Source organism: Bacillus sp. FSL W8-0116 (assembly GCF_038003825.1).
Classification (GTDB): Bacteria; Bacillota; Bacilli; order Bacillales; family DSM-4216; genus Bacillus_O; species Bacillus_O smithii.
This window is the reverse complement of the sequence record NZ_JBBOPY010000001.1, coordinates 3,052,133-3,167,475: the sequence shown is the minus strand read 5'-3', so window position 1 is coordinate 3,167,475 and position 115,343 is coordinate 3,052,133. Positions and strand designations below refer to the sequence as shown.

Genomic DNA, 115,343 nt, shown 5'->3' with positions numbered 1-115,343 from the left:
ATAAATCATCGGAGCCAAATAGCCGGGAACGTCATCTTTCCGGTCAATCCCTAAAATGCTCTTTTCCACATTGGACAGTTTAACGGACTCGAGTTTCTCTTTCCACATTCTCCGTGCAGCATGGAATAAATCAAAATGACCGAATTCCGGCAGCTTTGGAACATGCTCGCGGATTAAAGTATGTCGTGTTTTCACCTGTGGCCAGTCAAACGCTTTTCCATTGTAAGTAACCAATTTTTGGTAATCGATATTTTCCAAAAAACTTTGATAAAGTGCAATTTCATAACCCGGTTCAGGCAAAATATGCTGAACGACTTCCACTTGATGGTCCAATACACGGGCATGGCCCAATAAAAAGATCGTATTGCCCGCACCGTGTCCTAGCCCCGTGGTTTCCGTGTCAAAGAAAAACAGCTCATCATGAGATAGTCCCTTGGCTGATAAAGGATGGTCACCATCCCACTGGTTCCAATGCCGGACAGCTTCGATCAGCTCACGGAAGCTGTACTTGCCATGGCGATGATCGAGGCTGTAAAACGATCGGCGAATCAAACAGTATTGATGGTCAAAAAAATAGGGCTCAGCTCCGGCCGCTCGCCATTCATCAAGGTAAGGAATCTCTTTCTCTTCTTCCTGTTCCATTTTTGGCGGGTTTTGATCTAATCGGACCACTTCTTTGTCTCGTACTAAATGGGATTTCATTCGTTGCAGTTTACTCGATAACGACATGTTCCTCACTCCATCGGTTCATTGACCGCTTTAGCGAAAAGATCTAGCAGCCGTATTGTATGATCTTTGCCGTGCTTTGAAGCGACATCCGTTCCAATACAGGACGGACACCCGTTCTCGCAAGGACAACTCTCAACCAACTCTTTTGCGCTGAAAATCATTTCTTTCATTCGGTTATACACTTCCTTGCTTAATCCAATGCCTCCCGGATAATGGTCATAAATAAAGATCGTCGGTTTTCCATTGTAATTTGCTTTTACTTGAGGCGCTATATGAATGTCCGAGGGATCGCATAGAATATGCAACGGAATAACGGCTTTTAAACTATGCGCGGCGCCAATCAATCCCTCTTCTAAATGTTCTTCGGAAAAAGTTTTTAAATCTTGCTGCAAAGAAATCCAAGCGGCACTCGTATGAATTTCCTCTTCCGGAAGATGAATAGGTCCTGAACCAATATTTTCATGGGTATCTAGTTTTATTTTTTTGAAAATAGTTGGGAGAATATGGATTCCTACATCACCAAAAGAGATTAGCGCCTGTTCATTTCCCCGCTGTTTGTCAATTTCCAACACTTGAAGCTGAATCGCGAGGTTGGCATCCGTATAATAATCTACATCCACTTCTCTTACATACGCTTTTTTTTCATCCCAATCCAATGTTTCAACTTGATATTGAATTCCTTGATGAAGATAAATCGCTTCTTCATGAAGAAGAGTCATGGCGCTAAAGCGATCCATTTCCCCAATCACTTTGACATTGGCTGTTTCCGTCGTATCAATAATCACGACATTCTCTTGAGAAGCAGACCGCAAGCTGATATTATGAGCCGGAAACGAGTCGTTCATCCAAAACCAACGTTCGCCTTTATAATGAAGAATTCTTTCCTCTGTCAAAAACTCCAAAATCTCTTCCACTTCTGCATTTCCAAACGTTTCTCCTTTTTGAAAAGGAAGTTCATATGCAGCACATTTTATATGGTCTACTAAGATGATTAAATTGTCTGGATTAATCCGTACTGTTTCCGGTTTTTTGTTCAAAAAATAATCCGGGTGATCGACAATATATTGATCAAGAGGGCTGGAAGTAGCTACCATGATCACTAAAGATTCCCCTTGTCTTCTGCCGGCTCTGCCCGCTTGTTGCCAAACACTGGATACCGAACCTGGATAACCCGTCATCACACACGCCTGCAATTGACCAATATCCACACCCAATTCCAGAGCATTCGTACTGACTACTCCGTAAATATCTCCTTTTCTTAAACCTTCTTCGATTTCTCGCCGTTCCGACGGCAAATAGCCGCCACGATAACCACGGATGGATTTAGGACCTAATTCATGCTGGACTAGTTCCTGCAAATAGGAAAGAAGCAGTTCCACCCGGACTCGGCTTCTAGCGAATACGATAGTTTGAATTTTGTTTTTCAACAGTTCGCCGGCTAATTTCCGAACTTCAAAAAGCGCGCTTCTGCGAATATTCAGCGGCTTGTTGACGACCGGCGGGTTATAGAATACAAAATGCTTTTTCCCGCTTGGAGCGCCATTATTATCGATCAAAGCCATAGGTGTTTCGCAAATCGCTTGCGCTAACTCCTTTGGATTCGCAATCGTCGCTGACGTGCAAATAAACACTGGATCGCTTCCGTAAAATCGGCAAATTCGCTTCAAACGTCGAATGACATTGGCCACGTGGCTGCCAAACACTCCACGATATATATGCAATTCATCAATAATGACAAACTTTAAATTTTCAAATAAGGAAACCCATTTTGTATGATGGGGCAAAATCCCGGAATGCAGCATGTCCGGATTGGTAATGACAATATGTCCGGCTTTGCGGATTTTTTGCCGGATTCCCGACGGAGTATCACCGTCATATGTATAACTATTAATATCAGCCCCAATTTCCATTATCATTTCGTTTAATTCGCTTTTCTGATCTTGTGACAACGCCTTTGTCGGAAATAAATAAAGGGCTCTTGATGAAGAATCGGACAAAATGGATTCAAGAACAGGCAAGTTGTAGCACAATGTTTTTCCCGAAGCAGTGGGGGTCACTACGACAAAACTCTCACCATTTCTAGCTTTCTCATAAGCTGCAAGCTGGTGAGTATAAAGACGGTCGATCCCCCGTTTTTGAAGCCCTTCTTTCAATAAAGGATGAAGCGTTTTTGGAAAGGGAGCTGTTTTCGCTTCTTTTTCGGGAATGGTATGCCAATGAACAATCTGATCCTTGATGGATTCATCCGTTTTCAGCCACTCAATCGCTTCTTGTATCGTTTTTTTCTTTTCCATTTCATCGTTCACCTCAATACTGTCTATTGTACCGAATAAACGTTCTCTTTAAAAGAAAAAAGTTGCACCATATAACACCCGCAAACGGCAGTCACCTCTCCAATATTTTGGCATATTGTAAATGAAGAGAACCGATTGAAGAAAGGAGAATAGAAAATGGCGATGGACAGCCATCTTCCAGAGAAACCGAAAAAGCGCAATACGTTTGACGACTGGATGAAATCCATGAACGGCATTTTTCCTGAGCGGCCGATGAAAAATTTCTTAAAGCACATCGATGAATTTTTTGCCGGCTCTTTTCCGGTGGAAATGAGAGAAAAAGAAAATGAATACTGGATATTGGCTAAACTGCCCGGTGTATCAAAAGAACAAATTGGAATAGAAATCAATGCTCAATTTGTCACTATTACCGTTTCTGAGCGAGAGTATGTACTGGAGGAAAATGAGAAGCGGCAAATCGTGCAAGAGCAAACTTCTTTTAGGAGACAATCAAGAACGATTCCTCTCCCTGCACTGGTTAATGAAAAAATGGCAAAAGCGAAGTACAAAGACGGCCTGCTAACATTGATTTTACCGAAAAAGAAAGGGAAAATAATTGAACTATCCGATTGACATGATTTTTTTGCAAACCACGTATGAAAACCCGCCTTCCAAAACGGCGGGTTCTTTCATTTCCTGGGTTGAATCCTATGATTGTTTAAATACGCTGCCAAACCCTTTTACCACACTCGAAAATTGATTCATTACCGCCATCATCTGACCGGCAGTGTTAATCATTTTGTTCATATCCAAAGTGCCATCCTGATTTTTGAAAGAATTCATGATCGTGTGAAATCCTCCTGATGGCGGTTTCATTAAGTTGCCTTTCGGGTATGGATGCAAATAGTTTATTTGTGTGGGGACAGTATGTTTCTTAGGTTGCAGCGGATTTTCAAATAAGTCGCTGCTGTTCGTTGTTGCCGGGGGCTGATTTGGGATTGCGGGATAAACGTAAGAACTCCCGGCATTTTCCGCATTTAAAGGATCATAAGCTTGATAAGGGTAGTGAGCATAATGATGAAAAATGGGACTAGACTGGCCATGAGGTAAAATTTCATAAGGTTGGCCTGGATCAGCTTGATAATGAGCCAAATACGGATAACCGCTAGTCGTTTGCCTCCGCATCATGTTTTCTCCTTTCTCTATTTCTGTTGATTTATTTTATGTGGCAAAAGTTGAAAAGTGAATTCATAATTTTCCGATAATGTCGATATTTGTATATCTATTTTTTACAAAAATGTGTCCAAATAAGTGGCTATTTATGTTAACATAGAACAAACAAAGAGGGGGTTGATAAAATGACCATTCACGAGTTAAAAGAAAAATTTCTGGAAAAAAAATCTTACCCGCCGCGAGATTTTAATCAGCTTCTTGATTTTGCCAGAAATTTGTATTTGTTGAATGAGCTGCCTCTCAGAGACTACAGAGACGTTGTTCTTGATTTAGAAACCGCCGGAGCAATCAGTCCCATTGTCTTGGAACAATCGTTATGGAATACAACTTCCGCTTTATAATCTCAATAAAGAAGCGGATTTTAAAAGGTTAGTCCGTCCCTTTTAAAATCCGCCTCTTTTTTGTTTTCCGCCTTAAAACTCCCTCTATGCGCCCTAACGAAAATATTCCGCCCATATGATTCTATTGCTTGTCTGATGATTGAAAAATGAAGTTTTACGATTCATTGTCATTAATCACATTTTTAGGGGATTCTCCATCATGAACATTCCGTTTTACTTCATTTAAAACATACTCCACTGAATGAACGGTTTGCTTAAAACGACTGTAGCTAGTTTTTGGAAAAAAGGCTTGTACAGCGATGATTTGCAAATTTTCTAATGTCGCGGTTATTTGTTGTTTATGGATGTACTTCGGTTTTTGACTCATAAGCCACTTTTTTGCTTCCGCTTCCCATTCATCACTTAACGATTTCATTTTATCTGCAAAAGGCTTCACTTCCGTATAAAAATCCATTTCTTTCCCCGTTGATCGAACGGTTTCATACACTTCATCCGCCTGCTGAACAAGCTTTAACAGTTCGCTAGTTAATATCCATAAATTTGATTGTTCATCCATATACATCCCCCCTTTAATCATAAAACAAGATCTAACCAAATCATCCTTAATCAATGGGTCTGCCGTTTCAAGCACTGAATAAAAGTTTCGTGCAAAGCGGATACGTACAAAAGGAAAGAATGAAAGACGCAAGATAAAAGGATGGTCCAAATATCGAAAATATAATGAAAACGGCTTTTGGCGAATCAATATGAAAGACTTTGACATTCCCGCTGACAAGAATAAAAAAAGCAGCTTATTTATCATCTATAAGCTACTAAAAAAACTATAACGAAACTGTTCTTTACAACGCAAGTTTTCTAACAGATGAAGGGTTCATTTGTGTATAGGAAATGTGTTCCACATTTTCTTCAATATCTGCCAATTGGTCCATAAGCCATTTTTTTTGCTTTTCAATCGATTGAAATCCCGCTTCTTTCTCCTGATAAATACTGACCGTCAAAAGATCATCCATATCTTCGACTTTCTCTTCTATTTGCTCAAACAACTTTAAAATTTCTTCTCTTTGTATCATAGAATTTCCTCTCCTTTCCTTCAAGGTATTACCCATATTCTTGATTTTTTTGCCATTCCCTGCCTTCTTGACAAAACTAGATGCCATTCGGCAAAGAAAGAATTTTTTTAACAGAATGGGCTATTCTTTTCCTTCTTTCACCGTATTTTTCCTTTCCGAAAAGCTAACAATAGGACGGGAGGTGTACAATATGGCTGAGAAAAAAGAACAAAAGCCGAAAAACCAAGGTACTCGTTCTGAGACAAAATCCGCCTATGGTGACAAAAAACTCTCAGGACCTAACCGCCCATCAACGTAGTCCATCATTCATTCAAGACCGAAAAAGCAAGGAATTCCTTGCTTTTTTGGATTCTTTTTATATCTTTTTCATCAAGCTTGCCCATTGGAGTTGAATCTGCTTTTGAACAAACCATTCTGTTAAATGGACGGATTTTCCAGGTTCGGAATCCATAAACCATTCATCTTTGATGACCGCTTCTTGCGACCAGTCTCTCCATGTATGTATATGATGTTCCACGATCGGAAATGCCCATCGAAGCATGGGCGTCTGGCTATAAAACGGCTTCTTCATAAAACGCTCGTAATCTTTCCGCGAACCAGTATGCTCCACCTTTCGAGCAAATAACAAAAAATGAGGATAAAGATCCGTATGAAACAGGATATGAGCCAACCGCTTTCCAAAATCGATTCGCGCATCTACGTTGCGAAACGAGGTCACGCTGGAACCGTATAAATTTCCATTGATCGTCGGAAATAAAACCGTGCTGAAATGCAAACATTCCTCCACCCAAAACAGCAATGAACGAAAAACTTTCTTTTTGTACAGAGGATGTTTTAATATCGGTTCTTGAATAACGTTTTGTTCATTGATGATAAGTGCTTTCAGCAGCCGATCTCCGTCCTTTTCCACCCAAAAGTGCTCCCATTCTTCAATCATAAATTGGGAAACGCCCCAGCGATCTAAACTTCGAAAAAGAGGGCGATTTTCTAATTTGGAGAAATGATATAGAAGCAATTGCGGATACGCATCACGAAAAATCAGCCAATTGGCTCTTTCATAAGCTAAAAACATATGGTCCCTAGTTTCTTCTTCTAATAACGTGATCAATTGTGGACTTTTTAAATCACACATATTATATCCAGCATTTCTGGATTCCATCGACGCCAAAAAAGCCCATTTTATCTCTGGGTGATGGCGGCAAAAATGAAAATAAGCGCTCGTTCTGCTGATATTATCCATGTTATGGCGCCAGTCCGCCTTTAAAATAACGTCTTCCATTGAGGAAAAACGGTCAGCGCCAACGATTTTGGAAAAAATACAACGAAAAAATAAGGTTTTGTTCATATATCTCGACTCTTTTCCATATATAAGCTTATGATAGCGACAATTTCAGATTTTTATTCCCCCATTTCGGCTCGGTTTCTGATATGATATGTAGTAGTCTGCGAGGTGTTGATCGTGGAGTTTCATTATCCAAATGGAAAAAAATACAATCCTTCTCAACAACAAATAGCGAAAAAAGGCCATTCAAAACCGATACGATACGGCAATCGAGGAATGACTCTCGAAGAAGATCTCAATTTGACCAATCAGTATTATTTAGAAATTGGACATGCTGTCATTCATAAAAAGCCGACACCTATTCAAATTGTTCAAGTAGATTATCCGGCAAGGAGTGCCGCTGTGATCAAAGAGGCTTATTTCAAACAGCCATCCACTACAGACTATAACGGAGTATACAAGGGGAGATATATTGACTTTGAAGCCAAAGAAACGAAAAACTTGCACTCTTTTCCACTGCAAAATTTTCACGAACATCAAATCCGCCACATGATGCAAGTGGAACAACAAAAAGGCATCTCCTTCGTTATTATCCGTTTCACCACAACGGATGAAGTGTTCTTGCTTCCGAGCCAACATCTTTTTCGATTTTGGGAACGGATGAAAAACGGGGGAAGGAAATCCATCAAAAAAGAAGAAATTGAAAATTATGGGAAAACTATTCCGATTAAGTATCAACCTCGCATTGATTATTTGGAAGTGGTAGACATTCTTTACCATTCTTATTTTTAATTTCTGCCAAAAAACCCATAATGATATCAAGTAGAAAGCGATTAGGTTTTTATTTTTGAAAGTGAGGAGTAAGCTTATGGCTGACCAATATAAATCACGCACAGAACGACGAAGACAGCAAAGCAAAAAACCAAAAAAGAAGCGAAATGGCGGTTCTTTGGCCAAACGTATCCTGTTATCATTGGTGATTGTCGGTCTCGTCATGTTGGTGGGCGGGATTGGAACGTTCGCCTACTTCATTAAAGACGCGCCTAAATTAAATGAATCGATGCTAAAGGACCCCATTCCTTCCAAAATTTACGACAAGGATGGACACTATATTACCTCGGTGGGATCCGAAAATCGGGACTATGTCAAATATGACGAGGTCCCCAAACTAGTGAGAGATGCGATCATTGCCACCGAAGATGCCCGTTTCTACCAACATCACGGGATCGATATTATTCGAACCATTAAAGCCATTATCAGCAATGTGACAAACGGTTATGGTTCCCAAGGCGGAAGCACCATCACTCAGCAAGTAGTCAAAAACTCATTTTTGACTCATGAAAAAACGATTAAACGAAAAGTACAAGAATGGTGGCTGGCATATCAGCTAGAACGTAAATATACAAAAGCACAAATCTTTGAAATGTACGTCAATAAAATTTATATGTCTGATGGCATATTCGGAATTAAAGCAGCGGCAAAGCATTACTTTAATAAAGATCTGAATCAATTGAATCTGACGGAATCAGCCATGCTGGCCGGTATGCCACAAAGCCCGAATAATTACAATCCGTTTGAACATCCGGAACAAGCAGAAAAACGAAAAGATATCGTTTTATCATTGATGAAACAACACGGGAAAATTACTGAACAGCAAATGCGTCAAGCGGAAGCGGATCATGTCACTCATTATCTTGTCCCTCCATCCAAACGAAAAGTCGATACGGCGGATAACAAGTATGGTGCTTTTATCGACCTTGTCGTGGATGAAGTGAAAAACATGGGCGGCTACAACGCTTATTCCGATGGATTGAAAATTTACACCACTTTGGATCCGGATGCCCAAAGCTATGTAGAAAATATGATGAACACCAATGATGTCATTCAATATCCGGATGACAAGTTTCAAGCCGGGCTCGTTCTTTTAGATACGAAAACTGGTGAAATTCGTGCAATCGGAGGCGGAAGAAATCAAAAAGTAAGAAGAGGCTATAACTATGCTGTCGATGCCCATAGACAGCCAGGTTCTACAATTAAGCCTCTCATCGATTACGGTCCTGCGATTGAATACTTGAAATGGTCCACCTACCACCAGCTGACCGATGAGCCTTACAGCTACTCAAACGGACAACCGATTCGCAATGCCAACGGCACCTATAAAGGCCAAGTATCGATTCGCAAAGCGCTGCAATGGTCTTACAATATTCCGGCTTTAAAAACATTCCAAGCCGTCGGTCCTGATAAAGCAAGCGAATTCCTTTCCAACTTGGGAATTCATTTCGACCATATGTATGAGTCATACGCCATCGGCGGAATGGATCAAGGTCCTTCACCGCTCCAAATGGCAGGTGCATACGCGGCGTTTGGTGATAACGGTATTTACCATAAACCGCATTGTATTAAGAAAATTGTGCTGCGCGATGGCGAAACGGAAATCAAAAATCAGATTGACCCGCAAATTGCCATGAAAGACTACACCGCCTATATGGTGACGGATATGTTGAAAGACGTCGTCAAATCCGGTACAGGACAAACGGCGAATATACCTGGACTTCCTTTAGCAGGAAAAACCGGAACGACCAACTATGATGAAGAAACGCGGCAAAAGTATGGTATTCCTGATTATGCCAACAAAGATTCGTGGTTTGTTGGCTACACTACAAAATATTCAATGGCCGTTTGGACCGGCTATCCTGAACCGAATAAAAACTATTTAACGCCTGAAGAATCCAAAATTGCTCAGAAAATGTTTAAAAACGTGATGGCGCATGTTTCCTCCAATACGGAAACAAAAGACTTTAAAAAACCGAAAAGCGTTGTCGAATTGCCGATTGTAGCAGGATCCGATCCGCCACGGATAGCCAGCAAAAGCGTGCCGAGGGATAAGGTTGATTACGAATTATTTGTCCGCGGAGAAGAACCGACCCAATACTCTGATGATTCTTCAGATGACAATAACCAAGAAAAGAAAGACGATAAGAAAGAGGAGGAACAAACCGTTTCTGCACCATCTGGTTTAAGCGGACAGTACGATCCGTTAACACAAAGCATCACGTTATCATGGAATTACGATCAACCGGCCTCGTTTGAAGTGACTGCCTCTTCAAGCCAAGGCACTACGACTCAAACGACGAATGGTACGTCCATCGTGATTTCCGGCGTCCAACCTGGTTCAACTTATTCATTTTCAGTGGTGGCCATTGTAGATGGCAAACGCAGTGCACCTGCTTCTACGAGCGTAAATGTTCCAGGTGAAGAAAATTCTGATCAATCACAAGGCAATAATCAAGGCCAAGGAACGACGAATCCAAATGAGAACCCAACCGACAATAATAACGGAAATGAAAACAGTAATAACGGCATGAACGGCGGTAACAATAATAATGACAACAGCAACGGCAATAATGGCAATAGCAATAACCAAAATCCAGAGCAACCAAGTAACAACACAGGAAATGGAAACCAAAGCGGCGGTAATGGAAGCAATAACCATACACAGCCAAGTCAACCGAATCAGCCATCTACACCGCCCAATCAAAATAAACAACAACCCGTTTCAGGGCAATCAACGAAGGGTTCGGCTTCGACCAACAGCGTTCCGCCTAACGAATAATAGACCATGCATCCATGACCAAGGGGATTTTTCCTCTTGGTCTTTAAAATTTGATTTTCAAGAGAAATGACAAAAAAAGGACTACCCCTTCTTGCTTTTCACAATGATCTTACGTCTTCCAAGATACTGTGAAAACGAAGGAGTAGTCCTTTTACTTTGCTTCTTTTTGTTTCCGTTTTTGAATAGCAGCCATTTTAGCATATTGCTTATACTGTTCTGTAAACAGTTCATCTAATTGCCTGAAAGCAGGATAACTATTTGGCCTTTCCATAATAAATTGAAGCCGTTCAGCTCCATTTACGGGTTTAGCATAAAATCCATCCATTTTCTCTTTCCAATTGCTAAGTTCGACCGGCGCAGAATTGCTCCAAAACATCAACATAAAAAACAACGCTATTCCTGCCCTCATCTCGCTTTTAAGTACTTTTTCTCTTTTGGAGAATTTTCTTTCTAACCTTTCTCGAATTTTTTCCCATTTGTTCAATAAAATTGGAATCGATTTTTCTGGATTTTCCCAAGGGTACTCTTCTATTGGACTATTCCAATAAAAAGACAACTCAAAAAGAAAATAAGGAAATTTCTCCAGTTCTGCCGCTGATAACGGTGCTTGATTTTCATCGAACGGTTTTGAGCGCAAAAAGAAAAAATCGTCCTCAAGCTCCTTCGGTAGTTCTCTTTGCTTTTTCAAGCCCTTTCTTCCCCTTCATTCTTTTTTTTCCTTCACGGCACAAAGACAATAACGGGCATTCTTCGCATTTCGGCGATTGCGCTTTGCAGTGATACCGTCCAAAAAAAATAAGCCGATGATGAGTGATGGACCATTCCTCTTTCGGAACCTTCTTCATAAGAGTTTGTTCCACTTCCCACACACTATCTTTCCAGCGGCAAATTCCTAATCGCTTGCTCACTCTTTCCACATGAGTATCCACCGCTATGGCTGGTTGTCCGAAAGCAATCGAAACGACGACATTTGCGGTTTTCCTTCCAACTCCGGGCAATTCCATCAGTTCCTCTTTCGTTTCCGGTACTTGCCCTTGATGTTTCTCGATAAGTATTTTGCACAATTTTTGAATGTTTTTTGCCTTAGTGCGATAAAGCCCGATGGATCGAATATCTTGTTCAAGCTCCTCTAACGGAACACGAACATAGTCTTCCGGTCTTTTATATTTTTGAAATAATGATTTTGTGACTTTATTAACATGCGCATCGGTGCTCTGGGCAGACAGCACTACAGCGATCAGCAGCTCGAATGGATTTCGGTGATTCAGTTCCCCTTTCGCATTGGGAAACATTTTGGCTATTACGTCTAAACAGTAGCGAATTTGCGATTTTGTCAACATCATCGTCACCGCCTTTCTCTCTAAAAATAGACTGACCCATTGTCCGTAAGATTGTACGGATGCCGAACAAAAATACTTTTACGGTCCTGTCCTTTACGCTCTCTTTTTAACCGTTTTGAAAATGGGCAATGATGAAAAAACATGTTTATTTCTCCAGCCAATTATAAAAAGGAACAGCTTTATGGGATTTTTTAGGTTGAGTGGTTTGTTGTTTTCCTTGTCGAAAACGCTGGCTGTATTCTCTTGCTTGATCGATGGATTGTATTCCTTGTTTTTTCCATTCAAACAAAATTCGATCAATATAGCGGAAATTCAATTTCCCTGATATGACCGCTTCTCGAAGAGCCGCTTTAATCATGACGGGAGTATGACCGTCTTGATCGATCCAAATCGCAAGTGTTTCACACTCTAACGGCGAAAGGGGTCTGCCGAATTCCTGCTCAAAGCAAGAGTACAAATCTTGCTCATGATCCCATGTTTTTTGAAGCTCTTCTTTTCTTTTTTCCATCAATAGGACATCCAAAAATTTTTCCCAAAGCGGCTGCAAAGAATACCTTTCGTAGCCGGGCTTTTCTCCTTCTTCAATGGCAATATATTGCATTTGAACAAGTTTTCGCAGTATACGTGCGCATTCTGCTGCAGAAATGGTCATTGTATCCGAAATTTCTTCCGGCGTAGGAAAGTGGATTCCTTTTTCTATGAAACGGTTTAACTGCAAAAGCAACACCAATTCTGTTTCCGTCAAATTCAATCTCGTATAATGGGTAAGAAGCAACTTGGAAACATTCACCGTTCCTTCTTCCAACCAAAATTTCATCAGCTCTTTTTGATCCATTTCGGACACCTCAATCAATAGTATAGCATGGGGATAGCAGAAAGAGAATGTAAATCCCCCTAGCATGATGTCATAATGTAAAACGTTTTTCCATTCGATCGCTTTCTTCTCTTCATCCGCGTGCTGGCTATATATGTAGGTCTGCTCACCTGAAAATCACAAATGAAAAAACCACATCATCATAAAATGAAAATGTGGTTTCTCATCACAGTCAGCATTTCTAAAACTCCCATTTCTTCAATGGAAAATAAAGAAATGCTGACAGCCTTCTCTTTCATTCAGACTGATATTTTAAGATGGATGATCTTTTTGTTCCATTAAGGATACAAACGATTCAGCAAGCGTGGGAACGGAATCGTTTCACGTACATGTTCCACTCCGCTAATCCATGCAACTGTTCTTTCCAATCCTAGACCGAACCCTGAATGAGGGACAGAACCGTATTTTCTCAAGTCTAAATACCATTGATAAGCATCAAGCGACAAGTGAAATTCTTCGAGGCGTTTCTTTAACAGATCGTAATCATGAATTCTTTCTGATCCGCCAATAATTTCACCGTATCCTTCCGGTGCGATTAAATCAGCGCACAGAACTACTTCAGGTCGGTTAGGATCAGGCTGCATATAGAAAGGTTTTATTTTAGCCGGATAATGAGTGATAAAGACCGGTTTTTCAAAGTGCTCGGCAATAGCGGTTTCATGGGGTGCCCCAAAATCTTCTCCCCATTCAATGTCTTGAAATCCTTTTTCATGAAGAAGTTCTATCGCTTCATCGTATGTAATACGTGGGAAAGGCGCTTGCACTTTTTCCAGTTTGCTCGTATCTCTTTCTAAACGTCCTAATTCCAATTGACAATTTTTCAGCACGGATTGAACGATATAGGATACATATTGTTCTTGCAATTTCAAACTGTCTTCATGCTCATAAAAGGCCATTTCCGGTTCAATCATCCAAAACTCAATAAGATGGCGGCGTGTTTTCGATTTTTCAGCCCGGAACGTAGGACCAAAAGAAAATACTTTTCCAAAAGCCATCGCGGCTGCTTCCATATAAAGTTGGCCGCTTTGAGACAGATAGGCGTCTTCGTCAAAATATTTTGTATGGAAAAGCTCCGTTGTTCCTTCCGGTGCACTTCCTGTCAAGATCGGCGGATCAATCTTCACAAAACCTTTCTGATTAAAAAATTCGTATGTAGCTCGAATAATCTCGTTACGGATTTTCATAACGGCATGTTGTTTCCGCGACCGGAGCCATAAATGGCGGTGATCCATTAAAAATTCTGTTCCATGTTCTTTAGGGGTGATCGGATAATCGACTGCCTCATGGATCACTTGAATGTCTTTCACTTGTAACTCATAACCAAATGGAGACCGGGCGTCTTCTCGAACAATTCCTGTTACGTAAAGCGACGTTTCCTGTGATAAAGATTTCGCTTTTTGAAAGACTTCTTCCTCCACTTCGTTTTTCACTACGACTCCTTGAATAAATCCCGTTCCATCACGCAATTGCAAAAAAGCAATCTTTCCGCTGGAACGTTTATTTGATAGCCAAGCACCAATGGTTACTTCTTGGCCAATATATTGACTCACTTCTGAAATTGTACTTTTCATGTATACATTCCCTCCAAGCAGTACCACAACGTTCAAATCCATTCGCTCTCTATTATACATTTCCCACTTCAGTCAATCAATGGTGCCTGACCCCCTTCACGCTTTAAAGCGTAAAGGGGGTCAGGCACCATACCCGTCAAGTTAGCGGTATAAAATTTTTTAGGATGATACGCATGTTCGAAAAATCAATCAAAGGATGAAGAGAAAACCAAATGCTGGGCATGCCAAATAACCCTCAAGAAGAGGGTTATTTGGCAATTATATCCATGACCCACACTACCATATCCCCAATTTCTTTAAAAGATCCGATACCGTTTCCTCTCCTTTCCTTCGGTCTTTCCTCGCGTGTTTCCTTAACAGAGACAGGAGAGATGGAAGGGCGGTTTCCATCGCTTGGGGATGCAAAAGAAACCGATGCCAATACGATTGGAGGATATTAAGCGCTTTCCATTCACTGATCTCGATTCCCTCCCGTTGATGCCAATACCTTCGGGCTTGGAACAGAAGAGTCTGCGTGACTAAAATGGCAATCAATGTCCCATATAAGTGGCATTCGAATCGTTCCTTCTTCATCTTTTTGACACGGTCAAGATCAAATAAGGATTTCCAGCCCTTAAATAACAGCTCCACTTGCCAGCGCAGCGAATACAGCTCATAAACTTGTTGCGCATCAAACGATTCTTGTGGTAAATTGGTCAGTAAGATGTGATATTTCTTTTGTTCAAGGGTTTGGCGTGACAGCGCCTTCCCTTTCTTTTTTTCCTTTTTCCGCACGTACGCCAGCCGTTTTTCCCATTCTTCCGCCGTGAGACGGCGAAAAATCAGACGCGGAACATACAGGCGTTGGTGTCCGATATACACGTGTTCCACTTCCACGGCTTCCCCCTCGCCCAATCGATTTCCTATCGATTCCCAATCCCATTCGTGCCACTCCCCGTCCTGCTTGATATAGACTTTGATATCGGAACGCAACCGGGTAATATAATAAGCACCTCGAGCATCAATCTCCGCCAGCGTGGCGAGTGAAAAAAACCCCAGATCCCGAATGCAAAGGTCATTCGGTAAAATCGTGTGCTGGGTATGATAAGCAAAACGGGCATCGGAATCATTGGCCTGTTGGACGCACAGCTGAAGACAGGTTCCCGATAACAGCTCATACTCAAATTGGATTTTGGCGCCAGATGAAACCGAACCTTGATAGTCCTCACCATAGTCGGTCGGAAGTAAAAAACTGGTAGAGTCTAAGATCCGCAGACGGGTGAAACAAGCGCGATACGTTTCGGTGATGGAAGAGAGTGCCGGACGTTGATGCATCAGGAGAGTAAAAAAGACCTCTTTTAAAAACGCCACGGCACGAGGCGTAAACCGCTGATTCAGTCCTTCATTCGAGAGAGAGCAATCATGCCAGAGCGCCAAATCGGCACACAACCGCTGAAGCGACTGACAGGCGAGCGATCCGTCTCCCCAAGCACATAGCGTCAGAAAGGCTTCCGCTGTTAATGAACGCTGCCGCTGAATGAATCCGACTTTCCGTGCCAGACGAGTCAGTTCTTCATAGGAGAAGAGTTGACGAATCGTTTTTATCCATGCCTTCATCTTTTTTGCCATCAAAAAATAATCCTTTCCAACGATGATTTTCGTTAGAAAGGATACCATGTTTTTGGCGCTGAAAAAAGATCAAATTCTTAACTTGATGGCTATGGGGTCAGGCACCGCCTTAAATATTGGTCATTTTCTTCCACCATTTGCCGTTTTTGAAAAGGACATAGTAATAATTTAAGTCCCCTTCTTTATCCAAATAAGCCATTTCCCATACCGGTCCGACTTCTTCCATGCCGAGATGCACAGATAAAAGTTTGGCCGGTTTCTCATCTTGATATAGTTTATCTATCGCTTTTTGTTCGGAAATCCCATTCGAATATTTGTCATATAGGATTTTATCTTTTCGCTGTTTCGGAATCCAAGCTACCATTTTTTCATGCTTTTTATTTTCGCCGATCAGCACATAATACGTTTTCTTACTGTTGTATAAATAGAATTTATCCACAGTCGAAATGATTCCGTGGTCTTTGGCTACTTTCAAAGCTTCTTCTTCCGCTTTTTGATAAGGCTTTTTAGCACTTGCATAAATATAGGTGGAAAAGGCTAAAACCACCACCGCTATAATTGCGATTATCATCATAACTTTTTTCATAGTATCACTTCATTCAGGTACGATATATTGTAAAAACAGCTTTTTTCGGATCGTTTGGATCCAACGCCAATCCGAACATTAAATCTTTTCGCTTTAATGTTCGATTCAAAGCATCGACAATTTTGTACAAATCGGGATGATAATTAATCATCACTGTCTGCAGAACCTCAATTTTGCTCTCCATTCGAAACCTCCAATACTTTTTTGCTTTTCGAAAGAAGTGGTCTCGAACCGAACGAAAGACACACTCTTCCAGCGACACCGCAAGCGATTGTTTATTCCGAATACCATTATAACAAGAATCTTGAAAAAATCAGTAACCAATATTCATAAAAAATGTCGGCCATTGCACTTTGCATGGCGGATCTTCGTTCAAGACCATGAAACGGCAATACTGCCCATCGTTCCATTTACCCTTCAAGGTGTTCACGCGGAATTCTCTATTATCCGTCCTCCACCGAATAAAAGAATCCTCCCGCGAGCATTACGGGGGTTTTTCTCTTCAGCTTGACGCTCCAAAAGGGTTTTTTAAAGCCAATCTTCAATGACTTGAATGACTTCCGGTAAGGAAGCATGGAGAATGGGTACTTTCGGAATCGATTGTATAAACGCTTTTCCATATCGAGCCGTAGTGATTCTACGGTCAAATACGATAATGATTCCCCGATCTCGCTCTGTTCGAATCAACCTGCCAAAACCTTGTTTAAAACGAATGACCGCTTGCGGGAGAGAAGAATGGTAGAACGGATTTTTTCCTTCTGCTCTAAGTGCCTCTCCTTTTGCTTGAAAGAGCGGATCATCCGGAGGAGTGAAAGGAAGCCGAACGAGAACCAAGCAAGAAAGATCTTCTCCCGGAATATCAACCCCTTCCCAAAAACTGCTAGTGCCAAAAAGAATAGCCTTTTCGAATTTTTGAAAGTGGCGAGTCAATCTCACTTTACTTCCATTCGTAATTCCCTGAGCAATTAAAACAAAATCTTCGAGGAGTCCGCTTTCCTTCATCAAAAGATACGTATTCTTCAACATATCATAGGATGTAAAAAGAACAAGCATCCTACCATTCGTAGCTTGCGCGACAGCACTTAAATAATCCGCCAATACTTCCACGTATTTCTCGCTTGTTACATCCTGAATTTCAGGAACATCATTAGGAATGATCAGCTTGCAATTTTTTTCATAATGAAACGGGGAAGGAAAGATGGCTTGTCGAAACCTTTTTTCCGGAATCCCTAGTTCCTCAGCGAAATGTTGGAATGAACGATTTACCGATAAAGTGGCGGATGTAAAAATGACGCTTTTTTTCCCATCGATAAATTGTTCCATCCGGATTCGATCTAAGCCGGCGGGACGGCACTTAATTTTTAAATGGTTTTGCGGCATTCGGACATCGCCTTCCATCCAAATGACAGCCGGCTGCTTCGATCCTTCTATTATTACATTCTTGAGATCGTTCATCCACTTTTTCCAGCTTTCAAGCAAGTCATACAGCTTTTCGATCATCGCCGCTTCATCCAAAGTCAAGTCTGTTTCCAGCTTTTTGGCCAACATTAGTCTTTCTTGCAAACTATGATGAATCATTTTCATCAATTCATACAATCTTTCGGTTGAATAGAGTAATTCTTTCCAATATTTCATTTTTCGTTCTTGTTCGCCAACTCGAATCTGTACTTTATTCCAACTGTTAGACTTCTTTTTCGCCAAGTGAAGGAAAAAGGCGGAAGCGGCATTCATCCATTCGTTCATTTCAAAAGCAATTTGGTGTAAATCATGATCGGTTTCAAAGAAATGAATCGTTGCCTCTTTTCCGTGCTTTTTCAGCAATTCTTCGCATTGAAAGAATAGTTGTTTTTGCTCCATCGTTCCGATCTGTTGATACATCCATTTCAATGCTCGCAAATCTATTTCAGTTCCCATCTGGTCTCCGAGTACATTCCCGAAATGATGGGCTTCATCTATAATGACTTGATTGTAATCAGAGATCAAATTTTGATCAGAAAACAAGTCTTTTGCCAATATGGCATGGTTGGTCACGATAATATCGGCTTGTTGCGCCTGTTTTCTCGCATGCAAATAAAAATCTTTTTCCATCCAAGGGTTTTTGGAGCGGTTCAAAAATATATCTTCTTGCTTAATGCGAGCCCAATATAGTTCACCGCCGGAGGATAAATTCAATTCATTTTTGTCCCCGGTGGTCGTTTCTGTCAGCCAAACCAAAATCTGCATCTTAGTCAACGCTTCATCGTAATTGCTCGTTTCGTCGTTCAGGCTATTTTCAAATTGAAACAAGTCAATATAATGGCTGCGTCCTTTTAAAACGGCCGTTTGAACGGAAAATGGCAAAATCGCCTTCAATAGCACCAAATCCTTATTCATCAGCTGTTCTTGAAGTACCGTTGTGTACGTGCTAATCACAATCGGCACCTTATGCTGTTTACTGTAAAAAGCGGCAGGCAATAAATAAGCAAGCGATTTCCCGATCCCTGTTCCCGCTTCAATGAAAGCATGATTTGAAGAGTCCAGCGTTTCATAAACGCAATCCATCATTTCAAATTGAGCTTCTCTTATTTGAAACTGGGGGAATTCTTTCATATATTCTGCTTTTTCATTGGGAGAAGAGGGATACATCACGTCGTAGAGAAGGTCTTCTCTTTTTTGTATTTTTTTCTTTTTCAAGGCGATATTTCGATAGACTTCCAAATCTTCCGGCAAAGACTCGATCGATTGTTCTTTTTCATCCAACACCGCTTGTATAACCGTGGAAATATCCGATTTTAAATGAGAAGAAAGCTGATGCAATTTTTTTAACGTGACATACGGCAATGACTTCAGCTTTTTCAACATCAAAAGTAAAATTTCCGCCGTCACATAAGCATCGCTGTCAGCTTGGTGGGGCCTTGAATGCAAAACTCCCAGTTCTTCCGCCAAATCGGACAGCTTATAACTGTCTTGCGTGGGGTACAGAAATCTGGCCAACTCCACCGTGTCTACTGTCTGCCCGTTAAATAGCGGAAAGTTCGCTTTTTCCAATTCTGTTTGTAAAAACGTTAAATCAAAAGCGGTATTATGAGCAACAAAAATCGAATGATCCAAAAGCGGACGAATATTTTGAGCAGCCTCTGAAAACAGCGGTGCTTGTTTTACCAGATCCTCGTGAATTCCCGTCAATTCTTCAATAAAGGCGGGAATGGCCGTCTCCGGGTTGATAAAGGTTGTATATTGATCAATAATCTGCTCACGCTCAATAATCACCAGGGATGCTTGTATAATTCGATCCCCTTTTTTCGGAGAATTTCCCGTTGTCTCTAAATCAACTACTACAAATCGTTGTGGTAACATCTAAGAGCACACCTTTTTTCTAAAGTGAAACTTGCCAATCTTTTTTCAAGTTTACCATAAGAATTCCGATGATGTCAGTCATATGTCCGCAAAATAAAAAGGCCGGCCCCCTCCATCAAGAAATAGGATAGAATCAAAGATCTCCTATCTAATGATTTTAAAAGGGGCCAACCCACTATTTCATGTCAAAAACTATAAAATGGTCGCTTCTTTTTCGCCGGTGATCAATTGGGCGATCCGGTTATTCTCATCCATAATAGCGATTTTCGGTGAATGTTCCTTGACTTTTTCTTCTGGAACTAAAACGTAGGAAATAATAATGACCGTGTCCCCGGGCTGAACAAGTCTTGCCGCCGCCCCATTTAGACAAATGACTCCGCTCCCTCTTTTACCCGGGATAACGTACGTTTCTAGTCTTGCACCATTATTGTTGTTCACGACCTGCACTTTTTCATTAACAGCAATTCCAACTGCATCCAATATGTCTTCATCGATGGTAATGCTGCCGACATAATTTAAGTTGGCTTCTGTAACAGTGGCGCGGTGGATTTTGCTGTTCATTAATGTACGAAACATTTTTGTTTCCCCCTTAACGAGACAAATCTAGTATCACATTATCAATCAATCGTGCTGACGCAAATTGTACGGCTGTGGCAATGATCACTTTTCCTTTTATTCTCTCAAGCGGATCCAATTCAGGGAAAGAAAGGACTTCCACATAGTCGATTTCTCCGCCCGTGTTTTGGCGAATATGATCGGATACCAATCGGACGATTTCCGCAGGATCATCTACCCCATTCTCGACGGCTTTTTTTCCTTTCAGCAGCGCTTGATAAATTTCAGGAGCTTCCTTCCGCTCCTGTGCGGATAAATACGTGTTTCGGGAACTTTTAGCCAAACCGTCTTCTTCCCGAACCGTTTCTACGCCAATGATGTCGATCGGAAAGTTTAAATCCGCCACAAATCCTTGAACAATCGCAAATTGCTGTGCATCTTTCAATCCGAAATAAGCTCTGTCCGGCATTGTAATATGAAACAGTTTAGTGAGAACGGTAACGACGCCGTCAAAATGTCCTTTTCTAGTACGTCCGCACAAAACATCTTTTCGTTTTTTGACGTTCATTTGAACGATAGATTCTTCAGGGTACATTTCTTCCACAGACGGGTGAAAGAGCACATCAACGCCATTGTCTTCAGCCAGTTTTCGGTCACGGTCAAAATCGCGAGGATACCGCTCAAAATCTTCATTTGGGCCAAATTGAATAGGATTCACAAAAATGCTCATCACTGTCAGATCGTTTTCTGCAGTCGCTTTTTTCACAAGCGATAAATGCCCTTCATGCAGATAGCCCATCGTTGGAACAAAACCAATGGTCTTCCCGTTTCGTTTTTGCTCGGAGAGGAATTCTTGGATGTCTTTTATTTTTGTAAAAACTTTCATGAGCGTTCTCCTCCATACAAATGACTAAGCTCTTCCTGCTTCATCGTAAAAGAATGATCTCGATCAGGAAATTCGCCTTTTTTTACTTCTTTTACATAATCTTTGATCCCTTTTCTCGCCGCTTCATTCAAATTTCCATACGGCTTTACAAATTTCGCTAATCGATCGACCCCATACTGTAGAACATCGTGGTAGACAAGAACCTGCCCGTCTGTTTCACTGCCGGCTCCGATCCCGATCGTCGGAATCGTCAGTTCTTTTGTCACCTCTTCTGCCAGCTGATAAGGAACACATTCCAATACGATCATAAAAGCGCCTGCCGCTTCAATTTGTTTCGCGTCTTTTATTAATTTTTTCGCTTGATCCACCGTTTTTCCTTGAACTTTATAGCCGCCCAGTACTCCGACAGATTGAGGGGTCAGCCCAATATGCCCGACCACCGGTATACCCGCTTTCGTCAAGGCAGCAACGGATTCAGCTATTTCTTCTCCGCCTTCCATCTTAACGGCTTGTGCACCAGCTTCTTGCATAATTCGTCCTGCCGCTTTCAAAATTTCTTCACGGGAAAGATGCGCCGTTAAAAACGGAAGATCCGTTACGACAAAAGTATCTTTTGCTCCTCGTTTTACCGCTTTTGTATGGTGGATCATATCTTCGAGAGTGACCGGCACAGTCGAATCGTATCCCAGCACCACCATACCAAGAGAATCGCCGACGAGCAAAATGTCGGCTCCAGCCTCTTCCGCCAATTTGGCAGATGGATAATCATAGGCCGTAATCATCGCAATTTTTTCATGATTTTGCTTCATCTTCAAAAAATCAGCGGTCGTTTTCACGTTCCCATCCTCCTTTTTATTGGGAAGGGGACGAAACAGAAGACTTACTGCAAAATAAAAAGCCCTTCGACAGAAGGACTCGTTTTCCACTTATTTGTTTCGACCCTCTGTCCCTGTCACTATGGATCAAGGCAGACAAACATTTTATTGATTTACGCAAGGTGCAGTTCGCGTCTTGGATACTGCCCATTCAAATTATACCAAAAATACGCAACTCTTGCCTACCAAAACATTCTCGGCCAATCAGACGGTAAATATCACTATTTAAATTTCGATATCTGCAGAATAGATGTTGTGTATCGTTCCGTTCGCATCCTGAAGCTGTAATACTCCTTCATCGGTGATGCCAAGAGCTTTTCCTGTTATCACTCCTGTAATCGTTCTCGCCTTTATATGTTTTCCGATGGATATGGCATATTGTTCCCACAACGCTTTAATGGGAGCAAACCCTTCGTTTAAATAGAGATCGTAATACTGTTCAAGCTTTTCTAAAATCCTTTGAATTAACTTCGGCCGGAAAACTTTTTCGCCTTTTTCTATGGCAAGACTGGTGGCAATATTCTTTAACTCATCCGGGAATTGCAATTGATTGACATTCATGCCGATTCCGATAATGATCGCATAAATTTGGTCAGCGTTCGCTTGAAGTTCTGTTAAGATCCCTGTCATTTTTTTCCCGTTGATTAAAATGTCATTAGGCCATTTGATTTTCGGCTGCAAACCAGTTATCTCTTCAATGGCTTCCACAATAGCAACAGCCGTCAGAAGGGTAAATTGCGGAGCTTGTTGGGGAGGCAGTGTTGGCTTCAAAATAATGCTCATCCAAATTCCTGATGATTTGGGCGAATACCATTCTCTTGTCATGCGTCCACGCCCGGCCGTTTGTTCTTCCGCGATCACAACTGTCCCCTCCGGACAACCTTCCTGAGAAAGGCGGTGAGCTTCTATTTGAGTAGAATCAACCGTTTCCTTATGGACAATCTTTCTGCCCATAAATCTTGTCTTGAGCCCAAGAAGAATTTCATTGGCTGTCACTTTGTCAGGCATGCTGATGATGCGGTAACCCTTTTTGCGAACGGCTTCCAATTCAAATCCTTCTTTTCGAAGTTCTTCCATATGTTTCCATACCGCAGTTCTTGAACACCCAATGATGTCAGCAAGTTCTTGGCCGGAAAGAAACTCACCTTCGGCTTTCGAAAATGCTTCTAACAGCTTCGTTCTTACAACCGATTGCACCTCTTCAGCCACTCCTTTATTTTTTCTTTCTCATTTTTCGTTTTTTGATCTAAAACGGCTTTCTCGATCTCTTCCAGACAGGCTCTCAGCCATGGTCCCGGCTTTTTTTGAAACCACATGCATAAGTCATGACCGTTTACGCTTAGTTCTTTTCGATGTTTGATAGGAAGATTCTCATAAAGAGTCTGAATCTGTTCCGTCATATCTTCATCTTGGTAAAGGACAGAATGAACTTTTTCAACATCAACGGCAACGGAAAGTCCCGCATCGTATACATCCCACTGCGTCCATGGTGTTTCTCGCCTTTTTTTCATCCAAGTCAACCCGCTTAACAAATATTTTATCGTTTTGGAAGGGAGTTTCCATGCTTTCAAAAACTCGACAGGTTTATCCCCGGAAACCAAAACAGCAATTAAAAGCCACATTTGCTGTAGCGTTAAAGAAGTGCAGTCAATGGTCAACATTTTTTCCAGCTCTTTTTCGTTTGATTCAAGACCAGGCAAGTAAATATACAATCCCGTTTCCAGTAATAACTTCAAACCTTTTTTTCGGAAGCGCCCTGAAATGAGTTTTTCAAACTCATTTCGTTTTCTTTCCACCGCAATATGCTGCATTAAACCAGCATTGCGGCATATGGCCGTAAATACGCCGTCTTCCAAATCAAACCCAAGCTGGCTGGCAAATCGGGCCGCTCTCATCATCCTAAGAGCATCTTCTGAAAAGCGTTCTTCCGCCTTACCCACAGTGACGATCTGACGGTGTCGGATTGCTTCCTTACCATTAAAAGGATCCACTACTCTCCCAGTGCGGTCCATCGCCATAGCGTTCATCGTAAAATCTCTTCTCTTTAAATCTTCATATAAAGACCGTATAAAAACGACTTTTTCCGGCCGGCGAAAATCTTTGTAGTCCGATTCTGCCCGGAAGGTTGTCACTTCATATCCTTCGCCATTGTGAAGGACTAAAACAGTCCCATGTTCAATTCCCACGTCCACTGTATTTGGAAAAATTTCTTTCACTTCTTCAGGCAAAGCAGATGTGGCAATATCAATATCGCTGATCGACCTTCCTAAATAATAGTCGCGGACGCATCCCCCGACAAAATAGGCTTCATAGCCAGCCTGCTCCAATCTTTCCAACAAAGGAACAGCCTTTTGAAAAAGTGTGTCATTCATTTTTTTCACCTGCCTAGTCTTGTTGAAGCAAACTCAAATAGATGGATTCATAACGGTTGACAATTTTCTGTGAATAAAATTTTTGTTTGACCGTTAAAACCGACCTTTCAGAAAATTGCCTATGAATTTCGCTGTTTTCCAAAAGGTACAGAGACTTTTGGACGATATCCGCAAGATCTCCCGGCTCACAAATAAACCCGTTCACGCCGTTTTGAATCACTTCCGGAATTCCGCCGACATTGGTTCCGATGCAAGGAACTCCGCACGCCATTGCCTCCAACAACGCCAGCCCGAAACTTTCTTTTTGAGAAAGCAAAAGCATTAAATCACTGATAGAGTATAGTTCTTCTAAATTATCTTGTTTTCCTAAAAAGAAAACTCCCTCATCCAAACCTAAATCGCTGACTAATTTGCTCACGACCGTCATTTCCGGTCCGTCTCCGACAAGAAGAAGTTTCGCAGGCATCTTCTCAAAAATGCGAGCAAATACCTTAACGACATCCGGCACCCGTTTGATGGTACGAAAATTGGAAACATGGATAATCACTTTTTCATCAGAGCGAATTCCGTACTCTTCCTTCAGATGGCTGGATGAAATCTTTTTAAAAATTCTTTCGTCGATAAAATTATAAATGGGAATGATCTCCTTTTCCGGCCGGATCAATTGATATGTTTCCTGAACAAGTGCATTGGAAACCGCTGTGACAGCATCAGAACGTTCGATGCCAAAACGGATAGCATCGGTTAAAGAAGGGTCATAGCCTAAAACAGTAATATCCGTACCATGCAATGTAGTGACAATTTTACTGTTTGATCCGGCCATTTGCTTCCCTAGTATGGCACAAACCGCATGAGGGATGGCATAGTGAACGTGAAGAATATCCAATTTTTCTCTCCGCATGACTTCGGCCATTTTACTAGATAATGCGATATCATATGGCGGATATTGAAAAACAGAATACTGGCTCACTTCCACTTGATGAAAATAAATATTATGATACATTCGGTTCAGACGGAAAGGGACACTCGAAGTAATAAAATGAATTTCATGCCCTTTTTCTGCCAAAAGTTTACCGAGTTCTGTCGCCACAACTCCTGAACCGCCAACTGTTGGATAACAAGTGATTCCAATTTTCAACCTCATTTCTTGCCCCCCTTCCTTTTTCGCGAAATGGCCGCCGATTTCCATCATCGATCGGCGGCTAGGCGATTGTATTGGTTTCATCCTAATGAAAAAAACCCTTTTTTCTTGTCCTTCTAGTTGGATGAAAGAAGAAAGGACGACACTCGCAACAGCGTTTTTCCTATCAATGCTTGTTTCTATATAAATTGCGCCAATCGATGTCTCCTTTTTCAAGACCTCTAATCAAAACTTCGCCTGTTCCCATATTGGTCGCCAGCGGTACGGAATAAACATCACAAAGCCTGATCAATGCAGAAACATCAGGTTCATGAGGCTGGGCCGTTAAAGGATCCCGGAAGAAAAAAACCAAATCCATTTGATTCTTGGCAATCATCGCTCCAATTTCTTGATCCCCTCCAAGAGGACCTGATTGAAAACGATGAACTTTAAGCCCCGTTGACTCTTGGATTCTTAAGCCTGTCGTGCCGGTGGCGTACAAAGTATGTTTTGCAAACGTATCACGATAAGCCAGGACGAATTTGACCAAATCGTCCTTTTTCTTATCGTGAGCGATCAATGCGATATTCATCTCACATTGCCCCTATTCCAAAATATTTTCAAGCCCATAGACAAAATCATTTAATTTCGTAACGGTTTCGACGCTTACTTTTACTCCTGACATAAAGGAAGCACGATTGTAGGAATCATGGCGAATCGTCAGTGTTTGTCCTTCCGACCCAAACATAACTTGCTGATGCGCAATCAAGCCCGGAAGACGTACGCTGTGAATATGCATGCCATTGATATTGGCACCTCTTGCCCCTGAAATAGTTTCTTTTTCATTTGGATGCCCTTGCTGTTTTTGCTCCCTGACAGTTGAAATCATTTGAGCGGTTTTCACAGCTGTTCCTGAAGGCGCGTCCAATTTCTGGTCATGGTGAAGTTCAATAATTTCAACATCTGAGAAATATTTGGCAGCCATTTGTGAAAATTTCATCATAAGTACAGCACCTATGGCAAAGTTAGGTGCGATAATGCAGCCAATTTGCTTCGAATTGGCAAGTTCTTTTAACTCTTTCAGCTGTTCTTCTGTAAATCCAGTTGTTCCGACAACCGGACGCACTCCATATTCAAGCGCCTTTTTGGTATGTAGGAATCCGGCTTCCGGAACCGTTAGATCAATCCATACATCAGCTTTTGTTTTTTGCAAGCATTCATCTACATCGTTGTATACCGGTACATCGATTCCTTGAAAACCTTCTAATTCACTTAGCAGAATGCCATTATATTTATGATCCAAGACAGCTTCCAGTTCAAAATGATCCGTGCGTTGAATAAGCTGAACGGCTTCACGTCCCATTCTCCCTCTCGGACCCGCTACAATGATTTTAATGGTTTCCATTATCCGATTCCTCCTCTGCTTTGATTTTTGTCCAACGGTCTTTATCTCTCGTTTGAAATTTATTCATCACAACATCATGCGCGTGTTCCAAATCAATATGTAAAGAATTCGCCAAACAAACAAGAACGAATAATAAATCACCCAGTTCTTCTTCCACTGTCTTTGCTTGTTCACTTGGCTTTTTAGGTTTCTCTCCGTAATAATGATTGATTTCTCTTGCCAGTTCACCAAGCTCTTCTGTTAATCGAGCAAGCATGGCTAAAGGACTGAAATAGCCTTCTTTAAACTGGCTAATATATTGGTCCACTTCTTCCTGAATTTGGGCCATCGTTTTCCTCATTTTTTACCGCCTCACTTTCTCTTTCCATGTTAGCTAATTCCTATTCTATTTACAATCTATTTCTATCTCCCAATACGTCATTGAATGAAATCGCTTAAGAGATGATACAGGATAAAATTGCTTGTTTCTTTCGCTTTCTATATAATAGTTTCGATGTCTGCACTGCCTTTTCCATCGTTCTAATATTCGTCTTGGCAATATGGATTGAATCTTTTTTCTGACACTATACGTTACCATCATGTTAAGGAGGTTCCATGATGATTTTGGGGCTGAAAATAAAAAATATTTTATTCATTTGTATAGGAGCCGCTATCTATGCTTTTGGCTTAGTGCATTTCAATATGGAGAACAACTTGGCAGAAGGCGGCTTTACCGGGATTACGCTGATTTTATACAATTTGTTTGGCATTGATCCTTCCTATACAAACTTATTCTTAAACATACCTGTTTTCATCATCGGATGGAAACTTTTGGGAGGAAAAACATTTCGATACACGATTATCGGCACACTCGCCCTTTCCTTATTTTTATGGATCTTCCAACGCTTTCAGTTAAATATCCCTCTTCATCACGATCTTCTTTTAGCCGCTCTGTTTGCGGGAGTGTTTATTGGGATCGGGCTTGGCATCATCTTTCGATATGGCGGAACGACAGGCGGAGTCGACATTATTGCGCGGCTTGTCAATAAATACACCCATATCTCCATGGGAAAAACCATGTTTGTTTTTGACGCGTGCGTGATCATCGCCTCTTTGTTGACATATATCAATTACAGGGAAGCGATGTACACCCTCGTGGCCGTTTTTGTCAGCGCTAGAGTGATCGATTTTATGCAAGAAGGTGCGTATACAGCAAGAGGCGCGTTCATTATTTCTGAAAAAAACGAAGAAATTGCGCATAAGATTTTGGAAGAAATGGACAGAGGCGTCACCGTGTTCAAGGGGCATGGATTTTTTACAAAGAAAGACAGAAACGTACTATATTGCGTTGTAGCCAAAAATGAAATTATCCGCTTACGCAATATTATCACATCCGTCGATCCCCATGCATTTGTTTCTGTCGTGGAAGTTCATGAAGTTCTCGGGGAAGGATTTACGCTTGATGAAAATAAAAAGCCGCTTGAAGAATGAAGCACTCACCAACTGAATAGAACGGACGAAAAAAGATCAGACTCTCGATCCAAAACGTCGAAAGTCTGATCTTTTTAAATCCTCATTCATTTTTAATTATCTTCGTTATTTTGCATTCCGACAAATACAAGAATTAAACGAATTAGTTCCAAAATTGCAACCGCTGCGGCAGCCACGTACGTCATTGCAGCCGCGCCAAGCACTTTACGAGCTTCTCTTTTTTCATCGTTGCGGATAATGCCTATAGAGACTAACTGTTTCAACGCTCGTGATGACGCATTAAATTCCACCGGCAGCGTAATGACTTGAAACAGTACTCCGGCCGACATCAAAATAATACCGAGCAGAAACAATTTCGTCATGGTGGTTAACATCCCAATGAAAATGAAGATCCAAGATAAACTGGAACTAAAATTAGCAATGGGAACAAGCGCATGGCGAAAACGTAAAAAGGAATATCCTACTTTGTCTTGAATGGCGTGGCCGACTTCGTGCGCCGCAACAGAAGCGCCGGCAATCGAATTGCCCCAATAGTTATTTGGTGATAAATGAACTGTTTTCGTTATCGGATTATAGTGATCACTTAAAAAGCCTTCCGTTTCCAGTACTTTTACGTGATACAAGCCATTTTCATCCAAAATTCGACGAGCCACTTCAGCTCCCGTCATCCCTGTAGAATAGGGGACGTCGGAAAACTTATCATACGTTCTTTTTACCCTAAATTGTGCCCAAATGGGTATTAACGCAATCAGGATAAAATAGAGAATATACATGTTAAGTTGATAACCTCCATTTAAGTTCTGATTTGATTTTAACTATAAAACCTTTTCATTTTCCATCATTCAGCCAAAACGATCTAAGTCAATATCGGAGAGTGTTAGTGAGAAGCGACCATTTTGCCTTCACCTCTTACGACCAACCCGTTTTCGAGTCCATTCTTCAGTGATTTACTTAGGACTCTACACGATTTACGGTCGCACTGTATTTGCATTTATTTTAGTATTAAAATAAATGCATTGTCAATCTTTCTGCTTGCGAGGTTTCTTCTCTTCTTTTTCCCCTTTGTATTTTCTCCATCCCACATAGGATAATGTACCGATAATAATACTTCCGGTTGAAATAATGACCCACCACAGCGACGGATCCGCTTCGTCTTCTTCCGTTCTGTCAAACAATTTTTGCAAATCCGATTGAAGATCATTTAATTGGGACACGGCCTCTTTCTTCTTTAAATTGTCAGCACTGTATTGATCGATATATTGAATTTTCGCATCCAGTTTTTGAACTTCTTCCACCGGTATATCCACTCTTAAACTCGGTTCAATAATACTATACTTTTCTAAAAAATGGTTGACTGTTTGGCGGTAGACTTCTTTGTTACCAATCTTGGCCGCCTCCTTCACATGTTGAAAAGCCGTTAAAACAGGTTCTTTCATTTCCGACCATAAGGGCTGATATCGAGACGTCAACGCATCCACTACTAAACGAAAGGTTGTGACTGCATCTACTCTTTGTTCGTGATTCATCGATGTACTATTTAAGGCTCTTAACGCTTGATGATGCGCCACTGTTAAAATCCGAATATCATCCATGGTGAATGTTTGATGAAGAATGGCTGATTTCGTAAACTTTTCCGAAAAATCATTCAAGAGCTGCTTTGCTTCGGTGTAATGATAGCTTTTCGTCATCTGTAAAGCTTCTTCAACCGTCGAATCCAGCTTCTGCATCGGCGACGATTCTTCCGCCGCCAAAACAGCGTCGACGAATCCAAAAGTAATCATGATCGTCAGGAGTATTCTAATAAAGAGCATTCCAGTCCCCCCTAATGCTACTAATTCAGTGTATGTGAAGAGGGACAAGAGTAGAACTCTTCCTTAAAGCGACAACTTTTCGAATCATTCCTGCCCGTTATGCCAAGGAAAAGCTAACGTAATCCGTTTTTTGCGCATACTAAAGAAATAAGTAAGTCCAATGGAACAGATGCTGAGCCAGAATGTAAAGTACCCAATGGGTCTTATGTATAAATTCAGTTGCGGATATATAGGGTATTGCATGAACACATAATCAATCATTTCGTTATGCAATGTCCAAATGGACGCCACGGCAAAATGCCATGGCTTAATCCTGTAAAAGGGAGAATAAAGGATCCCTTCGATCGCCATAGCCAAATGGGATATCATCAACATATAGCCTTGCCAAGGCAAGGATCCGGAAACGGTTAATGTAAGCAAATTCATGACAACCGCCCAAATACCATATTTAAAAAGCGTCATGGCCGCTAAAGCAGCAGGAAGCCCCCAATTCTTTTTCAGCCAAAATCCCGTCAGCGCAATAACAAAAAACAAGCTTGCTGTCGGGCTGTCGGGAACAAACGGAAGAAACCACCATTCCGTATTCTTCATTTGCGGAATATACCATATATATCCGTATACGGTTCCGGCCAAATTCACAATCCACAATAATTGTAAAAACTTCTTGTTACCCAATACAAGATATAAACGATTCACTTTTTTGCCTCCTACTTATTCTCTTTCGATTTCTCGCAAAACGAGAACATCTCATCATAAACAACCTATTATGACCTTTGTACACGTATTGATTCTCCCATCAAATGTTCCGCTGATCAATATCTTTCTATTTTTTCTTTTCGATCGACAAAAGTATAATCTTCTAAGAAAAATCAAAAAGAGCCAGCAAGAGCTGACTCTTGCAGAGTGTAGACAAAAGGCATCCGAATGTGTGTATTCGGATGCCTTTTGTCATTTTTATACTTTAAAGGTTGGGATTAGACCCCTCTAAGGGGTCTATTTTATGCCATTATTGGACTTTTCCATGTCCAGCAGGCCATCTTTTTCAAATTCATTGCAGCAAAAGTTAGCATCGCCTGCATGGACAATTTTTTTAGACCTCTTAAGGTTGTCCAACGCATACCATGCTTTTCCTTTGCATCAGCAAAAACACGTTCAATGGTTTCTTTCCGTCTTGCATAAATGCTCTTATTCTCTTGTGTATGCCGAAGATGATCAGCTTCCTCTAAATAAAATTCCCATACATGTCGCTGAATCAGTTTTTTATGCCCCTTACTTTGGGTGCACTTCGAGAGGAATGGACAATCTTTACACTGGACTGGATCAGAAAAATATTGACGATAGCCTTCCTTCGTCGTAGTTGCATATTTTAACACTTGTCCTTGCGGACAAAGATAACAATCGTAGTATTCATCGTAAACATACTCATGTTTTTTGAAATAACCATCCTTTGTACGAGGGCGAGTATAAGGTAAAGCAGGGGTCATATCATTTTCAAATATGTATTGGGCAACGGCGGGAGTTTTATATCCAGCGTCAGCAGCAACTACAACCGGTTTTCCATGTTTTTCTATGACTTTTTCAAGAAGCGGCTCCAATACGGAACTGTCATGAATATTCCCTGGCGTTACAATAGCCCCCAAAACAAAGCCATTTCGATCCGCAGCAGCATGGAATGAGTAAGCAAACTGTTTTGTTCGCTCGTCTTTTACGTAGTAACCACTTTCCGGATCAGTGGTACTTTCTTTTATTTCTTTATATTCTTCTTTCCCAAATTTATCTGGAGGAAATGGCTTTTTTCCATGTGCTTCTCGATCAGCATTTATCTCATCTTGTAGACGTGCTTGATAGGCTTTCGTTTCTTTTCGAACCACTTTCTTCTCAAATTTATGCTTATTCGCACTCGCTTTGACATGAGTAGAATCAATAAAGACATGCTCACTGCTTATCAGCTTCTTATCTGCAGCTTCTTTCAAAATGCGATAGAATATCTGTTCAAATAAGTCTGTATCCTTAAAGCGTCGCTCGTAGTTTTTCCCAAACGTTGAAAAGTGAGGTACCTTATCATAAAAACCAAATCCAAGAAACCAACGGTAAGCCAGATTCGTTTCGATTTCCTCTATAGTTTTTCGCATGGAACGAATACCGAAGGTATATTGGATGAAAGCCATTTTAATCAATACAACTGGATCAATACTTGGTCGACCTCTTTCCGATGAATACATGTCTTGAACAAGCGAATAGATAAATGAAAAATCAATCGCAGCGTCGATTTTACGAACCAAATGATCTGCAGGTACAAGTTGGTCTAAAGCTATCATTTCTATTTGATCACGATTCATCTGTGTATTTTTTGTTAGCACTTCATCCACCTCAATTCATTACGGTATCTTAATTATACAAAAAAAGACTGTCGGCAAATCCGGTTTTTTCGGATTTGTCGACAGTCTGAAAGAGCCAGCAAGAGCTGACTCTTGACTCTCTTTATTTTGTTTTTAAATTGGCAATGAAGTTTGCCAATTTATCGAGTTCTTGATCGGTGCCTTTAAATTGACCGGGAGGCATATTTCCTTTTCCGTTTCTGGCTATTTTCTTAATTTCCTCAGGCTTTAAACCTGTGTCTACGAGACTAGGAGCAGCTGCTCCGCCGGTGAGCTTTTCGCCGTGGCAGTTAATACAGCCATTTTTTTGAAAAAGCTGATAGCCTTCTGAACTTTTGTCAATTTTCGCTTCTTGAACAATTTTCCCCTGTTCTTCTGCCGCCTTCCAATCGTGAGTAACGACGGACTGCCATGTCAAAAAGATCATCGCTGCCAACGTCAGCAGCATAAATCCAGTCGCAAACGGACGTTTTAACGGGCGGCGATGCGGCCCCCGATCGATAAACGGTGCCAAAAGCAGGGCTGCAAAAGCAATCCCGGGAATAACCAGTCCGATTACTTCATAGGGGCCAGACGCGTAACTGTATTTCAAAAGCTGATAAAGAAACAAAAAATACCAATCCGGCATTGGAATATAGCCCGTATCCGTCGGGTCTGCAATCCGTTCAAGCGGCGACGGATGTGCAATCGTTAAGCATAAATATCCTACCAAGAAAACAGCGCCGACCATCCATTCTTTCAAAAGAAAGTTCGGCCAAAAGGCTTCTGTTTTTCCCGGGTACTCTGAATAATCTTTCGGAATATTCGGTTTCCGTTCAGCGGGAACACGGGAATCCCCGACAAATTTCATCCCTTTTCCGCGATGCATACGTTCCCCTCCTTTTGGTCATATGATTCTAATTTTATTCGATCATCCGCTAAGAGCTAGAGCGGGCCGGAAATGCCTTGCCTACGGATCATCAAAAAGTGTGCAGCCATTAATCCGAGCAGTATTGCAGGAAGGAAAAAGACATGTATGGCAAAAAAGCGTGTAAGAGTTTGTGCACCTACAATGTCATGATGGCCGGCCAGCAATACTTTCAGCCACTCGCCAATCACTGGTGTCGCCGCGGCAATTTGCAAACCAACTTTCGTCGCAAACAGCGCTTTCATATCCCACGGCAACAAATAACCGGTAAAGCCTAGTCCCAGCATGACAAAAAAGATCAAAACGCCCACTATCCAGTTTAATTCGCGCGGTTTTTTGTATGCACCTTGGAAAAAGACCCGCAATGTATGTAAAAAGATCATTACAATAACAAGACTGGCTCCCCAATGGTGCATGCCGCGAACAATTTGTCCGAAAGCGACTTCATTTTGCAAATAATAGACCGATTGCCAAGCATTTTTAATATCCGGTACATAATACATGGTTAAAAACATGCCGGAAAGAATTTGAATGACAACGATAAAAAACGTCAATCCTCCAAAACAGTACACGAAGGCAGAAAAATGATGCGCCGGATTCACATGCTCAGGAACCTCATGGTCTGCTATATCCCGCCATAAAGGCGTAATATCTAAACGTTCATCAATCCAATCATACAGTTTGTTCAGCAAGGATTACGCCCCCCTTTATACGAGATTATTCGCCTTTGGTTTTCCAAGATACAAATAGCCGTCTTTTACTTTTACCGGATAAACGTCTAACGGTTTTGTAGGCGGAGTACCGGGTACGTTTTTCCCATTTTTGTGGTAAAGACCTCCGTGGCAAGGACAGAAAAACATATTGGGGTGGGACTTGTTTGCATTCCAGTTGACGGTGCAGCCTAGATGCTTACAAATAGGGGAAAGAGCCACAATGTCTCCATTCTTCGTTTTATAAACCCAGGCTGTTTGAGTGACATTGGACGTATACCAGGCATCCTTTTGCTCGTAAGTGAAGTCTACACGCGTTGGAGTTTCTGTCAAATCATCAACCTTTTGCTTCGTCGCATGAAAATTGCCTTTTCCTTCGGCTGCCAGGACAGGATCAATGGCAAAACGAAGCATCGGCATAAGAACACCAGCTGCCATGAAACCGCCTACACCAGTAAGCGTATAATTTAGGAATTGGCGTCTAGATACACGCTCCTTGCTCATATGTTTCCTCCTTCAATTTTGAACTAAGCCCATTCGGACCTTTTCGTACAACAATAAAGTTAGTCATCATTATGATAAATCATACAGAAGTTGAAATCAATAACAATTGTCCGAAAGTTTATAAAATACTAAATATTTAGAAATCATCTATTGTTTTTCCCATTTCTCAAGAATCTTATGTACATACTGTTTGACTTGATTTTCGATGAAATCGTATTTAAAGGAATCGTCCATATCCTCCATCGGGGTCGCAGGAAGCCTAATGAGCGTTCCTTTCAGCTGGCTTTCTCTTGATTTCCAGTTGGCATCGGATGTGATAAAAAACAGATGCACAAATCCTTCTTCATGTAATAAGTCAGACCAGCGGTTTAGGAGTGAAGATTTTTCATCCGTTATTTCTTGTGATAAATAAACAATGGCTGGAAACAACATGATTCTTCCTCTGAATTGTTTTTCAAGACACCTCGAAAACAATTGGATATATTCTCCTTGTGAAGCGGATCGCCTCATTTCATTTCCAAAACCAATCGGCAAGAGCGGTATCACGGCACTATCAATAAAGCTCTTTTCTTGTTGATAAAGTCGTGCGTCCCTCCCATTCCATATCATTATTTTCACCTCTTTTTTCTCCCATTATAACAAATTTTTTCCAAAAGAACGATAAAAATTTCGATTACAGTAGTCGTTACTGCTTCGAAAGCAGATGACAAAGAAAAAACGAATGCTAAGATCAACATTTGAAGTTCTCGTATATGATGGCTGATATTCTTGCCAATATACCACACTTGATGCTTTCTTTCACTTTCAGATAAAAGAAAAACCCCTTTAACAACAACGTGTAAAAGGGATTTATCGTTCCAGTTCTTTTAACTTTTCAGTTAAAATTTGAAAAGCTTCTTTATCATTTTTGTCTAATGCTTCATCAATGGCCTTGAGAAGTTTTTCTTTCTGAAATTTGTAGATGCTGTCCTTTAGAAACTGTTCCGCTAAAAACCGATCTTTTTCGGTGATTTTTAAATTTCTGGGCATATAAGGGTTTTCTTCAAGCACAAGCGCATATTGATGAGAAGTATTGGCTCCGCGAAATTTTAATTCTATATAGATATCTTCATCTTTATTCAAGCGGATATCATGAAAGGATTTTTCGGCATCTGTCGTCATGATATTATTTTTGAAAAAACGAAATGGAGTACTGTCTACGCAATGTGTGGACATCACAATTCCTCTTGGGCAATATTGTGCATCTTCCACAAAATGAACTTTCTCCATCAATTGATCGTGGCTCATTAAATAGTTTAGAATCCAGACCGACTCTCTTCTTTTTAATTGATAATGATTTAAAAACCAGCGAATAAAATCTTTCTTTTCATTCACAGAAACAGGGGTTGCCATGTTCTTTCCCTCCTTACTGTGTAATAAAGCTCTCAGAATCACTCAAGTCTTTCCAGCAAAAGAATCCATTCTTCATTGGTCGGATCCTTTTCCAACAGCTTATGAAATATTTCTGCAGCTTTTTGCGTTTTTCCTTCTTCCAAAAGAAAATAACCGTATTCTTCAAGAAAATCTTGATTGTTTTTAAAATCATTATATGCTTTCTGGTACATTTTTAATGCCTCTGAATATTGCTCTAAGCCGTGAAGAGCTTTCGCTTGATCCCATAAAAATTGAGGGTCGTCTTCCCCTTCGTTTTGCACTTGCTTAATAATATCCAATATGTCGCTATACCGTTCCTGAGTCATGTATAATTTATTAAGAGTGAGTGCTGCTTCCAAATAGCCCGGGTCTAATCGCAATGCCTGTTGGAAAAATGACTCCGCTTCGTCCTCTTTTTGCAATTTCAAAGCAATCTTTCCTCCAAGGAAGTACAATTCCTTTTGAAATTCATCGTGTGCAATTCCTTCCTTAATCGATTGCAATGCTTGTTCAAGCATTTCTTCATGCTCGTAGGATCTTGCTAAATAAAGATACAATGAGTGATAATCAGGATCGAGGGCTTTTAATTCCGAAAATTTTTCAATCGCCGTTTGATAATAACCGGCTTGATAGGCAGTTAACCCAAAGCCAAATAAAGTATTGACTTCTAATTTTTCATCCAATGCATCGTCATAATAAGGCAAAGCCTCTTCAAACTCCCCGGCAGCGCTTAAAGCTTCGGCGATTCGTTGGCGAATTTGAGTACCCGCCAATTCGTATATCTGTTGATCGATTAACTTATGATAGTAATCAACCGCTTCACGATACCGTCCTTGTTCCATATAAAGTTCGCCAAGAGCAAAATCAATCACTGGCTCATCTTTTGCTAATTCTTTGGCCATTAACAGTTTTTGCTCACTTACTTCATACAATCCCTGCATTTGATACAAATCAGCTAATAGCAGCAGTGCTCGTGGGTAGGACGGATCTGAGGCGTCAATTTTTTCTAAAAGAAGTATGGCCTCTTCTTCTTGATTGAGATCTACGAACGTTTCGGCGAGAAGGACAATTAATTCTCCTTCTTCAGGATATTTTTCCAGAAGAATCTGATACAAATTCTTTGCATCTTCAGGAAATCCAAGCTGGTTTAATTCTTCTGCAAGAAGATATTGTTCTTCATCACTTCCGCTTTTTTTTACTTTATCAATAAGCTTTTTTGCTTTATCTAATTGTCCATTTTCAAATAATTGGATGATTTTTTCCACGTTGTTCATCACAAGTATTTCTCCTTTTAGCGTAAACTCGTTTGACGGATTAGGTAATGTTAAAAATGAAAAGCGACTATTCTTGGAAAACTCCATCAGATTGGTGAACCCAATGATCATCCTGTAAATCATCATGAATCTGCTGTTAATAGTAAAGCAAAGTTCTTTTTCCTTCAACTAAAATGCCATTCTTACTTTTCTATAATTCTCTTTTGCGGCGAATATTCCCTTCATAAAATGGTCAATGTGCTTGAAAAAATAAATTCGATAAAACCAAAAACCGAAATTCCCAGGATCAGTCTTTGTGTCGGCGGCATCTCTTTGGATCATCTTTCTTCCATAAAACGGAAGCGGGCAAATTGAGCAAGATTTCTTTTCGGATAGAAGAAATAAGAAAAGCCTCGACAAGACCGAAAGTCTTGAGAGGCTATGACTTTTAAATCAACTTTTGCAAATCGTCAAAGAAATTGGGGTAAGAGACAGATATGCATTCCGGGTTATCTAAATCGACCGGATCTTTTGACAGCAAAGCAGCTATGGCGAGCATCATTCCAATACGATGATCTCCAAAACTGGACACTTTACCGCCTTTTAATGCCGTTTTTCCCCGTATGACCATCCCATCTTTTCTCGATTCAATATCCGCTCCCAATTTTTTCAATTCTCCTACGACGGTATCGATTCGGTTTGTTTCCTTTACTTTTAATTCCTCCGCGTCTTTAATCACCGTTTCCCCTTCTGCTTGAGTAGCCATTAAAGCGATAATAGGAATCTCGTCAATTAATCGCGGAATTAAACTGCCTCCGATTTCGATGCCTTTTAATTGGGAATAGCGTATCACAATCGTGCCCGTTTCTTCGCCATTAGACGAGAGATCAGACAACTCCAAATCCGCTCCCATTTCCTTCAAAACATCAATGATTCCAGAACGAGTCGGATTTAAACCTACATTTTTTAAAATAATCTCGCTTCCTGGAATGATCGCTCCAGCCGCCAGGAAAAAGGCAGCTGACGATATATCTCCCGGCACATAAATGTCTCTTCCTTCAAATGATTGAGATCCTTTAACGGAAATGGTCATGCCTTCTCGGATACATTCACCGCCAAATTCCTTGATCATTTTTTCGGTATGATCTCTAGTTGGGGCCATTTCTTCAATCACGGTGGTCCCCTCCGCTTGGAGGCCTGCAAATAGCAAGGCGGATTTGACTTGGGCACTTGCTACCGGCATTTTATAGTGAATCGACCGAAGTGATCCTCCATTAATGGAAATCGGCGTAAATTTACCATTTTCTCTTCCCGAAATGGAGGCCCCCATTTCCCGTAACGGAAGAACGACGCGATCCATCGGCCGTCTGCCTATGGATTCATCTCCCATGAGCACGGAATGAAAAGGGCGGCCGGCAAGAATCCCCATTATTAATCTCGTCGTAGTGCCGGAATTTCCTGTGTACAATATATCCTTTGGTTCTTCCAACCCTTCCCAACCTTTTCCTAAAATGGTGATCTGTTGTCCATCTTCCTCTATATGAACGCCTAGTTTTCGAAAACAGTCTATGGTGCTTAAACAATCTTGTCCTCTTAAAAAGTGGCGAATTGTGGTTTTCCCTTGAGCGATTGAACCAAACATAATGGCACGGTGGGAAATCGACTTGTCTCCGGGTACATGAATGACTCCACGTAAATGGGAATGATTATGTGGCAACCTCATGTCTCTACCATCCTTTTCTATTACGCAAGAAATATGTCATAATTTGTATGTTTTTGAATACATTTTTTTGCTTTCATACGGTCATGATCGTTTTGAAAACTGATGACCAAAACACCGTATACATCTTCGCGCGTTTCCATAATTCGAATATTGGTGATGCTGATTCTTTCCTCGGCAAGGTAGCCGGTTATCTCTGAGATGACCCCCGGATAGTCGGGCACATCCACATATAAATCATAAAAGGCAGGAATTGCTCCTTTAGATGAAGAAGGCAGCTGATCGCGAAACGTTTTAGCCGCAGCAAAATATTCGTACAATCCTTCCCCGTTTTCGTCTTTCAACAGCTCGGCAAATTTGTGCATCTCTTTTTGCCATACTTCTAAAAGCTGGATGAGCGTCTCCTTGTTGTGCAACGAAACATCTTTCCACATTTCAGGATTGCTGGAAGCAATGCGTGTAATATCGCGAAATCCACCCGCCGCAAGCCTAGACACTAACGGATTTTGTTGGTCAAAATGCCTGGCTTGATGGACAAGGGAAGACGCAATGACGTGAGGAAAATGGCTGATGACTCCGGTTAATTGATCATGTTCTTCAGGAGTCACTTCGATCATTTTCGCTTTTGTCCCTTTGAGCCACTCCTTCAATGTATTTAGCTCTTCAGTACTGGTTTGTTCATCGGGAGTCAATAAATAAAACGCATTTTCAAAAAGAATTTTCTTAGCAGCCGCTACACCGCTTTTGTGGGATCCCGCCATCGGATGGCCTCCGATAAAGGAGATTTCCAAGTCATTCAATTTTTTTCCTTTTTGCATGATTCTCGCTTTCGTACTGCCTGTGTCTGTCACAATGACATTTTTTTTCAATTTGTCCGCGTTTTGGACCAATTCCTCGATGAGAATCTCGGTTTGCTTGACAGGAACAGCTAAAATGATGAGATCTGCCCTTGCTGCCAGCTCGATAAAAGAATCAGATTCTTCATCCACCACTCCTAGCGCTTTAGCCAATTTTCTCTCTGATTCTTTAATGTCAAAGCCGATAACAGTTGCATGAGGATGAGCCTCTTTAATGGTAAGTGCTAGCGATCCTCCAATTAAACCGATACCGGCGATTAAAACTGTCCCTTTCAAAAAACGATCCTCCTCACGTTAGCCAATAGCTCTTTCTTTTATAAAGCTTCGCATCGCTTCAATGACGCCTTCATTTTGTTCTTTGGAACCAACCGTCACCCTAACGGATGTTGGGAATCCAAGGGCATTGCCTGATCGAACGATATAGCCTTTTGTCATTAAATAATGGAAGACATCATCACCGTTACAGCCAAAATCAATCAAAATAAAGTTGGTTTGAGAAGGAAAATAGTTTAACTTTTCTTGACGGCAAAATTCGTAAAATTGCTCAAGTCCTTGTCGGTTTTTCTTGCGGCATTCTTCGATAAATTCTTGATCGCGAAGCGCTTGAACGGCAGCTCCTTGGCCAAATGTATTGACATTAAACGGTTCGCGCACCGCATTGAAATACTTGATGATGTCTGGATGACCGAATGCGTAGCCTACTCGGAAGCTTGCCATACCGTATATTTTGGAAAAAGTGCGAGTAACAAGAACGTTTTTGAATGTTTTCACCAACGATACAGCATCATAAATATCGTCCGCTACAACGTATTCTCTATACGCTTCGTCTAACACGACCAGAACATGATCCGGAACTTTTTTCAAAAATGGTATCATTTCATCCTCAGTGATGTAGACCCCAGTTGGATTATTGGGATTGCATATCCACACTATGGCCGTGTTTTCATCAATGGCCGCTAACATTCCGTCCAAGTCATGAGCTCCGTTGATCAGTGGAACTTCCCTCACTTCTGCTCCTGCAATGACTGCGTTATGGCGATATTGTGAAAAAGTCGGCACTGCCATGACAGTATTTTTTCCCGGCTCAAGAATCGTGCTGGAAACGACTTGTAGGATATTGTCGGATCCATTGCCAAAAAGCAACTGATTTTCTTCAATATTTAAGCGTTTGGCCATCTCTTTGCGCAATTCGGTTGCATATCCATCTGGATAAAGGGCAAAAGAACGATCAAAATTTTTCAGCCACTCTTTTACAAGCGGAGAACAGCCGAACGGGTTTTCATTGGATGCCAGTTTCGTTACTTTCTCAAGATTGAATTCTTTTTTCACTGCCTCTATTGTTCTTCCAGGTTGGTAAGGCTCCAAATCTAATATTTGTTTTTTCCATTTCATGTTTATCTCTCCCTGCTTTTGCACTTTATTTCTTTACCAAGATAAAGAAACCTTAGCTTTATTGTAGCACTAAAATTTATTTTTGATTAGATTCATTTGATCCTGCTAAATCCGGACGCAAAACCGTTGCGTGATTCAAATAAATATGGCGGATTTCTTCCTGAGGAACCGCCGTTTCCACATGCATCATAATCCTGATACATTTTTCTAAACTATCAGGAACAGGGATTTCTTGCATACACATAACAGGAACGTATGTCCAACCTTCGATTTCTCTAAGCGCCTTAGCTGGAAAAGCGGCAAATACATCTTTTGTAACAGAAATGAAAACAGAAGCAACATCTTCCGGTTGAATGTTATTCGATTCGATCATTTCGACCAAAAGCTGCTTGGTCGCAGCGATGATCTCGGTTTCCTCATTTTGTTCAACGGTTGTCGCCCCTCTTATCCCTCTAATCAATCCATTTCCTCCCTTTCTCATACACTGTCCAAGCCATCTTAAATGGTTTTTTAGTCAAACGGACAAGGTCTTCATAACGATTGGTTCAAAGTTTAGAGAAAGATCGAATAAACTGATCCGCTTCTTTTAAGTCTTCTTGATTCATCTCCACAATGACAGGCTTTCCGATTTCTTCGAGAAGCACAAACCGAATGGAGCTGCCAATCGTTTTCTTATCTCGCTTCATGGCGGCGAAAAGCTGATCAAATGAGATCGTTTCTGGTACATCCAAGGAATATCCCAGTCGTTTGATCCAATCAACAAAAGACGACAAATCCAAGTCGAGCGAGTATTTTTTCTTGCTTAAATACAATGCATATACGATTCCAATCATAACCGCTTCGCCATGAGTTATTCTTCCGTAGCCAATAGTCGCTTCCAATGCATGGCCGTATGTATGCCCAAAATTTAAAAATGCCCGTATTCCTTGTTCCGTTTCATCTTCTGAAACAATGTCCGCTTTAATGCTGATGCCTTTGCATAAGCACATTTCCAGAAAATCAGAGTCCATCTTTTCAAAGGACACGAGCGTACTGGTTAGCTGATGTAAAAATGTTTTATCTTTTATCAGCGCATGTTTGATCACTTCTGCGAATCCGGAACGAACCTCTTTTTCTGGTAAACTATTGATAAAATTCGTATCAAAAATAACCGCTTCCGGCTGATGGAAGTGCCCGATCATATTTTTTCCAAGGGGATGGTTGATGGCCACTTTTCCTCCTACAGCACTGTCATGGGCTAGAATGGTGGTTGGAACTTGTAAAAAACGGATTCCTCTCATATAGGAAGCCGACACATATCCGGCCAGATCTCCCGCGGCTCCTCCCCCAAAAGCGATAATACATGATTTTCGATCCAAATTTTGTTCGAGCGCTTCCGTTATACACGATTCAAAAACAGCCATTGATTTAGCCGCTTCCCCTTGAGGCACTTCTTTCCATGCATACGGGACATGGGTCGGCAGATGTTTTTTTAGCTTTTCCTTATATAGATGAGAAACATGCTTATCGGCGATCACCAGGATTTTCGTGGCATCTGACAGCTTTTCCTTAAAAATTTCCGGAATCATTTCCAGCGCATTTTCTCCCACCCAAATCGGGTAGGTTTTATTTCGTGTATGGACCTCCATCTTTTCCATATTAAAACTCCCTTGCATACTTTCTTTGTTCATCGACGTTTCGAATTAACGCATCCATACGGTCGCTGTAAAATTGATCAACGATCGCTGCTGCTAATTCCCAAGCAACAACCGCTTCTGCGACCACGCTGGCAGCAGGGACGGCACAGCTGTCGGAACGCTCAATGCTGGCGGAAAACGGTTCTTTAGTGTCGATATCTACACTTTGAAGCGGTTTATAAAGTGTTGGAATAGGCTTCATGACTCCTCGGACGACTATCGGCATTCCGGTTGTCATTCCCCCTTCAAATCCGCCAAGACGGTTCGTTTTCCGCGAAAACCCTCTTTCTTCATCCCAAATGATTTCGTCGTGCACTTCGCTGCCAAACTTTCCGGCCGCTTCAAAGCCGATCCCGAATTCTACGCCTTTGAAAGCATTGATGCTGACGATCGCCGCCGCGATTTTTGCATCTAGCTTTCGGTCATAATGGACATAGCTGCCGACTCCTGCCGGCATTCCTTCAGCGACTACTTCCACTATGCCGCCGATCGAATCTCCTTTTTCTTTTGCTTGGTCGATCGCTTTCATCATTTCCTTTTCCGCTTCGCTGTCAAAACAACGAACCGGAGATTGTTCAGTGACTTCTTGCAGTTCTTTTATCGATTTGTAGCGGAGGTTTTTCGCCTTTACCCCCCCTATTTCCACTACGTGAGAAGCGATTTCGACTCCAAGCAGTTTTAATAGTTTTTTGGCAACCGCACCGGCTGCTACTCGCACGGTCGTTTCTCTCGCAGACGAACGTTCAAGAACATTTCGCATATCACGATGTCCGTATTTGATTCCCCCATTTAAATCCGCATGACCGGGACGTGGCCTCGTAACCTTTCTTTTTGTTTCTTCCGGTTGCTCCGGGGCTTCAATGCCCATAATGTTGGTCCAATGCTTCCAATCCTTGTTCTCGACAACGAGAGCGACAGGTGAGCCTAATGTCAGTCCGTGGCGAACACCGCCTTTGATCTGAACCTGGTCTTTTTCAATTTGCATTCGCCGTCCTCGCCCATAGCCCTTTTGACGACGGCTTAATTCAATATTGATGTCTTCCGCAGTTAAAGGCATTCCTGCGGGAAGGCCCTCGATAATAGCAGTTAGCTGAGGGCCATGTGATTCTCCTGCTGTTAAATATCTCATGTCACTTTCTCCCTTCAACTCGTTAAAGCGTTTATAACAATATATCATATTCCGCATGACTTGGCATAGAAAAAATGAATTTCCAAGACTTTTTCTTATTTGCCTATTATTCATAATATCATTTGTTTTCAAATAGTTCCGTCTATTATTGATTTTATTTGAAAAAAATTTCCGTCCCTCTTTGCCGAAAAAAAGCTAAACCAGCCCAAAAACAGCGGAGGGCCTTTCAGCCCCCACATATTTGCCTTATGAAAGCTTTTTTCTTTATTCTTCAAAATGCAATACCTTTACGGACCCGTGATCGTTTTACGACTAACAGTCTAACATTTATAATTTCCGATAAAAAAAAGGTTCCTCCGGTTCAAAGCCATAGGCTTCCGAATTAAAAATTTGTTCTGTACTCCCTACAAATAGGACTCCCCCTTTTTTCAATGCGGCGTTAAATTTTTTATACAAAAGATCTTTCGCTTCTTCTGTAAAATAAATAAGCACATTACGGCAGACGATCAAATCATAATTTTTCTCGAATGGATCTGAAAACAAGTTTTCTTTCCGAAATTGGACCGTACGCTTTATCTCATCGGATAGGCGATAAAAATCTCCTTCTTTTGTGAAGTATTTTGTTTTCATTTCCGAAGGAACTTCTTCCAAAGAACGTTCCGGGTATACTCCCATTTTTGCTTTTTGAATCGCCTTTTCGTCTATATCCGTAGCAAGAACCCTTATTTGCGATAAGGGGAGAAACTGGGACAATATCATGGCAATCGTGTATGGCTCTTCGCCAGTCGAGCAAGCAGCACTCCAAATTTTCAACTGCTTGTTTGCTGCCAGCATCCTTGGAAAAATCTTTTTCTCAAGAACTTCCCATCGTTTTCTGTTGCGGTAAAATTCCGACACGTTAATCGTCATTCGATCCAAACATTCGTTCAATAGTTCGGAATTGGTATTCATCGCTTGAAAAAACTCTTGAAAAGAGCGAAAGCCCCTTTTTTGATACAAGGAAGTCAATCTTCTCTTCATTTGCGCTTCTTTATACAACGAAAGATCGATTCCTGTTTTTTTCTTAATCGAAACAATAAATGCTTGATAATCATCCGGCATGACTTTTTCCTCTCCATCTAATTACACACATTTCCTCTTAAAATAGAGACTTAATAGCCGCCAATACGGGCAGAAATCCTCAAGGTTGAAACTCTCTCTACGCCCGAACTGGTTCCACTCATTATCCGTCTCCCACGGATTGAAGTTTTCGTTTGTACTTTATTATAACGAATGGAGGCAATCAGTTGAAGGCAAAAAATGCTTCGATTTCCTATTTAACGAAATCAATCATAAATTTGACATCAAGAAAGAGCAGAAATTCACACAACATAAACTCAGTCAAAATGAAATGATTCCTCCCAACAATCAAAAAAGAGCTGCCATCACGGCAACCCTTTCCTTAAGAAAAAATTTTTATCTTAATAAATCCATTGGTTGATCAATTTTGAATATTCAACGAGTTCTTCTTCTTTGAAGAAAATACCAATTTCACGCTCTGCACTTTCCGGAGAATCAGATCCATGAATGACGTTTTTGCTTACAGTCAGTCCAAAATCTCCTCTGATGGTTCCCGGAGCAGCGTCTTTCGGATTGGTCGTTCCCATCATTTGACGAGCTGTCGCAATGACATTTTCTCCTTCCCAAACCATCGCAAATACAGGTCCGGACGTAATGAATTCCACTAATTCACCGAAAAAAGGGCGTTCTTTATGTTCTTGATAGTGTTTTTCCGCCAACTCTTTCGTGACTGTCATCAATTTAGCGCCCACAAGTTGAAATCCTTTTTTTTCAAAACGGGACACAATCTCACCAATCAAATTTCTTTGGACTCCATCCGGTTTGATCATTAAAAATGTTCTTTCCATTTTCCCAACTCCTATTATGTATCACTATTGTTGTCACAAAAGACAACCCAAGAAAATAGTATCATTCGCGCAAATATTTGACAACGTTTCCATGTCTTTTTCTAATATTTTCTTTTACCGATATACTTGGCGATTTCTTTCAAAGACTTTTTTGCTTTATTGTCGGGAAGATCATCCAAGATGGCGATTGCTCGATCCAAGTATCTTTGGCTTAAATTGTTGGAACGCTGAATGGCATCACTTTGCTTGATTTGTTCGATGATCCTTTTGATATCTTTTTGGGATGTTTTTTCATTGACCGTATAGATCGCTTCCCGCAGTCCGGGCTTCTCCATGGCATATAAAACAGGGAGGGTGACATTTCCTTGAAGAAGATCGCCTCCAGCAGGTTTCCCCAACTGTTTTTCCGTTCCCGTGAAGTCCAATATATCGTCAATGATTTGATAAGACATCCCGACATTATAGCCGAAATGGTACAATTTTTTGCAAATATGGGGCGGGGCGCCGGACGCAACGGCTCCGAGCTGGCAGCTTGCCGCGATCAGCAACGCCGTTTTTCTTTTAATTCGACGAAGGTAATCCCTTAGATTTTGATCAAATCGATACTTGTCTTTCATTTGTACCATTTCGCCGATACATACTTCGATGATCGTATCGGACAAGACCTTATGAACTTCCACATTTTCAAGCTTAGTCATATATTCCAACGAGCGAGCGAAAAGATAGTCACCTGTATACATCGCCACTCGGTTGTCCCATTGAGCTTTTACAGTCGGCTTTCCTCTCCTTATATCGGAATCATCTATGACATCATCGTGAACGAGAGAAGCCATATGTATAAGCTCAAGAGCTACAGCCAAATTTTTGATTTTTCCAATATCGTAATTTCCAAAATGAGCGGCCAGCAAGACAAAGATGGGGCGAATCCGTTTTCCGCCAGCCTGCAACAGTTTTAAAGAGGAGTTATAAATGATGGGGGACCGGGAATAAATGGCCTGCTCCAGTTCCCTTTCAATTAAATCAATATCCGTTTTTAAAAACGAATATAACGATTGAAATTTCATATTTTTATCCACCTATATAAGTTGAATTAAAGATTTACAACTGAACACACAAACGATCGATCGTTTGTTCTGGTTTCTGGTTGATTCGCTGAATAAAGGCTTGGACATTCTTTCTAATTTCTTGCACACTCGAATAGAACACGTTGTAAATCACGTCTGATTTCAGCCATTTCCATAGCCCTTCAATCAAGTTCAATTGCGGACTGTATGGTGGCAAAAAGACGAGCTCTAACCGATCTTCGTGTTCTTTTAAAAATGGCTGAATGAGTTTGGCATGGTGAATTCGAGCGTTATCTAAAATCATCACTATTTTGCCTGTGGGATAGCGTTCTAACACAAGTTGAAGAAATCGAAGAAATGTTTCCGCGTCATAGCATTCTTCTTCGATGCAAAACACTTCCCCTGTTTCGTAGTTCAACGTGCCAATCAGCTTCAGCCCTTGATGTTTTCCAAACGTCGGAATGATTCGTTGTTTTCCTTTGACAAACCATGTTTTTTGAATCGCTTGGTAATCACGAATCATCGACTCATCTTGAAAGAGGACATGGGCGATGTTCCCATCTACCAGTTTTTTTTTACTTCAGGGAAGGTGATTTCGACGAATTCTTTTTGTTTCTCTTCATCGGCATTGGCTAGTGTATAGGTCGGTTTCGTATAGCTTAGCCCTAACCGATGCAGAATGTCACTTGTTCCGCGAAGCGTGTATGTTGGCCCCCACTTTTGTTGAATGAGTTCAGCGATTATCGCAAGCGTCCAATTATATTTTGCTTCGAATCCCACATCTACGGGGAGCTGATGTTCAATGATCAAAGCCAGCTCTTTTTCCTGCTCAGGGGTCAATCGACGTGGGGCGCCAGGTGAGTATTTCATCTCCAGTCCATCAAGACCGCGCTGGGCGTAGGCATGAATATAGTTATAAATAGTTTTCTTGGATCGACCAATAATCGTTGCGATTTCTCCTTTGGTATATCCCTGCAAATGAAGATAAATCGCTTGGTAGCGTTCATATGCTCGTTTACTTTTTGCTTCTTTCATGGCAGTGGACAACTTTTCGATCTCGTCTTTGTGATTTGGCATCATATTTTCTCTCCGTTCCCCTATTTTCTCTTTGTATTTATTCGCCGTGGAACGGGAGAAAACCTTTATTTCAATTTATATAGCTTACGTTTGTTTATATCCAAAATGGCTTGCAGCCACACCGCCATTATAAGGTTTATAAGCGACGTTAATAAATCCTGCCTTTTCAAAAAGCTTTGCCAGTTCTTTCATACCTGGAAATTCGCGGGCGGATTCTTGAAGCCACGAATACTCATCATAACTTTTGGCAAAGATTTTTCCGAACAAAGGCATGATGAACCGAAAATAAAAATAATAAAGCTGCCGATATCCCCATAAAGTCGGCTGCGAAGTATCCAGACAGACTGCCATCCCGCCCGGCTTCAATACCCTGTGCATCTCCTCCAAAACGCGCAAATAATCAGGAACATTCCTTAACCCAAATCCGATCGTGACATAATCAAACGTATTATCTTCAAAAGGAAGCTCCATAGCATTGCCGTGTAGAAGCGTCACTTGGGAAAGGTTTTTTTCTTTTATCTTTTGTTCGCCGATTTTCAGCATATTTTTGCTGAAATCGAGTCCATACACTTTTCCTTCTTCACCGACCGCTTCCGCCAACGCTATCGTCCAATCGGCCGTTCCGCAGCATACATCGAGAGCGATTTTTCCTTTCTGCACATTCATTCGCTTCATTGTATCTTTTCGCCACCGCGTATGTTGCTTAAAGCTAATCAGTGAATTCATTTTATCGTAATTCGAATAAATTTTTTCAAACACATTTAGAACACGTTCTTCTTTTGATGATGGTTGATGCATTCGCTACCCTTCTTCCGCAAGTATTTTGATTGAATACGGCTCCGTTTCTAACAACGTTCGAACTTTTTCAATCAGCAATGGATCCCGATGCTCCCAAGTGTTGAGAGTTTTCTCGATTTTTTGTTTTGTCCTTTGAATGTATCGATCGCTAATGTGAAGCAAGGAGCGAAGATCACTTCCGGCCAAACTGTACAAAGAGCCTTGAGCTGTCGGAAATTGAATGGATTTCAAAGCATCAAAAAGCAAAGCCGGTTTTTGTTTTAAAAATAAGTTCCGTTCCTGCAGAAGCCTTTTGAGTAATAAAATTTCAGATATGAAAGAAGAATAAGCGCCGTATTGAAAATAAGAGTAAAATCCTTGAGCAACACCTGATTCTATCAACTTGATGCTGTTTATAATTTCGTCCGTCGATTGATTCTCATGTTGATAAACAGCGATTTTCTGCTCATTGATTTGCTTAATGGAATTGGCAAATATTCGGATCATGGATACATTTTGAACATCGGCCAAAATTTGATAATACAGCCCGCTGAAATAATCGCCTGCCAACACTTTGATTTGACGTTTCATCGCTGGTTCTTCATTAGACACAGAAACCTTTTCATGGGTATCAAGGGCAATTTGAATCAGCATAGCTGTTGTAATATAATGTTTCACGTTTTCTTTCAACGATTCTTCTTGAAATGGCAATAACAAAAATAAGAGCCGATCTTCATCAATATGCGGATCATCCAAATGCCGACTCAAGTAAGGATATGACAGCTTTTGCTGAATTTCTTCTTTAATATCCGCCATTTTCTTCAACCAAGTGTACATAAGCATTCCCCTTAATCCCATAAAAATAAAAGTATGTATCCTATTCACCCATATGTACGCGCAGTTTTTAAAACAACCAATATTATATCATACTCGCCTTTTAATTACGAACAGCGGTTGGATGAAAGAAAACACGCTGTTTTTCTTTTAAAATGAAAAACAGCTTGCTCTTCTTTCTATTTCATCTTTTATTCATCGTCCCCGCTTTTTAACTGGCCAACATTCGTCCATATTTCCGCACGCCCCCGTACTTTGATAGCGGACGTGTGTTCTGTAAATTGCGCGATCATTACTTCGCCTGCATCTAATTTTTCCGAATGGTGAAAACGAGTATCGGTCCCTCTTGTTAAGCCGATGACGTTTACTCCGTTTTCCAACGCTTTGATGACCACATAATCACTTTGATTGACCATTCCACTCTCGCTTCCTTCATGGTGAAAAGTTTATTTGATAAGAGCCAATACTTCAGCACGTGCTTGAGCATCTTGTTCGAAAATCCCTCGAACAGCAGTCGTAACCGTTTTAGATCCTGGTTTCTTGACTCCTCGCATCGTCATACACATATGCTCAGCTTCTACGACCACCATCGCTCCATGCGGATCTAATTTTTTCATGATGGCCTCTATGACTTCATCTGTAATTCTTTCTTGAAGCTGCGGACGTTTGGCCACTGCTTCTACTGCACGAGCAAGTTTGCTTAAGCCCGTTACTTTTCCGTTCTTTGGTATGTAAGCAACATGAGCCTTCCCGAAGAAAGGGACAAGATGATGTTCACACATCGAGTAAAAAGGAATATCTTTAACAAGGACTAACTCCTCATGGTCTTCGCTAAAGATGGTTTCAAAATACTCGCCGGGATCTTGTCTTAAACCCGAAAAGACTTCCTGATACATTCTTGCCACCCGTTTTGGTGTATCAATCAACCCTTCTCGTTCGGGATCTTCTCCGATTGCTTCTAAAATCAAGCGCACAGCTTGTTCAATTTGTGTCAAATTGACTTCTGTTTTTTGCATGTATAGAACCACTCCTAAAGGTATTTTCATTCGCAAGCATATGCTAATCTTCATAATAGCACACGAATAGGAAGGGGGCAAAGAAGCAATTTGTGATCTGGAGGGATTCTTTTTGCGGAATGTGAATGAAAGACACCCAAAAAGACTTTTATGGATTTGGATTAGCTTTTTCTATTCGATAAATGTTTTATCTTTCAAAAAGTCCGTTTCCATGAGAATGAAACCCTTTAAAATATTTCAAAGCAGCGAAAATTTATGGTTTATGCATCCCACGATTCGTTTAAGACTCTTCCGCTGCAGAAACGGCTTTTTATAAATCAGTTTCTCCTATTAGGACTGCTTATCTTTGCAGAACTACCGCTTCTTAAAATGAGATACAACGCTTTCATAATCGGAGATTTTCTCATCTTCTTCCAATGATGGTTCGTTGGACCAATCGGGCTTTTAGCGCCACTGTCTTTCACCGTGTAACTTCTTTCGCCTTAACGGGTGATTAACCCCCGTCCTCTCACACCACCGTACGTACGGTTCCGTATACGGTGGTTCAATCAAGATAAATGACGCAAGAATTCATAACGTTTCTGTAGACTTTTAAGCCCTTGGTTACTCCAATAGGAGTTTCCAAGGCTTCTGTGTAATATGGGACTTTTTGAGATTCGCCAATAACCTTTACGACTGTTCCCCCATTCATAAGCTTTCCATTCAGGAACTCCTAGTTTTATGAGGTTGCGTATCCTGGTCTTTGAGGTCTTCCAGTTTTTCCATAAACACATCCGGAGTCTTCGTCGAATCCAGCCATCCAAATCTTCAAAGATACTCTTTGTGTCTGCTAATGCAAAATATCCATACCATCCAAGTAGATATTGGTTAAGTTTCTTAATCCAATATTCCATTGGGTATGGTATTTTTCTTGACGTGATTTCTCGCACCTTTTTCTTCATTCGTTTTAGACTTTGCTTGGCAATCCGAACTTTTGGCTCTTTTGAAGGTGTAAAACTAAATCCTAGAAACTTTCGTTTCCATGGTCGGTCAACCGCAGATTTCTTCTCGTTGACTTTTAGACGAAGTTTTCCCTCAATAAATCGTTTGACACTAGCCATGGTTCTTTCATTCTCTAATTCTTTGTCTAGTTCATCTAGTACAATATTCGAAAGTAAAGGGCTTAGGGGGCCACCTTGCGGCGTCCCTTCTTCTGTCCTAGATACCACACCATTAATCATGACACCAGCTTGTAGATATTTGCGGATTAGCTTCAATAGTGGCTTTTCTTTAATAGTCTTGGCTAATGTACTCATCAGCCTGTCATGATTCACTCGATCGAAGAACTTTTCTAAATCCATGTCTACTACCCATCTATAACCATCTCTGATATAGCCTTTTGCTTTCCTAACTGCGTCATGAGCACTTCGATTTGAACGAAACCCATAACTATGTTCGGAGAACATAGGGTCATATATCCTCGATAATACTTGGGCAATTGCTTGTTGAATCAAACGGTCTGTTACGGTTGGAATACCTAGTAACCGAACACCGCCATCAGGTTTCGGGATTTCGACTCTTCGAACAGGCATTGGTTCATAGGTACCCTTGAGAATTGCTTCTTTAATGGATATCCAGTTTTCGACTATGTGCTGACGTAGGTTTTGTACGGGCATCATATCTACTCCATGGCTACCTTTGTTCTTTTCTACTCTTTGTAAAGCTAAAAGCATATTCTCCCGTGACAGGATTTGATTCAAAAGCATTGTTATTCTTCCTTCCGTGAATAGCTTATCTTCTTATGCCAGTGGTCACTCCACCCTCCAAGAGGTCCCCCACGGGATTCACCGTTTCCTTCCTCAAGTGAGGTACTACGTTTTCTGTGTTCATCATGACTCACTGAATACCAAGGGCTATTCTCTCTTAATTGTTCGGTCCTTCTTAGTTGTTCTAGACCAACTAATACTATGACCTCTGCTGACTTCTGACGGTTCAGCTACTTATCACTAAGTAGGTTATGAAGAGTACTTCACATATCCGCCAGACCTCCCCGGGTAAGTACATGCACTTTCACACCATCTATCCGCCTCATTTACTCGATATGACCTTCGACAGAAAGGGCTTTGTTTTGTTATGCAAACTCACCCAGTGATACCTAGCCTCATATGAAGTTCGTGTTCCTCGGACCGGTGTTTTGCCTCCAGCTTCCTTCAGATTCCGCGTCACCACGGACACCCTTGCGTTAAGCTAACTGTTACTTCCGCCTTCGCAGCTCGGGACTTTCGCCCTATAGATTACACCCATGCCGGGCGCACACAAAAAAAGAAGACTCGAAAGTACGAGTCTTCTTTCTATACCCGGCACTTATGTACTCACTTGACAGCATCCTTCAATGCTTTACCAGGTTTAAATGCAGGCACTTTGCTAGCTGCGATTTCAATTTCTTCTCCTGTTTGAGGGTTGCGTCCTTTACGCGCAGCACGTTCGCGAACTTCGAAATTTCCAAATCCGATAAGTTGAACTTTATCTCCGCTAGCCAGAGCATTTTGGATAGCAGTAAACACCGCATCCACCGCTTTTGTCGCATCTTTTTTAGAAAGTTCAGCTGCTTCTGCAACTTCGTTGATTAGTTCTGTTTTATTCACACCAATCACCTCCTCCCAAAATTAACAATGCACTTCTGCTTATTTTTCATTTTTACGCATTTTTTCCGTTTCTAAACAAACTTTATGGGAGAAACGCTATAGAATTCATGTTTATCACATCAATTCTGTTAAAAGATTATCACATAAGAATTGCCATATCAAGCACAATTCTTTTATTTCGGTCAATATTTCCTTAATCATACATAAAGGATTTCTTCCAATACTCTATTGATTTTTTGCGGTTTCCATTTTTATACTCTTTATCGCTTTTATTGTCAAGTCATACTGGAATACAAATTGGGGAAAAAATTAAATTAGAAAGAATTAGAAAGAATCGTCATACATAAAGACTTGATACATTAGCTTATTTTGTCGTCTCCTGATTGGCCATAGCCTTGTTGCTTAATAACGGGCGCATTTCGTTCAACCGTTGAAACGCTTTATTGGCATATACACCGGGCAAAATGTAAATAAAAAAAGACCTCCTACATAAGAGGCCTAAAGTATAATGGCTATAAGTCCTCCGGAACCTTCGTTAATGATGCGTTCCAGCGTCTCTTTCAGTTTATAGCGGGCATTTTCCGGCATTAATGATAGTTTCGCCTGTATGCCTTCTCGAACAATCGAACTTAAACTTCTGCCAAATATATCGGAATTCCAAATGGATAACGGATCATCTTCAAAGTCTTGCATCAAATACCGGACCAATTCTTCGCTTTGTTTTTCCGTTCCAATGATCGGAGCAAATTCCGATTCAACATCCACTTTAATCATATGAATGGATGGGGCGACGGCTTTTAGCCTGACACCGAATCGCGACCCTTGCCTGATAATTTCCGGTTCGTCTAAACTCATATCCGTTAAAGACGGTGCGGCGATGCCGTATCCGGTTTGTTTCACCATTTTCAAAGCATCGGCAATTTGATCATATTCCGATTTTGCATGAGCAAAATCTTGCATCAGTTCCAACAGATGATCTTTTCCCCGCACTTCCACACCGACAATTTCTTTCAATACTTGATCGTACAATTCATCGGGTGCATATAAATCTATTTCCGCAACCCCTTGCCCCATATCCATTCCTGCCAAACCGGCTCTTTCAATAAATTCGAGCTCGTCAAATTGCTGAACCACTCGTTCCACATCTCTAAGCCGTTTGATATCTTTCACCGTTTCTTTCACGGCTTCTTGGTAATTTTCCCGAAGCCAATGATCTTCCTTCAATACCATGACCCAACTAGGCAGATTAACATTCACCTCAAGCACAGGAAATTCATATAATGCTTCACGTAAAACACTTAAAACGTCGCCTTCCCGCATATTTTCCACCGACATGGACAATACGGGAATATCATATTTTTCGCTAAGCTCTAAACGAAGCGCTTCCGTTTCCGGATGATAAGGCCTCGCAGAATTGACAATCATGATAAATGGCTTCCCTACTTCTTTTAATTCATCGATGACGCGCTCCTCGGCTTCAATATAATCAGCGCGCGGGATTTCTCCAATACTTCCATCTGTCGTAATGACAACACCAATCGTTGAATGTTCTTGAATGACTTTTCTTGTACCAATTTCAGCTGCTTCATGGAAAGGAATCGGCTCTTCATACCACGGAGTGCTGATCATTCTCGGTCCGTTTTCATCTTCATATCCTTTTGCCCCCGGAACCGTATATCCAACGCAATCTACCAAGCGAATATTCACTTCAAGCCCCTCATCAACGCTCACTTTCACCGCTTGATTCGGAACAAATTTCGGCTCGGTGGTCATAATCGTTTTCCCTGCCGCACTCTGTGGAAGTTCATCTTGAGCACGAGCCCGGTCTGCTTCACTTTGAATATTCGGCAATACAACAAGTTCCATGAATTTTTTTATAAAAGTTGATTTTCCCGTACGGACCGCTCCCACTACCCCTAAGTAGATATCTCCGCCGGTTCTTTCTGCAATATCTTTAAAAAGATCTACTTTTTCCAAAAGGATTCCCTCCCAACATTCATTCCAGGGATGATATTCTGGTATATATTTCTTCTATATATGTGTATGACATTGTCCCACTTTGTTATGACTGCAAAATAAGATGTACTTTCTAATAATGCAATAAAAAACCCTCTTCCCTACAATATATTTGCAAAGAAAAGGGTTAGAACCTATTTTTTCATAAATACCGGTTCATTTTTTTCATTAACGGTATAGGGCAATGAATAAGCGGGAACGAAAAATGAATGCTGCGTTAATAACGGTCGTATATCTTCTCCCGGCTTGTATATATGTTTGTTGTTTTTCAAGGCCTCATACAAGTCCATACGATAATCGACATAAATCTTTCCGTCTCCGGTAATGACGAGTGGAAGATTTTTTTGAGAGTAGGGGCTCGTAACCATTGGTTCTTCTTTATAGCCAAGTTTTTTGTAATCAAGAGTATAGACATTTGGCGCGATTTCTTTTTTAAACGGTGGATATCCGTGAGATTGAATACGTATTTCCAATTCCCTTATGGTTTCCGCAATACGCAAATCAAAGATTTTGACAACAGGTTTTTTCTCTACATCCAACAATACGTATTGAAAGATCCCGCCGTTTTCGTACGAATTCCCCGGAGGTTCCGGCAAATATTGAGGAACTAATTTTTTAAAATCAATTAAATATTTTTGATAGATTGGAACATTCTCATCTTTTGTTTGAATGGGAAGGATGCCTCCGTTTTGTTTTTGAAACTGTTCAACGGCTTTTTGAACGGATTGAATTTGTTCTTGATAAGGGACTTTATTCTCTGCTTTCTCTTCATCCGGAAACATGCATCCATCTAAAAAGAAAACAGTTGTGAGCAATAAAACAGATATGAGCAACTTCCTCAATCGAAAACTCCCTTTCTATGTCAAAAATCCAACGTTAATAAAGCGGATACGAATAAATGAAAATTCTTTTTCTTTCTAGCCGACAGGGCCGCTGAAAACAACATAGATCATCATGATGCCGCCAAGAAATAAAAATATGTAGGCAAAAAAAGCAACAAGAAATCGAAGAAACTTAAATTTCATTTTATATCGGCTGACATAAATAGCGAACACAGAAAGAATCATGAACCCCATCGCAAGAAAGGATATCCACATTTTAATCATGCCTGGTGACATGGAATATCTCCTCCTATTTTTCCAAATATAGTATATCACACTACGAGTATATTTCGTAGAATTTTCGTTATTTTTAAAAAATATTATTGCTGCTTTTTTCCTTTGTCGATTCAGATAAAACAAAACGATGGTTTGAAAACATTGCATTTCAGTACCATTCGTGATCTTTATGATGGAACGATTGTCGGTTATGTTCTTAAACATTCTATAATAATAAATTTATGTTGGATACTCTTGATCAAGAGCTTTTGTATGATTTCCTGATGAACATCCACTTATTTAATATCGATCGTGGATGCGGGCAACGTCGCATGGATGAAAGAGAAAGACGAAGAAAGCAAATCGGACACACAGCATGTCCCGGGTTGGGTCGGGAGATGTATAGATTTAATCCAATGGAATCTTTTTGGGGACGCATTCACGGGGAAAGGTACGATACCTTGAAGGATGATCTACGACGGCTGAAAAATATACATGCGATTTTATAGCCACGAAAGAATATAACAACAATTAAACGGCCTCACACCACTGAAATATAGGGCTTAAGGCCGTTTAAACTTTTTACTGTAGATGAGCATTTTTATTAACAATGATTACCATACGAAAAAGAGACAAACGGGGTACCCCTTATGCCACGTGGAGCTGTTTTTTCACGGCATCAATGGGAATATTTTGTTTTGCTGCACGATAAATGAACTCCACGAGGCTATGTCCTTTTCTCTTGCGCAGGAGATCGAGCCCATCCGAAACATCACTGTTCGACTCGAACATGCTGTACACGTAAGCAAGCTGCACCAAGATCCAGTAGCGTTTCACCGCCCGACGTCCGCGAACGCGGTATCCATCGAGTTTCAGCTGGTCTTTCGCTTGACGGAAAAAACATTCGATCGACCAACGCTCGGCATAGTAGCACAAGATGTCTTCATCGCTTAGCTCGCGATCGGTGCTCAAGACGCAATGAAGATGTTTCGGTGTCATCGGCTGATCGGCTTTCCATGCGAGCAGCACCACGGCATCCTTGAGACCGTTCAGAGCACCTTCGTAGCGATACACCCGATAACGCTCTTTTCCCACCGTGACGAGGCGGGTATCCCGTGGCTCCATAGATTTGGCAAATTCCTTTGCTTGAATGGCCGTCCCTTTTGGATAGAGAATCCGATTCGTCTTGAGCATCGCGATGACGTGGAACCCTTTTTTCAAGCAGGCTCCCACGAGGGTTTTCGATGGATACCAAGAGTCCATGAGCACATAAACGGGTCGACTCACATCCAACGAAGAAAGCATCTCGATCGCGAGTTCCCCTTTGCTTTTCCCCGCCGTCTTGTCGTAGAGGCGAAAGGCAAAAGGAAACGCTTGGGTCATCGTATGAACCATGAGCCAAACGAGAGAATGTCCCCAGATCGACTTTTTCTCTGCGTGAGAATAGTGCCAATCACACCCTTGAATGGCGTGTGTTGCCCGTGACGAGGGCTTCGTTTTTTGGCAAATCGTATCATCGATCGAAACAAAAATGGGTTGATTCTCTCGTTTCGAGCTGCGTTCGACACGATGAAGCACCCACTGCTGGAGTTTGCGAAGCAACGTCTCTTCTTCCCATGGGCTTTTCGTGAAAAAATGGCTGAGTGTCGTGCGATGGTTCGGATGAAAACTCCCGTGATGTAGATCGGTCAGTGTTCCCGAAAAGCCCTTTGTAATCATCGCATCCACGATATGAACGAGATGCTTCATGACAGGTTTTGAGAAATAAAGTGCCAACCCCAACATCGTCAAAAACTTGTGGATTCCTAGGTGATGTGCTAATCTATTCATGAGACATGAACCCCCTTGTGAGTAGTTGTGGCACATCTATTCTAACCAAGGAATCGGGTTCATGTCTTCTTTTTTGTTTGGTTGTAAATTTATGTTAGCGAATTTGCTCATCTACAGTTTTTATTATTTTTCACTGCTGCTGGTTCAAAAAGCGTTTATCGTGCTTTTCATGTTAACAAGGACTTAATATTCCGGATACAATACAGGGGCTTTTCGATGTTTTGTAGCTTGTTCGTAAGCATAAGCCATTCCAATCAGTTCGCCTTCACTCCACATTTTGCCAAAGAAGGCCAATGCAAACGGCGATCCGCTTTCATAATAGCCAGCCGGAACGGTAATCAGCGGTAAACCGCTTATATTGATTTCAGATATGATAGTAGATTGCACAACATTTTCCTGAATCGACGGAATGGCTGTTGGCATTTGTGGATAGACAAATCCATCAAGACCTTTGTTTTCCATTACTTGATGAATCATTCTAAGCAATTCCCCTTTTGTTTCGTAAAATTCACTCAAATCCGGCAAAATGCTGTGATCCGCTTCAGCTGTTTCAGCATTCACATAATCGTGAACTAAAGCAAGCGGGCCATCTTCAGTCCAAGGAATACTTTTTGCTTTATCAAACACTGTTTTGATCGAAAGAGAAGGATCCTCTGGATTTAAATGTTTAAGGTATTTTTCCAAGTCGTAGAAAAAGGTTTCCAGCCCAAGACCTACTAAAGCCGACGGACCACCTTTAGATGATACATATTCAGCAAGTCCGGTTCCTGCAAAAGGATCCTCAACAACTTCCGCACCTTGAGCTTTTAATACTTCAATGGCCGCCAAATACAATTTTTGGGTTTCCGCTGAAAGTTCTTGTGTACGCCATCCCGGTCCGTATAATCCTAAACGTTTACCTTGTAAAAAATTCTTATCAAGAAAAGAAGTGTATCCGTTTTTAGGAATATTTCCAATTGAAGAAATGGTTTTTGGATCTTCTTTTGAATACCCGGCCATCACGCTTAGCATAAGCGCTGCATCTTGAACCGTACGAGCGTGTGGTCCTAACACATCGCGAGTCGTTCCTCCTAGGGGAGTGACTCCGACATTCGGTATTAACCCAAAAGAAGGCTTAATACCGACTAAAGCTTGAGCTGCAGCAGGAACTTGAATGGATCCGGCCGTTTCCTCAGCGACGCCAAGGACCGCAAAGTTTCCTGAAACGGCAGTCGCGGTACCACTACTGCTTCCTCCTGGTGAAATCGAGCGGTTTACTGCATTATATGTGGGCCCGTCCCAACTATTGTTTGCATTATAAGCACAGCTAAAAGCCGGAATATTGGTTTTTCCTAGAATGATAGCACCCGCTTCTTTCAATCTTGCAACGACCGGCGCATCTTTCACCGGCATTAACTCGATTCCACCAGATTCCTTACAAAGAGGAGCCCAGCCAAACGTGGAAGGAAACCCTGCAACATCCACCGCTTCCTTTATGACAATAGGAATTCCTGCCAGAGGTCCAAGTTCTGCTCCTTCTTCACGCAGCCGGTCAATATTTTTAGCATCCTCAAGAGCATTAGGATTCATGAAGGTAAAGGCATTATAAAACTGTTCCAATTCATGAATTCGATCAAGGTAAGACTGAACTACTTCTTGAGCCGTATATTCACCATTTTGATACCCAGCTATAAGTTCTTCTACTGTGACTTCTTCAAAAAGGAAATCTTTTTCGTTTAACTTCAATAAAGTACTTTTTTTCAATAGTTTTCACACCTTTTCTAAATAATCTATCACTTATCGAAACCTTTCTTGATTATATTTTAAAATTTTCATACTATTTTTAATATTTATTTGTCAGATAATCTGACATAAAATAGTGAAGATTATTTTGGATGGCGAGTTCAAAGAGAAGGAAGCACAGAATTCGGCTGAGTCTTCAGAATCCCAGCTGCCGTTTTCGTTCCTGAAGTGAAAATCGGACATACACATTAAATAAAACTTGCCATTCCGTTCAACTCCATTAAAAAAAAACAAATAAAAAATCTCCTCGATGCATTGCTTTCGAGGAGGTTTTGATCAAATGATTCCTGTTTTGTTCATTGCCAAGAGACTTTTTCAAGAAAGTACAACCGGGGAATATCCCCGGTTAGAAAGACGACCCATCCTTTTTATAAAGCCTGCTTTCTCATAGTATCGTATGAGTAGAAACTAGATGTGCATCCTTCTAAAGCCCAAATGATCATAAATTCTCTTGAATTTCCGCTTTTTTTGCCGACAAGTCTCGGTATCTTGTTTCAAATGAAACGAGAGTGGCAACAACCTATTGAAGTTTCCCGCTTAATCCTTTTATCGCCGCGTAATGGTTTCGTTCGATTTGCACGTTGGGGCAAAAACCAAAACACATTACTCATTCATTCTTGCATCTAAAATACCGGACAAGTCTTCCATTTCATGAGTTCTCATTCTGGTCATCAATTCATCCACAGCTTTTTTCGGGTCATAGTTATGAAAAAGTACTTGATAAAGGGCAGTTGTAATAGGCATTTTCACATTATAATTTTGAGATAATTGATAAGCCGCTTTGGTTGTTCTTACCCCTTCTACCACCATTCCCATGTTTTCGAGCACTTCGTTTAAATTTTTTCCTTTTCCAAGCAAATTCCCTGCCCGCCAATTTCGCGAGTGGACGCTTGTACATGTAACAATTAAATCACCGAGCCCGGCCAACCCGGAAAAAGTTAAAGGATTGGCCCCCATTTTTGTTCCCAGACGGGCTATTTCAGCTAGCCCTCGCGTGATAAGAGCCGCTTTGGCATTATCTCCGTACCCTAAACCATCCGAAATACCCGCTGCAAGCGCAATGACATTTTTTAGCGCTCCTCCAATTTCTACGCCGATCATATCCGGGTTCGTATAAACACGGAAATGCTGATTCATAAACAGTTTTTGGATTTTCTCGGCTGCTTTTATATTTTTTGAAGAAACCGTCACAGTCGTCGGCTGACGCTGGCTTACTTCTTCTGCGTGACTCGGTCCTGACAAGACGATAAGATCCGTTAACAAACGAGAAGGCATTTCTTCTTCAATCATTTCCGAAATTCTCATAAGCGTATCGGGCTCAATCCCTTTACTGACATGGACGAGAGTAATCGGCTTTTTTAAAACCTCGACCATTTGTCTGACAACTTCTCGAATCGCCTTTGTCGGCACTGCCAATACAATCAATTCAACACCGTTCAGCGCTTCTTCCATGGAGGCGAATCCCTTTATGTTTTCGGGCAATATGACATTCGGCAAATATTTTTTATTCGTATGATGTTCATTGATTTCCACGATTTGTTGTGGATTATGACCCCAAAGCCGTACATGGCATCCATTATCCGCAAGTACCATGCTCAAAGCGGTTCCCCAACTGCCTGCACCGATAACGGTAATCGTGTCAATATTCGTCTCATTCATGCTTTTCACCTACTTTTGGTTATTTCCGAGATCTCGCAATGATTTTAATAGGCGTTCCTTCAAATCCAAATGCATCTCTGATCCGATTCTCTAAAAAACGTTCATATGAAAAATGCATTAATTCAGGATCATTGACGAAGATAACAATGGTCGGCGGTTTGACTGCCACTTGAGTCGCGTAAAATATTTTTAGCCGCCGTTGATTCTCAGTAGGAGTAGGATTCATCGCCACAGCATCCATTATGACATCATTGAGCACGCTGGATTGAACGCGCATCGCATGGTTTTCACTCACCATGTTTATAACGGGAAGAAGCGTATGAAGACGTTTCTTTGTTTTAGCTGACACAAATACGATCGGCGCATAATCCAAAAATAAGAAATGACTGCGTATCTTTTTTTCAAATTCATTCATCGTTTTCTCGTCTTTTTCAACCGCATCCCATTTATTTACGACGATCACAATTCCTTTTCCCGCTTCATGAGCATAGCCGGCAATCTTCTTATCTTGCTCTCTTATCCCTTCTTCTGCATTCAACACGACTAATACAACGTCTGAACGTTCAATTGCTCTAAGAGCACGCAGCACGCTGTATTTCTCCGTTGATTCATATACTTTTCCTTTTTTCTTCATGCCGGCTGTATCGATAATCACGTACTTTTGACCGTTATACGTATAAGGAGAGTCCACCGCATCCCTAGTGGTGCCGGCGACATCGCTCACAATCACTCTTTCTTCCCCTAAAATAGCATTGACTAAAGAAGATTTTCCTACATTTGGCCGGCCGATTAAGCAAAATTTAATCACATCATCATCGTACTCTTGCTGAGAAGACTTCGGAAAACGTTTCACCACTTCATCCAGCAAGTCTCCAAGTCCAAGACCATGGGCGCCGGAAATAGGAAATGGCTCTCCAAAACCAAGAGCGTAGAAATCGTAAATGACATCCCTCATATCCGGATTATCGATCTTATTGACAGCCAACACAACCGGTTTATTGGAACGATACAAAATTTTAGCCACTTCTTCATCAGCTGCTGTAACCCCTTCCCGTCCATTGGTCAAAAAGATGATGACATCCGCCTCATCAATGGCGATTTCCGCTTGCTGGCGAATTTGTTCAAGAAAAGGTTCATCACCGATCTCAATCCCGCCGGTGTCAATAATATTAAATTCATGAGTCAGCCATTCAGCAGAGCTGTAAATCCGGTCTCTAGTAACACCCGGAACATCTTCCACTATTGAGATTCTTTCCCCAACAATACGGTTGAAAATAGTGGATTTCCCCACATTTGGCCTCCCCACGATCGCTACAACCGGTTTTGCCATTTATATCATCCTTTCACAGTGGTTATAGAAAATATTCCATTCATTTTTTGTCCATAATTCAATCTAAAGACATGTCCATTTTAAGAGAAAGCACAGCTGGAAGGAAGACTCCCGTCGAGTCTGTCGATTTTTTATCCATTAAGAACAAAACCCTTCCGAAAAAGAAGGGTTCAACTTCACCATTTTAGCAATAATGCACAAAACTAGCAATGGCGAATAGAATCTAATGCCTCACGATAATAAATATCTCTTCGGTCAACTGGTGGGCGATTCCATCCAATATAGCCTCTAAATTCGTGGCGATGACTTCCATCTCCTTTTGATCCTCGCAGTGAAAAACAGTCGTGCCGGACGGAACTTTTTTGGGATTCGTGGTCACGGCGGCCAAAATGAAATTTTCAATCATCATTGTCATTTTTGCCGATCCCCCTTTTGAATGGCATTTGACTCACTCGGCATTCGAATCGCATTTTCAAGTGTCGGGACCTCTTTTAAAATACGGATGGCTTTTTCCTTGTTTTTTTCTTGCGGCAACACAAAAACAGCCACTTGGCCGTTATTCAGATCCCTTTTAGCCAACGGAACCAACGCTGGCGTTCCGGAATCCCGGATGACTCCCATAGCGGTGGAAATATCGTGTAATATCGCTTGTCTCTGTCCGAGGTTGGCAATCGTAGTGCACGCATTAAAATTTTTTGGCGTCAAAATAAATCCCATGCCGTATTTCAATACTTCCTTTTGCCTTTCAGGAAGTCCTATATTCATAATATAAATATCTCCCACATACAAGCCTGCTCCTTTCACATGCGGCTCAACGTATTCAATATGAACGATATCGCCCAGTTTTCCACCAGCCATTAATTTTCTTGAAATCAACAAGCATACAAAAGCACCGATGAGTGCGACATAAAAGTGAAAGAGAATATACAAAAGCGTTGTAGTAAATGAAGTTAAAATCACGAGGTAATTTCTGCTTTCGAAAGCAACAGCAATTCCTTCGATATAAGTAGCGCCCCTTGGCACTAGTTCTAATTGGTCGATGGTTGTCAACGTATTCCGCTCCATATTCCGAACATCACGAAATTGTTGAGCAGCTAACGATAAGAATGTAATAGCTGTAAAATCTTTTTCCATAATCGCCGGTATCGCGACTGAACCTAAGGCTGAAGCAATAAATCCCATGGAAATATGAATAATTTTTCCGTGCAGATAGGTCGGATACTGACGGTAATCTGTTTTTAACATGTAAATCCTGGTTAATGTTCCGGCAACCACACCGAATATCACTGGGTGCACATACTCATTCATAAGTTTGCTTCTCCTTTACTGGCAAAGATTTTACGTGGAATAAAGATTTGAGAATCCGTAATTCATGGATGCCAACCATGATTAGCATGGAAAAAAAAAAAAAAGTCTAAAAACCAGCTATCCCCTATTTTATAAGGCAAGGATGCTTTGCTAAGGACCTTAAACAATAACCATTCTCCCGCTAAAAACCCCATATAAGCAGAGATCATTCTATTTTTCCAAAGTCGAGGTTTAGGATAGATCGCAAATTGTATGAGCAGAACAAGGATCACAATATACCATTTGACGTCGACTAAAAACCAGGCCCTTTCATACATTTCAAAAAGCTTTATCCCCGCGAATACCATAGCGGTCATCAACGCGGATATACATAATGAAAACAGCTGTATGAATGGATATTGTCGAATGGCGAAACATCCAATCGCTGTCAGTAAAAGATAAGAAAACGATACTTCAGCATGATCGATTGTGATAAATTTTCCCGCTCCTATACAAAGCAGCAAGCTCATAATGCTTATTTTCAACCGTAGAGGATGAGATTTATCCATAAGAAAGGTAGCCGTTATCCATATACCCCAGCATACGGATAAAAAAATTATGTACTCCATCATTCACCCTCCTATTGTTACCATTATGGGAAAGGATTATGAATTTCATTCATTGGAAAAGTTCACGGTTTTCGTCATTTCCTTCATACTAAGGAGGGGAGAGATAGAGAAAACAACAAAGATAACATTTCTTAATGGTAAAAGCCAGGCCAGGATTCATCAAAAGCCTCGCTTTCCGATTTCCAATCTATTGGAAAATCGAATTATTCGAAATGATGATCGTCCAATGCGAACGAATGCGTTTTCTTGGAACGGAAGGAATTGTTTCTTTTTATCCTCATGAACAGAAGATGAAGGAATTCTGACCTATCCGAAATGAAAAACTAAAAAAGGGGGATTGTCCCAAAATCTCTTTTTAAATCGAGTAGGAGGGGGTGATTAACTGGGTGATTAACCCCCGTCCTCTCACACCACCGTACGTACGGTTCCGTATACGGCGGTTCAATCAAGATAAATGACGCAAGAATTCATAACGTTTCTGTAGACTTTTAAGCCCTTGGTTACTCCAATAGGAGTTTCCAAGGGTTCTGTGTAATATGGGACTTTTTGAGATTCGCCAATAACCTTTACGACTGTTCCCCCATTCATAAGCTTTCCATTCAGGAACTCCTAGTTTTATGAGGTTGCGTATCCTGGTCTTTGAGGTCTTCCAGTTTTTCCATAAACACATCCGGAGTCTTCGTCGAATCCAGCCATCCAAATCTTCAAAGATACTCTTTGTGTCTGCTAATGCAAAATATCCACACCATCCAAGTAGATATTGGTTAAGTTTCTTAATCCGATATTCCATTGGGTATGGTATTTTTCTTGACGTGATTTCTCGCACCTTTTTCTTCATTCGTTTTAGACTTTGCTTGGCAATCCGAACTTTTGGCTCTTTTGAAGGTGTAAAACTAAATCCTAGAAACTTTCGTTTCCATGGTCGGTCAACCGCAGATTTCTTCTCGTTGACTTTTAGACGAAGTTTTCCCTCAATAAATCGTTTGACACTAGCCATGGTTCTTTCACCAGCCCGTTTTGACTTCACGTAAATATTACAGTCATCGGCATAACGAACAAATTTATGCCCTCTTTTCTCTAATTCTTTGTCTATATAAATTGAAATAAAGGTTTTCTCCCGTTCCACGGCGAATAAATACAAAGAGAAAATAAGGGAACGGAGAGAAAATATGATGCCAAATCACAAAGACGAGATCGAAAAGTTGTCCACTGCCATGAAAGAAGCAAAAAGTAAACGAGCATATGAACGCTACCAAGCGATTTATCTTCATTTGCAGGGATATACCAAAGGAGAAATCGCAACGATTATTGGTCGATCCAAGAAAACTATTTATAACTATATTCATGCCTACGCCCAGCGCGGTCTTGATGGACTGGAGATGAAATACTCACCTGGCGCCCCACGTCGATTGACCCCTGAGCAGGAAAAAGAGCTGGCTTTGATCATTGAACATCAGCTCCCCGTAGATGTGGGATTCGAAGCAAAATATAATTGGACGCTTGCGATAATCGCTGAACTCATTCAACAAAAGTGGGGGCCAACATACACGCTTCGCGGAACAAGTGACATTCTGCATCGGTTAGGGCTAAGCTATACGAAACCGACCTATACACTAGCCAATGCCGATGAAGAGAAACAAAAAGAATTCGTCGAAATCACCTTCCCTGAAGTAAAAAAAAACTGGTAGATGGGAACATCGCCCATGTCCTCTTTCAAGATGAGTCGATGATTCGTGATTACCAAGCGATTCAAAAAACATGGTTTGTCAAAGGAAAACAACGAATCATTCCGACGTTTGGAAAACATCAAGGGCTGAAGCTGATTGGCACGTTGAACTACGAAACAGGGGAAGTGTTTTGCATCGAAGAAGAATGCTATGACGCGGAAACATTTCTTCGATTTCTTCAACTTGTGTTAGAACGCTATCCCACAGGCAAAATAGTGATGATTTTAGATAACGCTCGAATTCACCATGCCAAACTCATTCAGCCATTTTTAAAAGAACACGAAGATCGGTTAGAGCTCGTCTTTTTGCCACCATACAGTCCGCAATTGAACTTGATTGAAGGGCTATGGAAATGGCTGAAATCAGACGTGATTTACAACGTGTTCTATTCGAGTGTGCAAGAAATTAGAAAGAATGTCCAAGCCTTTATTCAGCGAATCAACCAGAAACCAGAACAAACGATCGATCGTTTGTGTGTTCAGTTGTAAATCTTTAATTCAACTTATATAGTTCATCTAGTACAATATTCGAAAGTAAAGGGCTTAGGGGGCCACCTTGCGGCGTCCCTTCTTCTGTCCTAGATACCACACCATTAATCATGACACCAGCTTGTAGATATTTGCGGATTAGCTTCAATAGTGGCTTTTCTTTAATAGTCTTGGCTAATGTACTCATCAGCCTGTCATGATTCACTCGATCGAAGAACTTTTCTAAATCCATGTCTACTACCCATCTATAACCATCTCTGATATAGCCTTTTGCTTTCCTAACTGCGTCATGAGCACTTCGATTTGAACGAAACCCATAACTATGTTCGGAGAACATAGGGTCATATATCCTCGATAATACTTGGGCAATTGCTTGTTGAATCAAACGGTCTGTTACGGTTGGAATACCTAGTAACCGAACACCGCCATCAGGTTTCGGGATTTCGACTCTTCGAACAGGCATTGGTTCATAGGTACCCTTGAGAATTGCTTCTTTAATGGATATCCAGTTTTCGACTATGTGCTGACGTAGGTTTTGTACGGGCATCATATCTACTCCATGGCTACCTTTGTTCTTTTCTACTCTTTGTAAAGCTAAAAGCATATTCTCCCGTGACAGGATTTGATTCAAAAGCATTGTTATTCTTCCTTCCGTGAATAGCTTATCTTCTTATGCCAGTGGTCACTCCACCCTCCAAGAGGTCCCCCACGGGATTCACCGTTTCCTTCCTCAAGTGAGGTACTACGTTTTCTGTGTTCATCATGACTCACTGAATACCAAGGGCTATTCTCTCTTAATTGTTCGGTCCTTCTTAGTTGTTCTAGACCAACTAATACTATGACCTCTGCTGACTTCTGACGGTTCAGCTACTTATCACTAAGTAGGTTATGAAGAGTACTTCACATATCCGCCAGACCTCCCCGGGTAAGTACATGCACTTTCACACCATCTATCCGCCTCATTTACTCGATATGACCTTCGACAGAAAGGGCTTTGTTTTGTTATGCAAACTCACCCAGTGATACCTAGCCTCATATGAAGTTCGTGTTCCTCGGACCGGTGTTTTGCCTCCAGCTTCCTTCAGATTCCGCGTCACCACGGACACCCTTGCGTTAAGCTAACTGCTACTTCTGCCTTCGCAGCTCGGGACTTTCACCCTATAGATTACACCCATGCCGGGCGTACACAAGAAAACCCGACGAGATAAAATTTTCTCGTCGGGTATTTTCTATTCGGGACTTTCTTTTTGAATCAGACTGTTTTCTTCCTCCTGTTTCAGAAAGTGATGGGAGATGACAGGCCAGCCCGAATTCGATGTGTACCTTATCCGGCTTTTGCAAATAAAATCTGCGGAATGACTGATTGCCTTTGATATGACCGAACGAATGAATGGGAAAAGCGAGTTTTTGGCATTTGTCAAAGTTGCTTTTTACTGTGACGGTCGAAAAATGTGGGAGACTGTTGCGAGGAAGCGAGCCGGGCGAGGACTTGCGGATCGTCCGCGGAAAACGAGCGGATTGCGATCCCGAGATTTACATAAAAAAGGGATGCCCCTCAGTCATTTTGGTAAAAGATATGTCGGCCCTCACAAGGTTATGACGTCTTTTGGACAGTTGGTCAAAAAAAAGATCCCTGACGTCAGTCAAGGATCTTAGTTTTTTTTATTACTTCTAATTCCCTTAAGCATCTCAAAAGCCTAAATCAGAATATTTTTTCCGTATCTGAAATGCAAAGGATCCTTTTTGAAAACAGAACTAAATGGACACTCCCTAAAATTACAACATTTGATGAATTTATATCTTTCCTAAAAGATAAAAGTGTTATAAAAGAGATTGAAGTTGAAACACCACGACGAACTATAATTAGATATATATTTGGTGAAGCTTCACCATTTGAAATTGCTGTATCTTTAAGAAAAAATTCATATTTAAGTCATTACAGCGCCTTATTTCTTCATCAATTGACACAAAATGTACCTAAAAACATATATACAAATTTGGAACAAAGACCAAAATATATTGAAGAAGAGAAAAATGATATGCTCCAAGAAGACATTGATTTAGCATTTTCTCGTCCAATGAGACAGACTAATCAAATTGCTCGCTTTACACTTGATAATAAGGAATACAAAGTTTATTTATTAAATGGTAAATACCAAAATAAATTAGGTGTTAAAAAAATGGTTTCATTTGAGTTATCTAGGCCACTTGAGGTAACAAATATTGAGAGGACACTAATCGATGTAGTTGTACGACCTTTATATGCAGGTGGCGTGGAGGAAGTGCTTGAAGCTTTCAAAGTCGCAAAAGGTAAATTTTCTGTTAATCGTCTACTTTCGTATTTAAAAAAGATGGATTATAAGTATCCTTATCATCAATTAATAGGTTTTTATTTAGAGAAAGCTGGATATGAAGAAAGAATCCTGAGCTTGCTAAACAAATTCGAAATTAAATATGATTTTTATTTAACTTATCAAATTCACGATAAAGATTACTCGGATCGATGGAGAGTATACTACCCTAGAGGATTATAAAAAAGTGGTCAATGATTAATGACCACTTTTTACTTCCTCTTGCTCATATAAATTAGCTTCTTTTAGAATATGTACAATATTTTCTGCTATTGCAATAACTTTTTCGAAGTAAAAGTCAAAGGATTGTAATTGGTAACCTGCACTTACATGATCTTTTACTCCATGAAAGGATTCTCTATGAAACTCTCTATCTTCACGTAACTTTTCTAGTAAAAATAACGGCACCTTTTTAACTTTGAATATTTCTATCATAATTTTAAGGTTATCTAGGTTATATATATCAATAAAGAAGCTGTATGATGAATACAAGATCACTTTTTGGACGCCCGTTCGGAAAAACCAGAAAATCCATCAATCGAAAGCATGGAAACGATGGATGAAACGAAAACGCAAAATCGTCGAAACCGCGTTCTCGGTTTTAGTGGATTCATTTCGGATCACGAAAATTCGCGCCAATTCGATCTCTGGATTTGAAACGGCGCTTGATGCCATTTTGTTGGCCTATTCGCTCGTTGTTCTTGGGCTAGTTGAGCGTTGACGCTCAACTAGCACCATGGGTAAATCTAATAAATCATTAAAGATTTGTCGTCTTTCCTTATTGGATTTATTTGAAAAATCAACCTCATTATACCATTCAATAAGTTTTTGTTTACTTAAATCCGATAGATGCATGTCTTTTTTATAAACAAAATACCCCTTTACCTTTCTTGTACAACCGGGCATCCGGATCCGTCACGCTTCGATGGGTCCGGTTGGAAAACGTGGCTCCACGGAAGTTTCCCCGTTCTTCGGCATGGACGCGTTCCCCTGATTTTGGAGACGGAGAGGGTGGGTCGTCATCCGAATCCCAGGCCTCGGTCTGTTCATCTTCCCGGGCAGTGCGGGCCAGATAGTCTTCCAACGTCTCCACCGGAGCGAGCTTGACCTCCCGCAAGCTGTGGATCGAGGCATTCGCCCGCACTTGGGTGCCGTCAGCCGCCGCATGGACATCCGGCGAGACCAACCCCGCCGCGATGCATTGATCCACCACATAGGTCATCAGCCGGTCAAAGATTCCATGTTGGCGCCAGCGTTTCCGTGTTTTGACGAGCGTCGTTCGATCCGGCAGTGTGGGGTGATGAGGATCCGGATGGAGCACGGATTCAAAGTCGAGACCGCAAAACCACAAGTATCCGGCATGCATGGGGAGGATCTCATACAACTCCCGCTCAGAGTGGTCGAACAAATACGAGAGCAGCATTAGGCGAAGCAGCCGTTCCGGATCCGCCGCCGGGCGACCCGTTTTTTCCGTGTACAGGGGAGCCACCCAATCGTGAATGACGGAAACGTCAACCGCTTCGTTGATTTGGCGCAAGATATGATGTGGAGGAACCAGTTCTTCCATGTCGATGACTTGAAACAGACGAGGCTGAGTCGAAGGGTTTTTGGGGGCTTTCATGATCCGCTCACGCTCCATTCCAACGATTTTTCTTCCTTTTTCGACATAAGCCCCCTAAATCCCTGCCTCAGGGTGTACTTTTTTCACCGGCCTTCTAGACATTCCTCTTTTTGATTGTCCAATGAACACCGGAGCGGCACTTCGTACAGTTGCTTGTTCAAGATGATCGCACCCCTCGCGAATTTTTACATAACGCGCATTATAGATCATCCTACAGTCATATGGGTCATACCAGTAATCGCCCCTTCATTCATCGAATACACTTGGTGACATAATGACTGTATGTCCACCTTGTTGTGAGACGTCAATAAAATCGTGCAGCCCCTTTTGTTTTCTTCCCTGATAATCTCATACACCTTGTCTACAGATTTTTCATCCAGGCCATTCATTGGTTCATCGAGCAATATAAGTTGCGGCTTCTCCATAATGCACTGCGCGATGGCCAGTCTTTGTCTCATTCCGAGAGAATACGCCTTCACCGGCCTTTTATCATGCGGATCCAATCCCACTCTCTCGATCGCCTCTTTCACCTCACTCTCTCCGATTTTTTTCTGAATCATGGCTAAAAAATTTAAATTATCGAATCCTGAGTATTGTTCAAGGAAACCTGGTTTTTCCAACAAAACTGCGATATCGCTCGGAAACGATACGTCTTTATGCAACGTCTGGCCAAATACTGCTACCATGCCGCTGGACGGCTTCACAAGTCCGCTTATGACTCGAAATAACATCGTTTTCCCAGATCCGTTCGGCCCGACGAATCCATAAATCTTTCCTCTCTCCAACTCTAAGTTGATATTGCGCAAAACTTCTCTCCCTTTTATCGTTTTTGAAACATTGGACAAGACGATCGCATTCATATCGCAAACCTCCTAGATATAATCCACGTTCTTCACTCTCTTTATCGTCAGATACCCGAACACACCGATCAACAAGAGCTCCACGAACAGAGCCGACCACAACATAGGGCCGCCCCGCAAGAGATCCACCATGCTGTAGTACAAAGGAACAAAAGCCATCGGCCTCTTTACGCCTACAAAAAACAAAGCGAGAATGATGGCATTCGCCAGGTGATTCGTCGCATGCACCTTCAACAACATCCACACGCTGGCATGCCAATACAAATTCACTGCGATGCAAACGAACATGAGCACTAGTGAACGGTCAAACGAAAAAGCCATATGCGACACACAGAGACCGAAAACGCTGGCGATCAAAAACGCTGCCAACACATACACCAATGTAAACAGAACGCCAACCAGCAGCCTGGCCATCGTGTACGATGTCGTATCCCGCAACAAGATCCATAGTTTATATTCAAAAGATTTATCTCTTGTTTTCCAAATGATTTGGAGCAACACGACATATCCGAAACAAAACATCAACCAATACATCCAATTCGATATCGTCACCGACCCAAATAAACGAACGAGCGACTCGGATAGGTGTTTGGAAGAAAACGCCTCTGATCGGATAGACATCATCGTTCCTAACAACGGAAATAGGATGCATGTGATCCATACCCTTTTCAAGTCAACCTTGATGAGTGTGAACTCCAAAGACATCGGTTTCATAAGAGATCATCCTGAACATAATAATTTTTATAGTTTGACGAAAAACGAACTATATTGATCAACATCATGATGATCAAGGCTAAAAAAATCATTGTCCAAACTGGAGAGACTCTTTCACTTATGTAGAATACGTAAGGAATCACCCGGGCAGTGAACATATCCAATATGGCCAGCGTCATGACCGTCATGACGCTGAGAAAGCGTTTCGCCCAAAGATCCGTTAGTGCCACAAAAATCAATCCGAATATGGTGGTGACAAAAAAGTACATGAAGAGAAAATAAAGGAATGAACTTTTGTCATCACTGTGTGGCACATATAAAAAAACAGCATGGTAGTGCTTCATGTTTGGATATACCACATATTTCACAAACGCTGTACATAATCCGCCTACTACGGCAACAACGAGAGACACAAGCCCCGCGAAAACGATGACCAATAGCGCTTTATGCATCCCGATCTGTCCCCGAGTGCGGTATCTTCTTAGCACAATCCAAATATTGGTTTGAAGCGTTGAACCTAAAAGAAATAAAAAAGCAGGCAGATGAAAAAATTCATACCGATAGAGCAAGACAAAATCTTTTAGGCTATGCCACTTCGCAATAGTGCTCGATCCCCATGGAAGGGTGGCTGCGATCATCAACAAGGCCATAACCCCAAGAACCATTTTGATGACGGTTCGATGCAGCTGCACATCTTGCCAGACAAAATCGAAGTTCTGTTTACAGAACATCCTCATTCTTCTTCACTCCATACCAAAATACCCCTAAGGCCATCATGAATTGGAGAGCGAACACGATGACGATTTTATGATAAGACAGTCCTTCTACTGGTTGTGACGGAACTAAGAAATTAAATGGGTCCCAGCCCAACTTGTTCGTGATCGTCAACACCGCCCAACAAACCATATAAATGATTTGCGGCAACAACGTGATCAAATATCGATTCTTCATCACTAACGAAAACGCCAAACCAAGGCAAACATAACCGCCGGCAAATAGCCCCCCGATCACGTAATAAACGAATATGTACCAGTAAGGCGAGATCGCAAGCAAAGACGAAAAGAGCGTTTTCTTTTCCCCCTCAAATGAATTATCTGGCAACTGCAGCGTCCCATCCATGAGCTGCCTGTATGCATGCGAAAAACTCGAATAATCCCAATGGTTGGTCAAAAGGTTCACGAGCACAACCCCAAGAAGAAGAGGAAGAAGAAATAAGAAAAACGCGCTGATATAGGCAAACAAAAATTTCCTCCGGTAATATACGCCTCTACCCATTCGCGTTAATTGGTAATGAAGATTTCCACTGCTTTGGTCTCGATAAATCGAATCCGCTAATGGGATCGATAACAATAATGGAAAAAGGAAGTAGTATAAGGCTGAAAGCACGTTAAAACTATAGCCTCCTAGACCAATCCATGCGAAGTGGGGCGATGTCAAGGCGAGAACATTCTGATTGTGATGATAGATTCGTTGGAGCAACTTCACATGTTCGTTGTATTCTTTCACTCCCGTCACGACGGCGCCAATGACGAGAAACAGCAGGCACGCTGCGCCGATGTAAAAATTCTTGTTCTTGACCATTTTTAATAACTCTGCATACATGCTATCCTCTCCTATATCTTTTGGGGCTATTCCCCTTCGCCACCTTCGTGGCGAAGGGGAATAGCTCGACGAAGGAAACGGCTCTCTCCAAAATGCAGTTGATCATATCCGCTTGAGCCGATCACTTATCAGGATAGAATTTACCCGCAATATCAACAGTGACATAAGTGAAGGATGCATTTTTCGCAACTAATGAAACTTTTTTACCAACAGCACTTTGATCTACAGTAAAATAGCGAGTGTCATTATCCGTTACATTCCGCGCGGTTGCCGACACTTTCTTCGAGCCTTGCTGAATCCACATATTCGCTTTATATCCTTGTCCAACGACCCTATTTTCCACTTTGCTTTGGCTGTTCGTCGCTTTATTTGCGCTCGCTAATTCCGTGTCAGTTCCAAAGCGCGGGAGAACTGTAGCATAGGTAACATAGGACGCTGCGCTAACTCCCCCTACCACAATTAATGAGATAAAAGCAATCAAAGTAGTAACCATTTTAATTTTTTCCTTCATGATTCGATCTCCTCTCCCTAGAAATATTTTCTCTAAATAATCGATTTTCCTTAAGCTAAATTAGGTTGTACAATGTTGTCTTGCTTTTTGACAACAATGTCCAAATCAAAATCATCAAACTTAGCCATCCTTCACTCCCCCTTTCCCTCTTGGTAATTAACTACTGATGATGAAAGGATTCACAATCCAACAAATTATTCAATCCTTTCTCATCAAATAGTTAATGTCAAAACTAAAAAACTTCTTTTCGGTACTTAACGTAGATAGACCTTTTTGACTTGAACGTTCATAAGAGAAAAACTCCTTTACGTTCCTTGTGTGTCAAGGATTCATTCGACATCGGAACGAAAAAATCCTCCCGATTTTCGTCGAGAGGGTGCGAAATGTGAGTTAGAAGTAGGACTTCTCGGTTAATCGTATCTAACGATACGATAGGACCGAACTATCAAGCCGGTTCCATGCTCTATATAGGATTATGCTAATAACCGCAATCCTCCTTTTTGTCTTCACCAAGGACAAGTGAGAAAACAACAGGAGTGGCCGTTGTCCTCCGACGGAATGCTTTCGCGACACCTTGTCGCAACTGTATATCTTAGTTGCATAGATTTTTGATTGATCGAGGAACAGGGACACGATCCTTGTCCTCGTCTTTTATTTCAATACCGCCCTTCGCGTCATTCCAGTGTCCTCACCTTCATTCGCTCCCCTGATTCTAAGCAGAATTTTTATCTTATTGATGAATTTGCATTGAGAATTATGTTCTAAATAATCATACCATCACCAATCAAAATCTACAATAAACCTATCCCCTTTATAATAACTACTAACTGGCATTTTCACCTTGCAGCTATGCGTCCAAAATCAATCTTTAAAATCCCTTTTACCATCCTTTTTGCGACGATCCGCTTGCATTTCACCCTTCATCGAAGTGAAAATCTGAAGTTTAAAACCCTCGGGACTCCCCCCCACCAATCTAATGAGGTATTGGAACAAAACCAATTTGGTTTATTCTTTCTTTATGGTCGGGGGAACAAGCAGGCTGACGCCCATAATATAAGGGCGACGAACCATTTCACGGGAACGTCAGTTCTTGACCAACCTCTTAAGCTGCTGGACACGCCGCACCGATATCTGAAGCATCATGGCCAGCTGCTTATTTGTCGCGTCAGGGTGTCGCTCCATTGCCTTCTGCAGTTGCCATGCCTTGTCCTCCGTTCGCTCCCGTTGTTCCTCGAGGTACTCCTCCCTTGTCTTCGCCCCTTGTCCCCGGCGCAACTCCCCTGTCCTCGCCCTGTCGCGTTCCCGTTTCCGCCGGCGCTTCTCATTGGCGTCAATAATGGTCTGCAAGTGTCGCTGTTCCTCCGGCGTGATGTCCAGCCATCGAATGATCGTAGAGTTCTTCAGATTATAGCCGGCGCCGGATTACAATGGGGTGAGGCAAAGGAAGAAGCGTCCTCAGGAAGGAGGTAAAAAATAAAACGCATTTTTAGCCTGTTTCATTTTTTAAATGCAACGGCCTAAAAATGCAACAGGACAAGGCTAAAGAATATTGCTTTTATAGCGAAAGAACCTCTCTTATCGTTCTAGTACGCTTGATTTTTCTCGGAATTTTTCTAATGATTGATATTTATCGGGATGGGGTTGTGGGTCAGGTTTTAATTGCAAGAACGGATTCTTCCATAAAGCATAAAATTTCACATCCTCCCGAATCCATTCCTTGGCTTTCTTCGGTTCTTTCCAGTCTTCTCGAATTTCTTGCAACGATTTCTTTGTGGCAAAAGTATGCGTGAAAGTGCCTTTATCTCCTTCTAACTGTACGGATAGAATATGTAAATGATTCCTCTTTTCCAATAATTGAATCGCCTTCACTCTAAATTCTTCGTTTGAAATCGCTTTTGGCGGTCATTTTTGCGATCTTTTGCATCGAAAAAATGGAGATTTGTTGCGCCAAGGTCGCCATGATGCCGGCTCTAGTGTTCCCACTGCTCATGTTTGCAAGGGTGAACATATGATAAGCCGGATGGTCTGGAGACATGTTTTTAATGATTTCATCCAAATATTCTTCGTCTTTTCCTGCTCTTGCCACCATTTCAACGACATGGCGCATATTGGCTTTGTCTTTGTATTTTTCCTTCACGTACAGGATGAATGCTGACAGAAAGGCGACAGCTGATTCACTCCAGAAATCGCGTTTTCCTTCGTCAACCGAGTTAGAAGCGATCGTATTAGCAATTGTCCTAGCATCTTCATCATCTTCGGCGTAGTCTAATGGATTGTATCGATCGCAATTGACGAAATTGATAAAGTCCACCTGATAGACTTTGTATCCTTGGTCCCTTTTGCTGACTTTTGGGCATCCCCTTTTCCTTCGAGCAATAGGATTTATTTAAGACCTTTCAGTTGGTCGCCGATTACTTCACCCAACTGGAAACCTTTCGATTCTTCCGGCAATTCAAAAGAATCATTTGTATCGACAGGTTCATTTTCTAATTCTTTTATGCTTAAAGAAAGACGTTTTTCTTTTTCATTTACATCCAACACTTTTACTTCCACTTCTTGGCCTTCGCTTAAAACTTCATGCGGCGTGCCGATATGTTTATGGGAAATTTGTGAAATATGGACGAGTCCTTCCACCCCAGGGAAAACTTCGACAAAAGCGCCATAAGAAACAAGGCGTTTAACGGTTCCTTTTAAAACGGAGCCGACAGGTGCTTTTTCTGCAATATTTTCCCAAGGTCCCGGAATGGTTTCTTTAATGGACAAGGAAATGCGTTCATTGTCTCTATCGACAGAGAGTACTTTTACTTTGACAATCTCGCCTTCTTTTACCACATCAGAAGGTTTTTCTACATGTTCATGCGATAATTGCGAAATATGAACAAGACCGTCCACTCCACCAATATCGACAAACGCTCCAAAGTCCGTCAGCCTTTGTACTTTTCCTTCCAGTACGTCACCAGGCTGAATTTCATCCAAAAGTTTTTTCTTCGCTTTTTGTTTTTCTTCTTCCACCACTGCCCTATGGGAAAGAATCAGCCTATTTTTTTCTTCGTCCAACTCTACAATTTTGAAAGTCAGCGTCTTTCCTTTGTAGTCTTCAAAATCTTCTACATAATAATCTTCTACCAACGACGCCGGAACAAACCCACGTACGCCTAAGTCAACCACGAGGCCGCCTTTTACAACTTCTTTTACTTCGGCTTCAAATATTTCGCCGTTTTCAAAGCGCTTACGCATCAAATCCCAAGCCTTTTCTGCATCCACTTTCCGTTTTGAAAGAACATACAGATCATCTTCTTCTTTCGTAATTACTAATTCAAGCGTATCTCCTACATTTACTGCATCCGATGCTTTTTCTATGTGTAAACTTGACAGCTCGCTAATAGGAATAATACCGTCTTTTTTACTGTTTTCAATTTCTACTTGCACTTGTTTGTCTTCAACTTTTATAACCGTTCCTTTTACTTTGTCTCCCACATTCAACGGGGAAATTTCGAGACTATTCAAATCCTCTGTCATAAAGTACTCCTCCTTAATACGAGACTGCGAAAAAATGAAAAAAAACCTCTTTTTACTAACTTCTAACAAATGCTGTCATTTGTCAAGCATCTCGCATTAACGATTTTCATTTAAAAGCTGCTGAATATGCGTCATGATCAGATTTGTCGCCTCTTCAGGAGATGCTTTTTTTTCTCGCAATTCCGACATATCAATCGGTTTCCCGTAAATCACTTTTACTTTTTGAAATATTCTATAGCTGCCAATGATGGCACAAGGAATGACTTGAGCATTTGTCCTCAAGGCAAAATAACCGGCTCCGGCCAGACCTTTGCCTAATTTGCCTGTCTTAGAGCGGGTTCCCTCCGGAAACAGACCTAGAACTTTTCCTTCCTTAAGTACTTTCAAACCCGTTCGCAACGCTTCTCTGTCGTTTCCTCCTCTTTTTACAGGGAAAGCATTGAGCTTTTTAATGATGCCGCTTAGAATCGGTACATTGAAAAGTTCAGCTTTTGCCATAAAGGAAATGGGGCGTGGACAAGTTACTCCTAAAATAGGAGGGTCCATATTATCTATATGATTGGAACAAAGGAGAACACCTCCTTGTTCAGGAAAGTGTTCCAATCCTTTAACTTCCACTCTATACATTTTTTTTAAGATAGGAGATACGATCCGCTTTGCAAACGCATAAAACGTCACTTCAATCGAACCCTTTCTTTTACAAGCTCCATGATATGGTCTACCACTTCCTCAATGGACAAGGAAGTCGTATCTAATTCGATTGCGTCATCCGCTTTTTTTAAAGGAGAGGCCTCTCTTTCTGAATCCATCTTATCGCGCAAAGCAATTTCTTTCATTAATTGGGCTAGATCCGATTCAAATCCTTTTGCTAAATTTTCTTGATGTCGTCTTTTAGCCCGTTCCTCAACAGTGGCCACTAAAAAAATCTTGACTTCGGCGTTTGGAAGCACATGAGTGCCAATGTCTCTTCCATCCATGACGATTCCGCCTTTTTGGGCTAATTCCCGCTGCCTTTCCACCATTTCTTTTCTGACTAATGGATGCTTGGAAACAGTGGAGACATGTTTTGTCACTTCGTGAGATCGTATTTCGTCCGTAACATCCGTTCCGTCTAATAAAACGTGTTGTGCTGCATTCCCTTGGATAAGTTCGATATTAGTATTGTTTAAAATCTCCGCTAATGCTTGTTCATCTTCCAGATCCGCTCCTAACTTTAGCGCCTTATATGTAAGAGCTCTATACATCGCTCCTGTATCTATGTATAGGTATGATAACTTTTTAGCAACCAATTTCGCAACGGTGCTTTTTCCGGCAGCTGCCGGCCCATCAATTGCAATTTGAATCTCTTTCACCATATTTTCACCTTCTCACAATCAGTCAAGTCTATTTTATCATAACGATGTTATAAAGTATGAATTGAAAAAGATGTAAAGTCAAAGCAAAACATAACACAAAAGCAAGCGAACTCTTTCTCTTAAAGCTTACTTTTCTTTATACACTAATGTTAATTCGTCATACTTTCGTGTCCAATCGCCAACAAAAGAATCTCCCGGTGCGAAGAGAAAAAAAGAATGCTTCGCCGGGAGATTCTTTTACTTTTGGGGCAAACGGGGGATATAATGAGGCACTCTCCAGCATGTATCCGAAGGCTGGCAACTTCTCCAAACGTTCACAATAAAAACAAAAATGTTTTTTCCATTTTCCTCCTTCGAACTATCGAAGGTGAACCACCATTTGTTTCGAATTCACAGCGAGGATGAAAAGCATTTTGAAAGTCATTTTTCATCATTGCTGCCGCGCATCCAGTCCATATTCAACAACATTAGAATATCACTATTCGAGCAGACCTTTTTTTCTTAATAATAACTGTCTTTCAAAACTAAAACGGAGCAAAAGCTGGCGCTCAAAAGCAGTCGTATCGGAAAATTGAATATAAGCAATGGAATTATGGCCTTCATCCGAAACTCTGACGATTTCACCTTTTAATTTTAAATAATGAAATTCACCGGACTGCATTGGCAACACCATCAATATATTCAATTGTTCTTTCTGCTTCAAATCCAGATGTTTAGGAATGATTACAGCGGCCCCTCCTGCGCTTATGTCCTTTGTAATGGTGGCAAAAACTTCATCGCTCCCCTCTTTCGAAATCGAGACATCTACAGAAGTTTCCACCCGAACGAACCGACGCCGTTGAATCCGTATATATTTTTCTTCGCCCGGATCTTGTATGACCATGGTCGGGATTTGTTTTATTTCTTTTCCGATCACCGTTGTCTGAAAAGTATAGACTGAATTTTTTTTCGCAATAAACGTAACTTTGAACATTGTTCCGTCCATAAAAAAGCGAGATTTATTTGTCTCCAAATGGACTGGATAATCAACGTAAAGTATACCGGGGCCTTTATCGACTACCCGGCATTTATAAAGTTCTTCATTTTCATCGACCGTCTTCAGCGTTAATATTGACCCGATTTCCAACATTCCATCACCTGTTTCCTCAAAAATCCATCTTTATTATGCCATGAAAAAGATGAGGAATCTATAAGGAAATGCGGAATGCCGACTTCAACGACTGATAAAGAAAATCTCGTTTCATTTATAAAACATCATTGTAAATAGGTTCTGCGTTTTCTAATTTTTCCACTTTCTCTTCGTCTCCTGTTTCAGCATTAATATAAATGCGGTACGTATCTTGATCAAGCGTTCCCAAAAATTCATAGCACAGCACTTCTTCATCCAAATCATTGTTGATCACGGCAAGGCGGCTCTCTTCAATTTTCACATTGCTATGAATCATTTTTTTCGCATCGCTGACTGATAGTTTCGGCTTTGGAAGTTGTCGCTTATGATGATGATTTAAATAGTCGGAAGCGACTAGTCCCATCACCTCGCCATTATCAAGGGCCACTTTGATTTTCACTGCTTCCGGGTAGATCCTTACTCCACTTTGGTTGGAAACGAAAGTGAACACCCCGATATGATCATACTGAGCGCTGTCCACTCCCTCCAGATTTTGAAAGTGATGTTTTTTTAAAAATCTTTGGGCTGTTAAATAAGCTTCATTTAAACTCAGTTTTTGATTCGCCACGTCTCTGTTCACCATATACCAAATCGGATAACCGCCTTTTTTCGTTACATCCATAGTGCCTTCAGCTCCGTCGCTTTTAAAAGAAACGCTATAAAATCCAAATTCCGAACCATCCCCGTTTTTGGTTACTTTCACATTCGATATGTTTGAAGAAGGAGAAAACGATTTGGCAATCTGGACAGCCTCTTTTCTGGAAATTTCTTTTCCCGGAAGCTGATCGAATTGCGGCTTTTTCGCTCTTGTCGAAATAGAAGTCACGCCGTTGACATCTTCTTCTCCATATCCCCCTACTGTTTTCTCAACGGTCTTAAAACCGTCAATAATCGTATTGTCGGAGGCTTCTTTGCCATTCGCAAGCGCCATTTCGACGTCCATCCAGCGAAGATTGTTTTTCAATACCATGTGCTGGACTTGGCGCAGTTCATTTTGAATGTCGGCCGACTGTTTATATAACTTTTTCAATTGACTGTACTCTTGTTCTGAAAGAGGCTGCTTATTCAAATCGCGGATCGCTGTTCGATAGCTGAAGTTTCCTATGTTGGATAGAAATTCTTCGGTTTTATTAAACGGAAGCAAAGAAAGCGGCAGTTGTCCAACGTCGGTATGAGCTTCAGAAGTCAACCTCCACACATCCGCCAAAGCAGGCGATAACTGTTTCTGTGAATTCATGGCCAACGTGGCTCCAATTTTGTCGTGGAGCATGTCTACTTGGTACGTCAAATCATGAAAAGCTCGTTGATAATTATTTTCGGCGTTGATCAACACAGCGTTTTTTTCTTTATGCTCTTGGTATCCCCAAAGAACCGTTCCGGCAAGTCCCAATGTCAAGATGACAACTAAAATGTATCTGATCATTTTTCCACCCCTTTACCGACAGAAAATATGTTTACCAATTTGCTTGATTTGCGGACGCGACCAAATCCATTTGCTAGTAGCCGTGGCCGGATTGAAATAATAAATCGCTCCATCGCTTGGATCCCATCCATTAATCGCATCCAGTACAGCTCTTTTGGCTGTCTCATTTGGAGTCAGCCATATTTGTCCGTCTGAAACGGCGGTGAAAGCTCCAGGTTCGAAAATGATACCGGAAATCGTTTTTGGAAAAGACGGATGTTTCAGACGGTTTAAAATGACAGCAGCGACTGCTACTTGTCCTTCATAAGGCTCTCCTCTCGCCTCGCCATACACCGCGTTTGCCATCAGTTGAATATCATTTTGAGAAAATCCGGGCGGAGTGTTTGCCGCAGTAGGTTTTATTTGGCCGCTGCCACTATTTTTCGTTTGCTCGGTTCCCCCGTAATAGGTAAAATTTTTTCCTTTGTAAATTTGTTCTTTCACATAGTTTTCATCATATTTGGAAGCTTTTACAAGTTTTTGTTTCGTTGCGTCACCCACCAATCCGTCGACCGGCAGACCAAATGCATTTTGAAAATTTCTTACCGCCCAATAAGTTCCCCACCCGAAAACTCCATCAATTTTTCCACGGTAATATCCAATATATTGAAGCCGTGCTTGAAGTTCGATCACATCATCACCAAATGCTCCTCTTTGAATGACCTGGTTGGAAAAAGCATTTGCTCTAAGATTTTGACAAGGGAAAAAAATAATGAAACTTAAAATAACCATCATCCGACCCATTAAAAGGATCCATCTCCAACTTTTCATGTCGCAAACCTCCAAACCCTGTTTTAACATTAACCCTATTTTTCGTTATCCTTGTCTTTTTATTCCAAACTTCCAACAACAAAAACTAGAAAGAGTTTCAAATCTTTCCATATTGAGATCACAAGGAAATCTTGCCGACTATCCTGAACTCATTTTTCACTTGAATCGTTTTTCAGATCCTTTTCCGGAAAAAAGCAGCCTCTAAAAAGACAAAAAGAAGAACGATACACCGCGTATCGCCTTTTTATGCCATTCATCTTATTTCTCACTCAAAACAAGAGGAGTCTATTTTGACAACAGACCTTTTTTATAATGTTCTGTCACAATGCGAGCATCTTTAACTTTTTTGAGACCAAGCCACCATAAAAACAGCATGAACGGTATGATGACATACATCCATGTCTCCTTTAAAAATAATATATAATCGTAAAGCCCATGAAGTACGAAAGGCAAAAACAAAGAAAGAAACAAACCTGTTCGTTTTTTCCCGGGGCTAAAAAATTTCGATTTTCCCAAATAATAGCCCATTATGACTCCAAAAAGAGCATGGCTGGAAACCGGAAGCAAAGCTCTCGAAAAAGCAAACTCAACTCCATTTGCGATCAAATATAAAATATTTTCTACAGTGGCAAAACCTAATGACACACTAGTTGCATACACAATGCCATCATATGGCTCATCAAACTCTGCATGTCCGTATATGGCATAAAATAAAACAAGCCACTTAAACAATTCTTCAATCATTCCCGATGAGAAAAAGGCTTGCAAAAAGTCAGAATGAACGATTCCTTCCGCGGAAAACACATATTGAATAAACATGACGGGCAAGGTTAAAAAGCCACCATAAATAAACATTTTCAAAACGATCAATAAAGGTTCTGTTTCATACTGGTCTTTTAAATAAAAATAACAGAGGAGCGCTAGGCCCGGAGCAATTCCGGCGGATAAAACAGTAAACATATATGGTCCTCATTTCTATCTGTTTAGTTTCATGTTAAATTTATCATGTAAAGAAAAGAAATGAAATGATTTTCTATTTAAAAAATTGCAGGTAGGAGGTTTTTCTGTTGAAGAAAACGATATTAGTCATTCATACCGGAGGAACCATTTCCATGCAAGAAGATAAGAAGACAGGAAATGTTCTTCCTCGGCAAAAAAATCCGTTGACAGAAGCTGAAAAAATATTGAACCAATATGCCAATATCATCACCGAAGAACCATTTCAACTTCCATCTCCTCATATTACGACAAAAGAAATGTATGAGTTGAAACTCTTAATTGAAGAGAAACTGAAAGAACATTCGATGATTGAAGGGGTTGTGATCACCCACGGAACAGATACGCTGGAAGAAACGGCCTATTTTCTGGACCTTACCGTTCAAACTTCTATTCCCATTGTGTTCACCGGAGCCATGCGGTCAAGCAATGAAATCGGGGCCGACGGACTATACAATCTGATTTCTTCCATTAGAGTGGCGTCATGCGAGGAGGCAAAAGACAAAGGAGTATTGGTCGTCCTAAATGATGAGATTCATGCCGCCAAAAACGTCACCAAAACTCATGCAAGCAATGTTTCAACTTTTCAAAGTCCTCAATATGGTCCGATCGGCATTGTCACGAAAAGAGCGGTTCTTTTTCATCATACGCCCGTCTCCAGGGAACATTATCCGATTTTGGACATTTCTCCAAAAATCGGATTACTTAAAATTCATTCCGGCATGGATTCGAGTTTGTTTTATGCGTTAAAAGACTTAAGATATGATGGCGTAGTCATCGAAGCGCTCGGACAAGGAAATGTCCCTCCTGCTACCGTTCCAGGAATTAAAAGCCTTGTGGAAGCGGGGATTCCGGTCGTTCTTGTTTCTAGATGCTTTAACGGAATTGCTGAGGATGTGTATGCCTATGAAGGTGGAGGGAAACAATTAAAAGATTTGGGCGTTATTTTCTCGAATGGTCTGAACGGCCAAAAAGCCCGGATCAAATTGCTTATCGCTTTGTCCATTACGAAAGATGTTCAAAAAATTGAAGAAATGTTTCAATTGTAATCAACGGAGTCAGAGTCAGGCCGCAAGGAATTCTTTGAATAGGTTTGAATACGCAGCAAATACTATTTATGGACTACACCATTAAAGGAGGAAATGTCATGAAAGTGCGTGATATCATGTCATCCAATATTGAAAGCTGCTCTAGTCAAGATTCCTTGCAAACAGTGGCCTCTAAAATGAAACAATTGAATATCGGTGCCCTGCCAGTCGTAGAAAACGGCCAAGTAACTGGAATGATTACGGACCGCGATGTAACTATCCGTGCGGTAGCTGATGACAATGCCAACAAAAATGTAGAGCAAGTCATGACTCATAATGTCGTTTCAGTCAGTCCTGACGCTTCTGTTGAAGAAGCGGCTCAATTAATGGCACAACACCAAATCCGCCGTCTTCCAGTCGTTGAAAACGGTCAAATTGTTGGCATGGTTGCTCTTGGCGACCTATCCGTCAGCGAAAAATCGAATGAAAAAGCCGGAGAGGCACTCACTCAAATTTCTCAGCAAAATTTACAATAACGCCCATAATATGGTCATAGGGGTTCCCATATAGGGAGCCCCTGTTTGTTATGGCGTTTTCCATTATGAACAAAGCGGTTGAGTCGCTTATCCATTATTCATATTTTATTTTAAGCGTAAAAGCCATGGATCATGAAGAGATTCTGCCGACGAATCATTTCCGAAATATATCTCAACATCTCGATTCATTCACAGACAGATCTAAATAACCATTCCTCAACCTTCGATCTTAGATATGTTCGAACGAGCGTCAAACTGCAGTTCTTTATCTATCTCTTGATTCGATCTGTCTTTCACTGTCCATATAGCAATCGAACTGATCAATGCAGCCAAAATGATATAAAGAGCAACAGGTACATATGATTGATGAAATTCAGCTAATAAAGCGGTTGCCACTAATGGTGCTGTCCCCCCTGCAATTGCCGCTCCTAATTGATAGCCTAACGAAATGCCTGTATATCTTATTTTTGCTGAAAAGATCTCTGAAAACATCGTGCCTTGGACAGCATTAATCGATCCCCAAATCACACCGAGACCGATGACCGTTGCGATAATTAACAGCGCTACAGATTTTTGTTGAAGCAACCAAAAATATGGAAACGCATACAAAATAGTCGAAACAATTCCACTAACGTAAATCGGTTTACGTCCAATGCGATCAGACAACATTCCAATGAAAGGAGCTAAAATAGTGGCCGTGACTGATCCAATAAGAACAGCGGTTAAAGCAGACGTTTTACTAAAATGTAAATTGGCAGTGGCATAAGAAACAACAAACGTACCAAATATATAAAATGGTGCCGTTTCCACTACTTTAGTACCCATTGCAATGAATACTTCTTTCCAATGATAGCGAAGAGTATCCACTAATGGGATTTTGGAAACTTCTCCTTTTTCTTGGGCTTTCTTAAAGGATGGGGTCTCTTCAATTCCTTTTCTAATCCATAACCCTAAAATAACTAATATCGCACTTAATAAAAAAGGAACGCGCCATCCCCATGACATAAAATCTTTTTCCGGCAGCAGCGTCATTACTGAAAGGGCTAGCGTGCCTAATATCAACCCTACTGAAATACCCATTTGTGGAACACTGCCAAACAATCCTCTTTTATCTTTTGGAGCATATTCCACGGCTAATAAAACGGATCCTCCCCACTCTCCGCCAAGCGCTAAACCTTGAATAAATCGTAAGCAAGTTAAAAAGATAGGAGCCCATATTCCAATCACTTGATAGGTAGGCAGTATCCCCATGCCAAATGTTGAAATCCCCATCAAGCTTAGCGTTAAGACTAACGTTTTCTTTCTCCCGAGTTTATCTCCTATATGGCTAAAGATAATCCCGCCAACAGGTCTTAGAAAAAACGCTAAAGCAAAAGAAGTATAGGCGATTAATAAACCGATCGTGGGGCTTTTGCTGACAAAAAAGAGCTGATTAAAAACTAGCGATGCCACGGTTCCGTATAAAAAATAATCAAACCATTCAATGGCACTGCCAACTATGCTTGCAATTAAAACTCTCCACATACTTTTCTCCATCATTCTCTCCCTTTCCTTTGTTCATATCAAATAAGAATATTCTTATTTTTTTGCCAATAATAACGTTATAACTTCTTGCTTTTTTATATCCTCCCCCCTTGTTTACTTTGACTCATCATTACAGGTTAACTGGTCATCTGATGACCTGCTTATAAAAATATTTTTTTTTATACTATCATACTCATTTTGTTGTTTAAAGTTGTTTTTTGCAATTTTTTTAAAATTAGAAATAATATGTGTCGCACAATTCATTCAGCATGGATTAACAAGCAAAGAACCTTTTTAAACAATACAATCTGGCGAGGGCATTTGCACATCTTACGATTTAGGCGAATGATTTTGCAAACACTTTAAGATTTCATCTCCATTCGGTTTTGCAGTAATCCCTATTTTATTGGGTACTGTATCCTGAATCATCAATGAAAGTCGAATGGGAAACAGCAAAAGGACAAATGAAACCAATGAATCCATTTGTCCTTTTCATTCTATGAAACTAGCAGACGGTCGCATTGTTTAGCTTGCTTTTTCTTTTTCTGCAATCGCCGCTGCTATGAGTTCGCCATGAAAACGGCCATTTTCTATAAAAATTTCATTGGCATTGTTCCCGGCAGCAATCACGCCTGCGATAAAGATCCCTTCAACATTCGTTTCCATCGTATCGGGATTATAGTTTGGCCTTCCTGTTTCCGGTATAATCTCCACTCCCATTTTGCTGATGAATTCATGGTCAGGATGATACCCGGTCATGGCAAATACAAAATCATTTGCGATTTCTTTTTCAATACTTCCAACCGTATATAGAACTGAGTTTTGCTTGATCTCTTTCACATGGGCGTTGAATTCCATCACAATTTCTCCATGACGTATCAAGGAATCAAATTCCGGCAAAATCCACGGTTTTATACTTTCCGAATATTGTTTTCCTCTGTATAAAACCGTTACTCTCGCTCCTGATTTATGCAGCTCCAATGCAGCATCAACAGCCGAATTTTTGCCGCCGATCACGACGACATCAGTATCAAAAAACGGATGAGCTTCTTTGAAATAATGATAAACTTTGTCCAATTCTTCTCCTGGTATATTCATATAATTGGGATGGTCGTAATAGCCAGTTGCGACAACAACATATGGAGTTTCATACACTTCTTTTGTCGTTTTGACGAAAAAGGTTCCGTTCGATTGTTTCGTCACGTCTTTTACTTCTTCGAAACGATGGATGCGAAGCTGTTTTCTTTTCACCACTTCACGATAATACGTTAAGGCATCGTTTCTTTTTGGTTTCCGTTCCACCGTTATAAAAGGAACATCGCCAATTGCCAGTTTATCGCTTGAACTGAAAAAAGTTTGATGAGTGGGAAAACGATAAATCGTATCCACAATATTTCCTTTTTCAATAATGAGCGGATTTTTTCCTGTTTCTTTTAACGAGATGGCCGCCGCCAAACCGCATGGCCCTCCTCCAATAATGATGCATTCTTCCTTCAACATTCCATTTCACCCTTTCTCCTACCGTACAACAAAGAAGTGGTACTGCTGATAAAAGTCCATTCAGACATTTTTCATTCGGATTCTTTAAAACATTTCATATATTCCAAACGATCGTCTATTTTCGCTCCCGCCATATACAAAGTCCCGGTAAATCCAATGTTTCCCCGCATTTCAATCAATATTGTGATGACAAATTGGAAAACACTAATAATCATTGGCAATCGGGGAATTTTTTCAATATATGTCACTGTTCCTTCGTGCAAGAAAACAGTTCCTTAAGGATTGCACGTCGTACGGTCGTTCCGTTCACCACTTTATTTTACTGGAAATTTATATATTGCTTTTTTTCGTTTCATTTGTTTCAAAAACAGCAAAAATGCAAAATGGCTCTTTTAATCCATTCTGTCCTATCCATCTTCCCATTCTCACGCTATAATTCACGTCATAGTATACACTAGAATCCTTGAAATGCAATCAAAAATCTGGGATTTCTGATCAAAAAGCGGCCATTGGAATTTCATCTTCCCGTTCGCAGGGAATATGTACCTCATTTCCATCATATGTTTTGAATAGATCCCGGTCATTTTTACAGAACATGATTCCTCGCCACATGGAAAAAGCCGAATAAAACAGAAAATAAAAACAGGCTTATAAAAAGAGCCTTTTGGTAAGACTCTTTTTATCCCGGAAATAATTTATAGACGTTTTCAATCCCTTTATTGGAAAAAATTATTTTTCCGTATTCCTCCAAATAATGAATCGTGAGACGAGATCGCTCTGCATATTCCAAAATAACAGGCTCCAGATTTTTTTTCATCCCTTCTTGAGAAAAGTCGACCGCCACATAATAAAAGGGATCTTTCCAAAAAATCCTCGAAGGAATCACCATTCTCATTTTTGCTATACGCTGAGCAAGCTGGATAATCTCTTCAAAATCCGTACATTTATAAATGGAAAAAGGCGTGAACTCTCGTTTCCATCCAGCATGCAACTCTTCAATGGCATCATTTGTATGATCGTCATTATCCAAAAAGTCAAGTGTAAATATGAGTGTTACTTCTTCCTCCGTTAAAGTATGGATCTCAATAGCCACCGGACCATCATACGCAAAATGGTAACGCTTTTCAATTTCTTCAATCAATTCTTCAAACAGTTCATGCCAAAAAAAAGCATCCTCTTCCACCATCTGCTTCTTAGCGAATCCTTTTTCATGCAATTCTTCAAAGGATATCGATAGTTTAACCGTATTTTTTGACAATCGCTCTATATTCATCACATGGCTGCCCCCTGAGTGTGAACTCTTATGAGTATATTATGTTAGGCAGCAAAGATGGTGTCAGAAAGGCATTATCACTTCGCTTTAAGAAACACTTTTTTCCTTTGGAGTTCATCAATATATATGTATCTGCCTGATATCCCAACCTCAAAGAAATCATGTCCAAGCCGTTGCCGATCAAAATGATCGAATTTTTACCTCCACATTTTCCTTTTCCCGTAATATCCTAAACCCAATCACCCAATTTATTTCCCGTGGGTATACCCACTTAACATCAAGGATACTTTATCCTCTGTCTCCGTATTCATTTAAATATCAGATGATCTAATAAAAATTTTCACATCCGTCTGCCGGCACGACTTTGAACGCTCCCCTTTTATTACTTGACAATATTCAATATAAAGCGAAGTTGTGAAAATTTGCAGGAGAGTGGTGTACTGTTTAAAAAGGACGATTCGCAAGAGTGCTGAGCCGTGGTTCCAGTCTATTTTGTATGGAAAAGTAATGATAAAAAGGTAAACAAAAAATGTTTTCATCATTTATTGTATCTATATTCTCTTAATCGAATGGGGATCAATTTTTAGCAGGATTCATGAACGTGTTTGAATGGACAAAACCTTTTGTCAAAATCATTCTGGACTGTCTCCTATTCTTTGCGAGGCGTGACAGTTTTATAAGGCTAAGCCATTCCTTCATATTGTCAGCTCATTTTCCGCCTTTTTGTCACGCCTGCATTTTTAATTTGCAATCATTCGCAATATTCTTGTTTTTTCACCCAAAAATTCCCACAATGATAGCATAACAAGCACAAAAGACGAACATAACACCTGATCTGATCACCTTATTGTATTTTTGAAGGCAGTTAGTACTTTTGAAACGGCAAGCGAACCTATGATGCTCTACAAAAGAGGAATGGGCGATGACAAATAATACATTGTTAGAGAAATGAATATTAGATTAAACTTGACTGTTGAGATGTAATGCCATTACGAACATGGCACTTTTTCATCGAGTTACGGCATTCTCAGAACACCGAATCTTGCATTTAATTGTCCGCGAATCATTTTTTCTCGGACGGCTTCTTTTTCTTTTTTTAATATCTTTTTTCGAATTTCAAATGTCTGAACTCCTTCTTCGATCATCTCAGCGATCTCCATCAGGCGTTCCACATCGCTGAATGAATATTTTCTTGTTCCTTTCTTTGTACGATAAGGAAATGAGCATTTTGCATATTTTTTGACCCAAGAGCCATAAGGATTTCAAAGACACAAAAAAGGACTTCACCCCTAAAATGTAGAATTTTTGAAGTGACGAAACCACAAAAATTCAAAAGGAGGAAGTCACTTTGTATATTCTACAAGAAAGCCTATTTTCCTTTGAAGAACTGCAAAAATTAGAGTCAAAAGAGAAATTACCTATCTTTTTTAGCTCGCTTGATTTACGCCCTTATGCTAAACAGTTGAGAAGTTCTTCACCCCGAGGGGCTGACGGTCATTCCAGAGAAGGGATTCTAAGGGCTCTCATCGCTGCCCCACTCGAAGGCATCGACACCTTTACCGCCCTTCATCATCGATTGGATAAAGACCTTCGTTTCCGTTATCAATGCGGTTTATCGATTGATCGCCCCGCACCGTCTATCTCCACTCTCAGCCGGGTTTTTGCGGCACTTACCAAAAAAAAGCTGGCTGAAAAGATCTTCCTTGACTTGGTACAGTTAGCTCAGGAGGAAGGAATAATTGACGGCAGCCACCAGGCCATCGACAGTGCCGCCATTGATGCCTATGAAAAGAAACAGCCCAAAAAGCGTAGTGAACAAACGGGTAATGCCAATTGGGGCGCAAAATATGATTCCTTCGGCAATAAAATTACCTGGTTTGGCTATAAGATGCATCTTTCAGTCGATACCGCAAGCGAACTGCCAATGGCCATAAAAGTAACCCCTGCCCATGTGAACGATGGAGAAGTCGCACCAGAATGAATAGAGCAAGTGGCAGAGCGTACCAAATCCAAAATTGAATTTCTGATCATGGATGGCGGATATGACCAACTAAAAAACTATGAATCAGCCAAAAACATTGGAGCGCAAGCCATTATCCCGCTCAATTTGCGCAACGAAAAAGAGCCTCCTGAAGGGATTTCTTCCAATGGAACTCCGCGTTGTTCCATGGGTTATGAAATGACTTATTGGGGAGCTGATAAGGACCAGCTCAAGTTCAGATGTCCTCACGCAACCGGCAAAGTGGATTGCCCATTAGGAATGGCAGCCTGTTCATCTTCCAACTATGGAATGGTGGTAAAAGTCGACATCAAAAAGGATGTGCGCCGATATTCCAATCCGCACCGTGATACAAAACGTTGGAAAGAGCTTTACAACGAGAGGACAAGTGTAGAACGCTGTAATTCAAGAATGAAAAGCTACCTTACGGCGAACTCCCTACATGTATGGGGAATTGAAAAAGTAAAGACCCATATTTACCTGAACGCTATTGTATTACTTGTTTCAGCGCTAGCGATGGCAAAGGAAAATAAAGGGAAGAAAGCCGCTTAAAAAAAATTCAATGTGAAAAATTCTGTAGGTATGCCCGAAAACAAGATTATTGTAATATTTTGTAAAATAACATGCTGGTAACTATTTGTCGAGTGCTTTATTTTTTATACTTTTATCCAAAAAATCTAATTTTGCAAAATGCTCAAATATCAATTTCCGTTCCTCATAATAACGAATTTGCCGTTCCGACAATCCTGTGATCTCACTAACAGTACCAATGGAAATCACTTTTTTATCTTTGTAGGATTCACTTTTTATAGTCACGGTTATCCCCTCCTTTAAGCTCGTTACACTTATTTTTATTATATGTTAATATTCATAATATTTCCATAATAATGTTATTTTATATCACATATTTTTCCGAACAAAGAGTATGAGTGAGATTTATTTACAGAAATTCATTTTATTTCATGCACATTTCTTATAAACAAGAAGGCTTAAAGGTCTTTATAAAGAGTGCAAATGGTGGTGATGCGAAGCATTCAAATGAATATTTCACCATTTTTCATTCATCAATCCCATTTCTGATCGGGAAATTAATTGTCATATTTTCTCACATTGTTTTCCAGAAAGTATGATTTCCTTTCTTCTAGTTGTACTCGGCAACGAACTTGTGAAGATCGATTGGATGGCTGCTGCTTCCATTCTCCGTTTTAAGCATTTTCTTTTGTTGGTTATTGCCAAGATGTCCAGTTGCTGTTCAGTGTATGGATTGCCCATCTTTGTACTTAAAAATGTAAAAACTCTTCCCTGATAAGGGGAAGAGCAGCAATAAACCTCTTTTTATAACGATACATTCTTCTGACTAGGTGCGACGTCTTCGATAGAGACAAATTCCTCGGATATAGGACGAATTTTCTTTGCTCCTACTAATAAGTAGTAAATACTTCCTGCGCCAAATACGAACAAAATGACAGCGATTAATGGAATTTTGACTCCAACGATAGGGAGATTGGTTGTTAAAACGCTATATTTTAACACGCAAAAGAACGAAATAATTCCTAAAAAGAGTGCTATTCCCGGTACAACTGGATAACTTACCTTGAAAGGTCGTTCCATATGTGGTTCTTTTTTGCGTAATACAAATAGTGATATGAGACTCAAGCAATACATCGTTATTGCGCCAAATACAGATAAAATAATCAAAGAATTAGCGAAACTAGCTGAACCGGCACTAGCTACTCCTATGATCCCCGGTACGATTAATCCCCAATGCGGAACGCCTTTTTTTGAAATTTCTGAAAGGAATCTCGGCAGATATCCCGCTCTGGCTAACGCAAACGTTTGGCGGGAGTAGCCAATAATGATACCGTGCAGGCTTGCTATTAATCCAAATAATCCAATAACGGCGACAGTTATTGGTATGATATTGTTTTCACCATAAACGCTGGCCAATGCTTGCGGAAGTGGATAATCTGCAGGTTTTCCTTCTCCTCCACCAAGTCCCGAAGTCACAATCAACGTGAAAACTGTTGCAACTGCTAATGTACAAATTCCAGAAATAAATCCTTTAGGTATATCTTTTTTAGGGTTACGAACTTCTTCCGCTGCCATTGCCCCTCCCTCAATTGCAAGGAAAAACCAAATGGCAAAAGGAATAGAGGAAAAGACTCCAGTCCAGCCGTTAGAAAATGAGAGGTCCCCCATTAAATTTGAACTCTTTATATGCGGCAGCCCTGCAGCGTAGTATATAATTAAACCGATCAACGCTAAAACGGTGGCAACGAGCTCAATGATTGCGGCTTCTTTTACTCCTATTAGATTTATTAAAATAAAAAATGAAAATACGGCTACTGTAGCATACACAGCGTCGATATTTGGAATTAAAAAGTGAATGTAGGCACCTGTCGCAACAGCAATAGCAGGTGGAGCAAAAACAAATTCAAGCAAACAGGCTAAACCCGTTAAAAATCCCATATAAGGACCCATTGCTTTTCTTGCATAGGCGGATGGCCCCCCAGCGTGTGGAATGGATGTAGAGAGTTCTGAATAACTAAATATGAAAGTCGTATAAAAAATGATGACAATCATTGAAGCAATTGCTAATCCTATCGTTCCTCCTTGCTCAAATCCGTAATTCCATCCGAAATACTGGCCTGAAATCACCATTCCTACTGCGATTCCCCACAAATGGATTGGTCTTAATTCTTTGTTTAAATGGTTATTCGTATTATTTGTCATTCTATCCTTCCCCTTCAAATGATCACTATAGTTCCAGACGAACTCCACTGGCTTTCTGATCAATCATTTTACGTAAAACGGTGCCAATGTAGGCCCCTGCTTCAACAGGGGGAGTGCCTCCTGAATGAATATTAGAAATCACTGTTCTCTCAGACTCTATCATTCCTTTTCTTGGTCTATAGCACATATAGGCACTCATAGAATTGGCGGAAACAAGCCCCGGTCTCTCCCCTATTAAAAGAACAAAAACTGCCGGCTGCAAAATTTCACCAATATGATCCATACACGCTACTCTTCCACCTTTTACAAAAAAGGGAGTTCCTTGTGTTAACCCATTAACTTCTAATGAATCCAATAACGCCGGATAAATATCTCTTAGATTGGCATCAATCGCGCTTGCGCTTAACCCATCGGAAACAACAATTTGTACTTGAGGATGTTTCACACATTTTTTTTGGATCGTTTTGACTGCCTCTTCTGTAAGAACCCGACCTTTATCTGGCCTCTTTAAATAAACTTCTTTATTTTCACAACAAGTCTCTACTGTAAATAAGTTAAATTCTTTAAGTAAATGATCAGAGACATTTCCGTTTACAGCATCAACGGCTGCTGCATGATCAAGCTGAAATTTTAAAATTGTTTTCGTCAATGGACGAGTTCCCGTTCTCCATAGACCAATGCGTGCAGGAGTTGCTTTTCGCAATTCGTCAATTCCTTCTGAAAATTTTGGATTTGGGACGTTTGTTAACCAGTCACTCGCAGTGTAATGAAAACTTTTTTCATTTTCGTCTCTATCGATTTTATCTATCGATGGCTGAGATAGTCCAGTCTGTTCAATCATCCCTTTTTCTTGTTGAATATCCGGTTCGTTCATATTACATACCACCCTTACCGTTTTATCCATTTATAAAAACAAAGTGGGATCACCGGCTATCGAAGTTAACTTTCCGTTCTCCATAATCCCCTTTTTTTCTAACCATCTTTCAAATTCCGGAGCAGGTCGCAAGTGAAGCAATTCTCTTAGCGTGGCAATGTCATGGAAGCTAAGAGATTGATAATTTAGCATACAATCATCTGCCATAGCTACACCTATTAAGAAATTGGCACCGGCCGAAGCCAACAAGACTGCTAAATTTTCCATGTCATTTTGGTCCGCTTTCATATGATTGGTGTAACAAACATCCACTCCCATCGGCAAACCATGAAGTTTTCCCATAAAATGATCTTCAAGTCCCGCGCGAATCACTTGCTTACTATTGTATAAATACTCAGGACCGATAAAACCCACCACCGTGTTCACTATAAACGGCTTATATCGCTTAGCAAGGCCATAGCACCTGGCTTCTAGCGTAAGTTGATCAATACCGTGATGTGCATTTGCTGACAGTTCTGATCCCTGTCCCGTTTCGAAATACCATACATTCGGACCAGCAGCCGTTCCTTCCTTCAAAATTAGCTCATTTGCTTCATCAAGAAGTTCAACATTAATCCCAAACGCTTTGTTACCTAATTCCGTTCCTGCTAAACTTTGAAACAATAAATCCGCTGTCCCTCCCTGCTTGATTGCCCTCATCTGGGTTGTTACATGGGCTAAAACACAGTTTTGTGTTGGAATATCCCATCTATCCATTAAATCCTTTGTCATATTTAAAATCGCCTTTACACTGTCTACCGTATCAATAACCGGATTAATACCAATCACCGCATCCCCAACGCCGTAACTCAATGCCTCAAAAATCGCTGCCTTTATCCCTTGTAAATGATCATTAGGATGATTAGGCTGCGCCCTTCCTGCTAATCGTCCCTTTTGACCAATCGTTGTGTTGCAACGTGTTTCTACAGTGATTTTTGATGCTGCTTGTATTAAATCTAAATTTGTCATGATCTTTGTTACGGCGGCAATCATCTCGCTTGTTAATCCTCGGCGAATATGAGCGATTTCGTTATTTGTTACTATCGGCGATAAAAGGTATTCCCGAAGTTCCGCTATTGACCAGTTTCGAATGGATGCGTAAATTTTTTCATTAATTCCTTCCTCGATGACACGTGACACCTCATCCTCTTCCGGAGGCAGTAGAGGGTTATTACGAATATCAGCAAGAGTTAGCTCTGATAAAACATGCCTTGCCGCAATACGCTCCTGTGCATCTTGGGCTTGTATCCCTGCCAGCTGGTCGCCTGATTTTTCTTCATTCGCTTTAGCCATAATTTCTTTCAAACTTTTAAAATGATAAGTTTTATCCATTAACGTGATCGTTGTTTTCAAGTGGAGTCACCTCCTCATTTTTCATAAAAGCCAATGTTTTGATAACCACAGGAACCACACTTTGATTGATCATTTCTCCTATATCAATGTAGTCACCTTGTTCGACTACAACTTGATCAATCGAAATGATGTCTATTTTATGGTTAGATTGAAGTACAAGCAATTGTCCAAGCGCTTTTGCTATATCGTTTTCACACATTACTACTAAAACAGAATTTTTCGGAAAGTATTGTTCATAAAGCGAAAATAATGTTCTAGCCATCTCTTTTAAAATCTGATAGGAACAATAAGCAATTCCTCGAATATGAATACCAATAGGAGTTTCTTGTTCTTCTTGAAAGTATTGCTTCCACTCCATCATGGCCCTTTTTATTTGTTGATGGATATAATCTCCGTTTTTACTTTGGACATTGTTGAATTCAATCGTCATGATGGGTAGATTGCGGAGTGGGAGACGTGATGAGGAAACATGGATAGTAGCTCCGCTAATTTCTGTACTTTGCGTTCCAGCGCCAATGACTGTTGCGCGAGAAGTTTGCTTTGCATGTATTATTTTTAATGAACTCTTTTCAATCGCCTTTACTACTTCGTGTGCAAGAAGAGGACCAATATCTCCGTAAACAGCGGTGTCATAGAGAGTTTTAGGAGATTCTTTTTCAAGCAACTTGCCAATTCCTCCGGAAATCACCACCTCATCGATAGAAGGAATCACTTGAAAAGTCGTACTATGAATCAATGGATCATCCAGCCTAATGGGTTTCTCATTAATTAAAGAATTCACCATATCTTTGCACATTTCTTGAACAATTTGTCGCATTTCTTTAAAAGTCATTTTTTGATTTAGTTGCAATCGATAGTTTTTCAAACATAACCATGGTTGAATAGAAGAAGATATAAACGTAATTTTGCCATTCTCATCCAATTCGATTAATCTCCCACCAACATGGTACGTAATGGTACCTAATACTTTTCCTCTCCGAAAAACGACAACATTTGCTGTTCCTCCCCCAATATCAATGTTAGCAACTGATCCTTTTATCTCTTTAGATCGCAAAAAAGCACCAGATCCTTTGCCAGCAAGTAACGCTTCCAAACTAGCGCCAGCAACTGCAACGACAAAATCGCCCGATTTATCAGCTAAATAATGCAGGATGCTCTCCGCATTTTTTTTCGTCGCGGTATCACCTGTTATAATCACAGCGCCAGATTTTACTTCCGATAAATTTACTCCTGCTTGTTTATATTGCTCTTCAAGCCATTTCGCAAGAGCTCTCAAATCAATTTCATCTCTGTTCCCTTTTAACGGCGTTGAATACATAGGACTTTCATACATAATTTTTCTCTCAACAATTTCATAGCGAGGTAAAGAAAAATGGCTGGATACTTTTGCATATTTTAAATGACTGACAATAAATTTTGTCGTACTAGTACCGATGTCGATTCCAACACTTATAATGGATTGACCTTCCACTATCATCACATCCTAAAATTTCCAGGTTTTCGCTATTCGCTGTCAATGGCTTATATTTCAAGAATTTACCCGGCCAATTTTAAACCATATGGAAATCTGGTATTCCAATTGGCTATTTACTGTTAACAAAACCATATATTATCCGAAAATTCAGATTATTATAGTTGTTTTTATATATCCATCTTGGATATTTTAATATTCATTTTTCCTTTTACCCAATATGATTAATAATTCGCCGTCAACAGTTTGATGATTCCAAAAATAAATTTCAAAATTGATTGTTTTCAAGAATTTTATGTCATTATTAAATTATATTTCAAAAATTTTATCAGCACTTTTGTCAGTTTTTCTGACATATTTTTCTCGCAAAGACCTAAATGCCAGGACACCCATATAGTAAGGACGTCAAAAAAATGATAATGAACCTTTGTATAACTTTGCCTTGAAACATAATTCTTTGTAAGGTTACTCCTCACTGTTATTTCATATCGGATCCAGCCAGCGATTGGAACAAAAAGTAATAAGGAATTTAACATTTAAAGAAATGAAAGAGTATTTTATTTCACTTCGTTCATTGCTCATACCTAACGGCAATCAATTGAGAGCTGCTGATCACTATCGGAACCATCCATCATTGCATCTCTCTCAATTTTTGAAAATCTATGGAAATGATTCCATACAGAATAGAGAAAAAGCAAAGAATGGCTGTTTCCCAAAAAAAGAACCAAGCCATCACGACAAAAGAAGCAAAATGCAGAAAGAAAAAACATCCCCAAATATTGATGTTCTTCATAAACAACCGATACAGCCCTTTCACTTCCCATTCAAGCAGATTTCCATTCAATACAAAAGCCACCATAAACGCTACCGTTGCGAGAAAAAACTTCATCGGCTTTAATATAAATGCTAATAACAAAAGAGACCATGAAAAGGCTTCCGGACTTGGCAAGCAAAAAATATACATCCAACTAAACAGTTCCGCAAACAAAAAGCGATACACTCCAGGGCATGGAACCACCTCCTCCTATATTCATCGTATGAGGAAGCCGCAAAAAAACTTCCTGCATCATCCGGCTAAAATCTCACGACATCAGAATTTGTTGGCATGAGGGACAAAACAGCTCCATACAATAGATTGAGATCTATGCGAGGAGGGTGATCGTGTGACACATTTTAAAGGCTTCACTCCATTTAAAAGCTATAAACCGTATGTTAGTCCCTTTGATCCATGCCCGCCTAAGACGATCAAAACGTATTCTACTCCGCCGAATTTATATATAGGATTCCAGCCACCGAATACTCCGCAATTTTCACCAATAGAAGCTTTAAAAAAAGGGACATTGTTTAAAATTTTCTATGATCCATATTACGGTCCATACGAACAACCAAAGGGGGTTAGAGAAAATGAAGAAGCCACCTAATTATTACAAAGATTTAGAGGATCTGCAGGCCATTGACTTCGCCATTTTAGAACTAGCCCTCTATTTGGACACCCATCCTGATGATTACGATGCCGTTCTGCAATATAACTGGCAGATCAAACAACGGAAACAAGTGAAAAAAGCTTTTGAACTTCAACACGGATCCTTAACCAGCTTCGGGTACAGTTATGCCCGTTATCCGTGGGATTGGAAAGAAGCTCCATGGCCTTGGCAAGTTTAAACCAATCTCGCCGCTTTTTCTGTGCCCTGATGCTCGAACTACTTCTTGATTTTTATGCAGGGCTTTCTAATCATGCCTGAAAGCAACAAGAAAGGAGTGTTGTCATTCTATGTGGGTGTACGAAAAAAAGCTTCAGTACCCAGTAAAGGTCAGCAGCTGCAACCCGATGCTGGCGAAATTTCTCATCGAACAATACGGGGGTGCAGATGGCGAATTAGCCGCAGCACTCCGATACTTAAATCAACGCTACACCATTCCCGATAAAGTCATTGGACTATTAACCGATATTGGAACGGAAGAATTGGCTCATCTTGAAATGATTGCCACCATGGTGTACAAATTAACCAAAGACGCTACACCGGAACAAATGAAAGAAGCGGGGTTAGGGGATCATTATGTGAATCACAGCGAAGCGTTATTTTATCAAAGCGCGTCCGGAAATCCTTGGAAAGCGGAATATATTCAGGCCAAAGGAGATCCGATCGCCGATTTGTATGAAGATATCGCAGCTGAAGAAAAAGCTCGAGCCACTTATCAATGGATTATTAATTTAAGTGATGACCCGGATTTAAACGATGGCCTTCGTTTTTTACGAGAACGCGAAATTGTGCATTCCCAGCGTTTTCGTGAAGCAGTAGAATTGATTAAAGAAGAAAGAGGCAAAAAACAGTTTTTCTAAAAGCGGGAAGGAGCGGCTTTCCCGCTATTTGCTTTCGTGATATAAATTAATGCCGAATTTTCTTTCCATCATTTCGAATATTTTATGCCTTTTTTCCCAAGCGTCATTTTTCCAAAGATCTTTGCTTTTATCAATGATTTCACAGCGAAGCGCATGAAACTCTTCCTCCGCTTTGTCTTTTTGATCGCGAAAAATTTTTACAGCTCCTAAAAGCGCTGCGCCCGCCAATAACAGCAGCATCATCATTCGACTGTCAAAAAAGGACGAAATAATTTGAAAAGCGGAATCGGAATATGGAATCAACAGCTTTTTATAAAACAAATAAATAAAAAGAAAGGTATAAAGGAAAAAGAGTGATAAAAAAAACATCTGCTTTTTGTGAAGTTTATCCAGCTTCCTTTTTCTTTCAATTAAATTTTGAAGCATTTGCTTCGTAGCCTCATCTGTTCCGTCATCCAACATCAAAAGAACTGAATCCATCCTTTCCCTCCTCCACACTCATTCTATGTACAAGCACTCATCGATATGATCAAATTTTGAAAGGAAAGGATGTTGACCCGCTCCAGCTCTTTACCAAAAAAAGACGAGAAAGGCTAAACAAAAACTTATTTTTCCAATGGGATTTTGAGTACCTGTCCCTCGTTAATATGATTGTCCTCTAAATGGTTGGCCGATTTAATCTTGTCGATTCCATCCTTTGTACCGTAATAATGAATAGAAATATCAGTAAGCGTCTCATTCGGCCGGACAATATGAGTCACCGTTTTTCTTTGTTTGCTTTTTAAAGTTTCTTTTTTTGATTGGTTGGATGTTGGACTGGCCGATTGATCGTGTCCGCTTGCGCTTTCTTCGGTAATAACCGATACGGAAGACAAAGGACGTTCTTTTTCCTTTATCGTGTTGTAACTAAATAGAATCGCCACCGGGAGAAAAATAAATAGAATGAGAAGTGTACGAAGCATAGAAAAGATTTTTTTTCTTGCTTTTTCTGCTTTCGATATTCTGTTCTGCTTAATGTTTTAGGCTCTTCTTCTTCTATTTCGGTCCATTCTTGCAATTTCAGCTCTTTTCGATGCTTTTCTGCCAATTCTCGATAAGGGTCTCTCTTCATGTATCATCCCTCTTCGTTTTTTTCCCTTTTATCTTTAAAATGAATGATGATTCCTAATGCGCAATCGATGACAAAATGCATGACGACCGTTACAGCCAAGTTTTCAGTCCATTCGTAAAAAAAGCCAATCCAAAAACTGAAGACGAAAACATTGACTGTAAGAAACCAATTGCTTAAATAACGAATATGGACTAAAGCAAAAAGAATGCTTGCCGTTGCGAATCCAAAGTGAGTTTGAAGAACTCCCCGAAAAAACATTTCCTCGCTGAAAGCAATAAGAGCCGTTATCCATACGATGGAGATCATGTTTAGCTTCGAAAATATTTTCTCATTGATCCCGCCATCATCAAAATATTGGTGGGGAAGCCATTTCATGAAGCAAAAATCAATCAAGACAACGGTCAAACCTCCGATTATTCCCCAGACAAGCCGCCGATCGCTCCAATCAAACAATTGAAAATAAGAGGAGAAGGAATCAAATAATAGCCAGATGCCGATTCCGGTAAAAGCAAGCAATAGACATTGTGTCCAATAAAGAGATTTCATGATATCTTGGTGCGTTAACTCCTCTAACAATAGTAACTTATTCTTTTTCATCGATTTTTCCTTCCATCAAAAGCAAGTTTTGTAGAATGGCCTCCCAATCATTCATTTCTTCTTGCCTGGACTGGCCGGCTGTCGATTCATAATAATCGAGAATATTCAGCCCACAGCAGTCGCAACACCTTTCCGGCTTCGATCCAATCTTTTCATGAAAATATAAAAGAACTCCTTCTCTACGGCAAGAAGTGCTATGGATCCACTGGACCATTTGACTCAATTTCCTGCGCTTCTTACGGATCTGCTCATTTTTGTCTCTTTGGATATACTCCCATTTTTTTTCGAATGAAAAATCTTTGTATAGTTCCTCATAGTGAAGAAGATAACGATACTGGACATCCGTCAGTTGTAGAACAGCCGCCGCTTCCTTTTTTAAGTTCGGCTCATATGTAAGGAATGCTTCAATTTGTTTGTCCGTAGGCAATTCCGTTTCCATTAAACGCTCGTGTATGCGTTCATCTCCGTCGGCGTACAACAAGATCGCCAAACTTCTTTTACCATCACGACCAGCGCGGCCAATTTCCTGCAAGTACGATTCCATTTGACCCGGTGGATGGAAATGGACGACGAATCGAATATCGTTTTTATTGATCCCCATCCCAAACGCGCTCGTTGCACAGATAATCTCCAACTCGTTAAATAAAAATTGCTGCTGTATTAAGATTCTTTCGTCCTGTTCCATTCCGCCATGATAAACGCCTACTTTTTTTATCCCTTCTTGTTCGAGCCAATAAGCCGTTTCTTCGGCGGCCTTCTTGCTGGAAAAATAAATAATGCCTGGTTTTTGTACGTTTTTGACAATCTCCAAAAGACTGTCCAGCTTTTCTTTATAACTTTCGCAATGTTGAACACTCATCGCAATATTGGCTCGGTCAACCGAACAGATCCATTGATTCGCATCTTGAAGATGTAAATACTTCATGATGTCCGTTCTCACTTCTTCTGTTGCGGTCGCCGTCAGCGCAAGCGTCAATGGCCGGTTCAATAATTCACGTGCTTCGCCGATTTTTAAATAATCAGGACGAAAATCGTGCCCCCATTGAGAAATGCAGTGGGCTTCGTCCACTACAAACAATGAAAGGCGGATTTTGGATAATTCATGCAACACCCGTTGATTAGAAAGCATCTCAGGAGACATAAAAACAAAACGGAATTGCCCTAAACGGGAAAGTGCACGTTTTTTTTCTTCAAAGGAGAGGAAAGAGTTCAAAGCAATAACCCTTTTTTCCCCTCGCATCTTCATTTGTTCCATTTGATCTTGCATTAAAGAAAGAAGAGGTGAAATGATAATACACGTACCGTCTAATATGTAGGCCGGCAGTTGGTAGCAAAGTGATTTCCCTGTCCCGGTTGGAAGCATGGCGAGTGTATCTTTTCCTTCAAGCAGTGAAGTAATGACTTCTTTCTGTCCGGTTCGAAATGACGAATAGCCAAATTGTTTTCGTAATAACAGTTCAAGTTCCATGTTGATTCACTATCCTTCCATACTTCGCTAGAACAAGACGAATTTGAAAGTAAGATAAATGAGGAAGAATTTCCTTAATATCCTTTAATTTTTTACTGGTGAGTGTCTTTGCTACTTTTTCAAAGGCCTCCAACTCTTTTCTTTCAATAAATGGATCTATGGAAAAATCGGGAACATTTAAGGCAATCTCAACGAGGTGATCTTCGATTGTATTCCGCTTCAGTCCGCGCACATGTGCGATCTGTTCAACAGATAGCCCCCTCTGAAATAGTTCGTATGTTTTTTTTGCTGATTTTGTCAATACAACCGGCTGTTTTAAATCTAGCAGCATTTCATATAAAATGGGAAATTTTTTCGGATGATGAAGCGCAGAGTGTATCATAAAATGAATCCAATGAGAAAATCGCAGCCAATATTCCGGTTCTTCTATTCCCAATTGTTTTGCTGTTTGCGCCGCCGTTTTTCCAATTCGTTCGTATCCTGACAAGCGAAAAACGAACAGACGCGGATCTTCTACTTTTTCACTTTGCAATAATTCATATAGTTCGCGATATAGTTGTACACCTGTATCCGTCCGATTTACCTTCCGGCTCAAAAGCCATTTTTTCACCCACATTTGAACTTGGTCATTCCTCTCTGCCGGATAAAAGACAGATTCTTCATGAATTAAATAGGAAACGGTTTGAACGAGCAAGTTTAATCGTTTCCAAAAGACCGACGCCATCGAATGTAAAGGCCAGCCATCCAAATACGGAAGGGCTGAGTTTTTGATCCAAAATTCTTCTAATTCACTTTTTCCTTTTGGAAGCAAAAAGGCTCTTTCGCCATTTTCCATATAGCACCATTGTTGATCACACATTCGCTTAATCTCTTTTTCGAAATCGTTTCTATTCAAATACGGAACGGCGGAAAACCACTTTGTTAATTGATAAAAATGCACATCTTGGATGGATTGCAGTGATTTTTTTCCTTTCAGAATGTGAAAAATAGAATAGACCGTTCGCTCCCCATGGATTTTTTCAAAGCAATGCAGCAAAACCGCTTGAAACAAGTTCAAAGATCTTTTCCTCCAGCTCTTTGTTGATTTAGTCCATATGGCCTTCCAAGAACACGTTATGATTCCACTATTAATAGCAGCCGTCTTCTATTTTAACATGAAATTCGACATCCATTGTTCTATCACCTCCATCGTAAGCGTTTCAATTGATTTGTTGGCTCTTTTCTATTGAAAAGTTTTGTTAACAGCTTTACAATGAAGATGGAGACGTTAAATCCGACTAAATTTCTCAAGATAGCTTTGTTAGGAGGAACAATCTATGGCAAAATATACAATTGTAGATAAAGATACATGCATCGCATGTGGTGCTTGCGGGGCCGCTGCTCCTGACATCTATGATTATGATGACGAAGGACTTGCATTTGTAGTATTGGATGATAACCAAGGAACAGCGGAAGTACCTGAGGTACTGCTTGATGATATGCAAGATGCATTCGAGGGATGCCCTACCGATTCCATCAAAGTAGCAGACGAACCTTTCGATGGAGACCCGCTGAAATTTGAATAAAAATCCAGTGTCTGCTTCAATCGTTTTTCGCTTAGATGAATTGCAAGACTAATCAGACAATTCCATCAAAATGAAAAGACGTTCCGACTGAAAATAAAAAACCTTTCAGTTAAAAAGATGCTTCATCCTTTTAGCTGGAAGGTTTTTTTGCTGAAGATCGAATACCAAAAACCGGTATGAGACACAATGCTTAAAAGATCCGTGTTCCGACTCGTTTTCGAACTTGACAGTTTCTAAAAAGCCATGAACGAACAATTAAAATTCAAAAGGGGGGATGTCCGTTTTCTCACATGCAGGAAAGCAGCTTCACATGATCCAACGGACATTCCCAAACAGTATAGCCACCCTTTCTGATAATGATGGGGTTCCCTAATGTTTGACATGAAAATGATGGATCGCTTCATCCAGGCTTTGTACTTCTGCTTCCATTTGCTGAATTCCATTGGCTACTTGTTCAATGGATGAGGACGATTCCTCAGCAGTAGCCGTAACTTGTTCAAAGCCGGCGGCAGATTCTTCTGATACTGCTGCTATATTTTCAATAGCCGACGTAATGTCTTTCGTATGGTCTAAAATATCATATAAGTTCGTAGACATTTCTTCTACTTGCTCAAATACCCGTTCAATACTTTGATAAATTTGATGGAAGGATTCGCCTGTTGATTGAATGGATTGGCGGCCTCCTTCTACTGTTCCATATCCTGCTTTCAGCGCTTGAACCACTTTTCCTGTTTCGTTTTGCACTTCCGAAATAATGGCTGTGATGTCAGCCACCGAATGATTCACCCCTTCTGCCAATTTTCTTACCTCCTCCGCCACGACGGCAAAGCCACGTCCACTTTCACCTGCTCGCGCTGCCTCAATGGCTGCATTAAGAGCAAGCAAATTCGTTTGTTCGGAAATGTCTTCAATCACATTGACCAATTTGCTGATGTTTTCGGTTTTTTTGTTCAACCCTTCCACTAGCTGGAGCGCTTCATTTACCGTAATGGAGATGTGGTTCATTTCTTCTACGGATTGGTTCATTTTTTGTCTGCCTTGATCGGCCAGTTCTTTCATTTGTTCGGCTTTTGTTTTCACTTCTTCCCCTTTTAACGAGGAATCCATTAACATTTTCATGAATTTTTCCATATCGCTCGATAATTTTTGGTTAGAATTGGCCTGTTCTTGAATGCCGTTTGAAAGATCTTCCATCGTTGTGGCGATTTGCACGGCACCTTCTTTTACGTCAAATGAATATTTAGCCATTTTTTCACTGTGTGTTAATAAGTTGGCGGAGACACTTTGCACTCCGGAGATGGTCCTTTTTAGATGATCGTTCATCACGTTTAAAGCGTCCACCAACTCCCCTATCTCATCTTTATTTTTTAACTGCAATGGTTCTTTTGGAAGAGTGCCCTGTGCAATCATCAGAAGACGATCTTTTGCACGAACAATCGGACTTGAAATGATCTTTGTAAATATTTGAGTGACGACTAAACTGATGACAATGATCACGATAGCTAATGTCAAACCCCAGCCTGCTATGGTATTGCTATTGGAAATGATTTCATTTCCATTAGCGTGAATATTACTTTTTTCCTTTTGGGCAATGGAATCAAAATCAGCCATGATCTTTTGAGCGATCGGCTCCGCTTTTTGTTGCAACGCAGCCCGGGCTTCTTTTACTTTTCCTTGATCATAGGCTTTAATGACGTCATTGAGTACTAGAGATCGCCACTCCTTACTGTCCGCAATAACGGCTTTCATTTCCTTCGATGGATGGTCGCTTAAAATCGAGTCGGAAATGGCTTTGCTAGATTCCGTATATTGATTAAACTCATCCTTATATTTAGGATCTCCATAAAGAACATAAGCTCTGGCAAGAGCAATACGTTGCGAAATATTAAAACGCAGTTCTTGCTCCGCAACCAGCTGAGGAACTTGAGTTTTGATCATATTCTCCGTTTTCTGATTCACGGTTTGGGAAGACACAAAGTAAATAACGGACATAATCGTCGACATGATGATTAAAATGCCGAAACCTAAATATAGTTTTCTTTTTATTGTTTTAAACATTATGCCCCCTCCTTCATTTTTCAAAATGCATTCAAGTGGACTCGATCTATTTTACCATAAAACAGGAATATAGTACCATGTAAAAGAGTATAAGGAAGTAAAATGGAATCCGTGTATCGGAAAACGGGTTGTTTGTCGGTCTAAAACAGGATCCTTCATTGATTTTTTCGACAGAGAGCAAAAAATCTTTACCCCTTATTAGAAAAAAGAACGAGGGGAGCGGACGGCCATCCATAGTCCGACGCGATTCGTCCTCTGCTCACTTGCGAACACTCTTGATGCGGAATCTTTTCGCTTTTGAATGCCAGAATTTATAGTATGAATATTCCAAAAATATATAGAATTGTTTGCCTCTCCCTACTTATTCCACTATAATGAAATAGTATACATAGTGTATAGGAGGTATTAGGTTCATGACGGTGAAAAACCAAATAGTAGAGGCGTTTATCGAAATTCCTACCGGAAGCCAAAACAAATATGAGTTTGATAAAGAACGAGGAATTTTTAAATTAGACCGTGTTTTATTTTCGCCAATGTTTTACCCAGCAGAGTACGGTTATTTAGAAAATACGTTGGCTTTGGATGGAGATCCGCTGGACATTCTAGTATTGGTGACAAATCCTACTTTCCCTGGATGTGTCATTGATACTCGTGTCATTGGCTATTTGAACATGATCGACAGCGGCGAAGAAGATGCTAAACTAATCGGTGTGCCTGTAGAAGATCCTCGTTTTGATGAAATCCATTCAATCGACGACTTACCGCAGCATAAACTAAAAGAAATCGCTCATTTCTTCGAACGCTATAAAGATTTGCAAGGCAAAAAAACCGAAATCGGCACTTGGGAAGGACCTGAAAAAGCCGCTAAACTGATCGAAGAATGCCGAGCACGCTACGAAGAAAACAAATAAAAAGCAGGATGTTTCACCTGCTCTCTTTTAAACCGATTTTTTCAAAAAAGACTAACGGACGCTCTTGGCGTCCTTTTTCTTTTTACGGAGCTGTACCTTTCTCTGCAGACCACAGTCTGTAATCACCAAAACTAAGAGCATGTTTTTCTCCTGTACTGCTGCTGGTCTTGGCATAAGCAAGCCTTCCTCCAATGATCAGTATTCCGATGCAAGCCCCCATCGCTATTACGATGACCAACCGCTTTAAGTAATCCCGCATTCTGATCCTCCTCGGCAATTCTTTCACCATAAAACGTTATGATTCCAAATGACAAATTAGACCGCTTCATTTTATGTAAGCGATTCCATTCCAAAACAAAAAAAGGGTCAACCTCCTTTATGATTAGATGATGATTCAATAAGGTCGACCCTTTCTATTCGCGTATAAAGGAAGATGTTTCCCATGTAACAAGATTTATCGCCATCATTCCCACATATGAATGGGTTTTCGACAGTTTGATTAATAAGGAAGATAAAAGGAGAATGTCGTTCCTTCACCCAACTTGCTTTGAACTCTGATGCTTCCTCCATGAGCTTCCACGATGTTTTTCGCAATCGCAAGCCCTAATCCAGTGCCGGATCGGCCGCGAGTCCTGGCTTTATCGGCTTTATAGAAGCGTTCAAACACGAACGGCAGATCTTCTTCCGGAATACCCGATCCGGAATCGATTACGTAAATGACAACGCCTTTCTGTTTTTTCTCCATATCCACCTTGACAAAACCGCCTTTAGGAGTATGGCGGAGAGCATTGTCAATCAAATTCGTCAACACTTGCTCAATGCGGTCCGGATCGATATTGGCGGCAAAAGATGGCTTGTCCCAATCGAACAGTAAACGAACTTCTTGATCCTTCGCCAATCCTTGAAACTTGTTCGTGACTCTTTTGATAAAAGCCGGAATTTCTACTTCTCTTTTTTGTAAGTTGGTATGCCCGGCTTCCATTCTCGCTAAATCTAATAATTCGTTGACCAGCCTTTTCATTCGCAATGATTCTTCATAGATGATTTTCACAATTTCCTTCTTTTCTTCATCCGTCGCTGCGATGTCATCAATAATGGCTTCACTGTACCCTTGAAGCAAGGAAATAGGCGTTCTCAGCTCGTGGGAAACGTTGGCGATAAAATCTTTACGGAGCTTGTCCAGTCTGCGTTCTTCCGTCATATCCCGAACAACCGCTACAGCCCCCCGAACCGTTTCTCCACTGTATAAAGGGCTCACAATGACGACATACGTTCTTCCTTGAACAGTCAATTCACCTATTTGCTCTGATTCCTCCCGACGGAAAACTTTTCCCAATAATTCTTGAATAAGAGTCGGGGCGGTTTCCGTTTGTTCATCTTCTCTGTGCTCATAATACCAGTTTTGCAAAAAACGATCGGCCGGAGGATTCGTAATCAAAATCGTGCCATCTCGGTTAAAAGTGATCACTCCGTCTGCCATACTGCGCAAAATGCTGGCCAGCTGTTCTTTTTCCTGGTTAAGAGCATTCATGTTAAACTTAAGCCGTTTTGCCATGTGATTAAAAGCGATGCCTAACTCCCCGATTTCGTCAGACGTTAAAATCGGAACTTTCGCATCGAATTTTCCTTTTGCAAAAGAGCTCGTTGCTTCCCTCATCTTCCGCAAAGGGGCCGTAATCCGGGTGGATAAGAAAAAGGCAAACACCGTTGTCAAGAAAATCGCAATGCCGGCCGCCAATATAATCAGTTTAGTCGTCTGCTCCGACGTCTCCTTAATCACTTCCAACGACTGATAAAGGAACACTGCTCCATTTTCATTCGGAGACATTTTCAGAGGAACTCCCACTACAATCGAATTTTCATAGCGATTGGAAAATTTTTTCCCACCATGGATGTTGATTTCTTTTTGGACATATTTTTTATTCTTGAAAACTTTGGACAATTGCTTGTCGTGTATGATGACGCTGCGGTCCAGTTTATCTTTCGGAGAAATATTGGGCGAATATAAAAAGGTGTCCTTATTCTTAGCAATAATGACATGAACATGTGAATCGACAATTTCCCATGCCATTTCCGTACCGATTTTTTCATTTGGATGGTGGGCCAGGATGTCCGCAATTTTTTCCGCGGTATTAGATAATTCCTTTTCCACCTGATTGACGTGGTAATTTTCGAAAAAACCTAACAGCAAAATGGTAAGAACAAATAAGACAAAGGACACCAAGAGCAAGATGGTCGCCCATAATTTTCCTACAATACTTCTCCAAAATTTCATTCAGGCTTTACCTCGAATTTATAGCCTACTCCCCAAACGGTTACAATCATCTTAGCGGCTTTTTCAGACACTTTGTTCAGCTTTTCCCGCAGCCGTTTTACGTGAGTGTCGACAGTACGCAAATCGCCAAAGAACTCATAATGCCAAACTTCCTTTAATAAGTGCTCGCGATCAAACACTTTATCCGGCGTTTTGGCCAGAAAATACAGAAGTTCGTATTCTTTCGGTGTTAAATTTACTTCTTTTCCGTCCGCAGTTACACGGTGGGCATCATTGTCAATGACTAAATGGGGATACACGATCATGTCCTTAGCAGAAGCGTTCGTATGCAAATAACTTGTCGTAGAAGCACGTCTCAGCAGCGCTTTTACCCTCAGCACAACTTCACGCGGGCTAAAAGGCTTTACGACGTAATCATCTGCTCCGACTTCAAATCCTTGCACACGATTTGCTTCTTCGCCTTTAGCCGTCAGCATGATGACAGGAGTAGCTTTCTTTTCTCTTAACTCTTTGCATACTTCCACACCGTCTTTACCGGGCATCATGAGATCAAGAATGATGCAATCATAATCAGTGGTTAACGCTTTGTCTAACGCAGTATTTCCGTCGGCTGCCTCATCTATCACAAAATTTTCCTTTTCCAAATACATTTTCAATAGTCGCCGAATTCTTTCCTCATCGTCGACAATTAAAATTTTCATCTCTTCTTCCACTTTATTTCCCTCCTAGTCTAAACTAGTTGTTCATCCCCGCTTTATGCTAAACAAGTAAGGAGGAGCAGAAACTCTTTGCTCCGTTAAATGACGGGCCACATGCTTCATTTTAATAGGAAAAAAGCCTCTTTTAAAAGGGAAGGATTGAACTTTTTATGAACATCGACAAAATCTGATTGTGAACTACCCGCTACCTACGCTTCGCTTAGAGGTGAGGGCTTCTAAGGTAATCGCACCTAACGGTACGAAATTTACTTAGCTATCGAGCCTGTTCCATGCTCTATTTATGATGATGCTAATGCCAACAGTCGCAATCCTTCACGCTTGATATTGATAGAAGCATTCCAATCTCTATCTGCTACAAAACCACAATCACAATGGAATATGCGCTCAGAAAGAGATAGAGACTCCTTTACTTGACCGCAACATGAACAAGTTTTGGATGATGGAAACCACTTATCTATTTTGATAAGCTTTTTCCCCTGCTCCTCTAACTTGTATTGGAGAAATTTCGTGAACATGCCCCATGCATGATCAGCAACGCTTTTGCCGAAATTGAGTGCTTGGGACATTTCCTTCATGTTGAGGTCTTCGATAACCACGCAATCATATAGTTTCGCTAATTTGTGCGATTCCTTATGTAGAAAGTCTTTTCGTTGGTTCGCAATTCTTTCATGTAGCTTCGCCACTTTTAGTCGTTGCTTGTGCCAACGATTAGAACCTTTCTTTCTGCGTGATAGAACACGCTGTTCTTTCGCTAATTTTCCCAAGGCTTGGCGATAGAAACGAGGGTAATTGGCTGTCTTACCTTCTTCACTATCGACCAATAAACCGTTCATGGAAAAATCTAAGCCAATCACAGCTTGTACTTCTTTTTGTACAGATTGATGTTCGTATTCAGTGAGAATAGAAACATAGTATTTTCCTGTTTTTGTTCGAGAAACCGTACAAGACTTGATGATATGATGTGACGGAATTTCTTGATGTTGTTTGATTTTTACAAGTTTCAGTTTCGGTAATTTGATATAACCATCCAAAAGCATAATGTTTCCGTTGACCACGTTGGTTGTGTAGGACTGTCTCGCCTTTCGGCTTTTGAACTTCGGAAATTCAGCACGACCAGAGAAGAAGTTTTGGTATGCCTTCTGCAAATTCAGTTGAGCGTTTGCCAACGCAAGGCTGTCTACTTCTTTGAGCCATGGAAATTCCTTTTTGTACTTTGCAGGAGTCGGGAATTTTTTTGCTTTTTCAAGGCTTCTTTGTCGTCCTTGAATGGTTCATATGTTTCCATTTGTTCAGCCAACATTTTGTTGTAGACGAAACGAACGCAGCCGAAGGTTTTTGTAAGAAGTTGCTCTTGTTCTTGTGTTGGGTACAGAGGAAATTTATATGCTTTGTTTGCCATATCGAATCACCTCACTTCCTCCCTTGATTTTCTATATACTGCTTTATCACTTCAATGGGCGCACCACCTGTTGTAAGTAAGCAAAAGCTTCTTGACCAAAAATACTCTTTCCAAAGTTTTCTTTTCACTTGTGTATAATGCTTTTTGATAAGTCGAGAACTTGCACTTTTATAGGCATTGATGAACTTTGATAGTTCACTATTCGGGTGTGCCTTGAACAAAATATGCACATGGTCAAGATCGTGATTCCATTCGCCCAAGGAAATATTGTAATGTTCACCAAGTCGAATAAACATATCTTTTGCATAGTCAGATATGGGATCATCAATCACTTGTCTGCGATATTTTACGACCAGAACAAGATGATAATACAAAAGGAATACCGAATGATTATTATTATCTAATTCCGTTGATATAACAGCCTTTCATTTATATAAATACTGATTATATCGTAGTACAAAAAAGAGACAACTTTAGGCTAAGCCTAACCGAAATTCATCTCCCACTTTCACTGGTGCTTCCGCACCTTCACGTTTTGAAGTAGGGGACTTCTTTCGGAGGGAAGTTAAAATCGGCTGCTACGCATAAGAATGCAGCCCGGCAATGACGAGATTGACCGCCACTAAGTTAAACATGATAATGATAAATCCGATCACCGCCATCCATGCGGATCGTTCTCCATGCCAGCCTTTGGAAAGACGCAAATGCAAAAAAGCAGCATAAAACAGCCAGGTAATAAGAGCCCAAACCTCTTTCGGGTCCCATCCCCAAAACCTTGTCCACGCAATTTGCGCCCAAATCATGGCAAAAATCAAAGCGCCTAAAGTGAAAACAGGAAAACCGATTAAAACAGCGCGGTAGCTGATTTCATCTACTAAGTCCAAGCTGATGTTTTGGACAAAAGGCTGCAGTAAAGCGGCTATTCGTTTTCTAGTGATCACTCGAATCAGCACGTATAGAATGGTGCCTGCTATCAACGACCAAATCACTGTATTCAGTTTTTTGGCATTAATGATAGCCGGAACGTAGAAAAGTGGATTCATAACGTTTTTCGTTTGCAAATCACCCTCATGAGGACCGATCAAAGCAGGCAGATTATATACCACTTCCGCCGGCTGTCCTTCTTTATTGACATACTGAAAAGCGGCTTCATAATCCATTATACGGAAAATGGTTGTCACCGCCACAAAACCGATGACCGCCACCAGTCCGTACATAATGACTTCCAGCCAAAAAGTCCGTTTGCTCGCTTTTGATTGATCCACCACTTTGATTAAATAAATGAGCCCGGCAATAAAACTGATGGATAAAATCCCTTCTCCTGCCGCCGCTGTCGTAACATGAATATGAAGCCAATCGCTTTGCAACGCGGGGATTAATGGACTGATTTCTCTTGGAAACATGCTCGCATAAGCGATGATAATGACCGCGACAGGAAGAGCGAAAAGGCCAAGTGCAGGCAAACGATAAATAAAATAAATAATGATAAAGGCCCCTACTAACATCATGCCAAAAAACGTCGTAAATTCAAATAAGTCACTCACCGGTGCATGCCCGGCAGCAGCCCATCTAGTAAAAAAATATCCGACTTGAGCGATAAAACCGACGATGGTGATCAAAATTCCTATTTTCGCCCAGCGATTAGGTTCCTTTACCATTTCAGCGTTTTTAGAGCGGATGGATCCGCCAAAAAAAAGCGTTGCTACTAAATACAGAATAAAAGCGGTATATAATAAATTACTGCTTAAATGTGCTAGCGTCACGCTTCTTCCCCCTTTTCAGATTGGTCAACCGGCACCGGCAATTGGGTTCCTTCTAGAATAGACGAAATTTCTTTTTTTAATCCATACCAGTTTTTATTTGTATGAGCAGCAATATAAACTTCGCCATCTACTTTTCTAATCCAAATCCTGCGATGATTCCAATAAGCGCCTTGAATGACGCCGATCATAAAAATCGCTCCCCCCAGGGCTAAAATCCAAAGAGTTAAATCTTTATGGACTGTCAATGCAGAGACATTCCGTGTTTCAAGGCTTTTAAACTTCATTTTATAATCGGTTGTACCAAGCGGCTCGATAGTCTGCCTGATCGCTACAAAACTCACTTCTCCATCAGGATGCTCAGGCGAAAACATTTTAAATAAGAAAGCAGGATTATTCGGAATCGGAGATTTGGATTGTGGCTCACCATTATTGGCAAATCCTGA

At 40.8% G+C, this 115,343-nt stretch carries 109 protein-coding genes and 10 pseudogenes (2 of these 119 running past the window's edge); 17 read left to right on the top strand and 102 right to left on the bottom strand.

Annotated elements, in window-relative coordinates; all coding sequences use genetic code 11:
• Positions 1–729, bottom strand: the 5' portion of a protein-coding gene (locus N1I86_RS15155; RefSeq protein WP_341097006.1) for a ribonuclease H-like domain-containing protein. It extends 561 nt beyond the left edge of the window; only the first 729 of its 1,290 coding nucleotides appear in the window; the start codon lies at positions 727–729; its stop codon lies beyond the left edge, outside the window.
• Positions 730–734: 5 nt separating this feature from the next.
• Positions 735–3,023, bottom strand: a complete 2,289-nt coding sequence (locus N1I86_RS15150) for a DEAD/DEAH box helicase (RefSeq protein ID WP_341097004.1) — start codon at positions 3,021–3,023, stop codon at positions 735–737.
• 156 nt (positions 3,024–3,179) lie between these two features.
• Between N1I86_RS15150 and N1I86_RS15145 the strand changes: the two genes are divergently transcribed.
• On the top strand, positions 3,180–3,635 hold the full coding sequence (locus N1I86_RS15145; RefSeq protein WP_341097002.1) for an Hsp20/alpha crystallin family protein: 456 nt from the start codon (positions 3,180–3,182) through the stop codon (positions 3,633–3,635).
• Positions 3,636–3,710: 75 nt separating this feature from the next.
• On the opposite strand, the gene N1I86_RS15140 is transcribed toward N1I86_RS15145, so the two are convergent.
• Positions 3,711–4,187 (bottom strand): YppG family protein, encoded by a 477-nt coding sequence (locus tag N1I86_RS15140; RefSeq protein WP_270583529.1) that lies wholly within the window; start codon positions 4,185–4,187, stop codon positions 3,711–3,713.
• Between the two features lie 173 nt (positions 4,188–4,360).
• On the opposite strand from N1I86_RS15140, the gene yppF reads away from it, so the two are divergent.
• Positions 4,361–4,576 (top strand): YppF family protein, encoded by a 216-nt coding sequence (gene yppF, locus N1I86_RS15135; protein WP_341096999.1) that lies wholly within the window; start codon positions 4,361–4,363, stop codon positions 4,574–4,576.
• Positions 4,577–4,730: 154 nt separating this feature from the next.
• Here the strand turns inward: yppF and N1I86_RS15130 are convergent, their stop codons facing one another.
• Both N1I86_RS15130 and N1I86_RS15125 read right to left on the bottom strand, forming a co-directional pair.
• Complete coding sequence (locus N1I86_RS15130) at positions 4,731–5,132, bottom strand: YppE family protein (protein ID WP_003355098.1); 402 nt, start codon at positions 5,130–5,132, stop codon at positions 4,731–4,733.
• 283 nt (positions 5,133–5,415) lie between these two features.
• Positions 5,416–5,646, bottom strand: coding sequence for a hypothetical protein (locus tag N1I86_RS15125; RefSeq protein WP_003355099.1), 231 nt, complete (start codon positions 5,644–5,646; stop codon positions 5,416–5,418).
• 190 nt (positions 5,647–5,836) lie between these two features.
• Between N1I86_RS15125 and N1I86_RS15120 the strand changes: the two genes are divergently transcribed.
• Positions 5,837–5,944: a spore protein gene (locus N1I86_RS15120; RefSeq protein WP_270583530.1), complete on the top strand. Its 108-nt coding sequence runs from the start codon at positions 5,837–5,839 to the stop codon at positions 5,942–5,944.
• A 57-nt stretch (positions 5,945–6,001) separates the two neighbouring features.
• Here the strand turns inward: N1I86_RS15120 and N1I86_RS15115 are convergent, their stop codons facing one another.
• Entirely contained in the window at positions 6,002–6,991 is a 990-nt protein-coding gene (locus N1I86_RS15115) for a DUF2515 family protein (protein WP_341096996.1), read from the bottom strand.
• A 114-nt stretch (positions 6,992–7,105) separates the two neighbouring features.
• Between N1I86_RS15115 and recU the strand changes: the two genes are divergently transcribed.
• Together recU and N1I86_RS15105 are read left to right on the top strand one after the other, a co-directional pair.
• The gene (gene recU, locus N1I86_RS15110; RefSeq protein WP_048623542.1) at positions 7,106–7,720 is read left to right on the top strand and encodes a Holliday junction resolvase RecU; all 615 of its coding nucleotides are present in this window, start codon (positions 7,106–7,108) and stop codon (positions 7,718–7,720) included.
• Between the two features lie 76 nt (positions 7,721–7,796).
• Complete coding sequence (locus N1I86_RS15105) at positions 7,797–10,541, top strand: transglycosylase domain-containing protein (protein ID WP_341096994.1); 2,745 nt, start codon at positions 7,797–7,799, stop codon at positions 10,539–10,541.
• A 151-nt stretch (positions 10,542–10,692) separates the two neighbouring features.
• On the opposite strand, the gene N1I86_RS15100 is transcribed toward N1I86_RS15105, so the two are convergent.
• From N1I86_RS15100 to N1I86_RS15020, 17 genes are all read right to left on the bottom strand, one after another.
• Positions 10,693–11,229 (bottom strand): YpoC family protein, encoded by a 537-nt coding sequence (locus N1I86_RS15100; protein WP_341096990.1) that lies wholly within the window; start codon positions 11,227–11,229, stop codon positions 10,693–10,695.
• A complete protein-coding gene (nth, locus tag N1I86_RS15095; RefSeq protein ID WP_270583535.1) occupies positions 11,195–11,881 on the bottom strand; it encodes an endonuclease III in 687 nt (228 codons plus the stop codon). Before nth ends, N1I86_RS15100 begins: the two co-directional genes overlap by 35 nt.
• A gap of 145 nt (positions 11,882–12,026) precedes the next feature.
• Positions 12,027–12,716 carry a DnaD domain-containing protein gene (locus tag N1I86_RS15090; RefSeq protein WP_048623546.1) on the bottom strand — a complete coding sequence of 230 codons (690 nt, stop codon included), beginning with the start codon at positions 12,714–12,716 and terminating at the stop codon, positions 12,027–12,029.
• A gap of 317 nt (positions 12,717–13,033) precedes the next feature.
• A complete protein-coding gene (asnS, locus tag N1I86_RS15085) occupies positions 13,034–14,326 on the bottom strand; it encodes an asparagine--tRNA ligase (protein ID WP_341096988.1) in 1,293 nt (430 codons plus the stop codon).
• 276 nt (positions 14,327–14,602) lie between these two features.
• Positions 14,603–15,934, bottom strand: coding sequence for an IS4 family transposase (locus N1I86_RS15080; protein ID WP_003354357.1), 1,332 nt, complete (start codon positions 15,932–15,934; stop codon positions 14,603–14,605).
• A gap of 109 nt (positions 15,935–16,043) precedes the next feature.
• Positions 16,044–16,520, bottom strand: a complete 477-nt coding sequence (locus tag N1I86_RS15075) for a cell wall elongation regulator TseB-like domain-containing protein (RefSeq protein WP_048623548.1) — start codon at positions 16,518–16,520, stop codon at positions 16,044–16,046.
• A 13-nt stretch (positions 16,521–16,533) separates the two neighbouring features.
• Positions 16,534–16,704 carry a YpmA family protein gene (locus N1I86_RS15070; RefSeq protein WP_003355111.1) on the bottom strand — a complete coding sequence of 57 codons (171 nt, stop codon included), beginning with the start codon at positions 16,702–16,704 and terminating at the stop codon, positions 16,534–16,536.
• Positions 16,705–17,048: 344 nt separating this feature from the next.
• Complete coding sequence (gene dinG, locus N1I86_RS15065; RefSeq protein ID WP_270583538.1) at positions 17,049–19,856, bottom strand: ATP-dependent DNA helicase DinG; 2,808 nt, start codon at positions 19,854–19,856, stop codon at positions 17,049–17,051.
• Positions 19,857–20,048: 192 nt separating this feature from the next.
• On the bottom strand, positions 20,049–20,432 hold the full coding sequence (gene panD / locus N1I86_RS15060) for an aspartate 1-decarboxylase (RefSeq protein WP_003355113.1): 384 nt from the start codon (positions 20,430–20,432) through the stop codon (positions 20,049–20,051).
• Between the two features lie 13 nt (positions 20,433–20,445).
• Entirely contained in the window at positions 20,446–21,297 is an 852-nt protein-coding gene (gene panC / locus N1I86_RS15055; protein WP_003355114.1) for a pantoate--beta-alanine ligase, read from the bottom strand.
• Entirely contained in the window at positions 21,294–22,133 is an 840-nt protein-coding gene (gene panB, locus N1I86_RS15050; RefSeq protein WP_341096986.1) for a 3-methyl-2-oxobutanoate hydroxymethyltransferase, read from the bottom strand. The genes panC and panB overlap by 4 nt, the downstream gene beginning before the upstream one ends.
• A 264-nt stretch (positions 22,134–22,397) precedes the next feature.
• Positions 22,398–23,369 (bottom strand): biotin--[acetyl-CoA-carboxylase] ligase, encoded by a 972-nt coding sequence (locus N1I86_RS15045; protein WP_048623552.1) that lies wholly within the window; start codon positions 23,367–23,369, stop codon positions 22,398–22,400.
• The gene (locus tag N1I86_RS15040; protein WP_270583540.1) at positions 23,354–24,544 is read right to left on the bottom strand and encodes a CCA tRNA nucleotidyltransferase; all 1,191 of its coding nucleotides are present in this window, start codon (positions 24,542–24,544) and stop codon (positions 23,354–23,356) included. Before N1I86_RS15040 ends, N1I86_RS15045 begins: the two co-directional genes overlap by 16 nt.
• Positions 24,545–24,557: 13 nt before the next feature.
• Positions 24,558–25,688, bottom strand: a complete 1,131-nt coding sequence (gene bshA / locus N1I86_RS15035) for an N-acetyl-alpha-D-glucosaminyl L-malate synthase BshA (protein ID WP_341096984.1) — start codon at positions 25,686–25,688, stop codon at positions 24,558–24,560.
• 163 nt (positions 25,689–25,851) lie between these two features.
• On the bottom strand, positions 25,852–26,256 hold the full coding sequence (mgsA, locus tag N1I86_RS15030; protein ID WP_270583541.1) for a methylglyoxal synthase: 405 nt from the start codon (positions 26,254–26,256) through the stop codon (positions 25,852–25,854).
• A 12-nt stretch (positions 26,257–26,268) separates the two neighbouring features.
• The gene (gene dapB / locus N1I86_RS15025; RefSeq protein ID WP_003355121.1) at positions 26,269–27,069 is read right to left on the bottom strand and encodes a 4-hydroxy-tetrahydrodipicolinate reductase; all 801 of its coding nucleotides are present in this window, start codon (positions 27,067–27,069) and stop codon (positions 26,269–26,271) included.
• Positions 27,056–27,409 carry a nucleotide pyrophosphohydrolase gene (locus tag N1I86_RS15020; protein ID WP_003355122.1) on the bottom strand — a complete coding sequence of 118 codons (354 nt, stop codon included), beginning with the start codon at positions 27,407–27,409 and terminating at the stop codon, positions 27,056–27,058. The genes dapB and N1I86_RS15020 overlap by 14 nt, the downstream gene beginning before the upstream one ends.
• Before the next feature lie 257 nt (positions 27,410–27,666).
• Here N1I86_RS15020 and N1I86_RS15015 point away from each other — a divergent pair, with 257 nt between their 5' ends.
• The gene (locus tag N1I86_RS15015) at positions 27,667–28,539 is read left to right on the top strand and encodes a YitT family protein (protein WP_048623558.1); all 873 of its coding nucleotides are present in this window, start codon (positions 27,667–27,669) and stop codon (positions 28,537–28,539) included.
• Positions 28,540–28,631: 92 nt separating this feature from the next.
• Here N1I86_RS15015 and N1I86_RS15010 read toward each other — a convergent pair whose 3' ends face one another.
• The 37 genes and pseudogenes from N1I86_RS15010 to N1I86_RS14830 form a co-directional block, all read right to left on the bottom strand.
• Positions 28,632–29,312, bottom strand: coding sequence for a zinc metallopeptidase (locus N1I86_RS15010; protein ID WP_003355124.1), 681 nt, complete (start codon positions 29,310–29,312; stop codon positions 28,632–28,634).
• 246 nt (positions 29,313–29,558) lie between these two features.
• Complete coding sequence (gene ypjB, locus N1I86_RS15005) at positions 29,559–30,350, bottom strand: sporulation protein YpjB (protein WP_270583542.1); 792 nt, start codon at positions 30,348–30,350, stop codon at positions 29,559–29,561.
• Positions 30,351–30,434: 84 nt separating this feature from the next.
• Positions 30,435–31,046, bottom strand: coding sequence for a DUF1405 domain-containing protein (locus N1I86_RS15000; protein WP_003355126.1), 612 nt, complete (start codon positions 31,044–31,046; stop codon positions 30,435–30,437).
• Between the two features lie 302 nt (positions 31,047–31,348).
• Entirely contained in the window at positions 31,349–32,710 is a 1,362-nt protein-coding gene (locus N1I86_RS14995) for an IS1182 family transposase (protein ID WP_341096977.1), read from the bottom strand.
• A gap of 121 nt (positions 32,711–32,831) precedes the next feature.
• The gene (locus N1I86_RS14990) at positions 32,832–33,596 is read right to left on the bottom strand and encodes a menaquinol-cytochrome c reductase cytochrome b/c subunit (protein WP_003355127.1); all 765 of its coding nucleotides are present in this window, start codon (positions 33,594–33,596) and stop codon (positions 32,832–32,834) included.
• 56 nt (positions 33,597–33,652) lie between these two features.
• Entirely contained in the window at positions 33,653–34,327 is a 675-nt protein-coding gene (gene qcrB / locus N1I86_RS14985) for a menaquinol-cytochrome c reductase cytochrome b subunit (RefSeq protein ID WP_003355128.1), read from the bottom strand.
• A 15-nt stretch (positions 34,328–34,342) separates the two neighbouring features.
• On the bottom strand, positions 34,343–34,849 hold the full coding sequence (locus N1I86_RS14980; RefSeq protein WP_003355129.1) for a ubiquinol-cytochrome c reductase iron-sulfur subunit: 507 nt from the start codon (positions 34,847–34,849) through the stop codon (positions 34,343–34,345).
• Positions 34,850–34,996: 147 nt separating this feature from the next.
• Positions 34,997–35,458, bottom strand: coding sequence for a YpiF family protein (locus N1I86_RS14975; protein ID WP_270584190.1), 462 nt, complete (start codon positions 35,456–35,458; stop codon positions 34,997–34,999).
• Positions 35,459–35,698: 240 nt separating this feature from the next.
• Positions 35,699–36,241 carry a ReoY family proteolytic degradation factor gene (locus N1I86_RS14970; protein ID WP_003355131.1) on the bottom strand — a complete coding sequence of 181 codons (543 nt, stop codon included), beginning with the start codon at positions 36,239–36,241 and terminating at the stop codon, positions 35,699–35,701.
• Between the two features lie 38 nt (positions 36,242–36,279).
• The gene (locus N1I86_RS14965; protein ID WP_270584194.1) at positions 36,280–37,536 is read right to left on the bottom strand and encodes a tetratricopeptide repeat protein; all 1,257 of its coding nucleotides are present in this window, start codon (positions 37,534–37,536) and stop codon (positions 36,280–36,282) included.
• Between the two features lie 427 nt (positions 37,537–37,963).
• A complete protein-coding gene (gene aroA, locus N1I86_RS14960) occupies positions 37,964–39,238 on the bottom strand; it encodes a 3-phosphoshikimate 1-carboxyvinyltransferase (protein WP_003355135.1) in 1,275 nt (424 codons plus the stop codon).
• A 20-nt stretch (positions 39,239–39,258) separates the two neighbouring features.
• A complete protein-coding gene (locus N1I86_RS14955) occupies positions 39,259–40,368 on the bottom strand; it encodes a prephenate dehydrogenase (protein ID WP_003355136.1) in 1,110 nt (369 codons plus the stop codon).
• 18 nt (positions 40,369–40,386) lie between these two features.
• Positions 40,387–41,484, bottom strand: coding sequence for a histidinol-phosphate transaminase (gene hisC / locus N1I86_RS14950; protein WP_003355137.1), 1,098 nt, complete (start codon positions 41,482–41,484; stop codon positions 40,387–40,389).
• Between the two features lie 76 nt (positions 41,485–41,560).
• Positions 41,561–41,944, bottom strand: coding sequence for a chorismate mutase (aroH, locus tag N1I86_RS14945; RefSeq protein WP_003355138.1), 384 nt, complete (start codon positions 41,942–41,944; stop codon positions 41,561–41,563).
• 85 nt (positions 41,945–42,029) lie between these two features.
• On the bottom strand, positions 42,030–43,121 hold the full coding sequence (gene aroB, locus N1I86_RS14940) for a 3-dehydroquinate synthase (protein WP_270584191.1): 1,092 nt from the start codon (positions 43,119–43,121) through the stop codon (positions 42,030–42,032).
• Between the two features lies 1 nt (position 43,122).
• Positions 43,123–44,289 (bottom strand): chorismate synthase, encoded by a 1,167-nt coding sequence (aroC, locus tag N1I86_RS14935; protein ID WP_003355140.1) that lies wholly within the window; start codon positions 44,287–44,289, stop codon positions 43,123–43,125.
• A 327-nt stretch (positions 44,290–44,616) separates the two neighbouring features.
• Positions 44,617–45,390, bottom strand: coding sequence for a CheR family methyltransferase (locus tag N1I86_RS14930; RefSeq protein ID WP_341096973.1), 774 nt, complete (start codon positions 45,388–45,390; stop codon positions 44,617–44,619).
• Between the two features lie 359 nt (positions 45,391–45,749).
• Positions 45,750–46,196 carry a nucleoside-diphosphate kinase gene (ndk, locus tag N1I86_RS14925; protein WP_048623568.1) on the bottom strand — a complete coding sequence of 149 codons (447 nt, stop codon included), beginning with the start codon at positions 46,194–46,196 and terminating at the stop codon, positions 45,750–45,752.
• 101 nt (positions 46,197–46,297) lie between these two features.
• A complete protein-coding gene (hepT, locus tag N1I86_RS14920; protein ID WP_048623569.1) occupies positions 46,298–47,260 on the bottom strand; it encodes a heptaprenyl diphosphate synthase component II in 963 nt (320 codons plus the stop codon).
• Positions 47,261–47,294: 34 nt separating this feature from the next.
• Positions 47,295–48,340 (bottom strand): IS630-like element ISBs2 family transposase gene (locus N1I86_RS14915; protein ID WP_076611651.1). Its coding sequence is split into 2 segments (ribosomal slippage): positions 47,295–47,834 and positions 47,837–48,340, totalling 1,044 coding nucleotides; the frame shifts between segments, so codons are not numbered across the junction.
• 81 nt (positions 48,341–48,421) lie between these two features.
• Positions 48,422–49,135 carry a demethylmenaquinone methyltransferase gene (gene menG, locus N1I86_RS14910; protein ID WP_270584609.1) on the bottom strand — a complete coding sequence of 238 codons (714 nt, stop codon included), beginning with the start codon at positions 49,133–49,135 and terminating at the stop codon, positions 48,422–48,424.
• 3 nt (positions 49,136–49,138) lie between these two features.
• Complete coding sequence (locus tag N1I86_RS14905; RefSeq protein ID WP_270584608.1) at positions 49,139–49,951, bottom strand: heptaprenyl diphosphate synthase component 1; 813 nt, start codon at positions 49,949–49,951, stop codon at positions 49,139–49,141.
• Between the two features lie 188 nt (positions 49,952–50,139).
• Positions 50,140–50,364 (bottom strand): trp RNA-binding attenuation protein MtrB, encoded by a 225-nt coding sequence (gene mtrB, locus N1I86_RS14900; RefSeq protein WP_003355147.1) that lies wholly within the window; start codon positions 50,362–50,364, stop codon positions 50,140–50,142.
• A gap of 30 nt (positions 50,365–50,394) precedes the next feature.
• A complete protein-coding gene (gene folE, locus N1I86_RS14895; protein ID WP_003355148.1) occupies positions 50,395–50,964 on the bottom strand; it encodes a GTP cyclohydrolase I FolE in 570 nt (189 codons plus the stop codon).
• Between the two features lie 548 nt (positions 50,965–51,512).
• Complete coding sequence (locus tag N1I86_RS14890) at positions 51,513–52,709, bottom strand: group II intron reverse transcriptase/maturase (protein WP_341096970.1); 1,197 nt, start codon at positions 52,707–52,709, stop codon at positions 51,513–51,515.
• Positions 52,710–53,315: 606 nt separating this feature from the next.
• Positions 53,316–53,588 (bottom strand): HU family DNA-binding protein, encoded by a 273-nt coding sequence (locus N1I86_RS14885; protein WP_003355150.1) that lies wholly within the window; start codon positions 53,586–53,588, stop codon positions 53,316–53,318.
• Between the two features lie 498 nt (positions 53,589–54,086).
• A complete protein-coding gene (gene spoIVA, locus N1I86_RS14880) occupies positions 54,087–55,565 on the bottom strand; it encodes a stage IV sporulation protein A (RefSeq protein WP_003355151.1) in 1,479 nt (492 codons plus the stop codon).
• A 173-nt stretch (positions 55,566–55,738) separates the two neighbouring features.
• Positions 55,739–56,446, bottom strand: a complete 708-nt coding sequence (locus tag N1I86_RS14875) for a hypothetical protein (protein ID WP_003355152.1) — start codon at positions 56,444–56,446, stop codon at positions 55,739–55,741.
• A 75-nt stretch (positions 56,447–56,521) separates the two neighbouring features.
• Positions 56,522–56,722, bottom strand: coding sequence for a DUF2768 domain-containing protein (locus tag N1I86_RS14870; RefSeq protein WP_003355153.1), 201 nt, complete (start codon positions 56,720–56,722; stop codon positions 56,522–56,524).
• Between the two features lie 627 nt (positions 56,723–57,349).
• Positions 57,350–58,531, bottom strand: a complete 1,182-nt coding sequence (locus N1I86_RS14865; protein WP_003353085.1) for an IS701 family transposase — start codon at positions 58,529–58,531, stop codon at positions 57,350–57,352.
• Between the two features lie 183 nt (positions 58,532–58,714).
• On the bottom strand, positions 58,715–60,274 hold the full coding sequence (locus N1I86_RS14860) for an amidase (RefSeq protein WP_341096968.1): 1,560 nt from the start codon (positions 60,272–60,274) through the stop codon (positions 58,715–58,717).
• A 642-nt stretch (positions 60,275–60,916) separates the two neighbouring features.
• On the bottom strand, positions 60,917–61,972 hold the full coding sequence (locus tag N1I86_RS14855; RefSeq protein WP_341096966.1) for an NAD(P)H-dependent glycerol-3-phosphate dehydrogenase: 1,056 nt from the start codon (positions 61,970–61,972) through the stop codon (positions 60,917–60,919).
• Between the two features lie 19 nt (positions 61,973–61,991).
• On the bottom strand, positions 61,992–63,302 hold the full coding sequence (gene der, locus N1I86_RS14850; protein WP_341096964.1) for a ribosome biogenesis GTPase Der: 1,311 nt from the start codon (positions 63,300–63,302) through the stop codon (positions 61,992–61,994).
• Between the two features lie 223 nt (positions 63,303–63,525).
• Positions 63,526–63,711, bottom strand: a complete 186-nt coding sequence (locus N1I86_RS14845; RefSeq protein ID WP_040341891.1) for a capping complex subunit for YIEGIA — start codon at positions 63,709–63,711, stop codon at positions 63,526–63,528.
• A 2-nt stretch (positions 63,712–63,713) separates the two neighbouring features.
• Complete coding sequence (locus N1I86_RS14840; RefSeq protein WP_270584654.1) at positions 63,714–64,610, bottom strand: YIEGIA family protein; 897 nt, start codon at positions 64,608–64,610, stop codon at positions 63,714–63,716.
• Between the two features lie 62 nt (positions 64,611–64,672).
• Positions 64,673–65,218, bottom strand: coding sequence for a YphA family membrane protein (locus tag N1I86_RS14835; protein WP_341096960.1), 546 nt, complete (start codon positions 65,216–65,218; stop codon positions 64,673–64,675).
• Positions 65,219–65,663: 445 nt separating this feature from the next.
• Positions 65,664–66,311, bottom strand: a pseudogene (locus tag N1I86_RS14830) (group II intron maturase-specific domain-containing protein); the annotation flags it as partial.
• Between the two features lie 76 nt (positions 66,312–66,387).
• On the opposite strand from N1I86_RS14830, the gene N1I86_RS14825 reads away from it, so the two are divergent.
• Positions 66,388–67,433 (top strand): IS630-like element ISBs2 family transposase gene (locus N1I86_RS14825; RefSeq protein WP_076611651.1). Its coding sequence is split into 2 segments (ribosomal slippage): positions 66,388–66,891 and positions 66,894–67,433, totalling 1,044 coding nucleotides; the frame shifts between segments, so codons are not numbered across the junction.
• A 13-nt stretch (positions 67,434–67,446) separates the two neighbouring features.
• Here N1I86_RS14825 and N1I86_RS14820 read toward each other — a convergent pair.
• Positions 67,447–68,070 (bottom strand): annotated as a pseudogene (locus tag N1I86_RS14820) (reverse transcriptase domain-containing protein); the annotation flags it as partial.
• A gap of 1,090 nt (positions 68,071–69,160) precedes the next feature.
• On the opposite strand from N1I86_RS14820, the gene N1I86_RS14815 reads away from it, so the two are divergent.
• Positions 69,161–69,967 carry a type IV toxin-antitoxin system AbiEi family antitoxin domain-containing protein gene (locus tag N1I86_RS14815; protein WP_341096958.1) on the top strand — a complete coding sequence of 269 codons (807 nt, stop codon included), beginning with the start codon at positions 69,161–69,163 and terminating at the stop codon, positions 69,965–69,967.
• Positions 69,968–69,982: 15 nt separating this feature from the next.
• On the opposite strand, the gene N1I86_RS14810 is transcribed toward N1I86_RS14815, so the two are convergent.
• Positions 69,983–70,282, bottom strand: coding sequence for a hypothetical protein (locus tag N1I86_RS14810; RefSeq protein ID WP_341097407.1), 300 nt, complete (start codon positions 70,280–70,282; stop codon positions 69,983–69,985).
• On the opposite strand from N1I86_RS14810, the pseudogene N1I86_RS14805 reads away from it, so the two are divergent.
• Positions 70,254–70,505, top strand: a pseudogene (locus N1I86_RS14805) (transposase); the annotation flags it as partial. The gene N1I86_RS14810 and the pseudogene N1I86_RS14805 sit on opposite strands and share 29 nt — an antisense overlap.
• Before the next feature lie 156 nt (positions 70,506–70,661).
• Here the strand turns inward: N1I86_RS14805 and N1I86_RS14800 are convergent.
• The 15 genes and pseudogenes from N1I86_RS14800 to prsW form a co-directional block, all read right to left on the bottom strand.
• A pseudogene (locus N1I86_RS14800) lies at positions 70,662–71,423 on the bottom strand (transposase); the annotation flags it as partial.
• A 188-nt stretch (positions 71,424–71,611) separates the two neighbouring features.
• Positions 71,612–72,265 (bottom strand): ABC transporter ATP-binding protein, encoded by a 654-nt coding sequence (locus tag N1I86_RS14795; RefSeq protein ID WP_341096956.1) that lies wholly within the window; start codon positions 72,263–72,265, stop codon positions 71,612–71,614.
• A gap of 12 nt (positions 72,266–72,277) precedes the next feature.
• The gene (locus tag N1I86_RS14790) at positions 72,278–72,979 is read right to left on the bottom strand and encodes a hypothetical protein (protein ID WP_341096954.1); all 702 of its coding nucleotides are present in this window, start codon (positions 72,977–72,979) and stop codon (positions 72,278–72,280) included.
• Positions 72,976–73,716 carry a hypothetical protein gene (locus tag N1I86_RS14785; RefSeq protein WP_341096952.1) on the bottom strand — a complete coding sequence of 247 codons (741 nt, stop codon included), beginning with the start codon at positions 73,714–73,716 and terminating at the stop codon, positions 72,976–72,978. Before N1I86_RS14785 ends, N1I86_RS14790 begins: the two co-directional genes overlap by 4 nt.
• Entirely contained in the window at positions 73,700–74,581 is an 882-nt protein-coding gene (locus N1I86_RS14780; RefSeq protein WP_012749285.1) for an NADH dehydrogenase, read from the bottom strand. Before N1I86_RS14780 ends, N1I86_RS14785 begins: the two co-directional genes overlap by 17 nt.
• A 121-nt stretch (positions 74,582–74,702) precedes the next feature.
• Complete coding sequence (locus tag N1I86_RS14775; protein ID WP_341096950.1) at positions 74,703–75,092, bottom strand: hypothetical protein; 390 nt, start codon at positions 75,090–75,092, stop codon at positions 74,703–74,705.
• 1,575 nt (positions 75,093–76,667) lie between these two features.
• On the bottom strand, positions 76,668–76,961 hold the full coding sequence (locus N1I86_RS14770) for a hypothetical protein (RefSeq protein ID WP_341096948.1): 294 nt from the start codon (positions 76,959–76,961) through the stop codon (positions 76,668–76,670).
• A gap of 13 nt (positions 76,962–76,974) precedes the next feature.
• Positions 76,975–77,433: pseudogene (locus N1I86_RS14765) on the bottom strand (type IV secretory system conjugative DNA transfer family protein); the annotation flags it as partial.
• A gap of 41 nt (positions 77,434–77,474) precedes the next feature.
• Positions 77,475–78,611, bottom strand: coding sequence for a 30S ribosomal protein S1 (gene rpsA / locus N1I86_RS14760; protein ID WP_003355162.1), 1,137 nt, complete (start codon positions 78,609–78,611; stop codon positions 77,475–77,477).
• Between the two features lie 96 nt (positions 78,612–78,707).
• Complete coding sequence (locus tag N1I86_RS14755; protein WP_003355163.1) at positions 78,708–79,289, bottom strand: lysophospholipid acyltransferase family protein; 582 nt, start codon at positions 79,287–79,289, stop codon at positions 78,708–78,710.
• A complete protein-coding gene (gene cmk, locus N1I86_RS14750; protein WP_003355164.1) occupies positions 79,286–79,966 on the bottom strand; it encodes a (d)CMP kinase in 681 nt (226 codons plus the stop codon). The genes N1I86_RS14755 and cmk overlap by 4 nt, the downstream gene beginning before the upstream one ends.
• Before the next feature lie 478 nt (positions 79,967–80,444).
• Positions 80,445–81,092 carry a flagellar brake protein gene (locus tag N1I86_RS14745; protein ID WP_341096944.1) on the bottom strand — a complete coding sequence of 216 codons (648 nt, stop codon included), beginning with the start codon at positions 81,090–81,092 and terminating at the stop codon, positions 80,445–80,447.
• A gap of 118 nt (positions 81,093–81,210) precedes the next feature.
• Positions 81,211–82,557, bottom strand: coding sequence for a germination protein YpeB (gene ypeB, locus N1I86_RS14740; RefSeq protein WP_341096942.1), 1,347 nt, complete (start codon positions 82,555–82,557; stop codon positions 81,211–81,213).
• 12 nt (positions 82,558–82,569) lie between these two features.
• The gene (gene sleB, locus N1I86_RS14735) at positions 82,570–83,331 is read right to left on the bottom strand and encodes a spore cortex-lytic enzyme (protein WP_270583509.1); all 762 of its coding nucleotides are present in this window, start codon (positions 83,329–83,331) and stop codon (positions 82,570–82,572) included.
• 321 nt (positions 83,332–83,652) lie between these two features.
• The gene (prsW, locus tag N1I86_RS14730; protein ID WP_003355171.1) at positions 83,653–84,327 is read right to left on the bottom strand and encodes a glutamic-type intramembrane protease PrsW; all 675 of its coding nucleotides are present in this window, start codon (positions 84,325–84,327) and stop codon (positions 83,653–83,655) included.
• A 107-nt stretch (positions 84,328–84,434) separates the two neighbouring features.
• Here prsW and N1I86_RS14725 point away from each other — a divergent pair, with 107 nt between their 5' ends.
• Positions 84,435–85,412 (top strand): asparaginase, encoded by a 978-nt coding sequence (locus N1I86_RS14725; RefSeq protein ID WP_341096939.1) that lies wholly within the window; start codon positions 84,435–84,437, stop codon positions 85,410–85,412.
• Positions 85,413–85,510: 98 nt separating this feature from the next.
• On the top strand, positions 85,511–85,927 hold the full coding sequence (locus N1I86_RS14720; RefSeq protein WP_048623585.1) for a CBS domain-containing protein: 417 nt from the start codon (positions 85,511–85,513) through the stop codon (positions 85,925–85,927).
• A gap of 216 nt (positions 85,928–86,143) precedes the next feature.
• Here N1I86_RS14720 and N1I86_RS14715 read toward each other — a convergent pair whose 3' ends face one another.
• The 5 genes and pseudogenes from N1I86_RS14715 to N1I86_RS14695 all read right to left on the bottom strand — a co-directional run.
• Positions 86,144–87,466 carry an MFS transporter gene (locus N1I86_RS14715; RefSeq protein ID WP_412677250.1) on the bottom strand — a complete coding sequence of 441 codons (1,323 nt, stop codon included), beginning with the start codon at positions 87,464–87,466 and terminating at the stop codon, positions 86,144–86,146.
• 510 nt (positions 87,467–87,976) lie between these two features.
• Complete coding sequence (locus tag N1I86_RS14710) at positions 87,977–88,951, bottom strand: YpdA family putative bacillithiol disulfide reductase (protein WP_270583500.1); 975 nt, start codon at positions 88,949–88,951, stop codon at positions 87,977–87,979.
• A 71-nt stretch (positions 88,952–89,022) separates the two neighbouring features.
• Positions 89,023–89,214: a hypothetical protein gene (locus N1I86_RS14705; protein WP_341096936.1), complete on the bottom strand. Its 192-nt coding sequence runs from the start codon at positions 89,212–89,214 to the stop codon at positions 89,023–89,025.
• A 416-nt stretch (positions 89,215–89,630) separates the two neighbouring features.
• Positions 89,631–90,224 carry an adaptor protein MecA gene (locus tag N1I86_RS14700; RefSeq protein WP_270583508.1) on the bottom strand — a complete coding sequence of 198 codons (594 nt, stop codon included), beginning with the start codon at positions 90,222–90,224 and terminating at the stop codon, positions 89,631–89,633.
• 1,016 nt (positions 90,225–91,240) lie between these two features.
• Positions 91,241–91,459: pseudogene (locus N1I86_RS14695) on the bottom strand (MerR family transcriptional regulator); the annotation flags it as partial.
• A 113-nt stretch (positions 91,460–91,572) separates the two neighbouring features.
• Here N1I86_RS14695 and N1I86_RS14690 point away from each other — a divergent pair.
• Positions 91,573–92,775 (top strand): annotated as a pseudogene (locus N1I86_RS14690) (transposase).
• A gap of 144 nt (positions 92,776–92,919) precedes the next feature.
• On the opposite strand, the pseudogene N1I86_RS14685 reads toward N1I86_RS14690, so the two are convergent.
• From N1I86_RS14685 to N1I86_RS14660, 6 genes and pseudogenes are all read right to left on the bottom strand, one after another.
• A pseudogene (locus tag N1I86_RS14685) lies at positions 92,920–93,039 on the bottom strand (MerR family DNA-binding transcriptional regulator); the annotation flags it as partial.
• 519 nt (positions 93,040–93,558) lie between these two features.
• Positions 93,559–94,956 (bottom strand): ethanolamine permease, encoded by a 1,398-nt coding sequence (gene eat / locus N1I86_RS14680; RefSeq protein ID WP_341096933.1) that lies wholly within the window; start codon positions 94,954–94,956, stop codon positions 93,559–93,561.
• 25 nt (positions 94,957–94,981) lie between these two features.
• Positions 94,982–95,830, bottom strand: a complete 849-nt coding sequence (gene eutC, locus N1I86_RS14675) for an ethanolamine ammonia-lyase subunit EutC (RefSeq protein WP_048623592.1) — start codon at positions 95,828–95,830, stop codon at positions 94,982–94,984.
• A 30-nt stretch (positions 95,831–95,860) separates the two neighbouring features.
• On the bottom strand, positions 95,861–97,222 hold the full coding sequence (locus N1I86_RS14670; RefSeq protein WP_341096931.1) for an ethanolamine ammonia-lyase subunit EutB: 1,362 nt from the start codon (positions 97,220–97,222) through the stop codon (positions 95,861–95,863).
• Positions 97,194–98,693: an ethanolamine ammonia-lyase reactivating factor EutA gene (locus N1I86_RS14665; protein WP_341096928.1), complete on the bottom strand. Its 1,500-nt coding sequence runs from the start codon at positions 98,691–98,693 to the stop codon at positions 97,194–97,196. Before N1I86_RS14665 ends, N1I86_RS14670 begins: the two co-directional genes overlap by 29 nt.
• 631 nt (positions 98,694–99,324) lie before the next feature.
• The gene (locus tag N1I86_RS14660) at positions 99,325–99,711 is read right to left on the bottom strand and encodes a hypothetical protein (protein WP_341096926.1); all 387 of its coding nucleotides are present in this window, start codon (positions 99,709–99,711) and stop codon (positions 99,325–99,327) included.
• A 145-nt stretch (positions 99,712–99,856) separates the two neighbouring features.
• Here N1I86_RS14660 and N1I86_RS14655 point away from each other — a divergent pair, with 145 nt between their 5' ends.
• The 3 genes from N1I86_RS14655 to N1I86_RS14645 all read left to right on the top strand — a co-directional run bounded on the left by N1I86_RS14655 (position 99,857) and on the right by N1I86_RS14645 (position 101,034).
• Positions 99,857–100,114, top strand: a complete 258-nt coding sequence (locus N1I86_RS14655) for a spore coat associated protein CotJA (RefSeq protein WP_341096924.1) — start codon at positions 99,857–99,859, stop codon at positions 100,112–100,114.
• Complete coding sequence (locus N1I86_RS14650) at positions 100,098–100,355, top strand: spore coat protein CotJB (protein ID WP_341096922.1); 258 nt, start codon at positions 100,098–100,100, stop codon at positions 100,353–100,355. Before N1I86_RS14655 ends, N1I86_RS14650 begins: the two co-directional genes overlap by 17 nt.
• A 109-nt stretch (positions 100,356–100,464) precedes the next feature.
• Complete coding sequence (locus N1I86_RS14645; RefSeq protein ID WP_341096920.1) at positions 100,465–101,034, top strand: manganese catalase family protein; 570 nt, start codon at positions 100,465–100,467, stop codon at positions 101,032–101,034.
• A gap of 24 nt (positions 101,035–101,058) precedes the next feature.
• Here N1I86_RS14645 and N1I86_RS14640 read toward each other — a convergent pair whose 3' ends face one another.
• The 5 genes from N1I86_RS14640 to N1I86_RS14620 form a co-directional block, all read right to left on the bottom strand.
• Positions 101,059–101,514 carry a DUF2663 family protein gene (locus N1I86_RS14640; RefSeq protein WP_341096918.1) on the bottom strand — a complete coding sequence of 152 codons (456 nt, stop codon included), beginning with the start codon at positions 101,512–101,514 and terminating at the stop codon, positions 101,059–101,061.
• Positions 101,515–101,639: 125 nt separating this feature from the next.
• Positions 101,640–101,996 carry a LysM peptidoglycan-binding domain-containing protein gene (locus N1I86_RS14635; RefSeq protein WP_341096916.1) on the bottom strand — a complete coding sequence of 119 codons (357 nt, stop codon included), beginning with the start codon at positions 101,994–101,996 and terminating at the stop codon, positions 101,640–101,642.
• Between the two features lie 152 nt (positions 101,997–102,148).
• Positions 102,149–102,742: a CPBP family intramembrane glutamic endopeptidase gene (locus N1I86_RS14630; protein WP_341096913.1), complete on the bottom strand. Its 594-nt coding sequence runs from the start codon at positions 102,740–102,742 to the stop codon at positions 102,149–102,151.
• Entirely contained in the window at positions 102,729–104,210 is a 1,482-nt protein-coding gene (locus N1I86_RS14625) for a RecQ family ATP-dependent DNA helicase (RefSeq protein ID WP_341096911.1), read from the bottom strand. The genes N1I86_RS14630 and N1I86_RS14625 overlap by 14 nt, the downstream gene beginning before the upstream one ends.
• Entirely contained in the window at positions 104,200–105,267 is a 1,068-nt protein-coding gene (locus tag N1I86_RS14620; protein WP_341096909.1) for a helix-turn-helix domain-containing protein, read from the bottom strand. The genes N1I86_RS14625 and N1I86_RS14620 overlap by 11 nt, the downstream gene beginning before the upstream one ends.
• Positions 105,268–105,526: 259 nt before the next feature.
• On the opposite strand from N1I86_RS14620, the gene N1I86_RS14615 reads away from it, so the two are divergent.
• On the top strand, positions 105,527–105,775 hold the full coding sequence (locus N1I86_RS14615; RefSeq protein WP_048623602.1) for a ferredoxin: 249 nt from the start codon (positions 105,527–105,529) through the stop codon (positions 105,773–105,775).
• A 369-nt stretch (positions 105,776–106,144) separates the two neighbouring features.
• On the opposite strand, the gene N1I86_RS16800 is transcribed toward N1I86_RS14615, so the two are convergent.
• Positions 106,145–106,969 carry a methyl-accepting chemotaxis protein gene (locus N1I86_RS16800; RefSeq protein ID WP_416333754.1) on the bottom strand — a complete coding sequence of 275 codons (825 nt, stop codon included), beginning with the start codon at positions 106,967–106,969 and terminating at the stop codon, positions 106,145–106,147.
• A gap of 126 nt (positions 106,970–107,095) precedes the next feature.
• Positions 107,096–107,833: pseudogene (locus N1I86_RS16795) on the bottom strand (MCP four helix bundle domain-containing protein); the annotation flags it as partial.
• Positions 107,834–108,246: 413 nt separating this feature from the next.
• On the opposite strand from N1I86_RS16795, the gene N1I86_RS14605 reads away from it, so the two are divergent.
• A complete protein-coding gene (locus tag N1I86_RS14605) occupies positions 108,247–108,744 on the top strand; it encodes an inorganic diphosphatase (protein WP_048623604.1) in 498 nt (165 codons plus the stop codon).
• Positions 108,745–108,826: 82 nt separating this feature from the next.
• Here the strand turns inward: N1I86_RS14605 and N1I86_RS14600 are convergent, their stop codons facing one another.
• The 7 genes and pseudogenes from N1I86_RS14600 to N1I86_RS14570 all read right to left on the bottom strand — a co-directional run.
• Positions 108,827–109,003: a hypothetical protein gene (locus N1I86_RS14600; RefSeq protein WP_156179247.1), complete on the bottom strand. Its 177-nt coding sequence runs from the start codon at positions 109,001–109,003 to the stop codon at positions 108,827–108,829.
• Between the two features lie 240 nt (positions 109,004–109,243).
• Positions 109,244–111,019 (bottom strand): ATP-binding protein, encoded by a 1,776-nt coding sequence (locus N1I86_RS14595; RefSeq protein WP_341096903.1) that lies wholly within the window; start codon positions 111,017–111,019, stop codon positions 109,244–109,246.
• Entirely contained in the window at positions 111,016–111,720 is a 705-nt protein-coding gene (locus N1I86_RS14590; RefSeq protein ID WP_169799157.1) for a response regulator transcription factor, read from the bottom strand. The genes N1I86_RS14595 and N1I86_RS14590 overlap by 4 nt, the downstream gene beginning before the upstream one ends.
• A 296-nt stretch (positions 111,721–112,016) precedes the next feature.
• A pseudogene (locus N1I86_RS14585) lies at positions 112,017–113,137 on the bottom strand (RNA-guided endonuclease TnpB family protein).
• 11 nt (positions 113,138–113,148) lie between these two features.
• Entirely contained in the window at positions 113,149–113,553 is a 405-nt protein-coding gene (gene tnpA / locus N1I86_RS14580; RefSeq protein ID WP_341097377.1) for an IS200/IS605 family transposase, read from the bottom strand.
• A gap of 162 nt (positions 113,554–113,715) precedes the next feature.
• A complete protein-coding gene (gene ccsB / locus N1I86_RS14575; protein ID WP_327824036.1) occupies positions 113,716–114,900 on the bottom strand; it encodes a c-type cytochrome biogenesis protein CcsB in 1,185 nt (394 codons plus the stop codon).
• Positions 114,897–115,343, bottom strand: partial view of a cytochrome c biogenesis protein ResB gene (locus N1I86_RS14570; protein ID WP_341096900.1) — the 3' end only. The gene runs 1,182 nt beyond the window's last position; the window shows 447 of its 1,629 coding nt (coding positions 1,183–1,629); the start codon falls outside the window, past its right edge; its stop codon occupies positions 114,897–114,899. Before N1I86_RS14570 ends, ccsB begins: the two co-directional genes overlap by 4 nt.

Coding starts and splice junctions, on each gene's coding strand:
- N1I86_RS14975 (WP_270584190.1), bottom strand. CDS start 35,458: ATGATATGGAATGGGAGGGACGCACGACTTTATCAACAAGAAAAGAGC.
- N1I86_RS14890 (WP_341096970.1), bottom strand. CDS start 52,709: ATGCTTTTGAATCAAATCCTGTCACGGGAGAATATGCTTTTAGCTTTA.
- N1I86_RS14790 (WP_341096954.1), bottom strand. CDS start 72,979: ATGAAACCGATGTCTTTGGAGTTCACACTCATCAAGGTTGACTTGAAA.
- mtrB (WP_003355147.1), bottom strand. CDS start 50,364: ATGGTCAATCAAAGTGATTATGTGGTCATCAAAGCGTTGGAAAACGGA.
- N1I86_RS15115 (WP_341096996.1), bottom strand. CDS start 6,991: ATGAACAAAACCTTATTTTTTCGTTGTATTTTTTCCAAAATCGTTGGC.
- menG (WP_270584609.1), bottom strand. CDS start 49,135: ATGCATCAACCATCATCAAAAGAAGAACGTGTTCTAAATGTGTTTGAA.
- N1I86_RS14625 (WP_341096911.1), bottom strand. CDS start 104,210: ATGGAACTTGAACTGTTATTACGAAAACAATTTGGCTATTCGTCATTT.
- N1I86_RS14635 (WP_341096916.1), bottom strand. CDS start 101,996: ATGCTTCGTACACTTCTCATTCTATTTATTTTTCTCCCGGTGGCGATT.
- mgsA (WP_270583541.1), bottom strand. CDS start 26,256: ATGAATATCGCATTGATCGCTCACGATAAGAAAAAGGACGATTTGGTC.
- N1I86_RS14840 (WP_270584654.1), bottom strand. CDS start 64,610: ATGAATGAGTATGTGCACCCAGTGATATTCGGTGTGGTTGCCGGAACA.
- N1I86_RS15020 (WP_003355122.1), bottom strand. CDS start 27,409: ATGAGGAAAACGATGGCCCAAATTCAGGAAGAAGTGGACCAATATATT.
- N1I86_RS14630 (WP_341096913.1), bottom strand. CDS start 102,742: ATGAAAAAGAATAAGTTACTATTGTTAGAGGAGTTAACGCACCAAGAT.
- N1I86_RS15090 (WP_048623546.1), bottom strand. CDS start 12,716: ATGGATCAAAAAGAGCTGATGAAATTTTGGTTGGAAGAAGGAACGGTG.
- N1I86_RS15080 (WP_003354357.1), bottom strand. CDS start 15,934: ATGGCAAAAAAGATGAAGGCATGGATAAAAACGATTCGTCAACTCTTC.
- nth (WP_270583535.1), bottom strand. CDS start 11,881: ATGTTGACAAAATCGCAAATTCGCTACTGTTTAGACGTAATAGCCAAA.
- N1I86_RS14605 (WP_048623604.1), top strand. CDS start 108,247: ATGACGGTGAAAAACCAAATAGTAGAGGCGTTTATCGAAATTCCTACC.
- N1I86_RS14780 (WP_012749285.1), bottom strand. CDS start 74,581: ATGTATGCAGAGTTATTAAAAATGGTCAAGAACAAGAATTTTTACATC.
- rpsA (WP_003355162.1), bottom strand. CDS start 78,611: ATGACAGAGGATTTGAATAGTCTCGAAATTTCCCCGTTGAATGTGGGA.
- asnS (WP_341096988.1), bottom strand. CDS start 14,326: ATGAAAAGTACAATTTCAGAAGTGAGTCAATATATTGGCCAAGAAGTA.
- N1I86_RS14835 (WP_341096960.1), bottom strand. CDS start 65,218: ATGGAGTACATAATTTTTTTATCCGTATGCTGGGGTATATGGATAACG.
- N1I86_RS14845 (WP_040341891.1), bottom strand. CDS start 63,711: ATGATGATTGAAAATTTCATTTTGGCCGCCGTGACCACGAATCCCAAA.
- N1I86_RS14870 (WP_003355153.1), bottom strand. CDS start 56,722: ATGTCACCAGGCATGATTAAAATGTGGATATCCTTTCTTGCGATGGGG.
- N1I86_RS15105 (WP_341096994.1), top strand. CDS start 7,797: ATGGCTGACCAATATAAATCACGCACAGAACGACGAAGACAGCAAAGC.
- N1I86_RS15150 (WP_341097004.1), bottom strand. CDS start 3,023: ATGGAAAAGAAAAAAACGATACAAGAAGCGATTGAGTGGCTGAAAACG.
- N1I86_RS14795 (WP_341096956.1), bottom strand. CDS start 72,265: ATGAATGCGATCGTCTTGTCCAATGTTTCAAAAACGATAAAAGGGAGA.
- panD (WP_003355113.1), bottom strand. CDS start 20,432: ATGTTTCGTACATTAATGAACAGCAAAATCCACCGCGCCACTGTTACA.
- N1I86_RS15040 (WP_270583540.1), bottom strand. CDS start 24,544: ATGAATGACACACTTTTTCAAAAGGCTGTTCCTTTGTTGGAAAGATTG.
- aroA (WP_003355135.1), bottom strand. CDS start 39,238: ATGAGGTTGCCACATAATCATTCCCATTTACGTGGAGTCATTCATGTA.
- prsW (WP_003355171.1), bottom strand. CDS start 84,327: ATGTTTACTGTTTTATCCGCCGGAATTGCTCCGGGCCTAGCGCTCCTC.
- N1I86_RS14590 (WP_169799157.1), bottom strand. CDS start 111,720: ATGAAAATTTTAATTGTCGACGATGAGGAAAGAATTCGGCGACTATTG.
- aroC (WP_003355140.1), bottom strand. CDS start 44,289: ATGAGATATTTAACAGCAGGAGAATCACATGGCCCTCAGCTAACTGCT.
- N1I86_RS14650 (WP_341096922.1), top strand. CDS start 100,098: ATGAAGAAGCCACCTAATTATTACAAAGATTTAGAGGATCTGCAGGCC.
- N1I86_RS15140 (WP_270583529.1), bottom strand. CDS start 4,187: ATGCGGAGGCAAACGACTAGCGGTTATCCGTATTTGGCTCATTATCAA.
- folE (WP_003355148.1), bottom strand. CDS start 50,964: ATGCAAAAAACAGAAGTCAATTTGACACAAATTGAACAAGCTGTGCGC.
- N1I86_RS15015 (WP_048623558.1), top strand. CDS start 27,667: ATGATTTTGGGGCTGAAAATAAAAAATATTTTATTCATTTGTATAGGA.
- N1I86_RS15125 (WP_003355099.1), bottom strand. CDS start 5,646: ATGATACAAAGAGAAGAAATTTTAAAGTTGTTTGAGCAAATAGAAGAG.
- N1I86_RS14905 (WP_270584608.1), bottom strand. CDS start 49,951: ATGTACACTTGGTTGAAGAAAATGGCGGATATTAAAGAAGAAATTCAG.
- N1I86_RS15010 (WP_003355124.1), bottom strand. CDS start 29,312: ATGTATATTCTCTATTTTATCCTGATTGCGTTAATACCCATTTGGGCA.
- N1I86_RS14615 (WP_048623602.1), top strand. CDS start 105,527: ATGGCAAAATATACAATTGTAGATAAAGATACATGCATCGCATGTGGT.
- N1I86_RS15120 (WP_270583530.1), top strand. CDS start 5,837: ATGGCTGAGAAAAAAGAACAAAAGCCGAAAAACCAAGGTACTCGTTCT.
- N1I86_RS14715 (WP_412677250.1), bottom strand. CDS start 87,466: ATGATGGAGAAAAGTATGTGGAGAGTTTTAATTGCAAGCATAGTTGGC.
- N1I86_RS14990 (WP_003355127.1), bottom strand. CDS start 33,596: ATGCATCGCGGAAAAGGGATGAAATTTGTCGGGGATTCCCGTGTTCCC.
- hepT (WP_048623569.1), bottom strand. CDS start 47,260: ATGAAATTTCAATCGTTATATTCGTTTTTAAAAACGGATATTGATTTA.
- N1I86_RS14865 (WP_003353085.1), bottom strand. CDS start 58,531: ATGAATAGATTAGCACATCACCTAGGAATCCACAAGTTTTTGACGATG.
- N1I86_RS14710 (WP_270583500.1), bottom strand. CDS start 88,951: ATGTTGAAGGAAGAATGCATCATTATTGGAGGAGGGCCATGCGGTTTG.
- N1I86_RS15145 (WP_341097002.1), top strand. CDS start 3,180: ATGGCGATGGACAGCCATCTTCCAGAGAAACCGAAAAAGCGCAATACG.
- panC (WP_003355114.1), bottom strand. CDS start 21,297: ATGAAAGTTTTTACAAAAATAAAAGACATCCAAGAATTCCTCTCCGAG.
- sleB (WP_270583509.1), bottom strand. CDS start 83,331: ATGATGGTTATTTTAAGTTTCATTATTTTTTTCCCTTGTCAAAATCTT.
- der (WP_341096964.1), bottom strand. CDS start 63,302: ATGGCAAAACCGGTTGTAGCGATCGTGGGGAGGCCAAATGTGGGGAAA.
- N1I86_RS14600 (WP_156179247.1), bottom strand. CDS start 109,003: ATGCGGGATTACTTAAAGCGGTTGGTCATCGTAATAGCGATGGGGGCT.
- aroB (WP_270584191.1), bottom strand. CDS start 43,121: ATGGAAAAGATGGAGGTCCATACACGAAATAAAACCTACCCGATTTGG.
- N1I86_RS14700 (WP_270583508.1), bottom strand. CDS start 90,224: ATGAATATAGAGCGATTGTCAAAAAATACGGTTAAACTATCGATATCC.
- N1I86_RS14640 (WP_341096918.1), bottom strand. CDS start 101,514: ATGGATTCAGTTCTTTTGATGTTGGATGACGGAACAGATGAGGCTACG.
- yppF (WP_341096999.1), top strand. CDS start 4,361: ATGACCATTCACGAGTTAAAAGAAAAATTTCTGGAAAAAAAATCTTAC.
- dapB (WP_003355121.1), bottom strand. CDS start 27,069: ATGGAAACCATTAAAATCATTGTAGCGGGTCCGAGAGGGAGAATGGGA.
- ypeB (WP_341096942.1), bottom strand. CDS start 82,557: ATGATCAGATACATTTTAGTTGTCATCTTGACATTGGGACTTGCCGGA.
- N1I86_RS14785 (WP_341096952.1), bottom strand. CDS start 73,716: ATGAGGATGTTCTGTAAACAGAACTTCGATTTTGTCTGGCAAGATGTG.
- hisC (WP_003355137.1), bottom strand. CDS start 41,484: ATGAAATGGAAAAAACAAATATTAGATTTGGAGCCTTACCAACCTGGA.
- N1I86_RS14970 (WP_003355131.1), bottom strand. CDS start 36,241: ATGGCAACCCCTGTTTCTGTGAATGAAAAGAAAGATTTTATTCGCTGG.
- N1I86_RS14775 (WP_341096950.1), bottom strand. CDS start 75,092: ATGAAGGAAAAAATTAAAATGGTTACTACTTTGATTGCTTTTATCTCA.
- N1I86_RS15075 (WP_048623548.1), bottom strand. CDS start 16,520: ATGAAAAAAGTTATGATGATAATCGCAATTATAGCGGTGGTGGTTTTA.
- N1I86_RS14980 (WP_003355129.1), bottom strand. CDS start 34,849: ATGAGCAAGGAGCGTGTATCTAGACGCCAATTCCTAAATTATACGCTT.
- N1I86_RS14645 (WP_341096920.1), top strand. CDS start 100,465: ATGTGGGTGTACGAAAAAAAGCTTCAGTACCCAGTAAAGGTCAGCAGC.
- bshA (WP_341096984.1), bottom strand. CDS start 25,688: ATGAGGTTGAAAATTGGAATCACTTGTTATCCAACAGTTGGCGGTTCA.
- N1I86_RS14930 (WP_341096973.1), bottom strand. CDS start 45,390: ATGCCGGATGATTATCAAGCATTTATTGTTTCGATTAAGAAAAAAACA.
- N1I86_RS14595 (WP_341096903.1), bottom strand. CDS start 111,019: ATGAAATTTTGGAGAAGTATTGTAGGAAAATTATGGGCGACCATCTTG.
- eutC (WP_048623592.1), bottom strand. CDS start 95,830: ATGAACGAACCGGATATTCAACAAGAAAAAGGGATGATTGAACAGACT.
- dinG (WP_270583538.1), bottom strand. CDS start 19,856: ATGTTACCACAACGATTTGTAGTAGTTGATTTAGAGACAACGGGAAAT.
- N1I86_RS14815 (WP_341096958.1), top strand. CDS start 69,161: ATGCAAAGGATCCTTTTTGAAAACAGAACTAAATGGACACTCCCTAAA.
- ndk (WP_048623568.1), bottom strand. CDS start 46,196: ATGGAAAGAACATTTTTAATGATCAAACCGGATGGAGTCCAAAGAAAT.
- ypjB (WP_270583542.1), bottom strand. CDS start 30,350: ATGCTCTTTATTAGAATACTCCTGACGATCATGATTACTTTTGGATTC.
- cmk (WP_003355164.1), bottom strand. CDS start 79,966: ATGGTGAAAGAGATTCAAATTGCAATTGATGGGCCGGCAGCTGCCGGA.
- N1I86_RS15070 (WP_003355111.1), bottom strand. CDS start 16,704: ATGGAGAGCAAAATTGAGGTTCTGCAGACAGTGATGATTAATTATCAT.
- N1I86_RS15130 (WP_003355098.1), bottom strand. CDS start 5,132: ATGGATGAACAATCAAATTTATGGATATTAACTAGCGAACTGTTAAAG.
- N1I86_RS14720 (WP_048623585.1), top strand. CDS start 85,511: ATGAAAGTGCGTGATATCATGTCATCCAATATTGAAAGCTGCTCTAGT.
- N1I86_RS14965 (WP_270584194.1), bottom strand. CDS start 37,536: ATGAACAACGTGGAAAAAATCATCCAATTATTTGAAAATGGACAATTA.
- eat (WP_341096933.1), bottom strand. CDS start 94,956: ATGACAAATAATACGAATAACCATTTAAACAAAGAATTAAGACCAATC.
- N1I86_RS14855 (WP_341096966.1), bottom strand. CDS start 61,972: ATGAATGAGACGAATATTGACACGATTACCGTTATCGGTGCAGGCAGT.
- N1I86_RS16800 (WP_416333754.1), bottom strand. CDS start 106,969: ATGGAAGATCTTTCAAACGGCATTCAAGAACAGGCCAATTCTAACCAA.